This window comes from Polaromonas sp. OV174 (assembly GCF_900112285.1).
Taxonomy (GTDB): domain Bacteria; phylum Pseudomonadota; class Gammaproteobacteria; order Burkholderiales; family Burkholderiaceae_C; genus Polaromonas.
Genome location: NZ_FOKZ01000002.1, coordinates 169,071 through 277,167, shown reverse-complemented (window position 1 = coordinate 277,167; position 108,097 = coordinate 169,071). Strand labels below are relative to the sequence as shown.

At 61.0% G+C, this 108,097-nt stretch carries 133 protein-coding genes, 1 tRNA gene and 1 other RNA gene (1 of these 135 running past the window's edge); 68 read left to right on the top strand and 67 right to left on the bottom strand.

Features of this window, described 5'->3' with window-relative positions; genetic code table 11:
• Positions 1 to 59: 59 nt before the first annotated feature.
• From BM160_RS03270 to BM160_RS03240, 7 genes are all read right to left on the bottom strand, one after another.
• Complete coding sequence (locus BM160_RS03270) at positions 60 to 866, bottom strand: transporter substrate-binding domain-containing protein (protein ID WP_177218895.1); 807 nt, start codon at positions 864 to 866, stop codon at positions 60 to 62.
• Positions 867 to 929: 63 nt separating this feature from the next.
• Positions 930 to 1,583: an amino acid ABC transporter permease gene (locus tag BM160_RS03265; protein WP_092000319.1), complete on the bottom strand. Its 654-nt coding sequence runs from the start codon at positions 1,581 to 1,583 to the stop codon at positions 930 to 932.
• On the bottom strand, positions 1,583 to 2,254 hold the full coding sequence (locus tag BM160_RS03260; RefSeq protein WP_092000316.1) for an amino acid ABC transporter permease: 672 nt from the start codon (positions 2,252 to 2,254) through the stop codon (positions 1,583 to 1,585). Before BM160_RS03260 ends, BM160_RS03265 begins: the two co-directional genes overlap by 1 nt.
• A 194-nt stretch (positions 2,255 to 2,448) precedes the next feature.
• Entirely contained in the window at positions 2,449 to 3,516 is a 1,068-nt protein-coding gene (locus BM160_RS03255; RefSeq protein ID WP_092000313.1) for a LacI family DNA-binding transcriptional regulator, read from the bottom strand.
• Positions 3,517 to 3,813: 297 nt separating this feature from the next.
• Positions 3,814 to 4,713, bottom strand: coding sequence for a sulfurtransferase (locus BM160_RS03250; RefSeq protein WP_092000310.1), 900 nt, complete (start codon positions 4,711 to 4,713; stop codon positions 3,814 to 3,816).
• A gap of 22 nt (positions 4,714 to 4,735) precedes the next feature.
• A complete protein-coding gene (locus BM160_RS03245) occupies positions 4,736 to 5,638 on the bottom strand; it encodes a DMT family transporter (RefSeq protein ID WP_092000308.1) in 903 nt (300 codons plus the stop codon).
• Between the two features lie 104 nt (positions 5,639 to 5,742).
• Positions 5,743 to 6,873, bottom strand: coding sequence for an aromatic ring-hydroxylating oxygenase subunit alpha (locus BM160_RS03240; protein WP_092000305.1), 1,131 nt, complete (start codon positions 6,871 to 6,873; stop codon positions 5,743 to 5,745).
• Between the two features lie 281 nt (positions 6,874 to 7,154).
• On the opposite strand from BM160_RS03240, the gene xseB reads away from it, so the two are divergent.
• From xseB to BM160_RS03220, 4 genes are all read left to right on the top strand, one after another.
• Positions 7,155 to 7,433, top strand: a complete 279-nt coding sequence (gene xseB / locus BM160_RS03235; protein ID WP_092000302.1) for an exodeoxyribonuclease VII small subunit — start codon at positions 7,155 to 7,157, stop codon at positions 7,431 to 7,433.
• A 67-nt stretch (positions 7,434 to 7,500) separates the two neighbouring features.
• Positions 7,501 to 8,427, top strand: a complete 927-nt coding sequence (locus tag BM160_RS03230; protein WP_177218894.1) for a polyprenyl synthetase family protein — start codon at positions 7,501 to 7,503, stop codon at positions 8,425 to 8,427.
• 42 nt (positions 8,428 to 8,469) lie between these two features.
• The gene (dxs, locus tag BM160_RS03225) at positions 8,470 to 10,380 is read left to right on the top strand and encodes a 1-deoxy-D-xylulose-5-phosphate synthase (RefSeq protein ID WP_092000297.1); all 1,911 of its coding nucleotides are present in this window, start codon (positions 8,470 to 8,472) and stop codon (positions 10,378 to 10,380) included.
• Positions 10,381 to 10,597: 217 nt separating this feature from the next.
• The gene (locus tag BM160_RS03220; protein ID WP_092000294.1) at positions 10,598 to 11,680 is read left to right on the top strand and encodes a TRAP transporter substrate-binding protein; all 1,083 of its coding nucleotides are present in this window, start codon (positions 10,598 to 10,600) and stop codon (positions 11,678 to 11,680) included.
• A gap of 234 nt (positions 11,681 to 11,914) precedes the next feature.
• Here BM160_RS03220 and BM160_RS03215 read toward each other — a convergent pair whose 3' ends face one another.
• The 4 genes from BM160_RS03215 to senB form a co-directional block, all read right to left on the bottom strand.
• Positions 11,915 to 13,726, bottom strand: a complete 1,812-nt coding sequence (locus BM160_RS03215; RefSeq protein ID WP_092000291.1) for a TRAP transporter large permease — start codon at positions 13,724 to 13,726, stop codon at positions 11,915 to 11,917.
• 20 nt (positions 13,727 to 13,746) lie between these two features.
• A complete protein-coding gene (locus tag BM160_RS03210; RefSeq protein WP_092000288.1) occupies positions 13,747 to 14,382 on the bottom strand; it encodes a TRAP transporter small permease subunit in 636 nt (211 codons plus the stop codon).
• A gap of 159 nt (positions 14,383 to 14,541) precedes the next feature.
• A complete protein-coding gene (selD, locus tag BM160_RS03205) occupies positions 14,542 to 15,606 on the bottom strand; it encodes a selenide, water dikinase SelD (protein WP_092000285.1) in 1,065 nt (354 codons plus the stop codon).
• A 10-nt stretch (positions 15,607 to 15,616) separates the two neighbouring features.
• Positions 15,617 to 16,642 (bottom strand): selenoneine biosynthesis selenosugar synthase SenB, encoded by a 1,026-nt coding sequence (gene senB / locus BM160_RS03200; protein WP_092000282.1) that lies wholly within the window; start codon positions 16,640 to 16,642, stop codon positions 15,617 to 15,619.
• A gap of 61 nt (positions 16,643 to 16,703) precedes the next feature.
• Here senB and senA point away from each other — a divergent pair, with 61 nt between their 5' ends.
• Positions 16,704 to 17,930 carry a selenoneine synthase SenA gene (gene senA / locus BM160_RS03195; protein ID WP_092000477.1) on the top strand — a complete coding sequence of 409 codons (1,227 nt, stop codon included), beginning with the start codon at positions 16,704 to 16,706 and terminating at the stop codon, positions 17,928 to 17,930.
• A gap of 41 nt (positions 17,931 to 17,971) precedes the next feature.
• Here senA and cadR read toward each other — a convergent pair whose 3' ends face one another.
• A complete protein-coding gene (gene cadR / locus BM160_RS03190; protein ID WP_092000279.1) occupies positions 17,972 to 18,469 on the bottom strand; it encodes a Cd(II)/Pb(II)-responsive transcriptional regulator in 498 nt (165 codons plus the stop codon).
• Positions 18,470 to 18,542: 73 nt separating this feature from the next.
• Between cadR and BM160_RS03185 the strand changes: the two genes are divergently transcribed.
• Entirely contained in the window at positions 18,543 to 20,861 is a 2,319-nt protein-coding gene (locus BM160_RS03185) for a heavy metal translocating P-type ATPase (RefSeq protein ID WP_255368593.1), read from the top strand.
• An 8-nt stretch (positions 20,862 to 20,869) separates the two neighbouring features.
• Here the strand turns inward: BM160_RS03185 and BM160_RS03180 are convergent, their stop codons facing one another.
• From BM160_RS03180 to BM160_RS03160, 5 genes are all read right to left on the bottom strand, one after another.
• Entirely contained in the window at positions 20,870 to 21,526 is a 657-nt protein-coding gene (locus BM160_RS03180) for a DsbA family protein (RefSeq protein WP_092000277.1), read from the bottom strand.
• Complete coding sequence (locus BM160_RS03175; protein WP_092000274.1) at positions 21,523 to 21,960, bottom strand: disulfide bond formation protein B; 438 nt, start codon at positions 21,958 to 21,960, stop codon at positions 21,523 to 21,525. Before BM160_RS03175 ends, BM160_RS03180 begins: the two co-directional genes overlap by 4 nt.
• Position 21,961: 1 nt before the next feature.
• Entirely contained in the window at positions 21,962 to 22,501 is a 540-nt protein-coding gene (gene lspA / locus BM160_RS03170) for a signal peptidase II (RefSeq protein ID WP_092000270.1), read from the bottom strand.
• Between the two features lie 118 nt (positions 22,502 to 22,619).
• On the bottom strand, positions 22,620 to 22,880 hold the full coding sequence (locus tag BM160_RS03165) for a hypothetical protein (RefSeq protein WP_177218893.1): 261 nt from the start codon (positions 22,878 to 22,880) through the stop codon (positions 22,620 to 22,622).
• A 291-nt stretch (positions 22,881 to 23,171) separates the two neighbouring features.
• Positions 23,172 to 24,275: a substrate-binding domain-containing protein gene (locus BM160_RS03160; protein WP_092000265.1), complete on the bottom strand. Its 1,104-nt coding sequence runs from the start codon at positions 24,273 to 24,275 to the stop codon at positions 23,172 to 23,174.
• A gap of 155 nt (positions 24,276 to 24,430) precedes the next feature.
• Here BM160_RS03160 and BM160_RS03155 point away from each other — a divergent pair, with 155 nt between their 5' ends.
• The 9 genes from BM160_RS03155 to BM160_RS03115 all read left to right on the top strand — a co-directional run bounded on the left by BM160_RS03155 (position 24,431) and on the right by BM160_RS03115 (position 31,419).
• Complete coding sequence (locus BM160_RS03155) at positions 24,431 to 25,195, top strand: ABC transporter permease (protein WP_092000262.1); 765 nt, start codon at positions 24,431 to 24,433, stop codon at positions 25,193 to 25,195.
• Positions 25,192 to 25,881, top strand: a complete 690-nt coding sequence (locus BM160_RS03150; RefSeq protein WP_092000260.1) for an ABC transporter ATP-binding protein — start codon at positions 25,192 to 25,194, stop codon at positions 25,879 to 25,881. The genes BM160_RS03155 and BM160_RS03150 overlap by 4 nt, the downstream gene beginning before the upstream one ends.
• Positions 25,878 to 26,714 (top strand): ABC transporter substrate-binding protein, encoded by an 837-nt coding sequence (locus tag BM160_RS03145; protein ID WP_255368591.1) that lies wholly within the window; start codon positions 25,878 to 25,880, stop codon positions 26,712 to 26,714. Before BM160_RS03150 ends, BM160_RS03145 begins: the two co-directional genes overlap by 4 nt.
• Before the next feature lie 34 nt (positions 26,715 to 26,748).
• Positions 26,749 to 27,576 (top strand): molybdate ABC transporter substrate-binding protein, encoded by an 828-nt coding sequence (locus BM160_RS03140; RefSeq protein ID WP_177218892.1) that lies wholly within the window; start codon positions 26,749 to 26,751, stop codon positions 27,574 to 27,576.
• Positions 27,577 to 27,631: 55 nt separating this feature from the next.
• Entirely contained in the window at positions 27,632 to 28,009 is a 378-nt protein-coding gene (locus tag BM160_RS03135) for a DUF2946 family protein (RefSeq protein WP_143093170.1), read from the top strand.
• A gap of 183 nt (positions 28,010 to 28,192) precedes the next feature.
• Positions 28,193 to 29,170, top strand: coding sequence for a DUF1775 domain-containing protein (locus BM160_RS03130; RefSeq protein ID WP_092000253.1), 978 nt, complete (start codon positions 28,193 to 28,195; stop codon positions 29,168 to 29,170).
• Positions 29,171 to 29,235: 65 nt separating this feature from the next.
• Positions 29,236 to 29,706: a copper chaperone PCu(A)C gene (locus BM160_RS03125; RefSeq protein ID WP_092000249.1), complete on the top strand. Its 471-nt coding sequence runs from the start codon at positions 29,236 to 29,238 to the stop codon at positions 29,704 to 29,706.
• 124 nt (positions 29,707 to 29,830) lie between these two features.
• On the top strand, positions 29,831 to 30,415 hold the full coding sequence (locus tag BM160_RS03120; protein ID WP_092000246.1) for a hemerythrin domain-containing protein: 585 nt from the start codon (positions 29,831 to 29,833) through the stop codon (positions 30,413 to 30,415).
• Between the two features lie 107 nt (positions 30,416 to 30,522).
• Positions 30,523 to 31,419 (top strand): DMT family transporter, encoded by an 897-nt coding sequence (locus BM160_RS03115; RefSeq protein ID WP_255368590.1) that lies wholly within the window; start codon positions 30,523 to 30,525, stop codon positions 31,417 to 31,419.
• Between the two features lie 5 nt (positions 31,420 to 31,424).
• Here BM160_RS03115 and crcB read toward each other — a convergent pair whose 3' ends face one another.
• Positions 31,425 to 31,811 carry a fluoride efflux transporter CrcB gene (gene crcB, locus BM160_RS03110; protein ID WP_092000244.1) on the bottom strand — a complete coding sequence of 129 codons (387 nt, stop codon included), beginning with the start codon at positions 31,809 to 31,811 and terminating at the stop codon, positions 31,425 to 31,427.
• 151 nt (positions 31,812 to 31,962) lie between these two features.
• On the opposite strand from crcB, the gene BM160_RS03105 reads away from it, so the two are divergent.
• Positions 31,963 to 32,508, top strand: a complete 546-nt coding sequence (locus tag BM160_RS03105) for a DinB family protein (RefSeq protein WP_092000241.1) — start codon at positions 31,963 to 31,965, stop codon at positions 32,506 to 32,508.
• Between the two features lie 87 nt (positions 32,509 to 32,595).
• On the opposite strand, the gene mnhG is transcribed toward BM160_RS03105, so the two are convergent.
• From mnhG to gyrA, 19 genes are all read right to left on the bottom strand, one after another.
• On the bottom strand, positions 32,596 to 32,967 hold the full coding sequence (gene mnhG, locus BM160_RS03100) for a monovalent cation/H(+) antiporter subunit G (RefSeq protein ID WP_092000238.1): 372 nt from the start codon (positions 32,965 to 32,967) through the stop codon (positions 32,596 to 32,598).
• Positions 32,964 to 33,242: a K+/H+ antiporter subunit F gene (locus BM160_RS03095; RefSeq protein ID WP_092000233.1), complete on the bottom strand. Its 279-nt coding sequence runs from the start codon at positions 33,240 to 33,242 to the stop codon at positions 32,964 to 32,966. Before BM160_RS03095 ends, mnhG begins: the two co-directional genes overlap by 4 nt.
• Positions 33,239 to 33,727 (bottom strand): Na+/H+ antiporter subunit E, encoded by a 489-nt coding sequence (locus BM160_RS03090; RefSeq protein WP_092000231.1) that lies wholly within the window; start codon positions 33,725 to 33,727, stop codon positions 33,239 to 33,241. Before BM160_RS03090 ends, BM160_RS03095 begins: the two co-directional genes overlap by 4 nt.
• Positions 33,724 to 35,436 (bottom strand): monovalent cation/H+ antiporter subunit D, encoded by a 1,713-nt coding sequence (locus BM160_RS03085; protein ID WP_092000228.1) that lies wholly within the window; start codon positions 35,434 to 35,436, stop codon positions 33,724 to 33,726. Before BM160_RS03085 ends, BM160_RS03090 begins: the two co-directional genes overlap by 4 nt.
• Positions 35,433 to 35,807 carry a Na+/H+ antiporter subunit C gene (locus BM160_RS03080; protein ID WP_092000225.1) on the bottom strand — a complete coding sequence of 125 codons (375 nt, stop codon included), beginning with the start codon at positions 35,805 to 35,807 and terminating at the stop codon, positions 35,433 to 35,435. Before BM160_RS03080 ends, BM160_RS03085 begins: the two co-directional genes overlap by 4 nt.
• Positions 35,807 to 38,752 (bottom strand): monovalent cation/H+ antiporter subunit A, encoded by a 2,946-nt coding sequence (locus tag BM160_RS03075; RefSeq protein ID WP_092000223.1) that lies wholly within the window; start codon positions 38,750 to 38,752, stop codon positions 35,807 to 35,809. The genes BM160_RS03080 and BM160_RS03075 overlap by 1 nt, the downstream gene beginning before the upstream one ends.
• Positions 38,753 to 38,885: 133 nt before the next feature.
• Positions 38,886 to 39,353 (bottom strand): ComEA family DNA-binding protein, encoded by a 468-nt coding sequence (locus tag BM160_RS03070; protein WP_092000221.1) that lies wholly within the window; start codon positions 39,351 to 39,353, stop codon positions 38,886 to 38,888.
• Between the two features lie 128 nt (positions 39,354 to 39,481).
• The gene (gene rfaD, locus BM160_RS03065) at positions 39,482 to 40,489 is read right to left on the bottom strand and encodes an ADP-glyceromanno-heptose 6-epimerase (RefSeq protein WP_092000219.1); all 1,008 of its coding nucleotides are present in this window, start codon (positions 40,487 to 40,489) and stop codon (positions 39,482 to 39,484) included.
• A gap of 123 nt (positions 40,490 to 40,612) precedes the next feature.
• Positions 40,613 to 41,560: a D-glycero-beta-D-manno-heptose-7-phosphate kinase gene (gene rfaE1 / locus BM160_RS03060; protein ID WP_092000216.1), complete on the bottom strand. Its 948-nt coding sequence runs from the start codon at positions 41,558 to 41,560 to the stop codon at positions 40,613 to 40,615.
• A gap of 111 nt (positions 41,561 to 41,671) precedes the next feature.
• Positions 41,672 to 42,817, bottom strand: a complete 1,146-nt coding sequence (gene lapB, locus BM160_RS03055; RefSeq protein ID WP_092000214.1) for a lipopolysaccharide assembly protein LapB — start codon at positions 42,815 to 42,817, stop codon at positions 41,672 to 41,674.
• Positions 42,807 to 43,103, bottom strand: a complete 297-nt coding sequence (locus BM160_RS03050; RefSeq protein WP_092000211.1) for a LapA family protein — start codon at positions 43,101 to 43,103, stop codon at positions 42,807 to 42,809. The genes lapB and BM160_RS03050 overlap by 11 nt, the downstream gene beginning before the upstream one ends.
• 61 nt (positions 43,104 to 43,164) lie before the next feature.
• Positions 43,165 to 43,479, bottom strand: a complete 315-nt coding sequence (locus tag BM160_RS03045; RefSeq protein ID WP_092000208.1) for an integration host factor subunit beta — start codon at positions 43,477 to 43,479, stop codon at positions 43,165 to 43,167.
• A 72-nt stretch (positions 43,480 to 43,551) separates the two neighbouring features.
• Positions 43,552 to 45,237 (bottom strand): 30S ribosomal protein S1, encoded by a 1,686-nt coding sequence (gene rpsA / locus BM160_RS03040; protein WP_092000205.1) that lies wholly within the window; start codon positions 45,235 to 45,237, stop codon positions 43,552 to 43,554.
• 168 nt (positions 45,238 to 45,405) lie between these two features.
• Entirely contained in the window at positions 45,406 to 47,397 is a 1,992-nt protein-coding gene (locus BM160_RS03035) for a bifunctional 3-phosphoshikimate 1-carboxyvinyltransferase/cytidylate kinase (protein ID WP_092000202.1), read from the bottom strand.
• Positions 47,398 to 47,407: 10 nt separating this feature from the next.
• On the bottom strand, positions 47,408 to 48,286 hold the full coding sequence (locus BM160_RS03030) for a prephenate dehydrogenase (RefSeq protein ID WP_092000199.1): 879 nt from the start codon (positions 48,284 to 48,286) through the stop codon (positions 47,408 to 47,410).
• 52 nt (positions 48,287 to 48,338) lie between these two features.
• A complete protein-coding gene (gene pheA, locus BM160_RS03025) occupies positions 48,339 to 49,421 on the bottom strand; it encodes a prephenate dehydratase (protein ID WP_092000195.1) in 1,083 nt (360 codons plus the stop codon).
• Between the two features lie 2 nt (positions 49,422 to 49,423).
• The gene (serC, locus tag BM160_RS03020; RefSeq protein WP_092000192.1) at positions 49,424 to 50,530 is read right to left on the bottom strand and encodes a 3-phosphoserine/phosphohydroxythreonine transaminase; all 1,107 of its coding nucleotides are present in this window, start codon (positions 50,528 to 50,530) and stop codon (positions 49,424 to 49,426) included.
• Complete coding sequence (locus BM160_RS03015) at positions 50,527 to 51,099, bottom strand: DUF2059 domain-containing protein (protein WP_092000189.1); 573 nt, start codon at positions 51,097 to 51,099, stop codon at positions 50,527 to 50,529. Before BM160_RS03015 ends, serC begins: the two co-directional genes overlap by 4 nt.
• Positions 51,096 to 53,759 carry a DNA gyrase subunit A gene (gene gyrA / locus BM160_RS03010; protein ID WP_092000186.1) on the bottom strand — a complete coding sequence of 888 codons (2,664 nt, stop codon included), beginning with the start codon at positions 53,757 to 53,759 and terminating at the stop codon, positions 51,096 to 51,098. Before gyrA ends, BM160_RS03015 begins: the two co-directional genes overlap by 4 nt.
• A 258-nt stretch (positions 53,760 to 54,017) precedes the next feature.
• Between gyrA and ompA the strand changes: the two genes are divergently transcribed.
• The 4 genes from ompA to ssrA all read left to right on the top strand — a co-directional run bounded on the left by ompA (position 54,018) and on the right by ssrA (position 56,530).
• On the top strand, positions 54,018 to 54,656 hold the full coding sequence (gene ompA / locus BM160_RS03005) for an outer membrane protein OmpA (RefSeq protein ID WP_092000183.1): 639 nt from the start codon (positions 54,018 to 54,020) through the stop codon (positions 54,654 to 54,656).
• Positions 54,657 to 54,723: 67 nt separating this feature from the next.
• A complete protein-coding gene (gene ubiG, locus BM160_RS03000; protein WP_092000180.1) occupies positions 54,724 to 55,431 on the top strand; it encodes a bifunctional 2-polyprenyl-6-hydroxyphenol methylase/3-demethylubiquinol 3-O-methyltransferase UbiG in 708 nt (235 codons plus the stop codon).
• Between the two features lie 34 nt (positions 55,432 to 55,465).
• Entirely contained in the window at positions 55,466 to 56,131 is a 666-nt protein-coding gene (locus BM160_RS02995) for an HAD-IA family hydrolase (RefSeq protein WP_092000177.1), read from the top strand.
• A 12-nt stretch (positions 56,132 to 56,143) separates the two neighbouring features.
• Positions 56,144 to 56,530, top strand: a transfer-messenger RNA (tmRNA) gene (gene ssrA, locus BM160_RS02990).
• A gap of 229 nt (positions 56,531 to 56,759) precedes the next feature.
• On the opposite strand, the gene BM160_RS22720 is transcribed toward ssrA, so the two are convergent.
• On the bottom strand, positions 56,760 to 57,146 hold the full coding sequence (locus BM160_RS22720) for a hypothetical protein (protein WP_218156574.1): 387 nt from the start codon (positions 57,144 to 57,146) through the stop codon (positions 56,760 to 56,762).
• A 131-nt stretch (positions 57,147 to 57,277) separates the two neighbouring features.
• A complete protein-coding gene (locus tag BM160_RS02980; protein ID WP_143093169.1) occupies positions 57,278 to 58,018 on the bottom strand; it encodes a DUF2726 domain-containing protein in 741 nt (246 codons plus the stop codon).
• 160 nt (positions 58,019 to 58,178) lie between these two features.
• Between BM160_RS02980 and BM160_RS02975 the strand changes: the two genes are divergently transcribed.
• From BM160_RS02975 to BM160_RS02910, 14 genes are all read left to right on the top strand, one after another.
• Positions 58,179 to 58,913, top strand: coding sequence for a pseudouridine synthase (locus tag BM160_RS02975; RefSeq protein WP_092000461.1), 735 nt, complete (start codon positions 58,179 to 58,181; stop codon positions 58,911 to 58,913).
• A gap of 114 nt (positions 58,914 to 59,027) precedes the next feature.
• Entirely contained in the window at positions 59,028 to 59,621 is a 594-nt protein-coding gene (locus BM160_RS02970; RefSeq protein ID WP_092000169.1) for a putative pterin-binding protein, read from the top strand.
• A 211-nt stretch (positions 59,622 to 59,832) separates the two neighbouring features.
• Positions 59,833 to 60,840 (top strand): YVTN family beta-propeller repeat protein, encoded by a 1,008-nt coding sequence (locus tag BM160_RS02965; protein WP_255368589.1) that lies wholly within the window; start codon positions 59,833 to 59,835, stop codon positions 60,838 to 60,840.
• Positions 60,841 to 61,024: 184 nt separating this feature from the next.
• The gene (locus BM160_RS02960) at positions 61,025 to 61,792 is read left to right on the top strand and encodes a polysaccharide deacetylase family protein (RefSeq protein WP_177218891.1); all 768 of its coding nucleotides are present in this window, start codon (positions 61,025 to 61,027) and stop codon (positions 61,790 to 61,792) included.
• A gap of 5 nt (positions 61,793 to 61,797) precedes the next feature.
• Positions 61,798 to 62,838 (top strand): sterol desaturase family protein, encoded by a 1,041-nt coding sequence (locus tag BM160_RS02955; protein ID WP_092000162.1) that lies wholly within the window; start codon positions 61,798 to 61,800, stop codon positions 62,836 to 62,838.
• A 124-nt stretch (positions 62,839 to 62,962) separates the two neighbouring features.
• Positions 62,963 to 63,868 carry an EI24 domain-containing protein gene (locus BM160_RS02950; protein ID WP_092000158.1) on the top strand — a complete coding sequence of 302 codons (906 nt, stop codon included), beginning with the start codon at positions 62,963 to 62,965 and terminating at the stop codon, positions 63,866 to 63,868.
• A 15-nt stretch (positions 63,869 to 63,883) separates the two neighbouring features.
• Entirely contained in the window at positions 63,884 to 64,822 is a 939-nt protein-coding gene (locus BM160_RS02945; RefSeq protein ID WP_092000155.1) for a competence/damage-inducible protein A, read from the top strand.
• Positions 64,823 to 65,056: 234 nt separating this feature from the next.
• Positions 65,057 to 66,472 (top strand): type I glutamate--ammonia ligase, encoded by a 1,416-nt coding sequence (gene glnA, locus BM160_RS02940; RefSeq protein WP_092000152.1) that lies wholly within the window; start codon positions 65,057 to 65,059, stop codon positions 66,470 to 66,472.
• A 200-nt stretch (positions 66,473 to 66,672) separates the two neighbouring features.
• A complete protein-coding gene (locus tag BM160_RS02935; RefSeq protein ID WP_092000149.1) occupies positions 66,673 to 67,191 on the top strand; it encodes a hypothetical protein in 519 nt (172 codons plus the stop codon).
• A gap of 19 nt (positions 67,192 to 67,210) precedes the next feature.
• Positions 67,211 to 68,314 (top strand): nitrogen regulation protein NR(II), encoded by a 1,104-nt coding sequence (gene glnL / locus BM160_RS02930; protein ID WP_092000146.1) that lies wholly within the window; start codon positions 67,211 to 67,213, stop codon positions 68,312 to 68,314.
• Between the two features lie 53 nt (positions 68,315 to 68,367).
• Positions 68,368 to 69,909 (top strand): nitrogen regulation protein NR(I), encoded by a 1,542-nt coding sequence (gene ntrC, locus BM160_RS02925; RefSeq protein WP_092000143.1) that lies wholly within the window; start codon positions 68,368 to 68,370, stop codon positions 69,907 to 69,909.
• Between the two features lie 162 nt (positions 69,910 to 70,071).
• Positions 70,072 to 71,004: a LysR family transcriptional regulator gene (locus BM160_RS02920; RefSeq protein WP_255368587.1), complete on the top strand. Its 933-nt coding sequence runs from the start codon at positions 70,072 to 70,074 to the stop codon at positions 71,002 to 71,004.
• A 207-nt stretch (positions 71,005 to 71,211) separates the two neighbouring features.
• Positions 71,212 to 72,192: a Bug family tripartite tricarboxylate transporter substrate binding protein gene (locus BM160_RS02915; RefSeq protein ID WP_092000140.1), complete on the top strand. Its 981-nt coding sequence runs from the start codon at positions 71,212 to 71,214 to the stop codon at positions 72,190 to 72,192.
• A gap of 11 nt (positions 72,193 to 72,203) precedes the next feature.
• A complete protein-coding gene (locus BM160_RS02910; RefSeq protein ID WP_092000451.1) occupies positions 72,204 to 73,808 on the top strand; it encodes a gamma-glutamyltransferase family protein in 1,605 nt (534 codons plus the stop codon).
• A 54-nt stretch (positions 73,809 to 73,862) separates the two neighbouring features.
• On the opposite strand, the gene xth is transcribed toward BM160_RS02910, so the two are convergent.
• The 25 genes from xth to BM160_RS02785 all read right to left on the bottom strand — a co-directional run bounded on the left by xth (position 73,863) and on the right by BM160_RS02785 (position 87,616).
• Entirely contained in the window at positions 73,863 to 74,645 is a 783-nt protein-coding gene (xth, locus tag BM160_RS02905; RefSeq protein WP_092000137.1) for an exodeoxyribonuclease III, read from the bottom strand.
• A 126-nt stretch (positions 74,646 to 74,771) separates the two neighbouring features.
• Positions 74,772 to 74,969: a helix-turn-helix transcriptional regulator gene (locus BM160_RS23115; RefSeq protein ID WP_092000134.1), complete on the bottom strand. Its 198-nt coding sequence runs from the start codon at positions 74,967 to 74,969 to the stop codon at positions 74,772 to 74,774.
• 94 nt (positions 74,970 to 75,063) lie between these two features.
• Positions 75,064 to 75,393, bottom strand: coding sequence for a hypothetical protein (locus BM160_RS02895; protein ID WP_092000131.1), 330 nt, complete (start codon positions 75,391 to 75,393; stop codon positions 75,064 to 75,066).
• Complete coding sequence (locus tag BM160_RS02890; RefSeq protein ID WP_092000129.1) at positions 75,390 to 75,644, bottom strand: hypothetical protein; 255 nt, start codon at positions 75,642 to 75,644, stop codon at positions 75,390 to 75,392. The genes BM160_RS02895 and BM160_RS02890 overlap by 4 nt, the downstream gene beginning before the upstream one ends.
• A complete protein-coding gene (locus BM160_RS02885; protein ID WP_092000126.1) occupies positions 75,641 to 76,144 on the bottom strand; it encodes a hypothetical protein in 504 nt (167 codons plus the stop codon). The genes BM160_RS02890 and BM160_RS02885 overlap by 4 nt, the downstream gene beginning before the upstream one ends.
• Positions 76,141 to 76,422 carry an RNA-binding protein gene (locus BM160_RS02880; protein ID WP_092000123.1) on the bottom strand — a complete coding sequence of 94 codons (282 nt, stop codon included), beginning with the start codon at positions 76,420 to 76,422 and terminating at the stop codon, positions 76,141 to 76,143. The genes BM160_RS02885 and BM160_RS02880 overlap by 4 nt, the downstream gene beginning before the upstream one ends.
• Complete coding sequence (gene rdgC / locus BM160_RS02875; protein WP_092000120.1) at positions 76,419 to 76,946, bottom strand: recombination-associated protein RdgC; 528 nt, start codon at positions 76,944 to 76,946, stop codon at positions 76,419 to 76,421. The genes BM160_RS02880 and rdgC overlap by 4 nt, the downstream gene beginning before the upstream one ends.
• 70 nt (positions 76,947 to 77,016) lie before the next feature.
• A complete protein-coding gene (locus tag BM160_RS02870) occupies positions 77,017 to 77,433 on the bottom strand; it encodes a hypothetical protein (protein WP_092000117.1) in 417 nt (138 codons plus the stop codon).
• Positions 77,434 to 77,564: 131 nt separating this feature from the next.
• Positions 77,565 to 78,206 carry a lambda exonuclease family protein gene (locus tag BM160_RS02865; RefSeq protein WP_092000114.1) on the bottom strand — a complete coding sequence of 214 codons (642 nt, stop codon included), beginning with the start codon at positions 78,204 to 78,206 and terminating at the stop codon, positions 77,565 to 77,567.
• A complete protein-coding gene (locus BM160_RS22515) occupies positions 78,199 to 79,068 on the bottom strand; it encodes a recombinase family protein (RefSeq protein WP_177218890.1) in 870 nt (289 codons plus the stop codon). The genes BM160_RS02865 and BM160_RS22515 overlap by 8 nt, the downstream gene beginning before the upstream one ends.
• Before the next feature lie 53 nt (positions 79,069 to 79,121).
• Complete coding sequence (locus BM160_RS02855) at positions 79,122 to 80,351, bottom strand: coiled-coil domain-containing protein (protein WP_092000111.1); 1,230 nt, start codon at positions 80,349 to 80,351, stop codon at positions 79,122 to 79,124.
• A gap of 19 nt (positions 80,352 to 80,370) precedes the next feature.
• Positions 80,371 to 80,661 (bottom strand): hypothetical protein, encoded by a 291-nt coding sequence (locus BM160_RS02850; protein ID WP_092000108.1) that lies wholly within the window; start codon positions 80,659 to 80,661, stop codon positions 80,371 to 80,373.
• The gene (locus tag BM160_RS02845) at positions 80,658 to 80,906 is read right to left on the bottom strand and encodes a hypothetical protein (RefSeq protein ID WP_092000105.1); all 249 of its coding nucleotides are present in this window, start codon (positions 80,904 to 80,906) and stop codon (positions 80,658 to 80,660) included. The genes BM160_RS02850 and BM160_RS02845 overlap by 4 nt, the downstream gene beginning before the upstream one ends.
• Positions 80,903 to 81,268 (bottom strand): hypothetical protein, encoded by a 366-nt coding sequence (locus BM160_RS02840; protein WP_092000102.1) that lies wholly within the window; start codon positions 81,266 to 81,268, stop codon positions 80,903 to 80,905. Before BM160_RS02840 ends, BM160_RS02845 begins: the two co-directional genes overlap by 4 nt.
• A 25-nt stretch (positions 81,269 to 81,293) precedes the next feature.
• The gene (locus BM160_RS02835) at positions 81,294 to 81,557 is read right to left on the bottom strand and encodes a hypothetical protein (protein WP_143093167.1); all 264 of its coding nucleotides are present in this window, start codon (positions 81,555 to 81,557) and stop codon (positions 81,294 to 81,296) included.
• 51 nt (positions 81,558 to 81,608) lie between these two features.
• A complete protein-coding gene (locus tag BM160_RS22510) occupies positions 81,609 to 81,770 on the bottom strand; it encodes a hypothetical protein (RefSeq protein WP_218156573.1) in 162 nt (53 codons plus the stop codon).
• A gap of 298 nt (positions 81,771 to 82,068) precedes the next feature.
• Entirely contained in the window at positions 82,069 to 82,506 is a 438-nt protein-coding gene (locus tag BM160_RS02830) for an HNH endonuclease (protein WP_092000094.1), read from the bottom strand.
• A gap of 244 nt (positions 82,507 to 82,750) precedes the next feature.
• The gene (locus BM160_RS02820; RefSeq protein WP_092000085.1) at positions 82,751 to 83,029 is read right to left on the bottom strand and encodes a hypothetical protein; all 279 of its coding nucleotides are present in this window, start codon (positions 83,027 to 83,029) and stop codon (positions 82,751 to 82,753) included.
• A gap of 657 nt (positions 83,030 to 83,686) precedes the next feature.
• On the bottom strand, positions 83,687 to 83,917 hold the full coding sequence (locus BM160_RS02815) for a hypothetical protein (protein WP_092000083.1): 231 nt from the start codon (positions 83,915 to 83,917) through the stop codon (positions 83,687 to 83,689).
• 121 nt (positions 83,918 to 84,038) lie between these two features.
• Positions 84,039 to 84,815, bottom strand: coding sequence for a DUF1828 domain-containing protein (locus BM160_RS02810; RefSeq protein WP_092000080.1), 777 nt, complete (start codon positions 84,813 to 84,815; stop codon positions 84,039 to 84,041).
• Positions 84,812 to 85,309 (bottom strand): hypothetical protein, encoded by a 498-nt coding sequence (locus BM160_RS02805; protein WP_177218888.1) that lies wholly within the window; start codon positions 85,307 to 85,309, stop codon positions 84,812 to 84,814. The genes BM160_RS02810 and BM160_RS02805 overlap by 4 nt, the downstream gene beginning before the upstream one ends.
• 110 nt (positions 85,310 to 85,419) lie before the next feature.
• Positions 85,420 to 85,908, bottom strand: a complete 489-nt coding sequence (locus tag BM160_RS02800) for a thermonuclease family protein (protein ID WP_369821739.1) — start codon at positions 85,906 to 85,908, stop codon at positions 85,420 to 85,422.
• An 8-nt stretch (positions 85,909 to 85,916) separates the two neighbouring features.
• Positions 85,917 to 86,258 (bottom strand): hypothetical protein, encoded by a 342-nt coding sequence (locus tag BM160_RS02795; protein ID WP_092000077.1) that lies wholly within the window; start codon positions 86,256 to 86,258, stop codon positions 85,917 to 85,919.
• Entirely contained in the window at positions 86,255 to 86,728 is a 474-nt protein-coding gene (locus tag BM160_RS22715; RefSeq protein ID WP_092000074.1) for a hypothetical protein, read from the bottom strand. Before BM160_RS22715 ends, BM160_RS02795 begins: the two co-directional genes overlap by 4 nt.
• Positions 86,729 to 86,887: 159 nt before the next feature.
• Positions 86,888 to 87,616: a LexA family protein gene (locus BM160_RS02785; protein ID WP_092000071.1), complete on the bottom strand. Its 729-nt coding sequence runs from the start codon at positions 87,614 to 87,616 to the stop codon at positions 86,888 to 86,890.
• A gap of 82 nt (positions 87,617 to 87,698) precedes the next feature.
• Here BM160_RS02785 and BM160_RS02780 point away from each other — a divergent pair, with 82 nt between their 5' ends.
• Positions 87,699 to 88,109 carry a hypothetical protein gene (locus BM160_RS02780; protein WP_092000068.1) on the top strand — a complete coding sequence of 137 codons (411 nt, stop codon included), beginning with the start codon at positions 87,699 to 87,701 and terminating at the stop codon, positions 88,107 to 88,109.
• A 140-nt stretch (positions 88,110 to 88,249) separates the two neighbouring features.
• Here BM160_RS02780 and BM160_RS02775 read toward each other — a convergent pair whose 3' ends face one another.
• Positions 88,250 to 88,456, bottom strand: a complete 207-nt coding sequence (locus BM160_RS02775; RefSeq protein WP_092000065.1) for a hypothetical protein — start codon at positions 88,454 to 88,456, stop codon at positions 88,250 to 88,252.
• Positions 88,457 to 88,636: 180 nt separating this feature from the next.
• Here BM160_RS02775 and BM160_RS02770 point away from each other — a divergent pair, with 180 nt between their 5' ends.
• From BM160_RS02770 to BM160_RS02620, 32 genes are all read left to right on the top strand, one after another.
• On the top strand, positions 88,637 to 89,011 hold the full coding sequence (locus tag BM160_RS02770; RefSeq protein WP_092000062.1) for a hypothetical protein: 375 nt from the start codon (positions 88,637 to 88,639) through the stop codon (positions 89,009 to 89,011).
• Positions 89,008 to 89,730 carry a phage antirepressor KilAC domain-containing protein gene (locus BM160_RS02765; RefSeq protein ID WP_255368583.1) on the top strand — a complete coding sequence of 241 codons (723 nt, stop codon included), beginning with the start codon at positions 89,008 to 89,010 and terminating at the stop codon, positions 89,728 to 89,730. Before BM160_RS02770 ends, BM160_RS02765 begins: the two co-directional genes overlap by 4 nt.
• A complete protein-coding gene (locus tag BM160_RS22890) occupies positions 89,730 to 90,488 on the top strand; it encodes a DPY30/SDC1 family protein (RefSeq protein ID WP_255368582.1) in 759 nt (252 codons plus the stop codon). Before BM160_RS02765 ends, BM160_RS22890 begins: the two co-directional genes overlap by 1 nt.
• Positions 90,475 to 91,116 (top strand): DUF6475 domain-containing protein, encoded by a 642-nt coding sequence (locus tag BM160_RS02750; RefSeq protein ID WP_143093166.1) that lies wholly within the window; start codon positions 90,475 to 90,477, stop codon positions 91,114 to 91,116. Before BM160_RS22890 ends, BM160_RS02750 begins: the two co-directional genes overlap by 14 nt.
• A complete protein-coding gene (locus BM160_RS22100; RefSeq protein WP_143093165.1) occupies positions 91,113 to 91,304 on the top strand; it encodes a hypothetical protein in 192 nt (63 codons plus the stop codon). Before BM160_RS02750 ends, BM160_RS22100 begins: the two co-directional genes overlap by 4 nt.
• A gap of 195 nt (positions 91,305 to 91,499) precedes the next feature.
• Complete coding sequence (locus BM160_RS02745) at positions 91,500 to 91,847, top strand: RusA family crossover junction endodeoxyribonuclease (protein WP_092000056.1); 348 nt, start codon at positions 91,500 to 91,502, stop codon at positions 91,845 to 91,847.
• Entirely contained in the window at positions 91,844 to 92,035 is a 192-nt protein-coding gene (locus tag BM160_RS02740) for a hypothetical protein (RefSeq protein WP_092000053.1), read from the top strand. The genes BM160_RS02745 and BM160_RS02740 overlap by 4 nt, the downstream gene beginning before the upstream one ends.
• Positions 92,032 to 92,553 (top strand): DUF1367 family protein, encoded by a 522-nt coding sequence (locus BM160_RS02735; RefSeq protein ID WP_092000051.1) that lies wholly within the window; start codon positions 92,032 to 92,034, stop codon positions 92,551 to 92,553. Before BM160_RS02740 ends, BM160_RS02735 begins: the two co-directional genes overlap by 4 nt.
• A 50-nt stretch (positions 92,554 to 92,603) precedes the next feature.
• A complete protein-coding gene (locus BM160_RS02730; RefSeq protein WP_092000046.1) occupies positions 92,604 to 93,467 on the top strand; it encodes a prohibitin family protein in 864 nt (287 codons plus the stop codon).
• A gap of 3 nt (positions 93,468 to 93,470) precedes the next feature.
• Positions 93,471 to 93,902 carry a hypothetical protein gene (locus tag BM160_RS02725; protein WP_092000043.1) on the top strand — a complete coding sequence of 144 codons (432 nt, stop codon included), beginning with the start codon at positions 93,471 to 93,473 and terminating at the stop codon, positions 93,900 to 93,902.
• Entirely contained in the window at positions 93,899 to 94,105 is a 207-nt protein-coding gene (locus BM160_RS02720) for a hypothetical protein (RefSeq protein ID WP_218156572.1), read from the top strand. The genes BM160_RS02725 and BM160_RS02720 overlap by 4 nt, the downstream gene beginning before the upstream one ends.
• A gap of 139 nt (positions 94,106 to 94,244) precedes the next feature.
• Positions 94,245 to 94,439 (top strand): hypothetical protein, encoded by a 195-nt coding sequence (locus BM160_RS02715; RefSeq protein WP_092000036.1) that lies wholly within the window; start codon positions 94,245 to 94,247, stop codon positions 94,437 to 94,439.
• Between the two features lie 15 nt (positions 94,440 to 94,454).
• Entirely contained in the window at positions 94,455 to 95,039 is a 585-nt protein-coding gene (locus BM160_RS02710) for a helix-turn-helix domain-containing protein (protein ID WP_092000033.1), read from the top strand.
• A 139-nt stretch (positions 95,040 to 95,178) separates the two neighbouring features.
• Positions 95,179 to 95,262: transfer RNA gene (locus tag BM160_RS22505), tRNA-OTHER, on the top strand.
• Positions 95,263 to 95,356: 94 nt separating this feature from the next.
• Positions 95,357 to 95,575, top strand: coding sequence for a hypothetical protein (locus tag BM160_RS02705; RefSeq protein WP_092000030.1), 219 nt, complete (start codon positions 95,357 to 95,359; stop codon positions 95,573 to 95,575).
• Positions 95,576 to 95,958: 383 nt separating this feature from the next.
• Complete coding sequence (locus BM160_RS02695) at positions 95,959 to 96,195, top strand: hypothetical protein (RefSeq protein ID WP_092000023.1); 237 nt, start codon at positions 95,959 to 95,961, stop codon at positions 96,193 to 96,195.
• A complete protein-coding gene (locus BM160_RS02690) occupies positions 96,192 to 96,521 on the top strand; it encodes an HNH endonuclease (protein WP_092000021.1) in 330 nt (109 codons plus the stop codon). Before BM160_RS02695 ends, BM160_RS02690 begins: the two co-directional genes overlap by 4 nt.
• A gap of 197 nt (positions 96,522 to 96,718) precedes the next feature.
• On the top strand, positions 96,719 to 97,180 hold the full coding sequence (locus BM160_RS02685) for a terminase small subunit (protein ID WP_092000018.1): 462 nt from the start codon (positions 96,719 to 96,721) through the stop codon (positions 97,178 to 97,180).
• Positions 97,181 to 97,182: 2 nt separating this feature from the next.
• Positions 97,183 to 98,847 (top strand): terminase large subunit, encoded by a 1,665-nt coding sequence (locus tag BM160_RS02680; protein ID WP_092000015.1) that lies wholly within the window; start codon positions 97,183 to 97,185, stop codon positions 98,845 to 98,847.
• Entirely contained in the window at positions 98,844 to 99,032 is a 189-nt protein-coding gene (locus tag BM160_RS22095) for a hypothetical protein (RefSeq protein WP_143093164.1), read from the top strand. Before BM160_RS02680 ends, BM160_RS22095 begins: the two co-directional genes overlap by 4 nt.
• Positions 99,032 to 100,267, top strand: a complete 1,236-nt coding sequence (locus tag BM160_RS02675) for a phage portal protein (RefSeq protein WP_143093163.1) — start codon at positions 99,032 to 99,034, stop codon at positions 100,265 to 100,267. Before BM160_RS22095 ends, BM160_RS02675 begins: the two co-directional genes overlap by 1 nt.
• 10 nt (positions 100,268 to 100,277) lie before the next feature.
• Positions 100,278 to 101,030 carry a hypothetical protein gene (locus tag BM160_RS02670; RefSeq protein WP_092000008.1) on the top strand — a complete coding sequence of 251 codons (753 nt, stop codon included), beginning with the start codon at positions 100,278 to 100,280 and terminating at the stop codon, positions 101,028 to 101,030.
• Positions 101,031 to 101,100: 70 nt separating this feature from the next.
• Positions 101,101 to 102,561 (top strand): phage major capsid protein, encoded by a 1,461-nt coding sequence (locus tag BM160_RS02665; protein ID WP_218156571.1) that lies wholly within the window; start codon positions 101,101 to 101,103, stop codon positions 102,559 to 102,561.
• Positions 102,562 to 102,615: 54 nt separating this feature from the next.
• A complete protein-coding gene (locus BM160_RS02660; protein ID WP_092000005.1) occupies positions 102,616 to 103,005 on the top strand; it encodes a hypothetical protein in 390 nt (129 codons plus the stop codon).
• A gap of 58 nt (positions 103,006 to 103,063) precedes the next feature.
• A complete protein-coding gene (locus tag BM160_RS02655; protein WP_092000001.1) occupies positions 103,064 to 103,639 on the top strand; it encodes a head-tail connector protein in 576 nt (191 codons plus the stop codon).
• Positions 103,639 to 103,956 carry a phage head closure protein gene (locus BM160_RS02650; RefSeq protein ID WP_091999998.1) on the top strand — a complete coding sequence of 106 codons (318 nt, stop codon included), beginning with the start codon at positions 103,639 to 103,641 and terminating at the stop codon, positions 103,954 to 103,956. Before BM160_RS02655 ends, BM160_RS02650 begins: the two co-directional genes overlap by 1 nt.
• Positions 103,953 to 104,402, top strand: a complete 450-nt coding sequence (locus BM160_RS02645) for an HK97-gp10 family putative phage morphogenesis protein (RefSeq protein WP_091999995.1) — start codon at positions 103,953 to 103,955, stop codon at positions 104,400 to 104,402. Before BM160_RS02650 ends, BM160_RS02645 begins: the two co-directional genes overlap by 4 nt.
• Positions 104,399 to 104,755: a DUF3168 domain-containing protein gene (locus BM160_RS02640; protein ID WP_091999993.1), complete on the top strand. Its 357-nt coding sequence runs from the start codon at positions 104,399 to 104,401 to the stop codon at positions 104,753 to 104,755. Before BM160_RS02645 ends, BM160_RS02640 begins: the two co-directional genes overlap by 4 nt.
• A gap of 81 nt (positions 104,756 to 104,836) precedes the next feature.
• Entirely contained in the window at positions 104,837 to 105,349 is a 513-nt protein-coding gene (locus BM160_RS02635) for a KilA-N domain-containing protein (protein WP_091999990.1), read from the top strand.
• A gap of 190 nt (positions 105,350 to 105,539) precedes the next feature.
• Positions 105,540 to 106,187: a phage tail tube protein gene (locus tag BM160_RS02630; RefSeq protein ID WP_091999987.1), complete on the top strand. Its 648-nt coding sequence runs from the start codon at positions 105,540 to 105,542 to the stop codon at positions 106,185 to 106,187.
• 110 nt (positions 106,188 to 106,297) lie between these two features.
• On the top strand, positions 106,298 to 106,723 hold the full coding sequence (locus tag BM160_RS02625) for a phage tail assembly chaperone (protein WP_091999984.1): 426 nt from the start codon (positions 106,298 to 106,300) through the stop codon (positions 106,721 to 106,723).
• Positions 106,663 to 107,040, top strand: a complete 378-nt coding sequence (locus tag BM160_RS02620) for a DUF1799 domain-containing protein (protein WP_369821740.1) — start codon at positions 106,663 to 106,665, stop codon at positions 107,038 to 107,040. The genes BM160_RS02625 and BM160_RS02620 overlap by 61 nt, the downstream gene beginning before the upstream one ends.
• 4 nt (positions 107,041 to 107,044) lie before the next feature.
• Here BM160_RS02620 and BM160_RS02615 read toward each other — a convergent pair whose 3' ends face one another.
• Both BM160_RS02615 and BM160_RS02610 read right to left on the bottom strand, forming a co-directional pair.
• The gene (locus BM160_RS02615; RefSeq protein ID WP_091999977.1) at positions 107,045 to 107,434 is read right to left on the bottom strand and encodes a hypothetical protein; all 390 of its coding nucleotides are present in this window, start codon (positions 107,432 to 107,434) and stop codon (positions 107,045 to 107,047) included.
• Between the two features lie 16 nt (positions 107,435 to 107,450).
• Entirely contained in the window at positions 107,451 to 107,690 is a 240-nt protein-coding gene (locus tag BM160_RS02610) for an Arc family DNA-binding protein (RefSeq protein WP_091999972.1), read from the bottom strand.
• A 347-nt stretch (positions 107,691 to 108,037) separates the two neighbouring features.
• Between BM160_RS02610 and BM160_RS02600 the strand changes: the two genes are divergently transcribed.
• Positions 108,038 to 108,097 carry the start of a BRO-N domain-containing protein gene (locus BM160_RS02600; RefSeq protein WP_091999967.1) on the top strand. The gene runs 918 nt beyond the window's last position, so the window shows 60 of its 978 coding nt (coding positions 1-60); the start codon lies at positions 108,038 to 108,040; its stop codon lies beyond the right edge, outside the window.

Here is a 108,097-nt window from a genome sequence, read left to right as displayed (position 1 = left end):
ATAAGCACCGTTGTCGGCAAGGTGGTCAGCGAAAAAGCCGGATAGCCTGGAGGGCCGGTTTACTGCAGCTTGGGCAGATCGGTGCCCAGCCATTTTTGGTACAGCTTGTTGAGCTCGCCGTTGGCGCTGTTGCGGGCCACGAAGTCGTCCACGGTCTTGAGCAATTCAGCCTGGCCTGGGCGCATGGCCACGCCCATCACCTGCTGGCGCAGCAAGAACTTGTTTTCAAAGGTGTTGGCCGGGGCGCGCTTGGCAATTTGTGCTGCCACCGTGGTGGAGCAGCCAATCGCGTCAACCTGGCCCGACAGCAGGGCTTGCATGGCCGAAGCGTCGTCGTCAAAGCGGCGGATTTCGGTGCCTTCTGGCGCCACGGCGGTCAGTGCTAGGTCTTGCGTGCTGGCGCGGGCGACGCCGACGCGCTTGCCCTTGAGGTCGGGGGCGGCTTTCATGTCAACCTTTTTGGCGCCGTACAAAACAATGCTGGCGGCCGCATAGGGGGTGGAGAACTGGACCTGTTTGGCGCGCTCGGGCGTGATGGCCAGCGAAGCGATCAGCAGGTCGACCTTGTTGGTCAGCAAGAAGGGAATGCGGTTGGGGCCGGTCACGGGAACGATGTTGACCTTGATGCCCAGATCCTTGGCCAGCAAGCGGGCCACGTCAGCGTCGTAGCCGTCAGGCTGGTTGCTGGCGTTCATGGTGCCGTAGGGAGGGAAATCGACCAGCATGCCGACGGTCAGCTCGCCTTTTTTCTTCAGATCGGCGACCGACTGTGCGCTGGCAGCAGGTGCCCATGCCGACAGGGTGGCAGCCAGGCCCAGAGCCAGGGCGGTGCCCGTGAAAACGCGGCGTTGCATATGCTTGATCATGGTGATTCTCCGTAAATTGAAGTGAGGAAAAAGACGACAGGAAAGAGTTAGGTGCGGGCCGGCTCAGCGGGCCAGCGCCGCGGCATGCTTTCGTTCCATGCGGGCAGCCAGCAAGGACAGCGGCCAGCACAGCGCGAAGTAAATTGCCGCCACCACGCTGAAAACCAGCAAGGGCTGAAAGGTGGCGTTGTTGATAATCTGTCCGGCGCGCGTGATTTCGGCAAAGCCGATGATGGCGGCCAGCGAGGTGCCCTTGACGATTTGCACCATATAGCCGACGGTGGGCGCCAGTGCAATGCGAAAGGCTTGCGGCAGGATCACGTCGCGCATGCGGGAATAGTAGGACAGGCTGAGGGCGTGAGCGGCTTCGACCTGGCCGGCCGGAATGGCCTGAATGCAGCCGCGCCAGATTTCACCCAGAAAGGCACTGCTATTGAGAATCAGCGCAATGCCGGCGGCCACCCAGGGATTGATTTCCAGGCCCAGAATGGGCGCGCCAAAGAAGACCAGAAAGAGTTGCAGCAGCAGCGGTGTGCCCTGGAAAATCTGGATGAAACCACTTGAGAGCCATTGCGCCAGACGGTTGTCGGCGGTGCGGCTCAGCGCCACGATCAGCCCGCCTATCGCGCCGCCGGCAAAGGCGATCAGCGACAGCGCGATGGTCCACTTGGCGGCTTCAAGGATGAAGAGGAATTCAGGAAAACCGAAGGTACGCATTATCGACGGTCCGGGTAGTTGAGGCTGGCCTTGTAGATCAGGCGGAACAGCGCTGAGAAGGACAGCGCCAGCAAGAGGTAGATCGCGGCGACCACGATGTAGATCTCAAAGCTGCGAAAGGTTTGTGACTGCAGATTGGCGGCCACCGAGGTCAGGTCGTCGGCGGAAATGGCCGACACCACGGCCGAGCTCAGCATCAGCAAGATGAACTGGCTGGTCAGTGCCGGGTAGACCGCTTTCAGCGCCGGCTTGAGGATGACGAAGCGAAAAATTTCGTGGCGCTTGAGATTGAGCGCCAGGCCGGCTTCGATCTGACCCTTGGGAATCGACTCGATGCCGGCGCGGATGATTTCCGTGGCGTAAGCGCCCAGGTTGACGACCATGGCGGTCAGCGCCGCGGTGTGGGCCGACCAGCGCAGGCCCAGCGCGGGCAAGGCAAAAAAGAAGAAGAACAGCTGCACCAGAAACGGCGTGTTGCGGATCAGCTCGATATAAGCGTTGATCAGAAAGCGCAGCGGTTTGGGGCCGGCGGTTTTGCCCCAGGCGCAGACGATGGCCAGCATCAGCCCAAACAGCATGGCCAGCAGCGATAGCTGCAGGGTGCTCCAAGTGCCCTTGAGTAACAGCGGCCAGGCTGCAAAGACGTCACCGAATTGAAATGTGTAGTTCATGCGAGGAGCGTTGGCGTCGGTAAGGGCGCAAGCGCTTGGATCACTGTAGTGGGTACAAGATTTCCTGAAGGCTGGAGTCAGGGCTTTTCTTCAAGATTTTGAAGAAGCTCTGAAACCGGTTTCACGGAATTATAGAAGAATCCGTACCCACTTGGTAACTCAGGGAAAACCCTTGTTAATGAAGTCTCTTGTGCTCAGCGATCTGGGCTGCTGGAGCCGCGTGGCACCAATTTGCCGGACAGCAAAATCTGGCGCGGCGGCAGGTTCAGGCCCTTGAGCCGCTCTATCAGGCAGCCTGCGGCTATCCGGCCCAGCTCATCGGTAGGCTGGGCGATGGTGCTCAGTCCCGGGCCGACGTAGGGCGACCATTCGGTGTCGTCAAAGCCCACCAGGCCGAGGTCGCTTCCCAGGCGCCAGCCCAGGCGAGCCATCGCTGCCACGACCCGCAAGGTGACCACGGCGTTGCTGGAAAGCACGCCGGGCAGGCGCCCGCCAGCGCGTTGGCGCAGGCTGCGCAGTGCCTGGTCCAGTCCTTCGCTGTCGTCTGCCGGACTCTCAAAAGTGTGGCCGGCCACGTCAGCGCTGGCGTCGCTGACAAAGCTGCGAAAAGCCGCTGCGCGCTCCATCCGCGAGCTCACTTCCCGGATCGGCTCGGAGATAAAAAGCAGCTCGCGGTAGCCGGCCTGCACCAGGTGCTGCGCGCCCAGCCGTACGGCGCCGGCATTGTCGAGCGAGACAAAGTCGGCTTGCATGTTTTGGTGCCGCCTGTCCACCAGCACCACCGGCTTGCCGTGGCGGGCGGCCTCGGCGGCCGTGCCGGCATCCTGGCCCAGCGTGTTCAGGATCAGGCCTTCCACCTGGTAGGCGGTGAGGGCTTCAATGGCCTTGGCTTCGCAGCGGCTGTCATTGCCCAGGTTGAAGAGCATCAGCAGGTAGCCGGCTTCCTGGCAGGCTTTTTCGGCACCGCGCAACACCGCCACCGAAAAAGGATTGGTGACGTCGGCCACCACCAGTCCGATCAGGCGCGAGCGGCCGCGCTTGAGGGCCTGTGCCATCGGGCTGGGGCTATAGGCCAGCGCCGCAATGGCAACTTCCACCCGCGTGGCAATGTCGGGCGTGAGCAGTTTTTCGCGGTGGTTCAGGAAGCGCGACACCGTGGCCTTGGAGACGCCAGCCTGACGCGCGACATCCGCAATGGTGGCGCGTGCGGTGGGCTGGAGTGGGGCGGGGCTGGCGCTTCGCTTGGGTGTTTGGGTGGACATCTGAAATGGGCTGAAAAAGTCTGAAAAAGGCCAGGCTTTGGTGGCTTTCTGAAACCAGTTTCATGAAATGGTAGCACCAGTTTTTGGCCGGTGCGGCATTTAGGTTGCTGCCGTGGGCGGCTTGGGCCGGCTGCGCGCCGGGTCTACAACTTGAATTTGCCTTGAGCCGGAGGCCAAGGCTGTGTCAGCCCTGCTTCAGGTTTTGAACGTGCGCCGCGATATCGCCGACGGCAGCACGGCGGGCATGATGTTGGGCCTGCTGCTGACGTGTGCCAGTGTGGCGGTGTTGATGCCGGGCTAGCCCTGCGCCACCGGCCGGTCGGGGTCGCTGACCCAATCGCTCCAGCTGCCGGCATACAGGCCGGTGCGGCCCAGTCCGGCGACTTCCATGGCGATCAGGTTGGGCAGGGCGCTGACGCCGCTGCCGCAGTGATGGATGACAGTGGCCGGCTCGCGTTGGCCCAGCAGGGCTTCAAACTCGGCCTTGAGCTGGTCGGCCGGCTTGAACTTGCCATCGGGGCCGAAGTTTTGGCTGAAAGGCCGGTTCAGCGCGCCCGGGATGTGGCCGGCCACCGGATCCATGGGTTCGATCTCGCCCTTGAAGCGTGGCGTGGCGCGCGCATCAATAAGGGTCTGGGCTGTACGTCCGAGCTGGTTTTCCACGGTTTTGGCGTCGATAAGCGCCACCAGCGGCGGCGCCAGCATGAAGGCGGTTTGAAAGTGCGCCGCTTCCTTGCCGCTGCTTACCGCCCCGCCCGCCGCTGTCCATGCCTGCAGCCCGCCATCGAGCACGGCGACCTTGTCGTGACCGGCCCATTTCAGCATCCACCAGAGGCGGCCGCAGTAATTGTTGCCGTTGCGGTCGTAGACCACGGCCTGCATGTCGTTGGCCAGGCCGACGCTGGAGAGCCAGATGGCAAATTTTTCGCGATTCGGCAGCGGGTGACGCCCGCCCGAGGCCGGCGCATCGGCGCCGCTGGCGGTGATCACGCCGTGGGCGCCGGGGGTGCCGTGTTTGGCGCTGAGCGCCGTGTCCAGGTTGGCATAGACGGCGCCGGGGATGTGCGCGGCCAGGTATTGCTCCTGGCCGGCGTGTGGCTGCATCAGGTCAAAGCTGCAGTCGAACACGCGCAGGGGCTGGCCGCTGCTCATCAGCGACTGCAGTTGCTCGGCGGAAATCAGGGTGGTGTAGCTCATCTCATGCTCCTTGAGTCAGGCATCAATGTTCTTCGGCGGGCGCGTCGGGTGCGGCGCGCGCCCGCAGCATGGTGGCAGCAATGGCGCTGACGATGATGAGCGCCATGCCGGCCCAGCCCATCCAGGGAATATTGTCGCCAAAAAGAACCAGGCTGTAGAGGGCTGCAAACACAATGCCCGAATATTGCAGATTGGCCACCATCAGGGTGGCGCCATGGTTTTGCGACATGGAGTAGGCCTTGGTCATGGTGAGCTGGCCTAGCGAGGCCAGCAGGCCTATGGGCGGCAGCCACAGCGCCTGCTGCCAGTTCCAGCTGGAGCTGCCGGTCACCAGCATGCCCAGGGCGCCGGCCAGCATGGTGCCGACGGCAAAATAAAACACCGTGCGTATTTCGGGCTCGCCCAGGCGGCCCATCGCCATGACCTGCATATAGGCAAAAGCCGCTCCCATGCCCGAGAGCAGGCCGACCAGGCCGGCAAAAGTCTGGTCCTGGTCGATGGCCGGTCGCAGCAACATGATCACGCCGACAAAACTGGCCAAAATCGCCAGCACCAGCGGGCCCTGCTTGGGTCCCTTGGGACCCGAGCGGCCCAGCATGAGGGCGCCGCCGACCAAAAAGGCGGCAATCCAGACGCTGCTCATGTAGTTGAGCGTCATGGCGGTGGCCAGCGGCAGGTGGGCAATGGCGTAAAACCAGGCCAACATCGAGGTCACACCTATCACGCTGCGCCAGGCATGCATGGCCGGGAAACGGGTGCGCAGGCTGGTGCCGTGGGCACGGGCATAGACGGCCATGAAAATAATGCCCAGCACGCCGCGGTAAAACACCAGTTCGGAGCTGTTGAAGTACTCGGATGCGTACTTGACGCAAACGCCCATGGTTGCAAACAGCAACGAGGACAGGATCATCCAGACAGCCTGCATGGCGTGCTTTCTGCGAATTTATTGATGAAATATGGCTCTAGGCCAATAAGGATGGGCGCAAGCAGCTATTAAATATATAGCTATTGAAGGCCGGCGCCATGTCTTCAGATGGTCTGCGTGGTTTTGCTGGCGCCCATTTCACGGCGGTACCACTCGTGAAAGTGCTGCATGCCGTCTTCCATGGGGCTTTGGTAGGGGCCGAATTCGTTGTCGCCGCGCAGCATCAGCGCCTTGCGGCCGGCGTCCATGCGCAGGGCCAATTCGTCGTCCTCGACGCAGGTTTCCATGTAGGCGGCCTGCTGGGCTTCGATGAACTCGCGCTCGAAGGCGCAGATTTCCTCGGGATAGAAAAACTCCACCACATTGAGGGTCTTGTCCGGTCCCTGCGGGTGCAAGCTGCTGACCACCAGCGTGTGCGGATACCACTCGATCATGATGTGCGGGTAGTAGGTAAGCCAGATCGCGCCGTATTTGGGGGCCGCACCCTTGCGGTATTGCAGCACCACGTCGTGCCATTTTTTATAGACATCGGTGCCGGGCTTGCCCAGCTTGTCGGACACGCCCACGGTCTGCACGGAGTAATGGGGCTCCAATTCCCAGCGCAGGTCATCGGTGGTGACAAAACCGCCCAGGCCGGGGTGGAAGGGCCCGACGTGGTAGTCCTCCAGGTAGACCTCGATAAAGGTCTTCCAGTTGTAGTTGCACTCGTGTATGTGCACCTTGTCGAGTTGGTAGCCGGAAAAATCCAGGTCGGCCATATAGCCGGACGTCTGGCTCAGTTGTGCCATGTCGGCCGCAATGTCGCGTCCGTTGTCTTCGAACACCAGGCCGTTCCAGGTCTTGGTTTTGTAGCGGTTCAGGTTCAGGCAGGGGTCGACTTCAAAGTGCGGCGCGCCTATCAGCTCGCCCGAGGTGTTGTAGGTCCAGCGGTGCAGCGGGCAGACGATGTTGCTGCCGGTATTGCCGCGGCCTTGGAGCATGGTCGACTGGCGATGGCGGCAGACATTGGAAATCAGCTCTATGCCGGAAGCATTCCTGACCAGCGCGCGGCCTTCGCCCTCATGGGGCAGGGCGTAGTAGTCGCCCAGGTCGGGCACGGCCAGTTCGTGGCCGAGGTAGCGCGGCCCACGGGCAAACAGCTTTTGCTGCTCGCGCTGGAAAAGGCCGGCATCAAAGTAGCTGGAAATAGGGAGTTGGCTGGTGGCTTGCAACAGGCGAAGGCTTGGATCAGACATGCAATTTCTGTGAACACGCCACCCCAGACGGCTGTGGCGGCAGGTGAAAAACCAGGTAGATAAGCGGGCCTGGCAACGGCCCATGGGTGAACAAGCCGGGCACCGAAAACAGACCAGCGCGGTGAACACGGTGATCGAGAACTGTTATCAATTGTACCCGCGCGGGGCGTTTTGAAGGGGGTTGCGCCTGTCGCAGGATAATGGCGGGCTGGCCCTGGCGTTAGGCGCCAGCGTCCGGATTCTCTTGCAACCGCCTAAAATCAGGCCTTCTTCCAAATACCATGGCCAAAAGTTCGACCTCCTCTACCTCTTCCCCTGCGTCCGCCCCTCAGGCTGACCAGGCTGCCCCCGTATTGCCAGCCAGCTATGAGGCCGCGCTGCAGGAGCTCGAAGGGCTGGTCAGCAGTCTGGAGTCGGGCCAGTTGCCGCTGGACCAGTTGCTCACGGGCTACCAGCGCGGCGCGCAACTGCTGAACTTTTGTCGCGATCGGCTGCAAGCCGTGGAAACCCAGATCAAGGTGCTGGAAGGCACGGAACTCAAGCCTTGGGTGCAAGAGTAATTCAACAAGCAGCTGCCGCGGGCAAGCTGCCGTGCAAAACGCCTAGCCTAGCCAGAAAGAGCATCGATTGAACGCCCCTGAACATCCCACACACTTGAGCTTTTCGCTGAGCGCCTGGAGCGCACAACAGCTGGCTAGCGTCGAAGAGGCCTTGTCCCGCTGGGTTGCCTGCCCGACCTCTGCGCCCGCGCCCGCCGACCTGGGGGACGCCATGCGCTATGCCGTGCTCGATGGCGGCAAGCGTCTGCGGCCCTTGCTGGTACTGGCGGCTTGCGAAGCGGTCAATGGCAATCCGCACGCGGCCTTGCGCTCGGCCTGCGCGGTGGAATTGATTCACGCCTATTCGCTGGTGCACGACGACATGCCTTGCATGGACAACGATGTGCTGCGCCGCGGCAAGCCCACGGTCCATATCCAGTTCGGCGAGGCACAGGCCTTGCTGGCCGGCGATGCCCTGCAGGCCCTGGCCTTTGAATTTCTCACGCCCGATGACGACTCGGTGGATGCCGCCACGCAGGCCCGCCTGTGTCGCATGCTGGCGCAGGCGGCTGGTTTTCAGGGTATGGCCGGTGGCCAGGCGATAGATCTGGCCAGCGTGGGCCTGCCCCTGAATTCGACCCAGTTGCACGAAATGCATCGCTTGAAAACCGGCGTGCTGCTGCAGGCCTGCGTGATGATGGGAGCGGCTTGTGGCGCCACCACGCCGGCCGCCGAAATGGCCTTGCGCGACTACGGCGCGGCGGTGGGCCTGGCGTTTCAGGTGGTGGACGACATTCTGGACGTCACGGCTGACTCGGTCACGCTGGGCAAGACGGCCGGCAAGGATGCGGCTCAGGATAAGCCGACCTTTGTCTCACTGATGGGCTTGCAAGCCTCGAAAGACTATGCGCAGCGACTGCTGGAGCAAGCACTGGTCAGCCTGGATGCCAGCGGACTTGAGCACACCACTGCCTTGCGGGCCTTGGCCGACATGCTGGTCAATCGCCACCATTGATCCGCCGACCCGGTCTCGTCACAACCAATCAAATGCATCAGGATGCCTCTCTTGCTTGAAACTATCAACAGTCCTGCCGACTTGCGGCAATTGCCCCGCGCCCAGCTGAAAAGCCTGGCCGACGAGTTGCGTGCCTATGTGCTCGACAGCGTTTCCAAAACCGGCGGCCATTTGAGTTCCAACCTCGGCACCGTGGAGCTGACGGTGGCCTTGCACTATGTCTTCAATACGCCCGAGGACAGGCTGGTCTGGGATGTGGGTCATCAGACCTATCCGCACAAAATCCTGACAGGCCGGCGCGAACGCATGAGCAGCTTGCGCCAGTTTGGCGGCTTGTCGGGTTTTCCGCGCCGTGACGAGAGCGAGTACGACACCTTTGGCACCGCGCATTCTTCCACCTCGATTTCGGCCGCGCTGGGCATGGCGCTGGCGGCTCAGCAAAAGGGCGAGGACCGTCACGCGGTGGCCATCATTGGCGATGGCTCCATGAGCGCCGGCATGGCTTTTGAAGCCCTGAACAATGCGGGCGTTCATGACCACTGCAAGCTGCTGGTGGTGCTCAACGACAACGACATGAGCATCAGCCCGCCCGTGGGCGCGCTGAATCGCTACCTGGCCCAGTTGATGAGCGGACGCTTTTACGCTTCGGCCAAGCATGTGGGCAAACAGGTGCTCAGCGTGGCGCCACCCTTGCTGCAATTGGCCAAACGGCTGGAGGCGCATGCCAAGGGCATGGTGGTGCCGGCCACCCTGTTTGAAAATTTCGGCTTCAACTACATAGGCCCTATCGATGGCCATGACCTGGAGTCGCTGATCCCGACCTTGGAAAACATCAAGCAGTTGATGGCCAATGGCGCCGGGCCGCAGTTTCTGCATGTGGTCACCAAGAAGGGCCAGGGCTACAAGCTGGCCGAGGCCGACCCGATTGCCTACCATGGCCCCGGCAAGTTCGATCCGGCCATGGGCCTGCAGAAGTCCAGTACGCCGGCCAAGCAGACCTTCACCCAGGTCTTTGGCCGCTGGCTCTGCGACATGGCGGAGAAGGACAAACGCCTGGTCGGCATCACGCCGGCCATGCGCGAGGGCTCGGGCATGGTGGAGTTCCACCAGCGCTTTCCCGGCCGCTACCATGATGTCGGCATCGCCGAACAGCATGCGGTGACCTTTGCCGCTGGCATGGCTTGCGAGGGGCTGAAACCCGTGGTGGCGATTTATTCGACCTTTTTGCAGCGCGGCTACGACCAGCTGATTCACGATGTGGCTTTGCAGAATCTGCCGGTGGTGTTTGCGCTGGATCGTGCCGGCCTGGTGGGCGCCGATGGCGCCACGCATGCGGGTGCTTACGACATCCCGTTCTTGCGCTGCATCCCCAATATGAGTATTGCCTGTCCTGCCGACGAAAACGAGTGTCGCAAGCTGCTGACATCGGCCTTCGAGCAAGACCATCCGGTGGCCGTGCGTTACCCGCGCGGTGCCGGTGCCGGCGTGGAGCCCGAGGCCGGCTTGCAATCGCTGCCCTTGGGCAAGGGCGAGATTCGCCGTGAAGGTGCGGGCATCGCCATCCTGGCTTTCGGGACGCTGCTTTACCCAGCGCTGCAGGCGGCCGAAAAACTCGGTGCCACCGTGGCCAACATGCGCTGGGCCAAGCCGCTGGATACCGAGCTGCTGCTGCAGGTTGCGGCCAGCCATGAGGCGCTGGTGACGCTGGAAGAAGGCGCCATCATGGGCGGTGCCGGTAGCGCCGTGAGTGAAGCGCTGCAGGCCGCTGGCGTGACCAAGCCGCTGTTGCAACTGGGTTTGAAGGACGAGTTCACTGAGCATGGCGAGCCGGCCAAGCTGCTGGCCTTGCAGGGCCTGGATGCGGCCGGCATTGAAGCGGCCATCATCACGCGTTTCGGCGCGCTGAGCAGGGCCGGTAATGGCCCTCACCCCGGTCTCAAATCGGTGGCCTGAATCAAGTCGACCGGCATGGATGGCAGTGGATTTTGATTGACGTTCTGGCGTCAATCTAGGGGTAAGAACGGGTGAGCGATTGATGAGAAAAGTGACAAAATATAAGAGCTCTGTTCATCGCTACAAGTCATTGCAATCATCGCGATTGGCTTGATCGACTATTTGGCAGATCAATGCGGAATCTGAAAACCCGATAACCCTTCAGGAGAAACCATACATGGATCGTCGTTCCCTTATCAAAAATGCCGGTATCGCTGGCGTGTTGGCTGCCGGCGTTGCGCCTGCGGTGCATGCCCAGGCCGCCGTGCGCTGGCGCCTGGCCTCCAGCTTTCCCAAGTCCCTGGACACCATCTTCGGCAGTGCTGAAATGCTGTCCAAGACCGTGAAGGCCTTGTCCGGCGGCAAGTTCGAGATCTCTGTCCACCCAGCCGGCGAGTTGATGCCCGCTTTTGGTGTGGTCGATGCGCTCCAGGGTGACACGATCGACATGGCCCAGACGGCGGCCTACTACTTCACCGGCAAGGATCCGATCTTCGCCTTCAGCTGCGCTGTGCCCTTCGGCCTGACCGCGCGCCAGAACACGTCCTGGAAGGAATACGGCAACGGCCGCAAGCTGCTCGACGCTTTCTTCTCCAAGTACAACTTCAAGACCGCCAGCGCAGGCAATACCGGCACCCAGATGGGTGGCTGGTATCGCAAGGAAATCAAGACGGTCGCCGATCTGAAGGGCCTGAAGATGCGCATGGGCGGCGGCGTGTTCGGCGAAGCCATGCAGAAACTGGGTGTGGTGCCACAAAACATGCCTGCCGGCGATGTGTACCAAGCGCTTGAAAAAGGCACTTTGGACGCTTCCGAATTTGTCGGACCTTACGACGATGCCAAGCTGGGTTTCAACAAGGTTGCGCCTTACTACTACTACCCAGGCTGGTGGGAAGGTGGCGCCGATCTGGAGTTCTTCATTAACCTGAAGAAGTTCAACACTCTGTCGGACGAGAACAAGGCCATCCTGGACGCGGCATGCAAGGTTGCCGCCACCGACATGACCGCCAAGTACGACGCCTTCAACCCGATCGCACTGAAGAAGCTGGTGGCCGAGAAGACCCAGCTCAAGGCTTTCCCCAAGGCCGTGATGGACGCAGGCTTCAAGGCTTCCATGGAAGTGTTTGCCGAGCACGAAGCCAAGTCGCCCGAGTTCAAGAAGATCCACCAGGACATGCGTGCCTTCCAGCGCGACCAGATCCTGTGGAATCGTTTCTCGGAGTTCCCGTTCAACCAGTACATGAATAGCGTCAAGATCTGATCCTGAGGCACTGATTTTTCAAAGCCGCGCTCTGCGCGGCTTTTTTTATGTCCAGTGAAACGGGGAGGGCGAGCGCTTTCGCAAGCTGGCGCGGGGAGAGGGCAAGAAGTTAGTGGGGAACGAGGGCCGCTGCGAATGGAGCCCTGAGCGTCTGCAGCCGATGTGCCTGGCCTTGAGGCGGGCTGGTGCAAGAAGCGGCCCCGCCATGCATGACGGCGGGGCTGTGCGCTACGACTATTTGCTTGACGGCGCTGCCTTGAGCGCGTCTTCCATCGCCTTGGCCGGATCGTCTGCGGCCTCTGGAGCGGCAGGCGCGCTTGGCTCGGCCGCGGGGGCTTCAGCTTCGGGTTTTTCGTCCGCGCCGTAGCCAGGGCTGGTGTCGGCATCCTCGCTGCCCGGCTGCAGGCTCTGGCGCATCTGATCACCGATGGACTCGAGGTTGACGGTCTCTTTCTTGTCCAGGCTGCCGGTCACCAGTTGCGGGAAGGCGATCAAGATGCCCACCATCGTCAGCTGGATCAGCAGGAAGGGGATCGCACCCTTGTAAATCTGCATCGTGGTGACCGGCTCCATGACCTTCTTGGTCACACGGTCCACGTACTGCTTTTCCGGTGCGACCGAGCGCAGGAAGAACAGCGCGAAGCCGAAGGGCGGATGCAAAAAGGAGGTCTGCATGTTGACGGCCAAGAGCACGCCGAACCAGATCAGATCTATGCCCAGTTTGTCCGCCACCGGTGCCAGCAGCGGCACCACGATGAAGGACAGCTCGAAGTAATCGAGGAAGAAGGCCAGGAAGAAGATCAACACATTGACCAGCACCAGAAAGCCGATCTGGCCGCCGGGCAGGTCTGACAGCAGGTGTTCAACCCAGATAGGACCGTCGGCGGCCTGGAACACCAGGCTGAAGACGGTAGCACCGATCAGGATGAACATCACGAAGCTAGACAGCTTGGTGGTCGAGGCGAGTGCCTGCTTGAGCAGCTTCATGCTCAGGCGCTGACGTGCCCAACCCATGATCAGCGCGCCCATCGCACCCATGGCGCCGCCTTCGGTCGGTGTGGCGATGCCCAGGAAAATGGTGCCCAGCACCAGAAAGATCAGCAGCAGCGGCGGGATCAGCACGAAGGTCACCCGTTCGGCCAGACGCGACAGCAAGTTGAGCTTCAGGCCCTTGTTGATCAACGCGATGATCAGTGCCACGAACACGCCGCCGCACATCGCGACCACCACTTTTTCATCGGTGGGAACAGAGGTCACCAGCTCGCCTTGCCACCAGGTGTGCAAGGCTTCCATGTGGCGTGCCAGGAAGACCGCCACCGTGGTCGAGAGCGCCGCGAGAATGGTTAGCGAGGTGTAGCCGCCGCTGCCATTGGGCTCGCGGTAGATGCGCGCTTCGATGGGCAGTGCGGGAACCTGCAGCGGTTTGAAGACGGCGAGAATCAGCACGTAGACCACATACAGGCCCATCAACATGAAGCCGGGCAGGAACGCGCCCTTGTACATGTCGCCGACGCTCTTGCCGAGCTGGTCGGCCATGATGATCAGCACCAGCGAGGGCGGAATGATTTGCGCCAGCGTGCCCGAGGCCGCAATCACGCCGCTCGTCAGGCGCCGGTCATAACCGTAGCGCAGCATGATGGGCAGTGAGATCAGGCCCATGGAGATAACCGAGGCGGCGACCACGCCGGTGGTAGCTGCCAGCAGTGCGCCGACGAAGATCACGGCCAGGGCCAGACCGCCACGGATAGGTCCGAAGACCTGGCCGACGGTCTCTAGCAGGTCCTCGGCCATGCCACTTCGCTCCAGTATCAGTCCCATCAAGGTAAAGAAGGGGACTGCCAGCAAGGTGTCGTTGGCCATGATGCCTATCAGCCGCTGCGGCAGCCAGGCAATGACGGAGGCGGGGAACACGCCGAGCTCTATGCCGACGAGGCCGAAGAACAGTCCGCAGGCGCCTAGGCTGAACGCCACCGGGAAGCCCATTAGCAGAAAGATGATCAAACCCGCGAACATGATCGGGGCGAAATTGGCGGTGATGAATTCCATGTGTGGCTGACTCCGACCGCTTAGCGTTGGGGGGCCGCGTCGGCAGACGGGCTGGTGGTGGGGAGGGGCGCCAACGCGGCATCGCGTGCGCGCAGGGCTTCGACCAGCTCTTCCTCGGTCGACTTGTCGGCGAGGCGACCCATAGGGTCAGGGCCCTGGCCGTTCAGGAAGGCGAAGCGCTTGATCAGCTCGGACCAGCCTTGCAGCATCAGCAAGGTGAAGCCGATAGGCAGCGCGATCCAGACCGGCCAGCGGATCAGGCCGCCGGGATTGCCCGACATCTCGCCGGACTGGTACATCTGGACCACCACAGGCACCGACAGGATCAGCACGGTGAGGCACAGCGGTGTCAGAAAGAAGGCGAAGCCGATGATGTCTATCCACACCTGCGTGCGCTTGGACAGGCGACTGTTCAAAACGTCGATGCGGACATGTTCGCGGTGCAGCAAGGTATAGCCGGCCGCGATCAGGAAGGACCAGGCGAACAAATACCACTGTGCTTCCAGGTAGGCGTTGGAACTGGTTCCGAACACCTTGCGCACGATGGCGTTAAGGGCGCTGATGAGGGTCGCCGCAAAGATGAGCCAGATAGCGTACTGGCCGATCTTGGCGTTAAGCCAGTCCACCGCATTTGAAAACTTCAATAACGCGCGCATGTTTTTTTGTCTCCAGGGTAAAGAAAATTCGCATAAAAAATCATCCGAAAGACTGGGTGCGTCTGCCGGATGATTATTTGCGCAAGTCGGATTTTAGAAGGAACTCCGGGGGCCGGGCCAACAATGTCAGGAGGCTGTGCTCCCGTTAATTAAAACGACTCAGAGAACCTCCACGCCATGGCCTTCGACCATGCGGCCCACCACGCTGGCATCGCCAAAGCCCTGCTGGCGGAAACAGGCCAGCACTTCGTCGGCGGCCTCGGGCGCGCAAGCCACCAGCAGCCCGCCGCTGGTTTGCGGGTCGCTCAGCAGGGCTTGCTGCGCCGCGCTGATGCCGGCGGGCAGTGTGACTTCGGCGCCATAGCTGGCCCAGTTGCGAGCCGAGGCGCCGGTGACCATGCCTTGAGTGGCGAGTTCCAGCACGCCGGGCAGCAGCGGAATCTGGTCGAGTTGCAATTGCATTTTCAGTTTTGCGCCGCGCGCCAGCTCCAGTCCGTGGCCGGCCAGGCCAAAGCCGGTGATGTCGGTCAGGGCATGCACGGCGGCCATTTTGGCCAGCTCAATGCCGGGCTTGTTCAGCTGCGTGGTGATGGCGATCATGCGCGCATAGCCTTCAGCGCTCAGCGCTTCCTTCTTGAGCGCGGCCGACAAGATGCCTACGCCCAGCGGTTTACCCAGAACCAGCACGTCGCCGGCCTTGGCGCCGGAGTTTTTCTTGACGCGCGAGGGGTGCACCAGACCGAGCACCACCAGGCCGTAAATCGGCTCCACGGAATCAATAGTGTGGCCGCCGGCAATCGGAATGCCGGCGTCGCGGCAGACATCCTGGCCGCCGCGCAAAATCGCGCCTATGGTCTCCAGTGGCAGCACGTTGATGGGCATGCCCACCAGGCCCAGCGCCATGATGGGCGTGCCGCCCATGGCGTAGACGTCGCTGATGGCGTTGGTGGCGGCAATGCGACCGAAGTCATAGGGGTCATCGACGATGGGCATGAAGAAGTCGGTGGTGGCGATCAGCGCCTGCTCGTCATTGAGCTGGTAGACCGCCGCGTCGTCGGCGGTTTCTATGCCCACCAGCAATTGGGGCGGTATTGGCAGATTGCTGGAGTTTTTCAGGATCTCGCTCAGCACGCCCGGGGCAATCTTGCAGCCGCAGCCGCCGCCGTGAGACAAGCTGGTCAGGCGCGGTATGGCGGTCGTGGGCTGGGGGGAGGGGGTATTCATGGCTTGGCTTTCAAAGGGGGCGACGCGCACTTGCTTCGTTGAGTGCGCTGGTCAGCAAGTTTATGACAAGACGTTTTTCCTCTTGCGGCGCAAACAGGCCGGCACGCCGGACGCATTGGCTTTGCAGCAAGGCCAGGAAATCCGGTGTGGACGCGCAGCGGCGCAGCAGCGCAGCAAGCTGCGCGTCGTCGCCGGGTGTGAAGTAGCCCGCGTAGTCAGTCCCCAGCATGCCCAGATTGCCGCTGATGCGCGAGGCCAGCACCGGCGTACCCGAGCAAATCGCTTCCAGAATGACCTGGGCGCCGCCTTCCATGAGTGAGCAGTTGACCAGCACATGCGCACGCTTGATGCGCTGGCGCGTCTGCGCCCGTGGTAGGCCGCCCAGCCAGCGGTAGCGCGGCATGCCTGCTTGGGTAGCCTGCGCCGCCTCGGCAAAGTGCGGCGCCAGCGCCAGTCCGATCTGCTCGAAATGAATGCGGCTCACCAAGTCGTGGCCGGCGGCCCGCATGAAAGTCAGGGGATCTTTTTCCTCGCGCAGATGGCCGACCATTAGCGCGCGAAACGACTGGCTGGATTTGCGCGCCGGTTTCAAGGTCGGGGCTGACTGGTAAATCACGCTGGCTTTGCTGCGCCAGACGGCGGGCAGGGCTTGCAGGCCGGCGTCCTGCAGCAACACCAGGTGCGAAGCCAGGGCCAGCGATCGCTGGGCGTCGGCGTCCGTGAGTATGTCGCGATACAGGTCGGTTCCGGTCAGCACCACGATGAGGGCTTTGTCGGGGCAGGCCTGGGCCCAGGCCTGAATCGATGCAGCCGAGCGGCGTGCATGCAATGCCAGCATGGCTTGCGGCGCGCGCCGGGCCAAGGGGGAGGAAGGGGAGTCAGCGTTTCCTATGGCTTCAGGCCACTGCCGCATCAGGGCAATGTCACAATGATTCGACAGGAAATTTGCCCAGCGCCGCGCGGTATGCCAGTTGCCGTTATTGGCGTCGGCCATCGCCGGGCTTACCAGGATGATTTTTTTGGCTTCAGATTCCATACCTCATGCATCGCCCGGTTTGCCCCCTGCGGCCAATCCGGCCCTGATCGATTCAACCCTCATGCGCAGCGCCGGCAGGGAGTTGTTGTCGCTGGCGTTGATGGATGCGCGCAATCATACGCTGCAGCTAATGGGCCAGTATCAGAACGCCTTGGAGGCGGTGAGTTTCGCCGTCCCCCGGCTCGCCAGCCTGAATCCACCGCTGTGGGAACTGGGCCATGTGGGCTGGTTTCAGGAGCGCTGGATAGGGCGCAACCTGCAGCGGGCGCTGGGCACGCGCTGCGATCCCGCGCATGCCAGGCTGGCTTCGATGGAGCCCAACGCCGACCGCTGGTGGGACTCTGACCATGTGCCGCATGACAGCCGCTGGACGCTGGATTTGCCGGCGCTGGAAAATTGCCGCTCTTATTTGCTGGACACCCTGGAAAGCACCTTGGAGCTGCTTGAAAAAGCCGACGAAAGCGATGATGCGCTGTATTTTTACCGCCTGTGCCTGTTTCATGAAGACATGCATGGCGAGGCCCTGGCCTATGGTGCCCAGACGCTGGGCCTGACGCTGGCACCGCATTTTTTGACGGCTTTCACGCCGCCGCCCGTGGCCGTGCGCGAGCCCCTGCTGCTGCCAGCCACGCTGTGGCAACTGGGCAGTGAGGCCGGTCCCGGCAGCGGCTTTGTTTTTGACAACGAAAAAGCGCCGCATCCAGTTCAGGTGCCCGAGTTTGACATCGACGCCCAGCCCGTCACCTGGGCGCAGTACGTGGAGTTTGTCGGCGATGGTGGTTATGACCGCGAGGCGCTCTGGCAGCCGGCGGGCTGGCAGTGGCTGCAGGGCCTGGTTGCGGCTGAAGGCCGGCGTGGTCCGCGTTATGTCGAGCAGATTGGCGTGGCCAGCGGCGCCGTCATGCAGACGCGCTTTGGCCGGACCATGCGCATGCAAGGCCATCAGCCGGTGATGCATGTCAGTTGGTGGGAGGCCGACGCCTGGTGCCGCTGGGCCGGTCGCCGCTTGCCGTCCGAAGTGGAGTGGGAAGTGGCGGCCTGTACGGCGGCGCGCCGCGGCTTTCGCTGGGGCGATGTCTGGGAGTGGACGGGGAGCAGTTTTCGCCCCTATCCAGGCTTTGCGCCCGACCCCTATGAAACCTATTCGCAACCCTGGTTTGGCAGCCACAAGGTGTTGCGCGGTGCCTCGTTTGCCACCCGTGCGCGCCTGAAGCAGCCTAAGTTTCGCAATTTCTATCTGCCCGAACGCGACGATATTTTCTGCGGATTCAGATCCTGTTCGCTATAAAAATAATAGCTTTTTGCGCTTTCCCTGAAAGGGCTAGAGGCCTATTTTGTTTGTTTTTTGGGGTTTGACTGGGCCCCCACGCCTTGATGGGCGCCCTGGATGTGTGCGCCGTGGCCAGGCCCCGAGCTCCGCTGCGCTTGCTCCTGCGCCGCTTTTTCCAGGCCGCTCAAGATGCCGCAATCGGCCGCCTCGTGGCCGCTGGTGCAGCGCTTGCGCAGTGCTTTCAGCTCGCCTTCCAAGGTCTTGAGCTCCCGAATGCGCGTGACAACGTGGCCAATATGCGCGTCCAGCAGTTCGTTGACCTCGGCGCAGTTTTCTTCGGGCGCATCCTTGAAATGCAGCAGGGTGCGGATTTCGCCCAGCGTCATGTCCAGTGAGCGGCAGTGACGGATGAAGGCCAGGCGCTGAATGTGGCTGTTGTCGTAGCTTCTGTAATTGGCCGCCGTACGTGCGGCCTCGGGTAGCAGGCCTTCGCGCTCGTAATAGCGTATGGTTTCGCTTTGTGTCTGGGCTGCTTTGGCCAGTTCACCGATTTTCATGGCTTACTTCTCCAGAAAGGGTCTTAAAAATCCGGCTTGACTTTAAGGTCGCTGCAAGGTTTCCAATTGGGCCATGAAAACTGAAACCCCACACTCATCCGAGCTTAGCGCTTGCGGCTCCACCGCCTGCTGCGCGCCCACTCAGACCAGCACCAGCGCGCCAGCCAGCGCTGGTGCGGGCGGGCAATTGTTTCGCATCGCGACCATGGACTGCAGCGCTGAAGAGTCTGAAATCCGCCAGGCGCTGGAGCCGATTGCCGGAATCAGGTCCCTGGGTTTTCAGCTTGGCGCACGAACGCTGAAAATTGAGGCGGCCGATGAGGCTTACCCGCTCGCGCTGGCGGCGATTCGCCAGGCCGGCTTTGACCCCAGGCCTATGGTGGCGGGCGCTGCGCAGCCCCCTGCAGATGGGGCGCATGGCCATTCGCATGACCACGATCACGACCATGGTCACGCTGGCGGCAGCGGTTTGTTTGGCAGCGGTATGGGGCGCTTTGTACTCGCCCTGGTGCTGGCCACGGGCGCGGAACTGCTTTCCTATTTCGCGCCAGACGCCACGCCCTGGAAAGTGGCGGGCATGGCGGTGGCCGCACTGGCCATCTGGCTGGCCGGCATTGACACCTACAAAAAAGGCATCGCCGCACTGCTTCGCGGCAAGCTCAACATCAACGCCTTGATGTCGGTGGCGGTGACCGGCGCTTTTGCCATCGGGCAGTGGCCTGAGGCCGCCATGGTGATGGCCTTGTATGCGATCGCCGAGTGGCTAGAGGCCAAGGCCGTTGACCGGGCGCGCAATGCGATCAAGGGCCTGCTGGAGCTGGCCCCGGCCCAGGCCTTGACGCGCCAGCCAGACGGTGCCTGGGTCTTGACACCGGTGGCGGCGGTGCCGCTGCAAGCCACGGTGCGTATCAAGCCGGGTGAGCGGCTGCCGCTGGATGGCATCGTCATCCAGGGCAACAGCGCCATCAACCAGGCCCCCATCACCGGCGAAAGCATGCCGGTGGACAAAGCCCCGGGCGACGCGGTATTTGCCGGCACCATCAATGAAACCGGCGAGCTGGAAGTGCGCATCACCAAGGCGGCCAGCGACACCACCCTGGCCCGCATCATTCACGCCGTGGAGCAGGCGCAGGGCACGCGCGCACCGACCCAGCGTTTTGTAGACCGCTTCGCGGCGGCCTACACCCCCGTCATTTTTGCCATAGCGGTGGCCGTTGCGGTGTTGACGCCATTGTTGATGGGCCTGAGCTGGCAAGAGGCGGCCTACAAGGCGCTGGTGCTGCTGGTCATTGCCTGCCCCTGCGCCCTGGTGATTTCAACGCCGGTCACGGTGGTGAGCGGCTTGTCGGCCGCCGCCCGGCGCGGCATTTTGATCAAGGGCGGCACTTATCTGGAAGAGGCCCGCCTGCTCAAGGCCGTGGCGCTGGACAAAACCGGCACCATCACCGAAGGCAAGCCCAAGCTGGTGGACTGGCGGGTTTGGGGTGATGGCGACGAGGCGCAGCTGAAACAAGCGGCCTGCAGCCTGGCCGCACGCTCTGACCACCCGGTGTCCAAAGCAATTGCAGCCAGTTCCAGCCAGCAGCCCGGCGAGGTGCAAAACTTTACGGCCCTGCCGGGGCGCGGCGTACAGGGCAGGGTAGGCGGTCAAGATCTGCTGCTGGGCAACCACAGGCTGATGCACGAACGCGGCTGCTGCAGCCCCGAACTGGAAGCCGAACTGGCACTGCATGAGCAGCAGGGCCGCAGCGTGACCCTGCTGGCCGACAAGACCCGCGTGCTGGCCCTGTTTGCGGTAGCCGACACGATCAAGGCCAGCTCCATCCAGGCCATTGCCGACCTCAAGGCCTTGGGTGTTGCCCCGGTGATGCTGACGGGCGACAACAGCGCCACCGCCCAGGCCATCGCGGCGCAGGCCGGCATCGGCGATGCGCGCGGCGACCTGTTGCCCGAGGCCAAGCTCGAAGCCATCAAGGAAATGCAGCAGCGCTACGGCGCCACCGGCATGACAGGCGACGGCATCAATGACGCGCCGGCGCTGGCGCAGGCCGACATCGGTTTTGCCATGGGCGGCGCCGGAACCGACACCGCCATGGAAGCGGCCGACGTGGTCATCATGAACGACAACCTGCAGCGCGTGGCCGAAACCGTTCGCCTCTCACAACGCACGCACTCCATACTCTGGCAAAACATCAGCCTGGCGCTGGGCATCAAGAGCGTGTTTCTGCTGCTGGCGGTGTTCGGCACGGCAACCATGTGGATGGCCGTGTTTGCCGACATGGGGGCCAGCTTGCTGGTGGTGGCCAACGGGCTGCGCTTGCTGCGCGGCGCCGCCAAAGCGGCCGGCAGCGTGGCGCCACAGCATGATCATGAACATGGCCATGCGCATTGAGCTCAAGCCTATTGCGGGTAGGCTGATTCGATCTCCGCGTCCACCAGGGCCTTGAGCTGCGCATGGCCAAAGTTGCTCAGCGGTTTGCCATTGACAAAAAAGCCCGGCGTCAGGGTGACGTTCAGCGTTTTGGCATCGGCCATGTCCTGGTCCAGGCTGGCCTGGACTTGCGGTGTGGCGACATCGTCCTTGGCCTTGCGGATATTTAAGCCCGTGTTCTCGACGATGCTCCAAATGAGCTCGGGCTGTGGCCTGTCATGCGAGGCCCAGAGCGGTTGGGCCCTGAGCACGGCCTCGGTCACCGGCCAAAAAAGTCCCTGCAGGCGCGCTGCCTCCAGAATTCTGCTGGCTTGATCTGAACCGTGGTGCAGCGGCAGCTGGCGGACCAGCAGCTGGACTTGCCCCGGCCGCTCGTCAACCAGTTTTTTGACCAGGGGATAAAACGCCCTGCAGGTTTCGCAGGCCGGGTCAAAAAACTCGACGATGCGGACCTTGGCCGTGGGCGATCCATAAACCGGTGCATGGGGGCGGTTGAACACCGAGTTGCTTTCCTGGGCCAGTCGGCTCAGGGTCTGCGCCTGTTTGTCCTGGTAGACGTAGATGCCTAGCGAAAACCCCAGCACGACGAGGGCGCCCACAACGAGGACGAGAATTTTTTTGTTCATTTGGGCAAACCTTTTTTAACGGAAATCAATAACAGGATGATGAGAGAAAACGCCAGCACGGATAGCAGGGGAATGGTGATGAAGCCGGCCAGTTCGAGTTTTTGCTCGGCACATGAGGAACCCTTGCCGCAGGGTCGCAGGCCTTGGGGAATAAAGCCGGCGTAAAGCAAGCAGTGGTAGAGCGCCACCAAGCCTCCGGCCCAGGCCAGGGGCAGCGCGTATTTCACGCTTTGCCGGTCTTGCGTGTAAAGGCCTTGGGCCAGTATCAGCGCCAGCGGAAACATGGCGATGCGCTGGTACCAGCACAGCACGCAGGGCTCTAGCTTCATGACTTCGCTGAAGAAGAGGCTGCCCAGGCTGGAAACCAGCGCGATCAGCCAGCAAGCCAGCAGCAGTGACCACTGCGTTCGCGACAAGGGTGGAGAGTTAATCATGTCAGTCGGTGGTTTTAGAGGCATGGGCGGGGGCGGTTTTCAGGGTGGAAAAAATCATCAGCAGGGCACCGCAGACGATGGCGATGTCGGCAATATTGAAGGCCGGCCAGTGCCAGCCTAGCCAATGGAAGTCCAGAAAATCCACCACATAACCGCGCCAGCCACGGTCAACGCCATTGCCGAGCGCGCCGCCGAGAATCAGGCTGTAGGCCAGGCGTTCCCAAAGAGCCATTGGCTTGCGCAGCATGAGCAGCAGCCAGACCGAGGCGAGCAGTGCGACGCTGGTCAGAAACAGCCTTTGCCAGCCACCGGCATCGGCCAGAAAGCTGAAAGCGGCGCCCTGGTTCCAGACCTGGACCAGATTGAAAAAAGGCAGTAGCGGCTGGCTCCAGTCATAGGCGGTGTATTCATGGACCCAGTACTTGGTCGCCACGTCGGCCAGAAAAATGACGAGGGCGATGCTGTAGCCCAGGGCGATCTGGCGATTCAAGGCGGGGTGGGGCGAAGCGCGTGGGGCGCTGGCAGGGGTTTGGTCAAGCATTCTTCAGACTCAGGTTGGCATCAACATCAGAACCGCGACGCCAGCGGGGCCAGTGGGGCTAGCGGCGTGCGGCAGTTGGTGGGTGCCCAACAAGGACAGGCACCCGGGGAATCTGAGCTTAAAGAATCGGCGGCCTGAAGTCCGGCGCGCCTTGCGCGCTCAGATAGCTGGCGGCGTGATGCGGCGGTTGCCGCTGTTTGCGCGGTGAATGCAGGGGCTGACCCATCTCGTTGGCTGAAGCGGCTTGCTGGCAGGCCTGGCACAGCGTGCAGGCTTGGCAGGGCTGGGTGGGGTCACAGGCGCTCAGCGTGGTGGTGTCGGCGGCATGGTGCGCGGCGGCACGGGGCTCGCCGTGCAGCTTTTCTTCTTCCCATGCCATGGCTGCTTTTTGCCCCGCTACGAAAGGCGCGGCCATGGCGCTGCCCTGGCCGCCTTGCATTGCAAGCGGTGCCAAGACCAGGGTGAGGAGCAGGAACAGGAAAAAATGGCGCACGGGATGCAGACTGAAAAGCGGCTTGTTAGTTCCTGGCCAGGGCGGTAAGCGCGCAAGCGGCGCGTTGCAAACCGTCATGGCGGGCGAGCGGTTTGCAGTGATGTGCGGTGAGAAGTATTTTATTGCTATAAAAAAAATAGCTTCTTGCGCTCACCCTGAAAGGGCTAGAGGCCTATTTCATTGATTTTTTGGCTTGCGGTAGCTCCACCACGGCAAGTTGGCCCGCAGCGACAGCACCTGGCCGCTTTGTGCGCGCTCGCCGCTATAGCCCGGCAGCGCGTCCAGCGTGGTTTTCCAGTCGCGGCTTTGCAATTGCTTGAGTAAGGCCTGCACCGGCGGCGTGGGCAGTTCCGACTTCAGGCAGACCAGGTGGTAGCGCTCCTGCACCAGCGGCACAAAGCCCAGACCTTTTTCACGCGCCGCCGCTTCTATGCCCAGGCCGGCATCTGCGGCGTTGCTGGCGATGGCCTGCGCCACCGCCGTGTGCGAAGGCTCCTGACTGGCGTAGCCCTGGATGTCGGAAGGCTGCATGCCGGCCCGGGCCAGCAACTCGTCCAGCAGGACCCGCGTGCCCGTGCCTTCGGCACGGTTCACATAACGCAGTCCGGCCTGCGCCAGATCGCCCAGGCCGGCAATGCCCAGCGGATTGTTTTTGGCCACCATCAGGCCTTGCTGGCGATGGGCAAAGCCTATCAATTTATGCAGGCCGGGCTTGAGCAGGCTGCGGTAGGTTTTTGCCGCCACCGAGTGGCTGTCGGGCTGATCCAGCGTGTGAAAGCCGGCCATCATGCAACGCCCGGCGTTCAGCGCCGCAATCGCGTCGACGCTGCCCATGAAGCGTATGTCCAGATGCAGACCGTGCGGGCTGGTTTGCTCGCGCAGGGCCGACAGCGCCGCGTCGTGGCTGGCGTAGAGCGTCAGCACATGGGCTTCGTCGTCAAAGGCGGTGGAAAAGGCGCGCTCGATGTCGCTGGTCAGGGCTTCGATCTGCGGCGCCAGCCTGGCCTGCGCCTGGCGCTCGGCCCACAGCAGTTTTTCACCGAATTCGGTGAGCTGGGCGCGTTGGCCCTTGTCCCAGACGATGAGGCTGCGCCCCAGCGTTTGTTCCCAGTTTTTCAGCGCACCCCAGACATTGCGGTAGGACAGCGCCATTGCCTTGGCGGCGCCGGAGATGGAGCCTTGCTCGCGCACCGCATGCAGCATGTCCATCAGGGGGTTGCGTATCAGGGCGGTTTTGCCACGCTGTGGGGTCAAGAGGTAGGAAAGTTCGACTTTGTGCATGGCAAGTGTTGTGTGCGCTGATTATCAGCGTATCAGCGCGCCTGAAAAATGGGCAGATCAAGGCTGTTTTGCTATGCAAATGCTTTCATAGCGACAACTACCTAGGCGGCCAATCGCCTTGAAAGCTGGGCTACAGTCCCGGCAGAACCTATCGCATGAACACCTTCTCTGATAGTGCCGTTACGGCCTTTTCACTCATCACGTCCTTCGATCCGCTGTTTGCCGGCATCGTGATTCGGTCGCTGGCGGTTAGTGCCAGCGCCTGCGTGATCGCTTGCACGGCGGGCTTGCTGCTCGGTGCCTGGCTGGGCGTGGCGCGCTTTCGCGGCCGCGCCGTGGTGCTGGCGCTGCTCAATACCGCGCTGGCCTTGCCCTCGGTGGTGGTCGGCCTGGTGGTTTACCTGCTGCTGTCGCGCAGCGGGCCGCTGGGCTATCTGGGCTGGCTGTTTTCCTTCAAGGCCATGGTGCTGGCGCAGGCCGTGCTGGTGCTGCCCGTGGTCACGGCGCTGGTGCGCCAGACCATTGAAGACGCCGACCGCAGCCATGGCGAGCAGTTCCAGTCTCTCGGTGCGGGCCGCTTCATGCGCAGCCTGATCTTGCTCTGGGACGAGCGCTATGCCTTGCTCACGGTGCTGATTGCCGCCTTTGGCCGTGCCATTTCAGAGGTCGGCGCGGTGATGATTGTGGGCGGCAATATTGAAGGCTTCACGCGCGTCATGACGACCTCTATTGCGCTGGAAACCAGCAAGGGTGATCTGCCGCTGGCGCTGGCGCTGGGCATTGTGCTGCTGGGCGTGGTGCTGCTGCTCAATGGCCTGATCGCGCTGCTGCGGCGTTGGCGCGAGCAGCTCGACGACCAGTTGCCCGAGGTGGCGATGGCGATGGCGCCGGCCTCTGTCGGCCGGGGCGTGTCGCTATGACGCCGATCTTCAAGCTCAATGGCGTCAGCGTGCGCTTTGGGCGCGTGCCGGCGCTCAGCGCCTGTACCTTTAATATCCAAGCCGGCGAGCGCCTGGCGCTGGTGGGCTCCAACGGCAGCGGCAAAAGCACGCTGCTGCGCACGCTGCACGGGCTGGTTCAGCCGGCCGCCGGCAGTGTGGAGCGGGATGTGCGCGCGCGTCAGGCCATGCTGTTTCAGCGCCCCTACATGCTGCGCGCCAGCGCACTGCACAACCTAGCGCTGGGCTTGTGGCTCAGCGGCCAGCCCTGGCAGCAGGCCAAAGAGCGCGCCATGCGGGCGCTGGAGCGGGTCGGTCTGGCCGATCTGGCGGGGCGCAACGCCAAGGCCTTGTCAGGCGGTCAGCAGCAGCGCGTGGCGCTGGCGCGGGCCTGGGCCTTGCAGCCGCAGGTCTTGCTGCTCGATGAGCCGACGTCCAGCCTGGACCCGACGGCCAAGCGTGAGGTGGAGCGGCTAATGGCCGAATTCGCCGATGCCGGCATGACGCTGATTTTCAGCAGCCACAACCTGGGCCAGGTCAAGCGCCTGGCCAGCCGTGTGATGTATCTGGAGCAGGGCAGGCTGATTGCCGACCTGCCGACGTCGGCTTTTTTTGAAGGGCCTTTGCCCGCAGCGGCGGAACATTTTTTAAAAGGAGAGCTTGCATGAACAGTATCACCACCATGGCCCGAAAATTTAAGTCTTTAAGGGCTGCAGCGCTTGTGTCACTTGCGCTATCAGCTACTATTTCGATAGCGCAAACACCTTCCGTCGTGGTCGCCTCCACCACCTCCACCGAGCAGTCCGGGCTGTTTGGCTATCTGCTGCCCGAGTTCAAAAAGGCCAGCGGCATAGACGTGAAGGTGGTGGCTGTAGGCACCGGCCAGGCCCTGGACATGGGCCGCCGTGGCGATGCCGACGTGCTGTTTGTGCATGACCAGGTGGCCGAAGAGAAAATCGTCGCCGAAGGCTTTGCCGTCAAGCGTTTCCCCGTCATGTACAACGATTTCGTGCTGGTCGGCCCGGTCGCCGATCCGGCCAAGACCAAGGGCAATGACATTGTCGAAGCGCTGAAAAAACTCAATGCGGCGAATGCCAATTTCATTTCGCGCGGCGACAAGAGCGGCACCCACGCGGCCGAGCTGCGCTACTGGAAAACGGCCGGCGTGGAGCCGCCGGCCTTTGCCAATTACAAGGCCTGCGGCTGCGGCATGGGGCCGGCGCTCAACATGGCTGCCAGCACCGGCGGCTACGTGCTGGCCGATCGCGGCACCTGGCTGTCGTTCAAGAACCGCGCCGACCTGACGATTCTGGTCGAAGGCGACAAGCGCCTCTTCAACCAGTATGGCGTGATGCTGGTCAACCCGGCCAAACACCCGAAAACCAAAGTGGCAGAAGGCCAGAAGTTTGTCGACTGGGTGATCTCGCCCGCCGGCCAGGCCGTGATCGCCGGCTACCAGATCAACGGCCAGCAGCTGTTTTTCCCCAACGCCACCAAGTAAATCAACTTTTAGTAATTTTCAGGGAGCCGCCATCATGACCCAGGCACGGACAACGCAGGCCTTGCTGGCCGTCAGCATGATGGCGCTCCTGGCAGGAGGGCCGGCCATGGTCAAAGCTCAGACACCCGTGGTGGCTCCGCTGCAGGTGTACGCTGCCGGCAGCCTGCGTGAGCCGCTGACTGAAATTGCGCGTTTATACGAAGCGGCCACGGGCAGCCGCGCCGAGCTGGTGTTTGGCGCCTCCGGCCTGCTGCGTGAGCGGATTGAAAAAGGCGAGCCGGCGCAGGTCTTCGCCTCGGCCGACACGCAACACCCCGAGACGCTGGCAAGCAAGAGCCCGCAGTGGCAAAAGCCGACGCTGTTTGTGCGCAACCGCCTGTGCGCCCTGACGGCGCCAGACGAAACCGCAACGCCTGCCAGCTTGCTCGAACGAATGCTGAACCCGGCGGTGCGCCTGGGCACCTCCACGCCCAAGGCCGATCCTTCGGGCGACTACGCGTGGGAGCTGTTTCGCCGGGCCGAAAGCGTGCAGCCCGGCGCTTATGCGGCGCTCGATGCCAAGGCCCTCAAGCTCACCGGTTCCCCGGCGGCGCCCCAGCCGCCGGCAGGGCGGGGCACTTACGAGTGGCTGATGAGCGAGGGCCGCGCCGACATCCTCCTGACCTATTGCACCAATGCCATATCGGCGCGCAAAACGCTGCCGCGCCTGAAGGTGGTCGAGCTGCCGCCGGCCTTGCAGGTGAGTGCGGCTTATGGGCTGACCGCGCGCAGCGGCGATGCGGCGGCCACGCAGTTCGCCCAGTACTTGCTGTCGCCGCCGGCCCAGGCCGTGTTTGTCCGACTGGGGTTTGCTTCGCCCTGAACGCAGGCGGCCTGAGCCGGGCATGGGGGCGAGCCCAGCTTCTTATAATTGCCTCGTGACCCGCTCTCCCTCATCTCGCCCACCGCTATCGGTGTGGGCACGCCTGGCAGCTTTCTTGAGCTTCCTGGCCGTGCTGTCGGCGCTGCTGGCGCCGGCATCTCTGCTGGCCGAAGAGGTGCGCACTGGCAAGCTGGGTGGCTTGTGCAGTGCCAACATGGCTTCGACGAGTCAGGCCGATGGTGGCGCTGGCGAGTTGCCGCCAGCGGGCTCGCATTGCGACTGGTGCGCCTCCATGGGGCTGCTGCCACCGCCCTTGTCGCTTGCCGTCATTCCAAGTTATCTCGACCAACAGGTCGCTGCGCTTGATGTTCCGGCCAACCTGGCCGCATCCATTCCCGGGCTGCCCTTTAGCCGCGGGCCTCCCGCACTCTGAACTGAAGCGCCTCTGCCGGGGCTGCTGGTGTGTGCAACGCAAGGCTTGGCACGCCTTGTTCTGTTCCGAGTCAAGAAATTTCATCTGGCCTCCTCATGTCCTTGTTGGCAGATCTACATGTCGATCTGCGGGATAGTTTGAGCGAGGCCATCAGTCAAAAAAATCAATACCGAAAGATCGATCATGATCTCCTCAATTACTATCAAAAATATAGCGACTACCGCAGCCTGCATGCTGGCTATCCCGGCTTTTTCTCATATTGGTCTGGAAGAGAAGAGCGCGCCGGCAGGCAGCAACTACAAGGCGGTGTTCCAGGTCGGTCATGGCTGCCAGGGCTCGGCCACGACCGGCATCACGGTGCAGATTCCGGCCGGCTTTCAGGGTGCCAAGCCCTATCCCAAGGCCGGCTGGACCCTCACCACCAAGCTTGGCAAACTGGCCAAGCCCTATGACAACCACGGCAAGCCGGTCACGGAGGACGTGACGGTGGTGAGCTGGACGGCGGCCTCCAAGGATGCGGCGCTGCAGGATGCCCACTTTGACGAATTCATGCTGCGCGGCAAGCTGCCCGAGACGGCCGGGCCGCTGTGGTTCAAGGTGCTGCAGACCTGCGAGAGCGGTAGCATGGACTGGAGCGAGGTGCCGGCATCGGGCGCCTCCGCCAAAGGCCTGAAATCGCCGGCCGCCTTGCTGGAAGTCACCGACCCGGTGGCCAAGGCCGATCTGGGCCAGCCGGTTCAGGTCAAGGATGCCTGGGTGCGTGCCACGGTGCCGGGCCAGACAGGCAGCGGTGCTTACATGAAGATCACGGCCCGGACCGCGACGCGACTGGTCGGTATTTCCTCGCCGGTGGCGGGTGTGGCCGAAGTGCATGAAATGAAGATGGACGGCGATGTCATGAAAATGCGCCGTGTCCCCAGCCTGGATTTGCCGGCCGGCAAAACGCTGGAGCTCAAGTCCGGCGCCTACCATGTGATGCTGATGGATCTGAAGCAGCCGCTGGCCGCTGGCAGCAGCGTGGCGCTGAGCCTGCACTTCAAGGATGCAAAAGGGCAAGAGAGCCGGGTCGAGCTCAATGTGCCGGTGGCGGCCGCAGCGCCGGGCGCATCGGCTGCGGCCGGCAAGGCCGGCGAGCCAGATCACAGCGCTCATCAGCACTAAGGCAAAAGGGGCCGATGCCGAGTCGGCCCAGCCTTACTTTTTTATTTAACTGACAGGGACACACCATGAAACTCAAATTACTGGCCGCCTGCATGGCACTGGCTTGCGGCGCTCTCCATGCGCAAACGGTAGACGTCAAGGACGCCTGGGTGCGCAGCACCGTGGCAGGACAAAAAGGCAGCGGCGCCTTCATGAAGATCACCGCCCAGGCCAACACCCAACTGGTGGGGGCTGAGACCCCCGTGGCCGGCGTTGCCGAGGTGCATGAGATGAAGCTGGAGGGCGATGTGATGAAGATGCGGGCCGTGCCTGTGCTCGATTTGCCGGCCGGCAAAACCGTGGAACTCAAGCCAGGCGGCTACCACCTGATGTTGATGGACCTGAAGCAGGCCTTGGCCAAAGGCGGCACGGTGCCGCTGACCCTACGCTTCAGGGATGCCCAAGGCAAGGAAAGCAAGCTGGAGATCGCCATGCCCGTCAGCACGGCGGCACCCGGCGCAGGCAAGGCTGATCCGCATGGCATGCACAAGCACTGAGCCTGGCCAGGTGGCGTTGCCGCAGCCTTGAGAAAAGCTGCAGGAGGCTTGATCTTCGTCAGGGTCTGGGCGGGCCGAATCAGGCATTCTTGGCGTTATTGCCAATAGTCTCCTGGAGCCCGCCATCAAACACGACAGCCTGCAAATCATCCGCGACGAGCATTCCTCACTCGCCGCCATGCTGCGCTCCATGCGCATGATGGCCGAGCGCGGCCCCAGGGACAGCCCGCAGCAGTTCTTCGAGGTGTTGCGGGCCATGCTGTTCTACATCGATGAGTTCCCCGAGCAACTGCATCACCCCAAGGAGTCAGACCTGCTGTTTCCGCGCGTGGTGCGTGCCGACCCGTCGGTGATGGACACCGTGGCGCAACTCGAACGCGATCACATGAGCGGCGAAAAGACGGCGCGCGAACTGCAGCATCTGCTGTTGGCATGGGAGCTCTTGGGCGAGTCGCGCAAACCCGCGTTTTTGGAGCAGTGCACGCGCTATGTTGACTTTTACCTGGCGCACATGAAGCTGGAAGAAAGCGTGATCCTGCCCGCCGCCGAAAAGCTGCTGAACGATGGCGACTGGAAAGAGCTGGACGCCGCGTTCGAGAAAAACTGCGACCCGCTGACCGGCAAGTACCCGCCTGATCCCGCCTATGCCCGACTCTTTACCCGCATCTTGATGAGCGCGCCAGCGCCCATAGGGCTGGGTCCGGCTTGAGTTGCTGGGTGAGGAAAATTGGCCTTGGTTTTTTGTCGTCTGGGCTCAAGCGTCTAGAGCGGCCATCTTGAGGCAAGATAGCCGGTTTTGTCTTGAAAGACTTTCTCTTGTCATCAGCAGCCCGCAGCGCCTCTTCGACCTTGTTTGCGCAGTCCATCCTGGTGCTGATCACCTTTGTCTGGGGTGGCACATTCCTGGTCGTCCAGACGGCCTTGCAATGGAGCGGGGCCTATACCCTGGTGGGGGCTCGATTCCTCATTGCGGCCCTTTTGCTCGCCGCCGTGCTGCGGGGAAAACTGAGGGGCATCACGCGCATCGAGTACATCGCCGGCAGCTTGATGGGCATCAACCTGTTTTTTGCCTACACCTTGCAGACGCTTGGGCTGCAGAGCATTTCCAGCAGCAAATCGGCCTTTCTGGCGGCTCTGTATGTGCCCTTGGTGCCGGTGCTGCAACTGTTGTGGTTCCGAAAATGGCCCACGGCGGGCGCGGCGATCGGGATTGCGCTGGCCTTTGTCGGCCTGACCCTGCTGGCCAGCCCAGGCAGCATGAGCTTGACCCTGGGCAAAGGGGAAATCCTGACGATGCTGGGGACCATCGCGATTGCCGCCGAGATCTTATTGATTGCGCACTTCAGCCCGCGTTGTGATCCGCGCCGCCTTGCCTTTGTACCGCTGCTGGTGGCCGGTGTGCTGGCCTTGCTTGCTGCGGCCGGCATCCAGGAGCCCGTGCCGAGTTTCACACCGGGCTTGTTCGCCTGCGTGGGCGCCCTGGCCTTGGCGTCGGCTCTGATCCAGTTCGGCATGAACTGGGCCCAGCGCTTCGTCTCGGCGACACGCGCCACCCTGATCTACGCCATGGAGCCGGTATGGGCTGCGCTGGTGGGCGCCATGGCGGGTGAGCGGCTGGGTCTGTGGGGCCTGACGGGGGGCGCCATGATTGTGTTGGCGGTGCTGGTCAGCGAGCTGCGTTTTGGACGCAGCAGCAGGCCAGCGACGGTTTGATAACTTTAGCCCGCGCGGGCAGCGATTAAAAACGCCGCTGTCTTGAGGCCGGCCACGGTCATCAGCAAGGCGCCCAGCACATGCACAAGGGCCGTGCTGATGGCCAGGCCGTAGCGTTCTTCCAGCAGGAAGATCACGACTTCGGCCGAAAAAGTGGAGAACGTGGTGAGGCCACCCAGAAACCCCGTGACCAGCAGCAAGCGCCAGACCGGATCGAGCTGAGGCATGGACTGGAAGGCGGCGATGCAGGCGCCGACCAGATAGCCGCCTATCAGGTTGGCGGCCAGCGTTCCCCAGGGAATCACGCCGCCGGGCGACAGCCACAAAGCCAAGCCCCAGCGGGACAGCGCGCCCAGTGAGGCGCCCAGACAGATTGCAATCACAGACATCATGGCGGGATAGGGTTTGTTGGCGGGACAATGCAGGCTTGACTTTAACCGTAGCGGTGAGCGCGGCGGCACTGTCTTTGGCCTTGTTTTTGAGTGAAAAATGGCGCTAGCCCAATCAGGGCGGGCGCAAGAAGCTATTAATTCAGGAGTCATCATGCTCGATGTGCTGCGCGAAAACTACCGCCTTCTGGCCCGCTACAACCGCTGGATCAATCAGCGCCTGTACGCGGCCTGCGAGACCTTGAGCGATGCCGAGCGCAAGCAGGAACGCGGCGCTTTCTTCGGCTCCATGCACCGAACCTTGAACCATGTGCTGCTGGCCGACCTGATCTGGCTGGGGCGCTTTGCCCAGTGCGGCCTTGACAACGGACTCGCCTTGCCCAGCCTGGACCCGGCGCAGCTAGCGCTGCCGCCCGGCAGCCAGCTTGATACGGTTTTGTATGAGGACTGGCAGACGCTGCGGGCCAGGCGCGAGCAGTTGGATGGCGTGATTGAAGCCTGGGTCGGCGAGATGCCAGAAGCGTTTACCCAGTTCAGCATGCGCTACAGCAACAGAATGGGGGTGCAGCGCGAGCACCCGGCCTGGCGGGCCATCACGCATTTTTTCAATCATCAGACGCATCACCGTGGCCAGCTCACCACCTTGCTCACGCAAGCGGGGGTGGAGGTCGGCCTGACCGATCTGATTGCGTTGCCTTGATGCTATTGAATTAATAGCTGGTGGCGCATGTCATCAAAGGGCTAGAGGCCTAAAAGACATGTAAAACAGGTGGCGTACCACTGTTTTTCAGGGATTGCGGGGGTCTGCTGGCAAGGGGCGGCTGATGTTGGGCGGTACATCCTTACCCATCTTGCGCGCGCGAAACAGGCTGGCGCGCATCAGGAAAATCGTGGTGATGGGCGTGGTGATGGCAATCAACAGGGCAATCAGAATCGGGTGCAAGGCCAGCTCCCCGGCTTGCAGCGAGAAGAACAGCACGCTGCCATAGACGATGCACCAACAGGCGCTGGTGGCGATGATGGCGGGTGCGTGGACGCGTTCAAAAAATGTCGGCAGGCGCAGCAGGCCGATGGAGCCCAGCAAGGCCAGCGCGGCACCGGCCAGCACCAGCACGGCTATGGTGATCTCGGCCCACAGCGCCAGGTTTGGCGGGTTCATTCGATCACCTCCCCGCGCAGCAGGAACTTGGCCATGGCCGTGGAGCCGACAAAACCGAACAGGGCAATCAGCAGCGCGGCTTCGAAGTAATTGCTGTTGGCGTTGATCAGGCCCAGCACCAGCATGGCCAGCATGCCGTTGATGTACATGCAGTCCAGCGCCAGCACCCTGTCCTGCGCCGCCGGCCCCTTGAGCAGGCGCAGCAGCGTGCAAACCATGGCCAGCACCAGCATGAACAAGGCCACGGGCAGGGCCCAGGAAAGCAGTGGGGTCATTCAAAAATCTCCATCAGTGGGCGCTCATAACGGGACTTGATATGCGCGGCAATGGCTGCGGCGTCATCGACTTCCAGCACGTGCAGCAGCAGCATGTCGCGGTCCAGTGACAATTCGGCCCAGGCCGTGCCCGGGGTGCTGCAGACAATCATGGCCAGCACCGCCAGGGCATTGGGATCGCGTAGATCGAGTGGCACATGCACAAAACCGGCCGCATGGCGGCGTTTGCCGGGCATGAGCAGAAAACGCACCACGGCCGTGTTTGATTTCAGCGTGTCGGCGGCCACCGTGAGCATCAGGCGCAGCACCGCGCCGGGCCGGCGTATGCGCACCGGCAGTGGGCGCAGTCCACGGGTGAGCAGCGGAATGACCAGGGCCAGCAGCAAGGCCAGCAGCACGTGGGCCAGCCCCAGGCTATGGTTGAGCAACAACCACAGCACAAACAGCGCCAGCGACAAGAGCGGGGCGGGCAGCAGGCGCTTCATGGCGTCACCTTGAGAGCATCCTTGGCGGCCACCGGGGCAGCGGGGCGCTGCACCGGCTGGGCCGACATCACCGCCTGCACGTAGCTGGCGGGGGCGTGCAGCGCATCTGCGGTGGCTTGCGCATAGCGCATCACGGGGCCGGCTTGCACGGTCAGGGCCACGCAGGCCAGCAGCAGGCCGGCGATGGGCAGGCCTTCCATCACCCGCAATTGCGGCGCGGCGCGGTCGTAAGTGGCCCAGAAGTGAAAGATGCCAGCCCGTGTCAGCGCGATCAGGGCCAACAGGCCAGAGCCGATCAGCAGGGCGACCAGCAGCCAGTCCGTGATAGACGGTTGGTGCCCGGCGCTGGCGCCCAGCCCCTGTGGATTGAGCAAGGCGCTGAGCATGGCGAATTTCCCGACAAAGCCCGAGAGCGGCGGCAGGCCGGTGATCACCAAGGTGCAGGCCATGAAGGCCAGACCCAACAGGGCGACGGCGGCGGGAATCACGCGGCCGGTGAGGGCCTCCTGCTCGTCGTCCAGGTTCAGGCCGTCGGTGGGCACCAGTTGCGCGTTCAGGAAGGGGGCGTCGTCATTTTTCTCGTAGGGCGCCAGGCTGGCGCCGTCATTGCGCCAGCGCTCCATCAGGTCGGTGAGCAAAAACAGCGCGCTGACGGCCAGCGTGGAGCTGGGCAGGTAATACAGCAGGCCGGCGGTGAGCTGGTTTTGCCCAAAGCCGGCGACGGTCAGCAAGGTGCCCGAAGACAAAATGGCGCCAAAGCCCGCCAGGTAGCCCAGCCGCTGCGAACCCAGCATGCCGATGGCGCCAAAGGTCATGGTCACCATGCCGGCGCCTATCAGCCAGGCCCCGCCAAAGTGCGCCGAGTCACCGGCATCGGCGCCAAAGAGCAGGGTCCATAGACGCAAGATGGCGTAAATCCCGACTTTGGTCATGATGGCAAATAGCGCGCCCACCGGGGCGGTGGCCGCGCTGTAGGCCGGCACCAGCCAGAAGTTGAGCGGCCAGACGGCGGCCTTGATGAGAAAGGCGATCGCCAAAATGGCCGCCGCCGTATGCAGCAGGCCGCGGTCGGCCTCCAGAACCTGGGGAATGCTTTGCGCCAGGTCGGCCATGTTCAGTGTGCCGGTGATGCCGTAAAGCATGGATGCGCCGACCAGGAACAGTGAGGATGCGGCCAGGTTGATGGCGATGAAGTGCAGGCCGGCCTGCACCCGCGCGCGTCCCGAGCCATGCAGCAGCAGCCCGTAGGAGGCGGCCAGCATTATTTCGAAAAACACGAACAGGTTGAACAGGTCGGCCGTGAGGAAAGCGCCGCACAGGCCCATCAACTGGAGCTGGAACAGCGGATGAAAGTGCACGCCGGCGCGGTGCCAGCGGGCGCTGGCAAACAGCACCGAAGCCAGCCCGACGGTGCTGGTCAGTACCAGCATCAGCGCCGACAGGCGATCCAGCGCCAGCACGATGCCATAGGGTGCCGGCCAGTTGCCCAGCAGGTAAACGTCCATGGTAGCGCTGGCGCCCTGCCGGTTAGCCCAGACCAGCAGGGCGATGGACACGGCCAGCCCCAGCAGGGTGGAGACCAGGTTGAGCGCTATCTTGAGGCGCTGGTGCTCTTCGCGCAGCAGCAGCATGAGGGCGGCGGTGAGCATGGGCAGCGCGATGGGCGCCAGCATCAGGTGCGGCATGAGCGCGGCGGTGATGGCGTTCATGGCTGGTCCTGTTCTTGCGCGTCTTTGCTGGCATGGCTGCCGTCCACATGGTCGGTGCCCGACATGCCGCGCAAAGCCAGCAACACCACCAGGAATAGCGCTGTCATGGCAAAGCCGATGACGATGGCCGTCAGGGTCAGGGCCTGCGGCATGGGGTCGGCGTAGTGCGCCAGATCCTGAGCTACGCCGGGCAGCAGCACGGGCACCTTGCCCAGGGCCAGCCCGAGGCGACCCATGCTGAAGATGAACAGGTTGACGGCGTAGGACAGCAGTGCCAGGCCCATGATGACCTGGAAGGTGCGTGGTCGCAGCAGCAGCCAGACGCCGGAGCCCGTCAATACGCCTATGGCGATGGCCAGAACGATTTCCATCACACTTTCTCCTGTGAGGCGGCAGCCGCTTGGGCTTCTTGTGCTTCCTTCATGACATGCTCGTGATAGTTGTGGCTGCGTACCGACTGGTGGGCGATGGCCGTCAGGATCAGCAAGGTGGAGCCCACGACCAGCGAGAACACGCCGATGTCGAAGAAGAGCGCGCTGGCAATGTGTAGCTCGCCGATCAGCGGCAGCGTGAGGTGGGCGGTGTGGCTGGTCAGGAATGGAAAGCCCCAGCCCACAGCGCCCAGCCCGGTGGCCAGGGCAAACAGCAGCCCGATGGCAATCCAGCGGCGCGGATGCAGCGGCAGATGCGCTTCAACCCACTGCGTGCCCGAGATGATGTACTGCAGCAGCAGGGCCACCGACAGCACCAGTCCGGCGACAAAACCGCCGCCCGGCTCGTTGTGGCCGCGCAGAAAGAAGTAGAAGGCCACCATGGCGGCAAAGGGCAGCAGCAGCCGCACCAGCACGGCAGGCACCATCAGGTAACCGATGGCGGTGTCTGCCGCATGACGCGGGTTGAGCAGGTCGGTGGCCAGGTCGGGCGAAACGGCGCGCTGCTGCGCCGGCAGGTCCAGGGTTTCACGGGCCGGCCGGAAGCGTCGCAGCAGCGCATAGACCGTGAGCGCCACGATGCCCAGCACGACGATTTCGCCAAAAGTGTCAAAGCCGCGGAAGTCCACCAACATGACATTGACCACGTTGCTGCCGCCGCCTTCGCTGAGCGCGTGTTCCAGGAAGAAGGTCGAGGTGCTTTCGGGAAACGGGCGGCTCATCATGGTGAAGGCCAGCAAGGCCATGCCGACGCCGGCCGCGACCGCCAGCCCCAGGTCGCGCATACGGCGCCAGCGCGTGCTGCGTTGCTCGGCCCGGCTGGGCAAGCGCAGGCTCTCATTGCGTTTGGGCAGCCAGCGCAGGCCCAGCAAGATGAGGACCGTGGTGGCGACTTCCACGATCAGTTGGGTCAGTGCCAGATCGGGGGCGGAAAACCAGAGAAAGCTGATGCAGGTAGACAGCCCAGCGCCGCCCATCAGCGTGAGTGCCGCCATGCGGTGGTATTTGGCTTGCCAGGCTGCGGCCAGTGCGCACAGGCTGCCCAGCAGCCAGAGCAGCGCAAACGCCGGCGACAGCGGCAGTGACGTGCGGTTGCCCAGATGCAGGCCTTTGGCCCACAGGGGCAAGAGGCCGGCGAGCAGGGCTGCGCCTACCAGCCAGAGCATTTGCCATTGCAGACGCCGAGTGCCCAGCAGCCGCCGGCCCTTGCGCCCGGCCAGGGACAGCATGGCCAGCGCCGCCTCAAACAAGCGCTTGCCGTCAATCCGGCGCATCAAGGGCGGCGCGTCCACCGACCCGAAGGCGCGCTGGCGGCGCAGCAACAGGTAAAGCGCAATGCCACCCAGCATGGCCACCAGGCTCATGACAAAGGCCGTGTTCAGGCCGTGCCAGACCGCCAGGCTGAAGCTGGGCAGTTCGCCGCCGACCACCGGCAGCGCCGCGGCGTTGAGGTAGCGCCCTACCGCCCAGGCTGGAAACATGCCCACCACCAGGCAGGCCAGCGACAGCAGTTCCACCGGCACACGCATCCAGTGCGGGGGCTCGTGAGGCTGGCGCGGCAGATCGGTGGCCGGTGGGCCGAAAAATACATCCACGATAAAGCGCAGCGAATACGCCACGCTGAACATGCCGGCCACCGTGGCGGCAATCGGCAGCAGCATAGATACCAGGGGCGTGCTGTTGATGAACACGGTCTCGGCGAAAAACATTTCCTTGGACAAAAAGCCATTCAGCAAGGGCACGCCTGCCATGGCGGCGCTGGCCACCATGGCCAATGTGGCCGTCACCGGCATCATCTTGCGCAGGCCGGACAGGCGCCGGATGTCACGTGTGCCGCTTTCGTGATCCAGAATGCCGGCGGCCATGAAGAGCGAGGCCTTGAAGGTGGCGTGATTCATGATGTGGAAAACCGCGGCCACCGCAGCCAGCGGGCTGTTCAGGCCCAGCAGCAGGGTGATCAGGCCGAGGTGCGAAATCGTCGAGTAGGCCAGCAGTCCCTTCAGGTCGTTCTGGAACATGGCCGCATAGCCGCCAATCAGCAGCGTACACAGGCCGGCGCCACCGACCAGCCAGAACCAGGGTTCGGTGCCGCCCAGCACCGGCCACAGGCGGGCCAGCAAAAACACCCCGGCCTTGACCATGGTGGCCGAGTGCAGGTAGGCCGATACCGGAGTCGGTGCGGCCATGGCGTGCGGCAGCCAGAAGTGAAAGGGGAACTGGGCGCTTTTGGTGAGCGCACCCAGCAGCACCAGCACCAGGGCCGTCAGGTACAGCGGATGCTCGCGGACTTGCTGACCGGCAGCGAGCACCTGATCCAGCTCGTAACTGCCGACGATGTGGCCCAGCACCAGCATCCCGGCCAGCATGCACAGGCCGCCCGTGCCGGTCACGGTCAGCGCCATGCGGGCGCCACGCCGCGCATCCTTGCGGTGATGCCAGTAGCCAATCAGCAAAAAGGAAAAGAGGCTGGTCAGCTCCCAGAAAAACGCCAGCTGGATGATGTTGCCCGAAAGCACAATGCCGGCCATCGCGCCCATGAAGGCCAGAAAGAAGGCAAAAAAGCGCGGTACCGGGTCGGTCGGCGACATGTAGTAGCGGGCATACAGCACCACCAGCGAGCCTATGCCCAGAACCAGCATGCAGAACATCCAGGCGAATCCGTCCATGCGAATCACCAGATTCAGTCCCAGCGCGGGCAGCCATTCAATGGTTTGGCTCACTACGCCGCCATTGGCAATGTCAGGAAAGTACAGTGCCGCCTGTACCGTGCAAAACAGCGCAATCAGACCGGCCAGGGTGGACTCGGTGTTGCGTGCGTTGGCCGGCAGCACGGCAGCCAGAAGGCTGCCGAGGAAGGGGAGGAGTATGAGAGAAATCAGTGGCATGCCAGGATGATTCTACGGGTAGCACTTTGCAGTGCTTCATCGCCGAACATCGCTGGACTTGCCGAAACCTCTGGTGGCCCGGCTGGAAAACGAAAAAACCCGCCTAGGCGGGTTGTGAGCAAGACGGCTGGGTTTACTTTTTGGCTGCGCTGGCGGCGGCAGCAGGTTTTGCCATTTCGCCTTTCGCATCGGTTTTGGCTTCGCTCTTGGGGGCGGCAGCCATCTTGCCATCCTTGGCGCTATCTTTGGCTTTTTCGGCGACGGGTTTGTCTGTTTTCTTGGCGTCGGCTTTGGTGTCGGCCTTGGCTTTTGCCTTGGCATCGGCAGCGCCGGGGCCAGTGTAGGCGGCACCGCCGACAGTCAGGCCAGAGGCGGAGAAGTCGGCGGCCCGTTTTTCACCAACGCCTTTGACGCGCGTGATGAAGTCATCCCAGTTCTTGAATTCCGCTTTCTTGCGCTCGGTAATGATCAGCTTGCTGGTAGCGGGGCCTATGTGTTTGATGCTGTCGAGTTCGGCTTCGGTGGCCTTGTTGACGTCAACCGCAGCAAACGCCGCAATGATGGACATAGCCGCGAAAAACGCCAGGATTTTCTTGAACATGTGAAGACTCCTCAAAGGTTGAGATTGAATACAGACCCGGTCACCCTGGTTGACAGGATGAGTCTGATTAACGACCGGAGGAGGCAAGAGGTTGACTTGGCAGGCCTGTCTCTGGAAAAGGGAATACCCTAGGTAGACGCTTTGCCCAGGCTGTCCATGTAAGAGGCGACGCCACTCTGGACATTGGCAAACAGGTGCTTGCAGCCTGCGGCCCGCAAGGCGCTCAGGTCGGCCTGGGTATAGCACTGGTACTTGCCCACCAGTGCGTCGGGAAATGGCACATAGTCAATCAGGCCTCCGCGCACGGCCTCTTCCAGGCTCAGGGGCGCGGCATTTTCGGACTTGCGCAGGGTGTTGACGACCGTGAGCGCGACATCGTTGAAAGGTTGAGCCTGGCCGCTGCCGAGGTTGAAAATTCCAGAGGCTTGCGGGTGGTCCAGGAACCACAGGTTGACGGCAACAACATCATCGATGAAGACGAAGTCCCGCATTTGCGCTCCCGCGGCGTAACCACCGTATTCGCCAAACAGCTTGACCTTGCCTTCGGCGCGGAACTGGTTGAACTGGTGAAAGGCGACGCTGGCCATGCGGCCCTTGTGCTGTTCACGCGGTCCGTAGACGTTGAAATACCTGAACCCGGCGACCTGGGTGGCGGCGTTTTCAAACCGCGCACCAAGCTCGCGCCGCATGCGCTGGTCGAACAGCAGCTTGGAGTAGCCGTAAACATTGAGCGGCTTCTCGAATTCGGGTGACTCGCTAAAGGTGTCGGAGCCGCCATAGGTGGCGGCCGAAGAGGCATACAGCAGGCGCGTTCCCTGTTCCTGGCAGGCCTGGTACAAGTCGCAGGACAAGGTGTAGTTGTTGTCCATCATGTACTTGCCGTCAAGCTCCATGGTGTCGCTGCAGGCGCCTTCATGAAACACCGCTTCCACCTGGCCGAAAGCACCTTCGGCGAACAGGTCGTAGAAATCGTCGGCATCGACGTAGTCGGCAATCTGCAGGTCGGCCAGATTGCGGAATTTGTCGCCGTGGGTCAGGTCGTCGACGGCGATGATGTCGTCAATGCCGCGGGCGTTAAGCCCTTTGATGAGGTTGCTGCCGATAAAACCCGCAGCACCGGTCACAACTATTTTCATGATTCGCTCCTGCGGGTTGCAGAGAAGACTAACTTGCCTTGGCAAGTTATGTCGGAACTAGAGTCGGCGGTGCCGGTGACTACGATTTTCATGGTGAACTCCTGGGTCTCAAGGCGCTGGGCGTCAGTGTGCCGCAAACAGCTCGCTGTAGTTGACGGTGGCGGTACCGAATTTGCCCACCACGATGCCGCCGGCGCGATTGGCGATGGGCACGGCGTCGCGCAAGTTCATGCCGGCCGCGCTCATGGTGGCGAGTGTGGCAATCACAGTATCGCCGGCGCCGGTGACGTCGAACACCTCTCTGGCCAGGGCCGGCACGTGCAGCGCACCTTGAGCGTCAAACAGGGTCATGCCTTCTTCGCTGCGGGTCAGCAGCAGGGCTTGCAGGTTCAGCTCGGCGCGCAGGTTATGGGCCTTGAGGTGCAGGTCGGCCTCATCGCGCCAGGGGCCTATGACATGCTCCAGCTCGGCGCGGTTGGGGGTGATGACACTGGCGTTTTTGTAGCGCGCATAGTCCGATCCCTTGGGGTCGACCAGCACCACCTTGCCGGCGGCGCGGGCCTGGGCAATCATCAGCACGATGTGCGCCAGGCCACCCTTGCCGTAGTCAGAGAACAGCACGGCATCGTGCTGCGGATGGAGTTTTTCAAAGGTGGCGGACTGCGATGCCAGTACCTCGTTTTCCGGCGTGTTTTCAAAATCCAGGCGCAGCAACTGTTGCTGGCGCCCGATCACGCGCAGCTTGACGGTGGTCTTGAGCTGCGCATCGCGGCCAAAATAAGGCGTGATGCCGGTCTTGGCGACCAGGGCTTCCAACTGGTGGCTGGCTTCGTCGTCGCCGACCACGCTCAGCAGCGAAGCCTGCGCGCCAATGGTGACGATGTTGTAGGCCACGTTGGCGGCGGCGCCAATACGTTCTTCGGTGCGCGTCACACGTACCACGGGTACGGGTGCCTCGGGCGAGATCCGGTCCACCGCGCCGTACCAGTAGCGGTCCAGCATTGCGTCGCCCACCACCAGAACGCGGGCTTTCGAGATCTGTTCGGCTGATAGTTGTGAAGTTGTCGTCATGTCTTTGTTATTCAGGCAAGTAACAGCGTGGAACCGGCTTTGCCGGGCCACAACTGTTGCCCCTTGCAAGGGGGGAAGGTGCTACACGAAGTGAGCGTCCGACGGGGGTGTTCATAATTCTTCAATGCGGCGCGTCGGGTAGCTGTCCCAGGCCTGGCAGCCGGGGCAGTGCCAGAAATGCTGGGTGGCTTCAAAGCCGCAGGCGGCGCAGCGGTAGCGCATCAGGGGCTTGGTGGCCTGGTCCAGGGTGCGCTGCACCAGCGCGTGCTGTTGTGCATTGCCCAGCGGTTCGCCGGCAATCCATTTGCCGGCCGCTACCAGAGAGGTTTGGTGTTCCAGGTGCTGCAAATACCATTGCCGTGCCGCCAGCGGGTCTTGCTCCAGCTTGACGATGGCCTCAACCACATCAATGGAGGGCATATGTGCATAGCTGGCCTTCAAGTGCTCCAGCGCCGCCTGCTGTTGACCACTGCTGTGGGCGATATTGGCCAGCAGGCCGGCGGCCAGGGGCAGGCCCTGAGGAGCAATCTCTTCCAGCTTGAGCAAGCTCTGCATGGCGTCCTGGGGCCGGCCCAACTGGTGTTGCAGCTTGGCCAGGTCAATCAGCGGCCTGGCCGAGGCGGGCGCCATGAGTGCTGCGGCCTGCAAGTTGGCCAAGGCCTGGGCGGTATCGCCGGCGGCTGCCGCGGTGCCGGCCTGCTCGCACAGATAGTGCGCCTGCCGGGTGCTGAAACTGCCATGGCTGGAACTGCCCAGCCGGGCGGCAATTTCGGTCGCATTGGCCCAGTCGCGGGAGCGCTCATAAATCGACAGCAGCGCTAAGCGGGCTTCCTCTTCAAATGGCGTGCCTTCGAGCTTGCGCAGGGCGATTTCGGCACGATCGAGCAGGCCGGCTTTCAGGAAGTCCAGCGCCAGCGCATGCTGGGCACGGTCGCGCTCGGGCTGCGTCAGGTCGCCGCGCGACATCAGATGCTCGTGCACCCGCACCGCGCGCTCGTACTCGCCGCGGCGGCGAAACAGATTGCCCAGGGCAAAGTGCAGTTCAGAGGTGTCGGGGTCGTTCTGGACGGCCTCGATGAAGGCGTCAATGGCTTGATCCTGCTGTTCGTTGAGCAGGAAGTTCAGGCCTTTGAAATAGGCCTTGGGTGCCTGGCGGTTTTCAATGCGAAGCTGCCGCAAATCCAGCCGCGAGGCCAGCCAGCCCAGCGTGAAGGCAATCGGAAACCCGAGCAAGACCCAGGTGAAGTCAAATTCCATGGTGTAGCGAGGAAGGGTTGTCAGCCGCCGTAGTGGTGGTGCCGAAGGTGGAAGAGCCAGAATGGTGGCGTTGTGCTGTTTTGTGTTTTTTCCACCAGCGCGGCATCATGACAAAAACGCCCAGCGCTAGTCCGCAGGCGAAGGTGGCTAGAACCACCAGTACCAATGGCGCTTGCCACAAGGTACCAAAAAAGAAATGCACTGCAACCGTTTGTTGGTTATTCAGTGCAAAAGCAAATAGCGTAAAAAAAATGGCTGCTTTGAGCAGCCACATCAGGTATTTCACTGGCAGTCCCCCTAGTGGTCTGGCGATTGTAGCCAGCGCGCAGTAGGAAAACGCCAAGACCTTAACTGGATTTCGTGACCGTCAGCAATTCCTGGGTGCGGGCATCGACGGTTTCCCGCAATGCCTTGCCCGGTTTGAAGTGAGGCACCCGTTTTTCAGGGATGGCGACACTTTCCCCGGACCGGGGGTTCCGGCCCATGCGGGGCGGACGCCGGTTGATGGAGAAACTGCCAAAGCCCCTGATTTCTATCCTATGGCCGCGCACCAGCGCGTCGCCCATGGCATCAAGAAGCGTCTTGACGGCAAATTCGGCATCGCGGTGCGTCAGCTGGCTGAATCGGGCTGCCAGTTCTTCGACTAAATCGCTTCGGGTCATTCAGTTTTATCCGGTTGGGGGCAGAACACATGGACGGCATGGCCGCCTCATGTGCTTAGTCCCACAAGGACTTTACTTCTCGTTGCTGTCCAGCTTGGCGCGCAGCAGGGCACCCAGGCTGGTCAGGCCGGCGCTTTCGCGCGAGGACTGCTGGCTCAGGTTGGCCATGGCTTCTTGCTGGTCGGCGTTGTCCTTGGCTTTCACCGACAACTGGATGTTGCGGGTCTTGCGATCCACGTTCACCACGACTGCAGACACTTCGTCGCCTTCTTTCAGCACGTTGCGTGCGTCTTCAACGCGGTCGCGGCTGATTTCGCTGGCACGCAGGTAACCGATGATGTCTTCGCCCAGATCGATCTCGGCGCCCTTCGCGTCAACCGTCTTGACCTTGCCGGTCACGATCGCACCCTTGTCGTTGATGGACACGAAGGTGGTGAACGGGTCGGAATCAAGCTGCTTGATACCCAGGGAAATACGCTCGCGGTCGACATCGACTGCCAACACGATGGCTTCGACTTCCTGGCCCTTTTTGTAGTTACGAACGGCGGCTTCGCCGGTTTCGTTCCACGACAGGTCAGACAGGTGCACCAGGCCGTCGATACCGGCAGCCAGACCCACGAACACGCCAAAGTCGGTGATCGACTTGATCGGGCCCTTGACGCGATCGCCGCGCTTGGTTTCCACGGCGAATTCTTGCCATGGGTTGGCCTTGCACTGCTTCATGCCCAGGCTGATGCGGCGCTTGTCTTCGTCGATCTCCAGGACCATGACTTCGACTTCGTCGCCCAGGGCCACGAGCTTGCTAGGCGCAACGTTCTTGTTGGTCCAGTCCATTTCGGACACGTGGACCAGGCCTTCGATGCCTGGCTCGAGTTCCACAAACGCGCCGTAGTCGGCGATGTTGGTGATCTTGCCGAACAGACGCGTGCCCTGTGGGTAGCGACGGTTCACGCCCATCCATGGGTCGTCGCCCATTTGCTTCAGACCCAGCGAGACACGGTTCTTTTCGGTGTCGAACTTCAGGATCTTGGCCACGATTTCCTGGCCAGCCGTCACCACTTCGCTTGGGTGACGTACGCGGCGCCATGCCATGTCGGTGATGTGCAGCAGGCCGTCAATGCCGCCCAGGTCAACGAACGCACCGTATTCGGTGATGTTCTTGACGACGCCCTTGACTGCGGTGCCTTCTTTCAGGGTTTCCATCAGCTTGGCGCGCTCTTCGCCCATCGATGCTTCGACAACCGCACGGCGTGACAGCACGACGTTGTTGCGCTTGCGATCGAGCTTGATGACCTTGAATTCCATGGTCTTGTTCTCGTAGGGAGACAAGTCCTTGATGGGGCGGGTGTCGATCAGCGAGCCGGGCAGGAAAGCGCGGATGCCGTTGACCAGAACGGTCAGGCCGCCCTTGACCTTGCCGCTGGTCTGGCCGGTGACGAATTCGCCGGATTCCAGGGCTTTTTCCAGGCTCATCCACGAAGCCAGGCGCTTGGCCTTGTCGCGCGAGAGCAGGGTGTCGCCGTAGCCGTTTTCGACGGAGTCGATAGCCACGGAAACAAAGTCGCCGACCTGGACTTCAACTTCGCCCTGGTCGTTCTTGAATTCTTCGAGGGGAATGTACGCTTCGGATTTGAGTCCGGCGTTGACGACCACATGGTTGTGGTCGATGCGCACTACCTCAGCGGTGATGACTTCACCGGAACGCATCTCAGAGCGTTGTAGCGATTCGTTAAATAGGTCGGCAAAAGATTCGGACATGATTTTCCTAATCCACAGAACAGGGTTCCAGTAGCGAAATTGCTACTGTTTTTATAGCTGCTTGCGGCGGTTTGGTATGGTTTTGCGGTCAAACGGTTAGTAAGACTGCGGGTTACGTGAGAGTTCCTGCTGACCCTGGCGCCTCAGAAGAGGAATGCGCGTCGGGGGTCAGAAGGGCCGGGTACCTTGCCACCAGTCAATCACCTGAGCGACCGATTTTTCAATCGACAGTTCGGAGTTGTCCAGTAGCAGGGCGTCATCAGCAGGCTTTAAAGGGGCGGTTTGACGAGACATGTCTCTGTCATCGCGGGCCTCCAGATCTTGCTGAATCGCGCTGATTGTAACTGAATTTCCCTTTGAAATCAACTGCTTATACCGACGTTCGGCACGTTGCCGAGCGCTGGCGGTGAGGTAGATCTTGAGTGTGGCGGCAGGGAAAATCACGGTGCCCATATCCCTGCCATCAGCGACCAGTCCGGGCAGTTGCCGAAAGCTGTGCTGCAAATCCAGCAGCGCGGTGCGAACTTCCGGGTGAGCCGACACGGCGGAGGCCGCCATGCCGGCGGCTTCGCTGCGTATGGCCTCAGACACGTCCTCGTTGGCTAGGAAAATCCGGTCACCCTGAAAGCGGACCGGCAGGCTGCGGGCAATCCGCGCTACGCCGGCTCCGTCATCCAGCGCCACGCCGGCACGGCTGGCGGCAAAGGCGCTCAAGCGGTACAAGGCGCCCGAGTCGAGAAGGTGGTAGCCGAGCTGCTGGGCCGTCAGCGCCGCCAGCGTGCCCTTGCCGGAGGCGGTTGGGCCGTCGATGCAGATCACCGGAATCTGGGCGGTGTCCGCCTCAGTCACGGCAAACAGCGCTTCAAAATAGTCAGGAAAGGTTTTGGCGACGCACTTGGGGTCGAGAATCCGGATCGGTAGCTGCGCCGGGTTGAAAGCCGCCAGTGAAAAACACATGGCCACACGGTGATCGTCGTAGGTGTGAATGGCTGCGGTTTTCCAGTCGGCAGCTTGGGCCGGTGGCGTGATCTTGAGGTAATCCGCGCCTTCTTCCACCGTGGCGCCCAGCTTTTGCAGTTCGCAGGCCATGGCCGCAATGCGGTCGGTTTCCTTGACGCGCCAGCTGGCGATGTTGCGCAGCACGGTGGTGCCATCGGCATAGAGCGCCATCACGGCCAGCGTCATGGCTGCATCGGGGATGTGGTTGCAGTCCAGGTCAATGGCCTTGAGCGGCCAGGCGCCGCGTGAGATGCGCAGTGAGTTGGGCGTGCTGTCGATCTGCGCGCCCATCATGCGGGCGGCTTCCACGAAACGGATGTCGCCCTGGATGGAGTCCGCGCCCACACCCAGAATTTCTATGCTATTTTGGCCTGCAGCGCTTTCTGCAAGGGCACCAAGCGCTATGAAATAGCTAGCAGAAGAGGCGTCGCCTTCGATATGGATGTCACCGGGCGACTGGTATTGGCTGCCGGCAGGAATGGTGAAGCGCTGCCAGCCATCGCGTTGGACTTGGATGCCGAAACGTTTGAGCAGATTCAGCGTGATCTCAATATAGGGCCGTGAAATCAGCTCGCCTACCACCTCAATGCAGATGTCGCGCTGGGCCACCAACGGCAGCGCCATCAGCAAGGCCGTCAGGAACTGGCTGGAAACGTCGCCACGGACGCGAATGGGCGCATCCAGCTGCAACTGGCCGGGGCGCAGGCGCAAGGGCGGAAAACCTTCGTTGCCCAGGTAGTCAATGGCGCAACCCAGTTGCCTGAGTGCATCGACCAGGTCGCCGATAGGCCTTTCGTGCATACGCGGCACGCCCGACAGCTCAAACTCCCCGCCCAGCAGTGCCAGAGCCGCTGTCAGTGGTCGCATGGCCGTGCCGGCATTGCCCATGAACAGCTTGGCCTTGGGCGCGGCCAGCCGGCCACCCAGTCCGTCGATGACGGCGGTATTTCCGTCTTGCCTGACGCCGCAGCCCAGCTGCTTGAGCGCCGCCAGCATAACGGCGGTGTCGTCGGAGGCCAGCAGGTCGTGTACCGTGGTTTGCCCCTGACTCAGGGCGGCCAACAGCAGCACGCGGTTGGAAATACTTTTGGAGCCGGGCAGGCGAACCGTGCCTCCGGCCCTGGTCAATGGAGGAATATCCAGGAACTCTATATCGAACATGAAGCGCTGCTTATTTGCGGGATTTTTGCGAGGCCATGCGCCAGTTGGCACGGGTTTCGCTGGCTTGTTCAATCAACATTTCCAGCACATCACCGCTGTCGCTGGAGATCAGTTGCTCTAGGGATTGCAGGGTTTGCTGGAAGATTTTTGACTGCGCCAGCAATTCTTCACGGTTGGCAATCAGGATGTCGCGCCACATTTTTGGGTCGCTCGCAGCAATCCGGGTGAAGTCGCGAAAGCCGGGGCCTGCCAGCGACAGGTAGTCTTTGCCATGCTCCTGGCCCTTGATGCCGTTGATCAGGGCAAAGGCAATCAGGTGGGGCAGGTGGCTGACCGCCGCATAAGCCGCGTCGTGAGATTGCGGTGACATCTTGATCACCTGACAGCCCAGGGCAGTCCAGACCTCGGTGGCTTTTTGCAGCTGCACGGTCAGGGTGCGCTCAATCGGAGTCAGGATGACTTGCTTGTCTGTGTACAGGTCCACGTCAGCATGTTCGACGCCGGCAACCTCTTTGCCGGTGATGGGGTGGCAGGGCACAAAGGAGCCTACGTTGTCGCGCAAGACCCGCCGCGCCGCATCCACGACATCGCGCTTGGTGGAGCCCACATCCATGATCAGGGTGTTGGGTCCGACCAGATGCCGTATGGCTTTGAAAGTGGCCTCCGTGGCGGATACCGGTATTGCCAGCAACACGATATCGGCACCCGAGACCGCCAACAGGGCGGAGGGCGCTTCCACATCGATCACGCCCATCTGGCGAGCCCGCTCGGTCGTCGAGGGGGATTTGCTGTAGCCAACGACGCGTTTGACCAACCCGGCACGCTTGAGCGCCAGGGCAAAAGAGCCGCCCATCAGGCCGCAGCCGATGAGGCCTAGTTGTTCAAACATGAAGTGGCGCCAGGGTTTTTTGTAGACGTTGCATGAAATTCAGGTATTCGCATCAATCACTGACGGGATAGGTTCCCAGGACTTTGTAAAACGCGCAAAGCTGCCGCAGGTCATCCAGTGCCGCCTTGACGTGGGCCTGTGAGGGATGGCCTTGCAGGTCGATATAAAAATAGTATTCCCATTGGCCGGAGCGGGCTGGACGGGACTCGAAGCGGGTCATGGAAACGCCGTGGGTTTTCAGCGGAACCAGAATATCGTGCACAGCACCGGGTCGGTTGGGGACGGAAACGATCAGGCTGATGCAGTCCTTGCCGGAAGCTTGCGGCGCCTGCAGGGTCTGCGGCAGGCAAACCACGACGAAGCGGGTACGGTTGAAGGCGTCATCCTGAATTGCATGCGCCGCGACGTGCAGGCCAAATTCGCCGCCTGCGCGTTCGCTGGCGATGCCGGCCCAGGCCGGATTGGTCGAAGCCAGACGTGCGCCTTCTGCATTGCTCGAGGCAGCGTGCCGCTCGGCATGCGGCAGGTGGGTGTTGAGCCAGTTCTGGCATTGGGCCAAGGCCTGGGGATGGGCGTAAACCGCTGTGATGCCTTCCAGCGTGTCGGACAGGCGCAGCAGGTTGTGGCGTACCAGCAAGCTGGTTTCGCCGACGATGTGAAGCGGGGAGTTCAGGAACAGGTCAAGCGAGCGGGTGACCACGCCTTCGGTGTTGTTTTCTACCGGCACCACACCAAAATCGGCCGAGCCTGCGGTGGCTGCACGAAACACTTCATCAAAGCTGGTGCAGGGCACATGTTCAATGCTGGAACCAAAAAAGCGCACGGCAGCCTCTTCGCTGAAAGTGCCTGCCGGCCCAAGATAGGCGACGCGCTGCGGCGCTTCGAGCGCGCGGCAGGTTGACATGATCTCGCGCCAGATGGTGGCGATATTGCTGTTTTTGAGAGGGCCAAGGTTGGCTGACTGTAGTCCGCTGATGACCTGTGCTTCGCGCTCGGGTCGGAATACGGTTGAGCCTTCGGCGCGCTTGATCTCGCCCACTTCGTTGGCCAGCGCTGCGCGCTGGTTCAGCAAGAGCAGCAGTTCGCGGTCGGCAGCATCTATCAGGGTACGGAGTTCCGGGAGTGTTTTTGCCATGTTCAGCTTTGCGTTCTCTCAAATTCTTGCATGTAGGCAACCAAGGCCTGCACGCCTTCGATCGGCATGGCGTTGTAAAGGCTGGCGCGCATGCCGCCTACTGACTTGTGGCCCTTGAGCTGCAACAAGCCGTGCGCCTTGGCTCCGGCCAGGAAGGCTTCGTTGCGCGATTCATCGCGCAGGAAAAATGGCACGTTCATGCGTGAGCGGCAGTCTTTGCTGACCTTGTTGACGTAGAGCTGGGACTGATCGATGGCGTCATACAGCTGTTGTGCCTTGCGCTGGTTGCGCTTTTCCATGGCGGCAACGCCTGTTGCCTCGCCGTCCTGTTGGCGTTTGAGCCACTGGAAGGTCAGGCCGGCAATATAAATGGCATAAGTGGGAGGCGTGTTGTACATAGACTGGTTGTCTACCACCGTCTTGTAGTCGAAGGCGCTGGGGCAGATTGGCAGGGCATGGCCGAGCAAATCCTCACGCACCACCACCAGCGTCACCCCGGCAGGGCCCAGGTTTTTCTGCGCACCACCGAAGGCCAGACCGACTTTTGACCAGTCCACCGGCCGGGAGGCGACATGCGAGGAAAAATCGATGACCAGCGGTGCATCACTTCCCAGTGACTTTAGATCGGGCAATTGGTGAAACTCAACACCGTTAATGGTTTCGTTGCTGCAAATGTGGACATAGCTGGCGTCGCGTCGCAGATCCCAACTGGCAGGCAGCGGCAGGCTGGTGTAGTCGCTGCTCGCCGTGCTGGCGGCGATCTGCACATCGCAGTATTTGCGTGCTTCTTTTTGCGACTTGTCGCTCCAGCTTCCAGTAATGACGAAATCGGCCGAGGCGCCACGCGAAAGATTCAGCGGCACGATGGCGTTTTCGGCGAGCCCGCCGCCTTGCATGAACAGGATTCTGAAGTCCTTGGGGATGGCCAGCAATTCACGGAAATCGGCTTCTGCGTTTTCGTAAATGGAGACAAACTCCTTGCCCCGGTGGCTCATCTCCATGACGCTCATGCCACTGCCGTTCCAATCCAGCATTTCGGCGGCGGCCTGCCGCAGAACTTCTTCGGGTAGGTTGGCGGGGCCAGCCGAAAAGTTGAAGGGTCGGGTCATTTCTTGATCGGCTTGCTGGCCTTGGGGGCGACGGCGTCAGGGCCAACAATTTTGAGCGCCGCATCGTCGAACTGCTTGGCCCGTGCGAGTACATCGGGGCGTGAGGCTTCAATCAGTTTCTCGATGAAGACCTTGCCAAGCTCGGGCGCAGTGGCCTGGTACTTCTTGATCGCCGGGGATTCGAAAAACATCGCAATCTGCTGCAGTTCTTCCTGGGTAAAGCGCTCCGCATAAGCTGGCACCAGTATGTCGGTGCTAACTTTTTTTACCTGATTGCCAATCAGCTGGGTAGTGTCGGTCGCATACTTTTTCAGTTCTGCATTGAGATCTTCCGAGGCCTTTTGCTGCTTGGCTTTGGGGACATTGGCCTCCAGCTTGGGTCCCCAATTGGCGATCAGATCTTGGGTGGTGCTGCCTGCAAGCTGAGCCACCAGGCGTTCAAGCTCGGGGCCTTGCTGAAGGGCAACAACTTTTTTGGCCAGTTCGGTTTTGGCATCTGGTGTTTGCGCGTGCAGAGCAGCGGTGAAACCAAGGCTGGCAATGGCCAGTGCAGTCATCAATTTTTTCATGAATTTGTTTCCGGGTTGGAGGCGTTCTTGCCTGCGTCGTTGTCGGTGTCACTGGCTATGTCATCTGCTTCCAGCGTGGCATCGTTCTCGACGATGCGTTGAAGTCCGCTCAGCTGCGAGCCTTCGTCAAGCCCAATAAGCGTCACGCCCTGAGTGGCTCTGCCCATTTCGCGGATTTCACTGACCCGCGTGCGAACCAGTACGCCCTTGTCGGTGATGAGCATGATTTCATCGTCGGTGTGAACCAGTGTTGCAGCCACTACCTTGCCGTTGCGTTCACTTTGCTGAATGGCGATCATGCCCTTGGTGCCGCGGCCATGGCGTGTGTATTCGGTAATGGAGGTGCGCTTGCCGTAGCCATTCTGGGTGGCGGTAAGCACGCTTTGCTGTTCGTCCTCTGCCACCAGCATGGCGATCACGCCTTGACCTTCTTCCAGCATCATGCCTCGCACACCGCGTGCCTGCCGGCCCAGGGGGCGCACATCGTTTTCATCGAAGCGCACCGCTTTACCGCCATCCGAGAACAGCATCACGTCATGCTGGCCATCGGTTAGAGCCGCGCCAATCAGGTAGTCGCCATCGTCCAGGTCGACGGCAATGATGCCGCCCTTGCGCGGGTTGTTGAACTGATCCAGCGCCGTCTTTTTGACGGTGCCCATGCTGGTTGCCATAAAGATGTAGCGATTGGCCGGAAAGCTGCGCGTCTCGCCGGTCAAAGCCAGCACGACCGTGATTTTTTCACCTTCTTGCAAGGGGAACATGTTGACGATAGGCCGGCCACGCGAACCGCGCGAGCCCGCAGGCACCTCCCAGACCTTGAGCCAGTAAAGCCGGCCACGGTTGGAGAAGCACAGGATGTAATCGTGCGTGTTGGCGATAAACAGTTGGTCGACCCAATCGTCTTCCTTGGTGGCTGTGGCCTGTTTGCCGCGGCCGCCGCGCTTTTGGGCTCGGTATTCAGACAGCGGTTGGCTCTTGATGTAGCCAGTGTGCGAGAGCGTCACCACCATGTCGGTTGGCGTGATCAGGTCTTCTGTGCTGAGGTCAAAAGAGCTGTGCTCAATCAGGCTGCGGCGCGCGCCCAGTTTGGTTTGACCAAACTCAAGCTTGATGGCCGACAGCTCTTCGCCGATGATGGCGGACACCCGTTCCGGCTTGGCCAGAATATCCAGCAAGTCATCAATTTCGGCCATGACTTCTTTGTACTCGGCAACGATCTTGTCCTGCTCCAGGCCGGTCAGACGCTGCAGGCGCATCTGCAAAATTTCCTGAGTTTGCGTTTCTGAAAGGCGATAAAGGCCGTCGCTGCCCATCCCAAAGGCTTTTTCGAGCCCATCGGGGCGGTAGTCGTCGGCATTGACCACGCCTCCATCGGTGCGGGTACGGGTGAGCATTTCGCGCACCAGGCTGCTGTCCCAGGCGCGCAGCATCAGTTCGGCTTTCGCTACAGGCGGCGTAGGCGCGTTGCGGATGATGGCAATAAAGTCGTCGATGTTGGCCAGGGCGACGGCCAGGCCTTCCAGCACGTGGCCGCGTTCACGTGCCTTGCGCAGCGTGAAGACAGTGCGGCGTGTGACCACCTCCCGGCGGTGCGACAGAAAGACCTGGATCAGCTCTTTCAGGTTGCACAGCTTGGGTTGTCCATTGATCAAGGCAACCATGTTGATGCCGAAGGTGTCTTGCAGCTGAGTCTGTTTGTACAGATTGTTCAGCACCACCTCGGGTACTTCGCCACGCTTCAGGTCGATGACCAGGCGCATGCCGGACTTGTCACTTTCGTCCTGAATGTGGCTGATGCCTTCGATTTTCTTTTCGTGCACCAGCTCGGCCATGCGCTCCTGCAGCGTCTTCTTGTTGACCTGGTAAGGCAGTTCGTCAACGATGATGGACTGGCGTTGGCCTTTGTCGATGTCTTCAAAATGGCATTTGGCCCGCATGACCACCTTGCCGCGGCCGGTGCGGTAGCCGTCCTTGACACCGTTGATGCCATAAATAATGCCGCCGGTGGGGAAGTCCGGTGCCGGGATGATTTCCATCAGCTCGTCAATGGAAGCTTCAGGATTTTTCAGCAGATGCAGGCAAGCCTCTACGGCCTCGTTCATATTGTGCGGCGGAATGTTGGTCGCCATGCCTACGGCGATACCGCTGGAGCCATTGACCAGCAAGTTGGGCAAGCGGGTCGGCATGACCAGCGGCTCCTGCTCGCTGCCGTCGTAATTGGGGCCAAAGTCGACGGTTTCCTTGTCAAGGTCGGCCAGCAGCTCGTGGGAGATTTTTGCGAGGCGGATTTCCGTGTACCGCATGGCCGCGGCGTTGTCGCCATCGACCGAACCGAAATTGCCCTGACCGTCAACCAGCATGTGACGCATCGAGAAATCCTGCGCCATGCGCACGATGGTGTCGTACACCGCACTGTCGCCGTGCGGATGGTATTTACCAATCACGTCGCCCACAATACGCGCGGATTTCTTGTATGGCCGGTTCCAGTCGTTATTCAGCTCATGCATCGCAAACAGCACGCGCCGATGCACCGGCTTGAGGCCATCCCGGGCATCTGGCAAGGCGCGGCCGACGATCACGCTCATTGCGTAGTCGAGATAGCTTCTTCGCATTTCCTCTTCAAGACTGATGGGCAGGGTTTCTTTTGCGAACTGGGTCATGCGATGCCTGGTTGGGATTTTTTCAAGGATTCTTGAGGGAAACTGATGATTTTAAGGCTTGAGTTTAAAGAGGGGGGGGTTGTGGCTGGGCCGCAACAAATCCTAAAGAATCTCGTCACTCTGACTAACGAAGCCTATCGCTTGCTTGAAGCTTGGGGCGCGTGTGGCACAATGAATGTAACGCTTTGGGTGATGGTCACTTACGGCGTGTAAATCAATAATCGCAGCAAGTCTGCGGCTTTTCTCTAGAGGAGAACCATGAAGAAACTCAACAAAGTGGCAATGTTGTTTGCTTCCGCAGCGCTTGTTACCGCCGCTGGTGCACAAACTGTCGACAACTGGAAAAACGGCAACGGTGAGCTGACCTGGAAAAATGGTAGCAATGAGCTGTGCTGGCGTGATGCCAACTGGACGCCTGCTACTGCAGCTCCAGGTTGCGATGGCGCAATTGTTCCTGCTGCTGCACCTGCTGCTGCACCTGCTGCCGCTGCACCTGCACCTGTCGTTGTCGCTCCTGCGCCAGTGGCACCTCCTGCTGCAACCAAAGTTACCTACGCTGCTGATGCTTTCTTTGACTTCAACAAGTCTGTTGTCAAGCCAGAAGGCAAGGCTAAGCTGGATGACCTGATCGGCAAGATCAAGGACATCAATCTGGAAGTAATCATTGCTGTGGGTCACACCGACTCCGTCGGCAGCGATGCGTACAACCAGAAGCTGTCGGTTCGCCGCTCTGAAGCCGTCAAGGCTTATCTGGTGTCCAAAGGCATTGAGAAAAACCGCGTTTATACCGAAGGCAAAGGCGAGAAACAGCCAGTCGCCGACAACAAGACCGCTGAAGGCCGTGCGAAGAATCGTCGCGTGGAAATCGAAGTGGTTGGTACCCGCGCCAACAAGTAATCTTTAAAGATCACTTAAAAAACCGCGCCATGGCGCGGTTTTTTTACGCCTCAACGATAATCATTTCATGTCTAAAACTGATAATTTCGATCCCGCCGAGCTAGCCAAATTCTCCGACCTGGCCCATCGTTGGTGGGATACCGAGAGTGAGTTCCGGCCCCTGCACCAGATCAACCCGCTTCGCTTGGACTGGATAGATGGTCTGGTTTCGTTAAAGGGGCTGAAGGTTCTTGATGTTGGTTGCGGTGGTGGCATTCTGGCTGACTCCATGGCTCGCAAAGGAGCATCCGTGCTGGGCATCGATCTCGCCAGCAAAGCCCTGAAAGTGGCGCAACTCCATGCACTGGAAGCTCAGACAGAGGGCGTGCAGTACCGCGAAATCAGTGCAGAGGCACTGGCCGCAGAGCAACCCGGCAGCTTTGATGTTGTCACCTGCATGGAAATGCTGGAGCATGTACCCGACCCATCATCAATCGTCAAAGCCTGCGCCGCGCTGGTCAAGCCGGGTGGCTGGGTGTTTTTTTCCACCATCAATCGCAATGCCAAGGCATTTTTGTTTGCCATCGTCGGCGCGGAATACGTTCTGAACATGTTGCCTCGTGGTACCCACGAATATGCCAAGCTGATCAAACCCAGTGAGCTGGCCCGCTATTGCCGTGCAGCCGAGTTGAACTTGTTGCATACCCGGGGCATGGAATACAACCCGTTGATGCGTCACTATTGGCTTAGCGCCGACACCAGCGTGAACTACCTGCTGGCGACCCGGAAAACCTGAGTCGCCCACCTTTTATTCTGATTCCATCACTGATATGTTAAAAAACATCGATGCCGTACTGTTCGATCTTGATGGCACTTTGATCGACAGTGCGCCCGACTTGGGTGCTGCGGCGGACAAAATGCGTACCGACCGGGGGCTGACGTCGCTGGATCTGTCGAAATACCGTCCGATGGCTGGCGCTGGCGCCCGCGGCATGATTGCCGTGGCCTTTGGTCTGACGCCGGATGATGCCCGTTTTGCTGCGCTCAAAGAGGAGTTTTTTGCCAATTACGAATCCCGCATGACGGTGAACACCTATGTGTTTGCTGGAGTGGCGGAATTGATTGCCCAGATTGACCAGGCGGGACTCAAGTGGGGCGTCGTGACAAACAAGGCTGCGCGCTTTACTGTGCCGCTGACCCAGGCTATGCCGTTGTTTAGTACGGCTCAGACCATTATCAGCGGTGACTCCACCCCCCACTCCAAGCCGCACCCAGCCCCCTTGCTAGAGGCGGCTCGGCAGCTAGATGTGTTGCCTGGTCGATGCGTGTATGTAGGGGATGATGAGCGCGACATTCTGGCCGGTCGCGCCGCAGGCATGCCCACGGTGGCGGCTGCTTATGGTTATTTGGGTGCTACCGCTGATACGGGAGGGTGGGAAGCCGATTTTACGATTGCGGCACCCTTCGCCCTCTTGAATCTGCTGGGAATGCCTTAAACTATCAGGCTTGGGGCTGCATTGGTTTCGACGTGGGTTCGGACGCGGTGTGGTGCATGTCGAGCTTAGTGTGCTCGTAAAACTGACTAAAACAAACTAACTGCAAACGACGAACGTTTCGCACTCGCTGCTTAATTGCCAGTGAGCTTTACAACAGCAGGCCGATGGGCTGGGCAAGGGGTGTTTAGCGCAAGTTAAATGCTCCCGGCTGTAAAGATAATTTTATCGGCTGGCTCCGGGCTGGGTACCTTAACCCGGGGCGAGAAAATAGGGTGCTGGCGTCCTGTATAGCGTGCGACTGCGCGATACAGGTGGCGAGACTTAAATCAGACCGCTAAACATGTAGATCTGCTCGAAAAAGGCTTGCGGACGGGGGTTCAAATCCCCCCAGCTCCACCATCCAAGACACCGCCACACTCTGAAAACCTCAGGCTGTGGCGGTTTTTCTTTGCCCCAAAGCGTTCTGTCGTGCCATTAAATTCGCACTGATCACTTTTATCCCGGAATGCGCAATTTGGCCTGGGGCTTCTGCCAGTCCTCACGGATGAACTTCCCGTAGGAACGAAAAGCCATCTTCACATTTTTTGCCCGAACTGCTGGACCACGTAGCACGGCTTGCGCCCGGCGTTCAGCAGTGTGGATGCGCAGGTGTGCCGAACTTGATACGGCAGACCTTTAAATGGCTAGTGGCTCTGGGGCCGTAAAAAGCATAGAAAATGGTGCTTTTGAAAATGAAGTCCTTGTGAATCAACCCATCGCCCACGCCGAGCTCATCGCCACATACAGGAGGGCGCAGGCAGAGGCTGCCCATAAGTTGGGCCTGATCAAGCTTGTTGCAGCAAAGGGCCCCAAGGCGATACAGGCGGCAGTCGATACGGCAGCCAAGGCAGTGAAACGCAGGGATTCGTACGCTGCAAAGCTCGCGCAGCTCGGGGTGAACCTCGAGAATTGAGCGGGGCTCAGTGCCCGCAGGACAGGGCGCCATCATCGGGGTCTTGCCGATGATCGTCTTCAAAAATGGCAGAGGGTGCCGACAACGGGGTTGGATGCTGGCGACGAGTGCCACGCCGGCGCTGCACTGGTGTTTGCGTTCGGCGATGTCACTGCAAGCGGCAGCACCAATAAGGTGATTCGGTGAGCCGCTCTTTAGTGGAGTTCACCTTGGCGGCTGTCCAGTGGCGACAGGAAGGAGTTTTCCTGATTCAAGCTGGAGCCAAAGAAACTGAAATCGCTGTCGGCGCTACTGTTCGAACTAGCCTTGGTGTTGGCTGTGAGTGGACTCAGGTCGCTGTTGCGACTTTGGCGCTGGCGATCAAGGCTGGCGCGCAGCTTGGTGCGCGCAGCGGCGGTAACCCTGTTCGTGTCCGGTTCCTGATTCTTTTTTGTGGGTTCCTGGTCGCCCAGGAACTCGGCTCGAATCTCGGCGGGTGTGGGCAGATTGTCGGACTCAATCACCCAGTAGGCAATGCCACACTGTGCCAGCAGGGTCTGCTTGAGCTGCCGGTTGCTCCTGGAGATGCGGCCGTTGCCGGGAACATCGATGCAGCCGATGACATGGCCGTTGCTTGAGCACACCGTCAAGGTGCAGTACACGCCGTTGAGCAATTTGTACCAGTGCAGACCCTGGCCCTGGGCTCGTGGCAGCGTAAAACGGATGACCGGAACCTTCACCATGATGTGGTGTTCGGAAAAAGCTTCGCGCAACCAGCGCCAGACCCTGATCTCTTCGGTGTTGGCCAGCGCGCGAGGATTGAGTGGCCAGCGTCTGGGAATGCGTTTGAGCCGTTTGGCGGCCCGTTGCGCCCACAATGAACGAAGCAGGGCGCCTGCGATCATGCTGGCCAGCACCAATAAGAGTATCAATGCCCAACCTGAAGTTCGGTTCATAAGAGTGATCCTTCACGGTTAACAGTTAAACAATGTAACAACTCCGGGGTGCAAATCAATGGTATTTAGTCACGGAAACCCGGCTTTTCGTCCCTGAACCAGCCCGGGCCTGAGCTTTGAGGCGCCTAAAGTCGTCGGCGACAATAGGCCTATGGCAAACATGCAATTGCAAGAAATTCTTTACTCCCAGGGCTTTGGCACGCGGCGCGTGTGTGCTGGCCTGATTCAACAGGGTTTTGTGGCCGTGGCCGGCGTCCCGTGTGCGGAGCCTGCTATGGAATTTGAAGCGCAGGGGCTGCGTTTCAGCGTCCAGGGCGTGGCCTGGGATTACCACGAAAAAGCTTATTTGATGCTGCACAAGCCCGCCGGCTACGAGTGCTCGCAAAAACCCAGTACTTATCCCAGCATCTACACCTTGTTACCTTCGCCGATTCGCCAGCGCGGCGGCGGTGCGGCGGCGGGCGTGCAGGCGGTCGGGCGGCTGGATCAGGACACGACCGGTTTGCTGTTGCTGTCCGATGACGGCAAGTTCATTCACCGCATGAGTTCACCCAAACACCATGTGCCCAAGGTCTACGAGGTGACGGCCAAGCATGCGGTGGACGACAAGCAGATCCAGAAGTTGCTGGCTGGCGTGGTGCTGGACGATGACCCCAAGCCGGTGCGGGCCGCAGCCTGCGAACAAACCAGCGAGCTGCAGCTGAGCCTGTCCCTGACCGAGGGCAAGTACCACCAGGTCAAACGCATGATTGCCGCCGTCGGCAACCGGGTTGAAGGGCTGCACCGTTCGTGCATCGGCTCATTGGCCTTGCCGGCAGACCTGAAACCGGGCGAGTGGCGCTGGCTGACGGCGCAGGATCTGCTCCGCATCGCGGCCGTGCCTGCGAAAAAATAGGCCGCGGGCGCTTCGGTATCGGGTCGGGCCCGATACGTTTGGCCTCTGGGAGGCTTATGCTGGCTTTTTTAAAAGCCGGCTTATAGGGCCAGCCACAAGAAGGAGCTTGTCACCATGAAGCATCGTCGCCAATTCCTCAGTGCTGCCGCGCTGGGCGCTGCCGCCGCGCCATCGCTGCTGCTGGCCCAGCCCACCGCCAAGGCGCCGCGCGGCCCCACCTTGCTCACGGTCAGCGGGCGCATCGGTGCCGGTAATCGCGGCGCGCTGGATCCGGCGCTTGACCAGATGATGGCCAAGCAGAGAATCAGCTTTGACCGGGCGCAGGTCTTTGATTTCGCTGCGATCACGGCGCTGCCGGCCGTCACCATCCGGCCGACTTTGGAATACGACGGCAAGCCGCACAGCCTCAAAGGGCCTTTGCTGCTGGACGTGATGGCGGCCTGCGGCGTCAAGGCCGGCGACAAGACCACGCTGTTTCTGCGCGCCGTGGACGGCTACGCGGCGCAGGTGTCGGCCGCCGACGTGCGCAAATACCGCTTCATCGTGGCCACCCACCTGGACGGCCAACCCATGGCCTTGGGCGGGCTGGGCCCGCTCTGGGCGGTTTACGACGCCGACCGCTTCCCCGACATGGCGGCCAAACCCTTGCCCGCCCGCTTTGAGGCCTGCCCCTGGGCGACTTACCACATCGAAGTCAAAGAAGGCTAAGCCGCTGGCCATTGGCTTGAGGGCTGAAATTTAAGGGAAATAGGCCTCTAGCCCAGGTAGGACGGGCGGATGAAGCTATAAAAACAGGAGCTTGAAGTCTGTGCTGCGGTGTCGCCAGCGCGGTCTCGGCATGGGAGCGGGCGGCCGCCTTGAGTGGCTCTGTCTTGCTCGCCCGCTACACTAGCGGACCGCCTCTTGAAAGATCTGTTTTGTGAATGTTTCTGCCCGTTTTCTAGCCGCTGGTTTGTGTGCCATGGCCGGCCTGTTGTGCTTGCCGACGCTGGCGCAAACTCCCTCGTCCGCCGCTGCTGCGCCAGCGCCCGTGTTTGTGCTTAATTCGCTCGATGACAGCGTCAGCGTGATCGACCCCGTCACCTGGACCGAGACCAAGCGCATTGCCACTGGCAAACAGCCGCATCATCTCTATCTCACGCCCGACGAAAAATCGGTGATCGTGGCCAACGCGCTGTCGGATTCGCTGACCTTCATAGACCCCAAGACGGCCGAAGTTCAGCGCACCGTGCGCGGCATTCTGGACCCTTACCAGCTGCGCTTTTCGCCCGACATGAAATGGTTTGTGACGGCCGCCAACCGGCTCAATCACATCGACATCTACCGTTGGGACGGCAAGGACATGGTGCTGGCCAAGCGCGTGGCCACCGGCAAAACCCCCAGCCACCTGTGGATTGACAGCAAAAGCAGCACGATTTACGCCACCATGCAGGACAGCAATGAGCTGATCGCGGTGGACCTGGTCAGCCAAGCCATCAAGTGGCGCACCCCCACCGGTTCGATTCCCGCCGATGTGTTTGGCACGGCCGACGACAAGTTCATGCTGGTCGGCCTGACGGGCGGCGACGCGGTTGAGGTCTACGACGTGAGCGGCAAGGCACCGGTGCGCAGCAAAGTGATCAAGACGGCGGCCGGCGCCCATGCCTTTCGCGCCTTCGGCGACAAGCGCCACGTGCTGGTCAGCAACCGCGTGGCCAACACCATCAGCAAGATTGACCTGCAGACCCTGGAAGTGGTGGACAACTACCCGGCGCCGGGCGGCCCCGATTGCATGGACGTGAGCCGTGACGGCAAGCAAATCATGGTGACCTCGCGCTGGATTCGCAAACTCACCGTCATCGACGTTGCTAGCCGCAAGGTAGTGCGTCAGGTCAATGTTGGAAAGAGTCCCCATGGCGTTTGGACGCTTGACCACGCGGCTAGGTGAGCCCCCACGGTCGCTCACTGCGTGTAGCTCCCTGCCCCCCGAGGAGGCCGCTGCGCCTGCGGCCCGGCGGAGCCGGTTCCGCGGCCCCGGCTTGAACATACACCCATCGCGACTGCTTGTTGCTATTACTTTGGTAGCTGCTGGCGCTTATTCTACGGCGACTACGGGCCTAAGTGGTGTAAAAATGTCGCCGGCCACTTCCTGCAAGCCGGTTTACCTGACGCTGGACACCGGCCACATGGCGGTGGCGCCGCTGATTGCCGAGGTGTTGAACAAACACCAGGTCAAGGTGACTTTTTTCGCCGCCAACGAGCGCACCAAAACCGGTGATGGCAGCCTGGGCAAGGACTGGGCGCCTTGGTGGAAAGCGCGCGCCGCCGAAGGCCACGAGTTTGCCTCGCACACTTACGACCACACCTACTGGCGCGCCGATGTGCCAGGTGCGTCGGGCGCTGCGCCGCAGTTCCGGGTGCGCCCCTCGGCCGGCCCGTCCGAAGGCAAGGACTTCACCTGGACGGCGCGGCAATATTGCGAGGAAGTCGGCCGCGCCAGCGCCCGCCTGCAAGAGATCACCGGCAAAAAACCGCTACCGCTGTTCCGCGCGCCGGGCGGTAAAACCTCGCCCAAGCTGCTGGCGGCGGCCCAGGCCTGCGGTTACGCCCATGTGGGCTGGTCGCCGGCCGGCTTTCTGGGTGACGAATTGCCCAGCGACAAATACCCTAACGAGATGCTGCTGAAAAAAGCGCTGCAAAACATTCGCTCCGGCGACATTTTGCTGGCGCACCTGGGCATTTGGTCGCGCCAGGACCCCTGGGCGCCTGCGGTGCTGGAGCCGCTCATCACCGGCCTGCAGTCACGCGGCTTTTGTTTTAAAACCCTGCGCGAACACCCCCAGTACCAAGCCTGGATTGAGGCGCACGCCGGCCCCTTGCCGGCGCAGCCTGGAAAATAGTCACCATGGACGGATTCACCTCTCTTTTCTCGACGCTGCAAGGCTGGCTGTTTGAAACCCTTGTGCAACCGGCGATGTTTGCGCTGGGCCTGGGCAACCTGTTGGAAGATGGTTACGAGGCCACGGCCTGGTTCATGGTGGGCGTGATCCAGATCATTGTCCTGCTGGCCGTGATCGGTCCGCTGCAGCGCTGGCGTCCGGTCGAGCCAGTCACTGACCGGGCCGGCATACGCACCGACATCCTTTACACCCTGATTCACCGCTTGGGCCTGTTCCGTATCGCGCTGTTTTTCACGCTGGATCCGTGGTTTGACGAGGCCTTTGGCGCGCTGCGCACCGCGGGCTACGGCACCTTTCACCTGGACCAGCTGTGGCCAGGCGTGACCGACAACGCGATCGTCAGCCTGTTGATTTATCTGGTGGTGTTTGACTTTGTGGCTTATTGGACGCACCGCGGCCAGCACCAATTGGGCTGGTGGTGGCGTCTGCATTCGCTGCATCACTCGCAGCGGCAGATGACGATGTGGAGCGACAACCGCAATCACCTGCTTGATGACATCCTGGTGGACACCATCGTCGTTCTGGTGGCGCAACTCATAGGCGTGGCACCCGGCCAGTTCGTTGCCATCGTCGCCTTTACCCAGCTCAGCGAGAGCTTTCAGCATGCCAATGTGCGGCTGTGGTTCGGGCGTATCGGCGAGCGGCTCTGGGTCAGCCCGCGCTTTCACCGACTACACCACAGCATAGGCATAGGCCATGAGTCGCCTATCAAGCCCAAACAACTTTCCGCCGGGCGGTCCCAAGGACAATTAGTCCCCGCGGGGGGCAGCGATGCGCACGAAGTGGCAAGCGTGGGGGTTAAGTTGGGCGGACACAACTTCGGAGTGTTGCTTCCCTGGTGGGACATGCTGTTCGGAACTGCCAACTTTGAGCGGCGCTATGACCCGACTGGAATCCGCGACCAGGTCGAGAAAAACCGTGACTATGGCCGCGGTTTCTGGTCCCAGCAGTGGATCGGACTCAAACGCCTGGTCGGTCGCGCCTGACTACTGGGGCGGTTTTCAACCCAACAGGGGCCGCGGGACTGGCTTAGCCAGACCGCAGGCGCAGCGCCCCCTCGGGGGGCAGCGAACCACACGAAGTGGGGAGCGTGGGGGCTACACTTCCCTCATGAGCAAGCTTCTCGATTCCTTCTGGCGGGCAGTGATGTACTGCCTGCATCCCCGCGTCATTGCCCTGTCCGTCCTGCCCGTCATCATCATGGGCGCGCTGTCGCTGGGACTGGGGTATTTCTTCTGGGACGATGCCTTGATGGCGGTGCGCGGCCATCTGGAGCGCTATGAACTGGTCAACGCCATGGCCCACTGGCTGGAGGGTTTGGGGCTTGGCAGTCTGCGCTTGGTGCTGGCGCCAGCGCTGCTGCTGGCACTGTCCATTCCCGTGATAGTCGTCACTACGCTGCTGTTCGTGGCGATGTTCATGACGCCGGCCATGGTGGCACTGGTGGCGGACAGGCGTTTCCCCCAGTTGGAGCGCAAAAAAGGCGGCAGCTTTCTGAGTAGCGCGCTCTGGTCGCTAGGCTCGACCGGGCTGGCCCTGGTGGCGCTGCTGGTGTCGATTCCACTGTGGCTGGTACCGCCGCTGATACTGATTCTGCCGCCCCTGATCTGGGGCTGGCTCACCTATCGCGTGATGTCTTATGACGCGCTGGCAGAGCACGCCAGCGGCGAGGAGCGGCGACAAATTTTCCGGGAAAATCGCGCCGTCTTGCTGGGCATAGGCGTGATCAGCGGCTATCTGGGGGCCGCGCCCAGCCTGATCTGGGCCTCGGGCGCGATGTTTGTGGCGATGGCGCCGCTGTTGGTGCCGGTGGCGATCTGGATTTACACCCTGGTTTTTGCCTTTTCCTCGCTCTGGTTTGCCCACTACTTGTTGGCCGCCCTGGAACAGTTGCGCATGAAAAATCATGCGGGCGTGGCTGAGTCACGGCTGCCCGATACGCCAGAATCCATGGCAAACCCGGTGCTGCCCAAGACCTTGCCGGACTCGATGCCAGGCATTGGTTCGCAGCCCTAATTCAAGACTTGACGTATGAGCACACACTTCGGCCTCATCATCATCGGCGATGAAATTCTCTCCGGCAAACGCGCCGACAAGCATTTGCCTAAGGTCATTGAGCTGTTGGGCGCGCGTGGCCTGCAGCTGGCCTATGCCGACTGCGTGGGTGACGATCCGGCGCGCATCACGGCCACGCTCAAGCGTGCCTTTGCCGCGGCGCGCGAGACGGGTGACGCGGTGTTTTCCTGTGGTGGCATAGGCGCCACGCCGGATGACCACACCCGGCAATGCGCGGCGCGGGCGCTGGGGCTTGAGCTGGCGCTGCACCCCCAAGCCGAAGCCCTGATCCGCGAACGCATGCAGGACATGGCGAAAGAGCAGGGCGTGCCCTACCAGCCTGAGCACCCCGACAATGTGCACCGCCTGAATATGGGCATGTTTCCGGTTGGTGCCCAGATCATTCCGAATCCCTACAACAAGATTCCCGGTTTCAGCTGCTTTGTCGGGCCGCAGGCGACGGTCGCTGACTCTGAAACCCAGCCGGGGTCGCGGAACGGGCTTCGCCCGGCCGCAGGCGCAGCGGCCCCCCCGGGGGGCAGGGAGCTACACGAAGTGAGCGACCGTGGGGGCGTCCACTTCGTGCCTGGGTTTCCGGTGATGGCCTGGCCCATGATCGAATGGGTGCTGGACCAGCGCTATGCCCATCTGCACCAGGCTCTGGCCTATGCCGAAAAATCGGTCATCGTGATGGGTTCCATGGAGGCCATGCTGACGCCGCTGATGCTGGCGATTGAAGCCGCGCATCCTGGCGTCAAGGTTTTCAGCCTGCCCAGTGTGGATCATCCCGAATTCGGCCGTCATATCGAGTTGGGCGTCAAAGGCTCACCTGAGGCGGTCAAGCTGGCTTATTCCGCCTTAATGGCCGGACTGCAGCGTTTTGATCTCAAGCTGGGACCCGAATTGGTGCGTTAATTTTTGCACCATGTGCATGCATCGATGATTCGCACCTCATTGGTGCATTGTTTGAGTGCTCTTTTAGCGCTATGGGGCACCAAAAGCCTGCACAGGCTAGGGCAGGCGACACAATAGCGGCACAATTCAAGGCTTGGCCAAAAACTGAAGCCCCAAGGCTTTGGCACAGAAAGTGCATTCAGTCGGTCCGAACAAAGTTTTTTTCAACCCCCATCCAGCACACAGGAGATTCTGATGGCAAAGACCGTCGCAGACGTCATGAAAATGGTCAAGGAAAACGAAGTCAAGTTTGTTGACTTCCGCTTCACCGACACCCGCGGTAAAGAGCAGCACGTGACCGTGCCCGTCTCCCACTTTGACGAAGACAAGTTCGCTTCGGGCCACGCCTTTGACGGCTCTTCGATTGCCGGCTGGAAGGGCATTGAAGCCTCCGACATGCAGTTGATGCCTGACCCCAACACGGCCAACATCGACCCCTTCTTTGAAGAAACCACGCTGCTGCTAAGCTGCGACGTGGTTGAGCCTAGCGACGGCAAGGCCTATGACCGTGACCCGCGTTCCATCGCCAAGCGCGCTGAAGCCTACCTCAAGGCTTCTGGTCTGGGCGATACCGCCTACTTCGGACCAGAACCAGAGTTTTTCATCTTTGATGACGTGCGCTGGAACACCGACATGTCGGGCACCTTCTTCAAGATCGAAGAATACGAAGCGCCCTGGAATTCGGGCGCCAAGCTCGAAGGCGGCAACCGCGGCCACCGTCCCACCGTCAAGGGCGGCTACTTTCCCGTGCCACCGGTCGACAGCACGCAGGACATGCGCGCCGAGATGTCCCTGATCCTCGAATCGCTCGGCATTCCGGTCGAAGTGTTTCACCACGAAGTGGCTGGCCCCGGCCAGAATGAAATCGGCACCAAGTTCAGCACGCTGGTTGAGCGCGCCGACTGGACGCAGCTGATGAAGTACGTGATTCACAACGTGGCCAACGCCTATGGCAAGACCGCCACCTTCATGCCCAAGCCCATCGTTGGCGACAACGGCTCGGGCATGCATGTGCACCAGTCGATCTGGAAAGACGGCAAAAACCTGTTCGCTGGCGACGGCTATGCCGGTCTGTCCGACTTCGCGCTCTATTACGTGGGCGGCATCATCAAGCACGCCCGTGCCCTGAACGCCATCACCAACCCCGGCACCAACAGCTACAAGCGCCTGGTGCCTGGCTACGAAGCGCCGGTCAAGCTGGCTTACTCGGCCAAGAACCGTTCGGCTTCCATCCGTATCCCTTATGTGGCCAATCCCAAGGGCCGCCGCATCGAGGCACGCTTCCCCGATCCACTGATGAACCCTTACCTCGGCTTTGCGGCCCTGATGATGGCCGGTCTGGATGGCGTGGAAAACAAGATCCATCCGGGCGAAGCCGCCACCAAGGATCTCTACCATCTGCCGCCAGAGGAAGATGCCAAAGTGCCAACCGTCTGCCACAGCCTGGACCAGGCGCTGGACGCGCTGGATGTGGGCCGCGGTTTCCTGACCAAGGGTGGCGTGTTCACCGACAGCATGCTGGACGCCTACATTGAGTTGAAGATGGGTGAAGTGACGCGCTTGCGCCAGGCCACTCACCCTATCGAATTCGAGATGTACTACTCCCTGTAAATCGGGCTGCAGGCGAGCCGGTCACAAACGACCGGCAGGCGCTGATTGAAAAAGGACGGCATGGGCCGTCCTTTTTTTATGGCCGTGCGGGGTTATGGGCTGGCCTGATTTTGTGATTCTTACGCTTTGTCGCATACTGGCAAGCTACCCCCGTCGCTACCTGGCCCGCATGGGCACCCAGCGCAGACTGGGCTTTGACTATGAAACACACCTTATTCCTATCCCTTTTTTCCATGCTGCTGGCCAGCGCCGGTAGCGCCGTCTGGGCGCAGCAGGTTTACCGTTGCGCCGGGGCAGCCGGCGGCGCGCCCGAATACATCAACAATGCCAAGGACGCCCAGACGCGTAATTGCAAACTCGTCTCTGGCGGCAATGTCACGGTGGTGCAGGGCACACCTATCCCCAAGGTGCAAGCAGCTCCGGCACGGGCTGGCGCGCCAGCTTCAGGCGGTGCGCGTCCCGATAGTGGCCCCGAACAGCGTGCGCGCGACAGCGACTCGCGCGGCATTCTCGAAGCCGAGCTGAAAAAATCCGAAACCAAGCTGGCCGAGCTGCAAAAGGAATACAACAACGGCGAGCCCGAAAAGCAGGGCATAGAGGGGCGCAACTACCAGCGCTACCTGGATCGTGTGGCCGAGCTCAAGGACAGCATTGCGCGTACCCAGAGCGACATCAGCGGCCTCAAACGCGAGATTTCTCGCCTGCCGCCAGCCAATTAAGCCCGGCTTCTGAGTCAAAATGGACGACTTGAACAAGTCGCCCATCCCCCCTGTTTCTTCTTCCCAGGCATCGGGCTCGCCCCGCTTTAAGGCCTTTGACCTGCTCGCCACCTTGGTGGCCGTGGTGCGTACCGACGGCTGCGTGGTGTTTGCCAATGCCGCGCTGGAAGATGCTCTGGGCAGCTCGCGCCGCACCATTGAAGGCTCATCGCTGTCCGACTGCTTTACCGAGCCGCAGATCTTGAAGCATGCGCTGGAAGGAGCGGGCAGCAATGAGTTTGCCGCCTTGCGCTACGACGCCTGGCTCAGGCGTTTGAATCACGAACCGCTGCCGGTGCACGTGGTGGTGGCGCAAACCGACACGCCGGGTGAGGCCATCGTGGAAATGCTCCCGCAGGAGCAGCAGGCCAAGCAGGAGCGCGAAGAGCGCCTGATCGACCAGGCCCAGGCCAACAAGGAACTGATACGCAACCTGGCGCATGAAATCAAAAATCCCCTGGGCGGCATTCGCGGCGCGGCGCAGCTGTTGCAAATGGACATCGACAAGGAGCTAAGTGAGTACACCCAGGTCATCATCCACGAGGCCGATCGCCTGCAAACCCTGGTGGACAGGCTGCTGGCGCCGCACCGCCATCCCCACTTGGTGGGCGATGTGAACATCCACGAAGTCTGCGAACGCGTGCGCTCGCTGATCCTGGCCGAGTTCCCCAGGGGCTTGCGGGTGGTGCGTGACTACGACACCTCGATTCCCGAATTCCGCGGCGACCGCGAGCAGCTGATCCAGGCCGTGCTCAACATCGCCCACAACGCGGCCCAGGCCCTGGTCGAGCGCGTGGCGGCCGGCGATGCGCAGATTGTTTTCAAGACCCGGATCGCCCGCCAGGTGACTTTCGGCAAGCAGCGCTACCGCCTGGCACTGGAATTGCATGTCATTGACAATGGACCTGGCGTGCCGGACACCATCAAAGACCGCATCTTCTATCCCCTGGTCTCGGGGCGTGAGGGCGGTTCGGGGCTGGGGCTGACATTGGCGCAAACCTTTGTTCAGCAACACCACGGTTTGATTGAGTGCGAGAGCCGGCCCGGCCATACGGATTTCAAGCTGCTGATACCGCTGCCCTGAGGTCCGTCATCTTTCAATTCACAGATACGCCGCCGTAGCAAAGGGATAAATACATGAAACCGATCTGGATTGTTGATGATGACCAGTCCATCCGGTTTGTGCTCGAGAAGGCTCTGCTCCGCGAGAGCCTGCCGACACGCAGCTTTACCAATCCGCGTGAGGTGCTGGCCGCGCTGGAAAGTGCCGGCGAAGAGGACGGGCCGCAGATTCTCGTCAGCGACATCCGCATGCCGGGCGGCTCCGGCCTGGACCTGCTGGAGCAGGTGAAGAAAAAGCTGCCCGGCCTGCCGGTCATCATCATGACGGCCTTTTCTGACCTGGACAGCGCCGTCTCCGCCTTTCAGGGCGGCGCCTTCGAATATCTGCCCAAACCCTTTGACCTGCCCAAGGCGGTGGAGCTGATACGCCGTGCCGTCGAGGAAAGCCAGCGCGAGGAAGTCGCCGAAGAACGCATGGCCGCGGCGCCGGAAATGCTGGGCCAGGCGCCCGCCATGCAGGACGTGTTTCGCGCCATCGGGCGCCTGAGCCAGAGCATGGTGACGGTGATGATCACCGGCGAATCGGGCTCGGGCAAGGAGTTGGTGGCGCGTGCGCTGCACAAGCATTCGCCGCGTGCCAACGGGCCTTTTGTCGCCATCAACACGGCGGCCATTCCCAAGGACTTGCTGGAAAGCGAGCTGTTCGGCCACGAGCGCGGCGCCTTCACCGGTGCGCAAACCCTGAGGCGCGGCCGTTTCGAGCAGGCCGATGGCGGCACCTTGTTTCTGGATGAAATCGGCGACATGCCGTTTGACCTGCAGACCCGTTTGTTGCGTGTGTTGAGCGACGGCAATTTCTACCGCGTCGGCGGCCACAGCGCCGTCAAGGCCAATGTGCGCGTGATTGCCGCCACCCATCAGGATCTGGAGCAGCGCGTCAAGGAAGGCAGTTTTCGCGAGGATTTGTTTCACCGTCTCAACGTGATCCGCTTGCGCCTGCCGGCCCTGCGCGAGCGGCGCGAAGATGTGTTCATGTTGACCCGGCATTTTCTGCAGCAAAGCGCCAGGCAGCTGGGCGTGGAGCCCAAGCGCATCTCGGATGCGGCCTTGCAGCATTTGAGCCACTTCGGCTTTCCCGGCAATGTGCGCCAGCTGGAGAACATCTGTCACTGGCTCACCGTGATGGCGCCGGCCCAGGTGATTGAGGCCAAAGACCTGCCGCCCGAGGTGCTGAGCGCCGGCATCGATCCGGGCCAGCCGGTGCTGCCAGCGCAAATCCCCAACGTGGCGGCACTACCCGTACTAGCCGACAGCCTGCCAGCCGCGCCCAGGCCCGAGATTTTTTCAGCCACGGCGCCAGTGCCCCTGGCCGTATTGCCACCTGGTGACAGCGGCTGGGAACTGGGGCTGGAAGCCGAGGCGCTGGCCCTGCTAAACGCCGGTCGCAACGATGTCTGGGACGTGTTGACGCGCCGCTTCGAGTCCAAGCTGATACAGACCGCGCTGGCCACCACGCGCGGCCGCCGTATCGAGGCGGCGCAAAAGCTGGGCATAGGCCGCAACACCATCACGCGCAAGATCCAGGAGTTGAATCTGGAGAAAAATTCAAGCGAATAATGGCTGTAGCGACCGTCTGGCAAGCGCAAGTAGCTATTGTTTTAATAGTAAATTGAGTGATTCAAGAAATCGTTCCAGGCTTGCGTTGCTGCCTCAGCGGCATCGCGAAATGACACGGCAGGCAGCATATAGTTGCCGCATCAGCAACCAGGGACAATCACCATGAGCCTTGCCGAGGCCGACATGCGGGCGCGTCACCTGCAGGAAACCGCGCTGCGCTATTTTTTCGAGGTCGCGCGCTGCGGCTCGCTGACCGAAGCCTCTGAGCGGCTGCATGTCGCGGCGTCCGCGCTCAGCCGCCAGATTGCGGGGCTGGAGCAGGCGCTGGGCACGCCGCTGTTCGAGCGGCACCCGCGCGGCATGGTGTTGAACGCCGCCGGCGAAATACTGGCCACACATGCGCGTCGGGCCAGCCTGGATGCGGAGCGGGCCATGAAGGAGATTCTGGCCTTGCAAGGCCTGCGCTCGGGCCGGGTGCGAATCGCCGCCTCTGAGGGTTTTGCCAACGAGTTTTTGCCGCCGCTCATCGTCGCGTTTCGGGCGCAGAACGAGGGCATTGTTTTCGAGCTGAATGTCGAGCCGCCGGCTCAGGTGTCGGCACGCGTGCGCAACGGTGATGTCGACATCGGCCTGAAGTTCAGCCGCGCCCCGGACAAAGAGATCAAGGTCGAGTATCGCCAGCCCGCACCCGTGCTGGTGCTGATGCGCCCGGATCATCCGCTGGCTCGGGCCAGCTCGGTCACCCTGGCGCAAATGAGTGCTTATCCGGTGGCCCTGCCTGCGCCGGACACGACGGTGCGCCAGATGATAGATGTGGAATGCAGCCGCCAGCAATTGCTGATCGAGCCCGTGCTGAGCAGCAACAACATGACCACGCTGCACAACTTCGTCGTGCACGGCGGGGGGCTTTCCATCTCGGGTGAGGTCTCGGTGCGCCACCTGGTGGCTGCCGGACTGCTGGTGGCGATTCCGCTGCGCGATCGCGGCATGGGCGTGCGCGACATCGAGGTGCAAACCCTGGTGGGCCGCAGCCTGCCGCAAGCGGTGCAGTCCTTTCTCGACCATCTCAAGCAATACCTGTCCGGCCAGCCCTAGGCCTTTGCTAAGCATTCGTTAGGTTTGACCATATTGGTGGCCGGGCCGTTGCCGATTCATGAATGCTGGGTTTGCCGTTTTGGCAATCAAACCTTGCATATTCTCTTGTTGTGATAAGGCTGAAGTATTTCTATTATGCTTTCGGACCCGACTTCCCGGATGCCTTCACCGGCATTCCTGACCTCTCTCTGACCTAGGAAAATTGACATGCGCCTTGTATCCAACTGCCTTCGCGCGCTGGGGCTTGCCTCACTCGTCGCGGCCACCGTCGCCGCCCAGGCCCAAACCTGGCCCGAGCGCCCGGTGCGCCTGGTGGTGCCATTTCCCGCCGGCGGCGCCACCGACCTGGTGGCCAGGGTGATCGCGCAGCGCGTCTCAAAAGACATAGGGCAGCAGATTGTGGTTGACAACAAGGCTGGTGCCGGCGGCACCATTGGCTCGGCCGAAGCGGCCAAGGCTGCGCCCGATGGCTACACCTTGCTGTTGACGACCAGCAGCACGCACGCCATTTCGCCGCACCTGATGTCCCGCTTGCCCTACGATCCCGTCAAGGATTTCACGCCGCTGGCGCATCTGGCCGACGCCGCGAGCGTGGTGCTGGTAACGCCGTCGCTGCCGGTGAAAACGGTGGCCGAGCTGATCGCGTATGCGAAGAAAAACCCAGGCCAACTCAACTACGCCAGCAGCGGCAACGGCACCATCGTGCATCTGACGACCGAAGCCTTCAAGGCCCAAGCCGGTGTTTTCATCACCCACGTGCCTTACAAGGGCACGGGGCTGGCCATTCCCGATGTCATTTCCGGCTCGGTGCACATGCTGATCGACTCCATCCCGACGGGCATGCCGCATGTCAAGAGTGGTCGCCTGCGGGCCCTGGCCGTCACGGGTGACAAGCGCTCCGCACTGGCGCCCGAGCTGCCCACGGTGGCCGAGGCGGGCCTGCCGGGTTTTTCATCGGTGACCTGGTTTGGCCTGTATGCGCCACGCGGCATGAAGGCCGATCTGGCCTTGCGTGTGCATGATGCCTTCGAGAAAGCGGCCCGCGCGCCTGAGGTCGTGGAAAGCCTGGCCAAGCTGGGCGTTGAGCCGCCCCCGGTCAGATCATCCGCACAGTTCGCCGCCATGGTGTCCACCGACAGCCAGCGCTGGGCGCGCATTATTCGCGAACGCAAGATCAGCATTGAATGAAGGATTCAGCCATGTCTACTGCACCCCATCTCGATTTCGTGAATCCTTATGCCTCGGCCCGTTCTGCCGTGTTGGGGCGCAATGTGGTCAGCACCTCGCAGCCACTGGCGGCACAGGCTGGCTTGCGCATGCTGCTGGCTGGTGGCAACGCGGTTGATGCGGCCATCGCCACAGCGATGGCCTTGACCGTCGTCGAGCCTACCGGCTGCGGTCTGGGCAGCGATGGTTTTGCCATCGTCTGGGACGGCAAGGAATTGCACGGCCTGAACGCTTCCGGCCGCTCTCCGGCGGCCTGGTCGGCCGACCACTTCGCCGGCCGCGATGCCATGCCCGACAAAGGCTGGGACGCCGTCACGGTGCCCGGCGCCGTCTCGGCCTGGAGCGCGCTCTCGCGCCGTTTTGGCCGTCTGCCCTTTGCCGAGCTGGCCAAGCCTGCCATCGACTATGCGCGCAACGGTTTTCCGGTCTCGCCGGTGATCGCGCATTTGTGGGCGATGGGTGGGCAGCGGCTGGGCGATCAGCCCGGCTTTGCCGAGTGTTTCTTGCCCGACGGCCAAGCCCCTCGTGCGGGCCAGCTGTTTCGCAGTGAAGGCCATGCGAGCACGCTGGAAGCCATTGCCGACAGCCACGGCGAGGCCTTTTACCGCGGCGCGCTGGCCCAGCGCATGGCTGCCCATGCCAAGGCCCACGGCGGCCTGCTGAGCGAGGCTGATCTGGCCAACCACCAGGCCGACTGGTGCGGCACGCTGGCCCAGCCTTTTTCCGGCTCGGTGGTGCATGAGCTGCCGCCCAACGGGCAGGGCATTGCCGCCCTGATGGCGCTGGGCATGCTGGAGGCGCTGGGCATAGGCGATCAGCCTTTGGACCATGTCGACACGGTGCATGTGTCGATTGAGGCCATGAAGCTGGCGCTGGCCGATCTGGACAAGTACAACGCCGACATCGACGCGATGCAGGTATCGCCCGCCGAGCTGCTGGCGCCGGCCTACCTGGCCGAGCGCGCCAAGCTGATTGACCGCCAGCGGGCCGGCAACCCCGGCCACGGCGCACCCAGGCCGGGCGGCACGGTTTATGTCGCGGCGGCCGATGCCTCGGGCATGATGGTCTCCTTCATCCAGTCCAACTACATGGGCTTTGGCTCGGGCATCGTGGTACCGGGGACCGGCATCAGCATGCAGAACCGCGGCCATGGCTTCACTCTGGAGCAGGGGCATGCCAATCAGGTCGGCTCCGCCAAGCGCCCTTCACACACCATCATTCCGGCCTTTGCCATGCATGCCGACGGCACGCCGCAAATGGCCTTCGGCGTGATGGGCGGGCCTATGCAGTCGCAAGGTCATATGCAGATGGCTTTGCGCGTGCTGCATTACCGGCAGAACCCGCAGGCGGCCGCCGACGCACCGCGCTGGCGCGTGACAGGCGGCCTGAAGGTGGCGGTCGAGCCCGGCTTTGACGCCGGCGTGGTTGCCGAACTCATCGCGCGCGGACACGACATCACGGTAGAGCGCGGCAATGGCGTGTTTGCCTTTGGCGGCGCGCAGTTGGTGCTCAAAAACGGTGACAGCTATATTGCCGGCTCGGATCCGCGCAAGGATGGTCAGGCCGTGGCCTACTGATAGCCCTCTGCGACTGTGTTTCACCGGGACCGTGCGCGGTCCCGTTTTTGTTTCTCAGGCGTCTGCGAGTTCTACCACCACAGGAACGTGGTCGCTGGGCCGTTCGTTTTTGCGCGGCAGCTTGTCGATCACGCAACTGCTGACCTGTGACTTGAGTGCCTGGCTGACCAGGATGTGGTCAATCCGCAGGCCGCGGTTGCGGCGAAAGGCAAATTCGCGGTAGTCCCACCAGGAGTAACTTTTCTCGGGCTGCTCGAACATGCGAAAAGCATCCGTCAGTCCCAGGTCAAGCAGGGCCTGGAAATGCAGGCGCTCTTCGGTGGTGTGGTGAATGGTTTCGCGCAGGCCTTCCGGGTCGTAGGTGTCGCGGTCATCCACGGTGATGTTGAAGTCGCCCACCAGCACCAGATTCGGGTGCGCTACCAACTCGCTACGCAGCCATTCGCGCAGGGCCGTCAGCCACTTCATTTTGTATTCGAATTTCTCGCTGCCCGGCGCCTGGCCGTTGACGAAGTAGCCGTTGACCAGGCGGACTTCACCGGCGGGCGAGTCCAGCGTGGCGGCAATGATGCGCGACTGCTCATCGGCAAAACCGACAATGTTTTTCACCACATCGCGCGCCGGCGTACGGCTCAAAATGGCCACGCCGTTATAGGTTTTCTGGCCAAACGCGGCGCTGTGGTAGCCGGCGGCTTCCAGCTCCTTGAAGGGGAATTTCTCGTCGTTGAGCTTGAGCTCCTGCAGGCACAGCGCATCGACCGGGTTGGCGGCCAGCCAGTCCAGCACCTGCGGCAGGCGCACGGCGAGGGAGTTGACGTTCCAGGTGGCAATTTTCATAAACAAAAACTTTCCTTATTTCATGCGGGTTTTAAGAGGACTGTCTGAGAAATTTGGTGTCCAGCTACCCAACTAGCTACCCAAAATGCCCTCGTCACTCTTGAGTCCGATTTGGTCGCGTCGCCATCAGTCGGGCGCGACAATTTTCGACGTAAGAAGCTGGCGCAGACTCGCGTCCGTGACCCTGGCGGAGCCTTTGCCAACCTTGATGATCTCAATGGTGCCAGCTTTTGCCATTCTGTAGATTGTCGCCCGGGAGATGGCCAGTTTTTCGCAGGCTGTGCTGATTCGGTGGACGGGTGGGAGGGCTGTACTTGCTTGCATATTCATTCAGTCGTAAAAAAGCCCGCTTGCTGGGCGGGCTGGTCAAAGTCAGGGATGGGTGTGTGCTTATCTCTGCGCTGGCGAGCGCGGCGGCTCATGGTGTAGTCCTTTTGTGCTGACGCCCGATGCGCCGCAGGTAGTTGACTGGGATCGTGTCCCAGTCGAATTCGTCTTTGAAGTCGCCGCAGTGGTGCTCGCGCGGCGTCATGATGTGTCCCGCCTCCGGCGCTAAGGAGGTGCCGCTCATGCCAAGCATGGCCATCCGCTGCGAACCCGGCACTGGCGCAGACTTGCGGCACTCGCCAACAAGGCTGTTGTAATGGAGCCACCAGTCGCAACCAGCGCAGCAGGGGCCGTTTTGCATGTAGAGGCGGTCGAGAATTTCCTGTGGCTGCTCAATCAAAAATTGAATGTGCAGACTCATGGCGCGCCTCTTGCGCGAATGGCTGCGGCGCAGGCCTCGACACCCCATTCCCAGAAAACGCCATCCGACCCCATGTGCGGCGGATAGGCGAGGGTGTCGGCGGAGCACGCTTGCGCACACGCCTCGCGCTCAGTGGCGGCCACCAGGGCGGCGAAGCGCTCGATGTAGGCGAAGTGCCCAGTTGTGCTGCCAATGACTGCTGGTAGCACCTTGGCCTCCCGCGCAATGCGGATCACGTCGTCGCGGGTCATTTGGCAGGCTCCCCATCGCTGGCAGGATGGATGCCGTGGGCACCTTCTATTTCGCTCACAAAGTTTGCGACCCAATCCGGTAGGTTTTGCGAGTCCTCGAAATACCCCCACGCGCATTTCTTGATCTGCTCATCCATCAGCGGCGCGAGTCCCTGGGCAAGCATGGCCTGCACCTGGGCGGCGGTGTAGAGGCCTCGGGTCGTATAGCCTGGCCATGCCGATTGGTTGGCTTGGACCATGTTGTGGTGCTCAACAGTGCACCGGCCCCAGCCCATTTCGGCATCAAACCGGCACTCTGCCGACACCGGCTCCGGCATCCCCGCTATCGCAGCTACAGATTGAGTTTGGACCGAGAGTTCAGCCGCCGCGATGTATTCGTCATAGGCAATCTTGGTTTCTGGCTCGTTGGCCCAGTCGGGCACGCCATTGATCGAAACGCCGGCCTTGAGTTCTTCTGCGCCTTCACGCAAAAGGCGGGCGGCTGCGGGGATGTGCGTCATTCTGTAGCTCCTACTTTGATAGCGAACACCTCAACCGGCTCCGGCCCGAAGTGTTCATGCTGGATGGTCTTGACCTCGTAGCCGCGCCACGGGAAGGTCAGCCGGCGTTCGGCGTCGTCGCGGTTCGGGTAGCCCCAGGTGATCACCACCTGGTCATAAGTACGGCCTTCCAGCCGTTTGCGCCAGTGAGGGGTGATCAGCCGGTATTCCTCGGTCTTGGTGCCGGCCTTGATCTGGTCGAAGTAGATGCCCTTGACGGGCAGGGTTAGGGTTTTCATGCTGCAGCCCGGATGGCATTGATCACATCCCGCGCCACTGGTGGGCACACGGCATTGCCCAGCATGTGCATGGCGTCCTTGGCCCGCTCTGGCAGCCGGTAGGTTTCGGGAAAGCCCATGGCGGCGCGAGCCTCCTGCACGGAGATCATCCGCATACGGTCGCCATCAATCACGGCATGCCGGTCGCGCGTCGTGATGGTCCCGATGGGTCGGCGCAGTGACCGGCCGACCCGCTCATTGCCGGTTTGCTGTTTGTAGACGGCAATCATCGCGTCCACTGTGTCCTTGACGGCAGAGGCGGGCAATTGGCGGCGCTCGGTGCAGAGCTGCAGGATGACCTGCTGGCCCACGGCTTCGGCCAGGATGGTGCTTTTGTTGCCGCGTGGCGCAACCCAGCCGCTTGATTCCTGCTGCGTCGGGCCGCAATGCAGGAATTGGGCAGACTGGAGCGCTGCCTCCAGCTGCTCCAGTGGCGGGAGAGTGAAGTCGGCGGCGATGCGGAAGAAGGTGGCGTTTTTGAACATCTGATTCCTGAGTTAAATCAGCCGCTGACCCAATAGGTATGAGTGCAGGCAGCTATTGTTTTTGTAGCGGTTAGCCCTGCATCGCACGCATGCCGGAATGCACAAACGGCAGGTCGACAGCTTGGAATTGCGGCGCAGGCGTCGGAATACGCGTGTGCTTGTAGCCTGGCGGGTAGATGACGGAGGCGCTCTTGTGCAGCGTGACTACCTCGGGCTTCGGGGTGTACGCCGCCCGCGTGGTCTGATACGCCTCGGCGTTCTCGCGCTTGTCGAAAAACCGCACATCGGTGCGGCTGCGCACGCCCTTGAACACCAGCCCTTTTTCAATCAGCCAGCGGCAGGCCTGATGCACCTGGCTTTGCGTGTAGCCGTGCTTGTCGAGCATTGAATAACCAACGGGCTTTTTGGCTTCGCTGGCGATCAGCTCCCGCACCAGTGCGCCGGGGGTTCCTAGCTTGACGTGGCTGCTTGTGTAAAGCGTGGTCATGTCATCCTTTCAGTGTCCACAGGGCAGGCCGCCACCTACCGGCGTCCCGTCTGGGTTGATGGGGTGGCGACGGCCGCAGCCCAAGCAGGTCTTGAGCTCGGGCTGCGGGGTGGGTATCGGTACTGGCTGGGTCATGCGGCTGCCAAGTCCAACTGTTTCACCATGGCCTGCAGCTCCATCTCGAACTGCAGCAGGCCAGCCTCCAGGCGCTTGATAAACACCTCGTCGCGTTCAATCGACTCGACATAGAGCTGCAGGCGCGGGCACTGGCGCGGGTCGTAGCTGATGAAGTCCCATACCTCGCGGCCTGTCACGAACAGGTTGCCCTGAACCTGGTACTTATGGTCTTCCGGCATGCCGTTGAGCCAGGTAGCAATGTGGACTTCTTCGCTGAACGGGCACTTGATCTCGGCGCCGCGATTCGCATCCACCAGGGCATCCGGGCTGGCGCCGATGAAGGCGTAGACCGGATGCACCACAAACTCGGCCTTGGTGGCGATGCGGCCGGTGTGGAGTTGGTAGGCCTCTAGTGCCGGATCTTCCAGTTCGGTGCCCCAGGCCAGTGATTTGCTGGTGACAGCATGTTTTGGCTTGCCGGCCATGCGCTCAAAGGCCAACTGGCGCATGTAGCTGCCGCGGGCCGCCTGGGGTTTGCGGACGCCGTACTTGTCGGGGGTGCCGAAGGCCATCGCATCGGCGAAGCGGGAGGCCGTCGACTTGCCGCGGCGAGCCTCAAACCATTCGTCAGACCGTTGTTCGACTTGATCAGCCATTTGCAGCCTCCCTAGCCAGGCGCTCAGCTTCGGCGGCGGTGTAGTCCTCGTCAGACTTGATGCCGATGTTGCCGATGCGGTCACGTTCAGCCACGCCGATGACAGTGCGGTCACCAGCCTCCAGCAGCATCCAGGCCTTTTTGAAAGCCTCAAAGCCCTCGTCCTTGGCGACCTTTTCCAGTCCTTTGGTCATGTCGTCATGGGCTTTGGTGCGCGTTGGTTTGGCGGCGCTGCTTTGGGCGGCCTGTGCCGGGCTTTGCCGTGACGTGTGGGTGATCTCGCCGGAATAGTCCTGTAGTTCCTCGGCAATCGGCATGCCCTTGAGCACGTCCGGGAACACGTCGCGCAGGGCGAAGGCGCGGGCGCGCATCTGCTGCATGCGCTTGGGGTACTGCGTCCACGGGCCCGGCTTGTTCTTCAGCCCTGCAGTTTCTGCGTCCTGCACCGAAAAGCTGCGGCTTTGCTCGGGGGAGCCGCGGCGCTTGACACGGCAGTAAGCGGTGCCGTCGTTGTAGTCCTCGACCACGTACTCACAGACCGGGGAGGCCAGCACCAGCGCCAGCAGGGCATCACCCCACAGGCTGGGCCGGCCATTGATGACGGCAATGTTCTGCATGGCCTGCATCGGTTTCAGGCCAATCTCCATGCCCCATTGCACGGCCACCAGGATGTTGCCGGGCTTGCCGATGAAGTCCTTGGGCACGATGGTGGAGTTGGCCAGCAGCTCGGAGAAGCGCATGGCCTCGTCCAGACTCTTGGGCGACATGTCAAACGCCTGGGCCGGCACCAGTGTTTTGCTGGGGGCCTGCTCAAGAACGGCGGGCGTGGCGGCGGGGGCTTCGGTGGTGGTCTGTTCGGTCATGGTGAGGTTCTTTCCCGCGACTTAGGCGGTAGTTGCGTTGAGGAAAACGGGAATTACTCGGTAGCCAGGGCAATCGCTGCGCGGGCGTTGGTGATTTCAGGGCCGGCATCGCCGCCTTGGCAGTCCTTCTCGATGAAGGCCAGGCAGTCCTTGAGCGCGGCCAGCAGGGCGGGGGCAGCCTCCTGCAACTTGGTGCGCGCGGCGGCTTCGGCCATGATCAGTGCGTACTTGGCTTCACCGGCTTCGCGCTCAATCCGTTGAGCCTCCAGCCGAGCGGCCTCTGCGGTCCTGGCATCTTGGTCGCGCTGCGCCTGGGCGATGCGCTCGGCTTCTGCGCGCTCGGCGGCGGCAATGTCATTCAGTCGCTTTTGTTCGGCATCCTGGGCGCGGTTCAGTTCTCGTCGTGCGTCGGCAAGTTTTTCGGCTTCGGCCTGCTGGGTTGCGCGGGCCTCGGCCTGCTCTTTCGCAAAGGCGGCGCGGTCAGCGGCCAGCTTCTCGGCTTCGGCGCGCTGCTCTTGTTCGCGGCGGGCCTTGTCGGCCAGATCGGCAGCCTCGCGGGCAGCAGCGGCCTCACGGTCACGCTCGGCCTGGGCATTGCGCAGGGCTTCGAGCTCGGCACGCTCGGCGGCCATGCGCAGGTTCTCAGCTTCTTGCGCCACGGCGCTGGCGTGCAGGCTGTTCAGCGTAGCCAGCGCCTGCGCCTTGGCCTGCATGGCTTCGCCGGCCCGGTCGCCGAACACGTCAATGCTCAGTTCCTGACCTTCGAGCGTTTCGATGGTCCAGGCAATATCAGCGGCCGGTTTTCCGACAGCTTGCACGGCGGTGTTGCGGATGTCGTCAAGAGCGAGTTGGGCGGCCTGCGCTTTCAGTCGGTCGGCTTCGGCCTTGGCGGCTTTCTCGGCTTCCTTGCGCTCTTCTTCAACACGTATCTGCTCATGAACCGGGGTTTCCAGCGCCAGCAACTGCGTGGTGATCTCCAGCGCACGGGCGTCGATGTCGCGCTTGAGTTGGTTCAACGGGTCTTTGGCGGCCTTCGCAGCCTTGTCCACGGCGTAGCGCGGTTCACGAATGGCGATGCGTGCAGCTTTAGCCTCGGCCATCCCGGCAACGGTGGCGACAGGGTAGGCCACGTCCTTGTATTTGGTGCGCAGGGCAGCGAGGCCCGCCTCAACCTTGTTGAATTCGGTGAGGGTGTTTTGCACCAGCGCCAGGCTGGCCTGGCCGATAGGGGTATCGGTCTGCGCGGCTTCGATCATGTCGATGGGGAGGTCTTGTTTGCCCATTGTTTTCTCCGGGAAGTTGTTAGTTGATGAGGTAAACGCCAGCAGCAGTGCCCAGCACCGCTACGGCAATGGCGAGGCGCCAGGAGGGGCGCTTGCGCCAGTTCGGCGCGCTGTTGATTGGCAGGTCTGGATTGCTGCCGTCGCTGTTTCCAGTGACCAGCGGGCACGAACGGCCCTGATTGCAGTTCTGGTTGCAGGGCGGGCACTGTGGCGTGAACTCCTGAACATCCTGGCCGTGCAGGTTGTAGAAAGCGCGCACCGGGCAGCCATCACCCTGAGTGCACTTGCCGAAAGAGTCGCAGCAGTTCACAGCGCCGCCTCCTTCACCCCGGCCGGCAGTCGGCAAACAAGGAGCCCGTCTGTTGTCCAAAGCGGCACCCGGCCCAGCGCACCGCACTTGGCGGCCCCGCCATCAGCCACGGCCGCGGCATATTCGGCTTCGTCGGCCACGTCTTGGGCCGCCTGAGTTTCATCCGGGCCGTCCATCAGCGCCATGGCGATCAGCAGGACGATGGCGGCAAGCCCAGCTACTGCGTATTTGGTGACCGGATTCATGGCGTGCTCCTGGCAGTCTTGGCGATGGTCGCCTCGAAGCGGGTTGCCAGAGCCGCATTCACTTCGGCCTTGGCGTCGCTGTCTTCCGTTCCTTTGGCGCGGTGCAGTGCCTCGTAGCGCCGGAGAGTGGCGGCAGCTTCACGCAAGTCAGCCAGCAACTCAGGCGCAGCGGCGATCAGGCGGGCATTGGCTTCAAAAGTGCCATCGCCGCAGGCGTAGGGCAAGGCGACAAGGCCCAACATAAATATGCGCTCCGAGCCGTCGTTGTTTTTGAGCTTGTGCGGGGACGGTACGCGGAAGTTCAGCGCGTCGATGCGGCCGGCGCCATCAAAAGCCCATGGGCCGGGAGTGTGTGATTTCATGCTGTCGCTCCTTGTTGGGCATCAATCAGAATTTCGAGTAACGGTTTTGCAGCCTCATGGCCTTGGCGTCGCGGTCACGCAATGGCCCGCCGCTTTCCTTCCAGCGATGAATCGCCATATCAGCCTCCAGCGCCTCGGCCTCGTTGTGTGGCGGCAGGTCGATCACTGGCAGCGGGTGCGGCACGCGCGGCGGCGGCCGGGGCCGGATCAAGGTGCCGTTGGCGATGGCCGCCCGTACCTGGACCATCACATCGACAAACGGCGCGTAGTAGGGGTGCATGCTTTCCATGGCTTGGTCCAGGCGTTAAAAAGCCCGCAGAGGGCGGGCTGGGTGTTGGGCTTACGCCTGACAACTGATGTCAGTGGCGCAATCGCTGAGCTGGGAGAGTGCTTGGCAGTAATCCAGCGTCCATTTGTCGCTGGCCTCGAGCTGGGTGACGTACTTGGCGAGGCGTTCGCTTTTGATGGTCTTGAGTGAGGCTTTGTGCTTCACGATGGCCATCATCTTTGTGTACGCCCGTGTCTTGGTGACGCCCCAATCCTGATATTGGGGGGGGCATCCGTTGGCACAGATCCTGGGCGCGGGCCTTCAGGTCGGCCAGCTGAAGGCGTTCTTTTTCCCGGCGATCGACACGCGCCTGAATGCGTGCGGCGCGCTCGGCTTTGAGCTGGGCGGACTTGCTGGGTGCTTTGGTCGTCATGGCGATCTCCATGAAAAAGCCACCTCTTGGGTGGCTTGGGTTGTAAAAAGACCCGCCGAAGCGGGTAAAGGGGGAGGGGGTGATGGCGGGCGCCGCAGATCAGACAGGTGGCCTGCCTAGCTTTAATCTCGCTACATTCAAAGCCTGATGCGCTTCTTCGAAATTCAGGAAATACCCAACAAATATCTTCTTCCCATCGTTCGAGATTTGTACGGCGATTCGATCTCGATATGGCCACATTCCAGGAAGCATGCCGGCCGTCTTCGACCTGGAGACGCGGCGATTTTTTGAATTCACACTGACTGTCACGACACGTAGATTGCCGCGTCTGTTGTCCAGCCCATCCCCATTGATATGGTCCACTACAAGACTGCGATCTGTGACGCCCATGATCAAACGATGGGCCGCGATCCTTCCACTGGAAAAAGCGTAGGTGGCGTTTCTGTTTTTGAATGGCCACAGCTTTATCCCATCGAACAAATGCATGTCGGCTTCATCGATCAGCATCTCTCTGTTACCGACTTTGAGTGTTGGCATCGAGTTGGCCTTTTTGGTTGATTAATGGTCTTGGCCTTTAAAGCCGCCAGGGCGGGCCGATGGTGGCGGGACTTGAACCCGCTTGCGCTTCTGCCTGTTAGGGAATCCATAACGCTGCCATTCACCATCAAGATTGCGCGCTGCTGGCTGAACAGAGGCGGGCCAAGCCTTCCGGCGGGCTTCGCTTGTGCCAGACAGTGCGCAAACCTGATGGCCCCGGCCATTGCCGGGGACTTGGATGGGATTAGGTGATGTCTGGCGAGACGATGAGCCGGCCAGTCGCGCCATTCGTCAGCCCTTCAAACTTGAGCTTGGCCTCGCGGACCGCCGTCAGCATCTCGGCCTCGCCCGCCATCTCAGATGGCAACTCAATACCGACCACCCACTCGTCGCGGGCAGAGTCGTAATACGGCGATGCGGAATCAAGGTCGCCGTCATCCAGCAGCTCGTCCAAATTCTCCAGCTCCGAAAGCTCGTCGTACTGCACGCCGAACATCAGCTTGGCATCTGTCGAAATTCCCATGTCGCTCTCCTTGGTTGATAAACCCAAGCACCGGCCCGCGATGCTTGGGTTTGCCGACTGTCTCCAATCGGCTGCGCTGGTTACTCGATCCAGCTCCACTAGGGAAGAATTAGCCCGGGGCGAGTGCCCTGCGGGTCCGTATCGGTGCCAGTGCTGATCCCACGCGGGACACTGGTCACTTGATGCCTTGCTTGTCTCGGCTGGCATCGCCTCACCAGGGACTAACGCGCCCTGTTTGCGTCCAGCTCCTGCGCACCACTCACGCTTGCCTGTGTTGGTTTGCTATCCACTGGGAGATTGGCAGGTTAATCAAGAGTGAATTGAGAGAGGTGGGCCGGCGCTGATCCCCGGCTTATTCCTACACTTTGGCCTGCGCGTAGGACTCACGCAGGACGCAATACGCGCATCAGCCTGCGCATTCCACCTCTCTCAATTCACTCTCGATTTTTAATGAGCCTTCTGGCCTGGCCGCTCGATGACTGCCCGCCGTCGCTTTGTTGGCGACTTGGGATTAATTCTAGCCATTGGCTAGGATATGTCAAGCTGTCAGCTAGAGAAATGTAGAAATATTTCCAAGTGAAAACCCTCGACCAACAAAAAACCGCCTCAAGGGCGGTTTGGGTGGGTGGAGCGTGTGGCGTGGCAGCCTTAGAGGCCTCACATGGCGGCGAGGCTATCGGGATTGAGCTCGTCCTGCATCGCGGCCTTCCGCCCTTTGGCTGTTAGCGCGAGTACCGTAGCTCGCGTCTGGGGCTCATTAACCCTGGGAAGTCGGGCGATGACAAAGCCGGCTGCATTGAGCACTCTCAGCTTGTCAATATCGGCCGGATTGGTGAGTGTTAGAGGGAGCCGCTTATCTGCAATCTCCCTTATCAGTTCGACTGGCATGGCATTCCTCCTTTCTCAAGGGATGAATTTTTTACCTCCGCCAAATGTCGTTGGCAAGTACGAGCCTGCAACAGGCGTAAAAAAGCCCGCTCGGGGCGGGCTGGATGGGGTTGGCAGGCGGTTAGGCGGCCATGCGGTGTACGATCTTGGCAGCGATGACATCTCTGTCGGCAATGCTCGCAACCGAATCATTTGTCGCGTTCATTAGCCGCTTCGCATCTAGCTTGGGGATCTCGTCAACATCCGAGTAGACCACCATCGAATTGAATTTTTGCGTTTGCGCGGCAAGGTGCTGGAGGATGATGGTCGTGAGCCGGGCTTTATCCCTATTCTGCACCCCAAAGACGTACAAGGGCAGTCCCGGGGTCTTGATGTAGAAATCGACTGGATAATTCTCACTATTCGAGATACCTGGAACCTCGTACCCCTCAACCAGATCATCCTGGCCAACAACATCAAGCAATACAGCCTTCAAGTCGTCGTTGAACGTGCTTTCAACTCTCGTACGGGTCCAAAGGCCCAAGTCCTCAACCCTCGTTGCGCCCTGTCCGAGCGAGAAAAGACCCTTGGAGAGAGCGTCGGCCGGTACATCAATAAAAATTTCACCGTCATCCTCAGTGAGTCCTGACTCCTGAAGAACCGACAGAAAAAGCTTTTTCCGCGCCCCTGTGAGCAATTTTGACAGGTCGTTCTCGTAGCTCAAGCGCATGAGCGTGGCACCCATGTCCGACACCCGCCAGCCGCCCGTCTGGGTGCTAACGTAAGCCGTCAGGTGGTCGCCATCCCGGCCGACAATTGGCAGGGAAATTGCGAAGTCACTAGCGCGTTGAACCACCGCGACATCCTTGCAAAAGGCGGCGCATAGATTCTCGCGGAGTGTCTGGGCATTGGCGTTCAAAATAAAGTGCTTTGGTTTTCGTCCGCCGGCGGCGGTGGTGGATTATCGTCGTCCTGCTTAAAGCCGTCTATTTTGCAATCGGCAAGGATTGCTTTCAATGCCCCCGCAAGAGTTGTGTAGCGGTCCGTTGTTTCTGCATAATGATCGGCCTTTCTGCCGGCCTCCATGTAACGCTGAGTTGCCCTGTGGATATGACAAGTCATTTGGAAGGGAGCGCCTCCCTCTATGGGGTTACTGTGTACATGGTCGCTCCCGTTGTAGCGAGTAAGCGTGACCGTTTCACCGGTTGCACCAGTGTAGGATAAACCACAAGAAAACCCATTGGGAACGCGGGTATTTTGTCTGACGTAGAGATGGAAGGCCATGCCATTTTCGCAGATTACCTCGTAATTTGTCTGCTCAGATCCTCCTTGGATCTTCATCCTCGCCCTTGGATTTCTCACCGTCTTTGGGACGGTGAGAAGCTGCTCGATTTCATCGTCAGTCAGTTTCATGTAGGCCCCACTTCTTTAGTTGTCCGTTCGAATCTTCCTCAAATACCGGCACACCCGCACATCCTGGCGAGTCTTCAAACGATGGTCTTCTATCGAAAGCGAAGTAAACATCAGTTGCCTATCGCTTCAGTCTTCTTAGACTTGCGCCACTCCCAAGGTGGTATGGGCTCAGAATCTACCCACAACCCCGCCCGTGAAGACCGCGCTTGCCGCTCAGCATCCTGCACAGCCATGTCCTTGCCGTACTTGACATACCACCAAGCCATGCCGGCGCGCACCTGGTGCAGGCTAACGTCTTGGCCATTGCACGACACCCGCGCCACGGTGCGGCCGTAGCGATCTTTGGCGGTTGGTTTGATGACGGCCTGGGCCTCATGGCACAGCCCGGCCAGACTCTGACGGGAGCGCTCTCCGAAAGGCTGTCTCTTCTCGGGGGCGTCGATCTCTGCGATTCGCACCTTAACCTGCTCATAGGCTCCAGGCTGGCCACAGCGGGCCTTGATGGTGTCGCCATCCGTGACGCCGACGACAAGGCAGGATTGCTGAGCCTGGGCTGCCACGGGCAGCAGCAGGGCCAGGGAGAGGAGGGTGCGGATCACTTGCCAGGCTAGCCCAGGTGAACCCGAGTAACTTCCTGGACGGCTGGGTTTGCCGGTTTCCTATCTGGATTGAGAGCAGCAAGGATGTCTTTGTGGCGTTGTTCAGCCAACAACTCATCCCTGGACATCTGGACGCATCGCGCGAGAACATAAGGGATGACGGCTAGCGCGATCGCAAGAGCAGCGACAGCGGCCTCTTGAGGTGCCCCTTTTGCGCCAGCAAACCCGATGACCAAAACAATGGCCCCCAGAACAGCTCCGATTCGAGTAACGATGTTGAAAAAACCCATGATGTCCTTTTTTTGAATCAATACGATCCGCGTGGGTGCGGTAATTAAATCAACACTCAAAGCCCTGTTGCTACTTGATGCGGCCCGGTTACTGAGCCAGTGCCTGCCCAGACCAGATACGCAGTCGAATTAACTCCATCGCGGGTGCAGTGAACTAAAAACTCCCCACGGTTCATGCTGCTCTCTCTGTATTTGAACTCACCACATCCAGTAGCGCCATGCTTCACAAGCGCCTGCGTGATTTGCAAGTTGAAGTCTGACATCCATGGGCCAGGGTATCGCTGCGCCATCGGCATATCGTCTGACTGATTTCTGCCGGATCCAATGCAAGAAAAAAGCGCCATCAACAGAATTGCAATTCCGAAGAGTTTGAACCACATCGGCATACCAGGGCTTGCCTTGCTGGCGGCGCTGGCTGCCGTGGCCGCAGAGAGCTTGATCGGAGGCTCCATCGGCGCGCCGCAACGCGGACAAGCCGACGCAAGGTCGCTTACTTGACCGTCGCATTCTTTGCATTTAATTAAAGCCATTCACCTCTCCGTTTGAACTTTTAAACCTGCTCACTTCGCCGCAAGTTCGCTGTTTGTGGGGCTGTCCAGGCAATGGTTTAACCAGTCCCGCAGGCAGCCTCGCAATGCCCAATTACGCTGACTTCCTGTATCCCCGATGCTCAACCATGGTGCACACGTTCAGATAAAGGATTCAAGTTTGCCAATGACGACACCGCACATTGTGCAGTTGCCGTTGATGGGGATGATCCGATTTGGCCAGCTTGGGTTTAAGGCCTGGAGCATCCGCATGTCACCTTCGATCAGCAGTTGCTTGAAGGTCGCCTCTTTTTCGTCATCAAGCCTGGCAATTACAAGCGAGCGGTGGTCCGCACCTCTATCCGGATCGACAAATATCGTGTCGCCATCGCGGAACGAGTGCTTGCCCGTTGGGTCGTACATGCTGAGCCCGCGCACTATTAGGGCGTAAGTGCGGGACCCATGCCTTACCGGGCAGGGCAACCAGTCCTCGGCGTCACCTGGCTGGAAATTGTCAATCACGCCACACCAGTCGCCTGCCTGCACCCAGGAAACGACAGGGACCGAACCGGGAGTAATTGCCTCAATATTGGGACGGCTCGGCCCGCTGCGCACATGCGGTGACACGTCTATTTTTTCGACGGGCTGGCTAATCCAGTTGTTCTTTCGACCCTCCCCGTAGACCCTATTTATGGTGTTCATGGCTTCAGCGCTGGGGCGCTTTGGCTTATGCGCTGGTTTGCCCTTGTAAATTTGGTAGATGTAGTCGTATCCAAGGCCCGTGCGCGCCTCAACTGCTCTATAGCCAGCAGCCTCTTTCCCGCCAGCCGCGTCAATCTCGGCGGAAACAACGGCCTTGAAGTTGGCTAGCCAATTCTCTTGTATGTCCATAAGTTCACATTCAAGCAGATAGCTAGAGAAATAATCTAGCCATCGGCTTGACTAAAGCTAGCTGGTGGCTAGAATAAACGACATGGCTATTCAAATCACCACGGAACGACGCAAGCAGTTGGCAGAAAAGCATGGCATCAATGAGCAATATCTCTATCAGTGCTTGACCGGGCGCCGAGATTTGGGGCCGGCTGAGGCTATGCGACTTGAAACTGAAACCAATAAAGAGCTGACACGGCAGATGTTGTGCCAGAAAACCTACGCCAGCATCTGGCCCGATCTCCTGCGCTTGGGTGACACCGTCACCCCCCAAGCCGACCCAGAAGACCCCGGCAGCGAACACCCCAAAGCCTCCGACGTTGTTGACCGCAAAGAGCTGGTTGCACTGATTGAGGCTGGTTTGGTGAAAGACGAACGGCAACACGTTCGCCGGGCCGATGACCGGGCCAGGGATGCTGCGCTCAAGGCTGGGAAGGGGGTGGCCCATGGATAAACCATACCGTTGGGGCGATGTTGCCCCACCCGGCGCCGAAAGAATGATCAAGCGCCGCAAATGGCGTGCGTCATCCCTTTGGCGCGGTGCCGTTGCAATCATGGGTGAAAAGTACGACGCCGAACTGGCGTTGGCTCGCACTACATCCGAAGCGGCTCCACAGAAGCCTGCCCTTGTTCTGGTGGATTTTCCTGGTCCACGCGCTGCATCCCCTCCAGCAAAGCCTGATATGCCTGAGCAAAGGCCGACGAAATGACGTTGTTCGGCAATTCGTCGCTGTCCGATTTGTACCGCGCAAGTATCGCCACGGTCAGCGCTGCCGTCGGCCCGATCAGTTCCTGTTTCATGTCCGCCCTCTTTCGTAATGGTTGTGTTGGAGCTTCCATTGTTAACCGGAAGAGGGCGGGCACCCATCCAGCTTGGCAGGGCATCAGCGGCATGAATCCATGTGTTTTGTTCCATGCATTCACTGTCACTTTTTTTGACCTGTGTAACCACTCAACAGCACACAACAAGGTTGCGAACCCATGACTACCCAGCTTGGAATTCCCATTCAGCCGCGTCCCGAGGAGGTGTCGCGCAAACAGACCCTGGGCGCAGCCATTGAGCTATGCGCCGACCTTGCCGGCTTTGCGCTGGACAAGACGCTCCAGCAGGAGCTGGGCGTGGACAAGGCGCAGTTCTCGCGCTGGCACAGCGGTGCAGAGGGCATTGTCTGGCCCAAGTTCACGCGGCTGATGGATGTGTGCGGCAACGACGCGCCGGTCCTCTGGATGCTGCACCAGCGAGGCTATGACCTGCACAGCGTGCGCCGGCTGGAGACCGAGACCGAGAAAGAAAACCGGCTGCTGCGCGAGGAAAACGCCGCGCTGCGCCGGGTGCTTGTTGGAGCCTCATCATGAATCAATTGACCAGCACCGTCACCATGACCAGCCTTGAGTTAGTGGACTTCATCAACAGCCAGCGCGGCGAAGGTGAGGCCGAGCTTCGGCACGACCATTTCATGGCAAAAGTGCCGAAGGTGCTGGGCGACACCGCTCCCAAATTTTCGGGAACGGTGCAAAGGCCACAGCCGGCCGGCGGCGTCAGGGATTACCCATGCTATCGCCTCCCCAAGCGCGAAGCCTGCCTGATGGCCATGAGCTACAGCTATGACCTGCAAGCCAAGGTGTTTGACCGCATGACTGCGCTTGAGCAGTCGGCAAAACCAGTGCTGGCCCTGCCGGACTTTTCCAACCCTGCCGCCGCCGCCCGCGCCTGGGCTGCCGAGTACGAATTGCGCACCGCGGCAAATGAGGCCCTGGCCATTGCCGCGCCCAAGGCTGCTTTTGTTGACCAGTATGTGGATTCCACCGGCCTAAAGGGATTCCGGCAGGTCGCCAAGCTGCTGAAAGCCAACGAAGCGCGTTTCCGCGAGTTCCTGTTGGACAAAAAGATCATGTACCGCCTGGGCGGAGAGTGGCATGCCCACCAGCCGCACATTGATGCCGCCCGCTTTGATGTGAAGACCGGCACCAGCGAACACAGCCAGCACGCCTACACCCACACGATGTTCACACCCAAGGGTGTTGAGTGGATCGTTGGGCTGTGGGCTGTGCAATGCATGAAAGAGGCTGCGTAATGGCCGGTGACTGGATAAAGATGCGCGCCGACCTCCTGACTCACCCGAAAGTTGTCCGCATTGTGTCCGCATTGAAAGCGGACAAGCTGCGCGTGATTGGCGGACTGCATGCGGTCTGGTGTCTGTTTGATGCGCACTCTTCAGACGGGACGCTTGACGGATACACGTCGGAAGTTCTCGATGACTACCTTGGATGGGTTGGGTTTTCGGCCGCCATGGTCAAGGTGGGTTGGCTGGAAGACGACGGCGAAAGCCTCTCTACGCCTAGGTTTGATGAGCATAACGGTCAGTCTGCCAAGCGCCGCGCCACAGAAACGCAGCGCAAACGTGAAGCCAGAAAAGAGCCGGATGTGTCCGCATCCGATGCGGACAAAAAGCGGTCTAGAGAAGAGAAGAGAAGAGAAGAAGGTTCAGTACCTAACGGTACTGGCGGCAAGCCGCCGCTGATCACCGATCCCGGTGAAATCATTTTTGGATACGGGCTCTCGATGCTGGTCAGCGCCGGTACAGCGGAAAAAGTCGCTCGCTCGTTTCTCGGTGGGCTGCGCAAGGGCCATGGCGACGAAGTCTTGATCGACAAGCTGCGCGAATGCGCCAAGGCCAAGCCGTTGCAGCCGCTCGAATGGCTGGCTGCTGCACTTCCGCCTGGTGGCGTCAAAGGCAAGCCAAACGCCCAAGAGGCCCTTGAAGCCTCGAACAACGCCGTCGCAGAGCGGTTTCTGAAAAATCTTGAAGGAGCAGCAAGTGCAACCGTCTGAGCAAACTGGATTGATCAAGCTCGTCACCGATGTGCACGCCTACTACCGCCAGCCGGTGAGCGAGTTTGTGCTGCAGGTCTGGTCCCAGGCCTGCCAGCCGTTCACGCTGGAGGAAGTGTCCAAGGCTATGACCGCCCACGTCACAGACGCCGAGCGCGGCGTGTTCGCGCCCAAGGTGGCCGACGTGGTTCGCGTGCTGGCAGGCACCACCACTGACCGCGCGGCGCTGGCCTGGGGCAAGGTGCTGGGCGCCATGAGTGCAGTCGGCGCCTACAGCGATGTGGTGTTTGATGACCCGGCCATCCATGCCGCGATTGAAGACCTGGGCGGCTGGGTGAAGGTTTGCCGCGGTGAAACCGACGAGCTGTCCTATCTGCAGCACCGGTTTTGCCAGTCGCACAAGGCTTACACGGGCCGCGGCACCTTTGACTATCAGCGCCGCCTTGTCGGGGACCGCTCACCGGATCAGGATTATGTGAGAAAGGGCTTGCCTGTGCCGAGCCCGGCCTTGGTTGGCGATCAAACTGCCGCGCGCCTGGTGTACGAGCAGGGGAGTAAAGCCGCAAAGACAACCATCACCTTTGCCGGCAAGGTCGATGTGCACCAGCTTCTGGGGATGTCCGCATGAGCACCACCGATCAACTGCAACTCAGGGCATTGCGAATCCTGAACGACCGCCGCCGGCACGCTGCCCGCGCGTTTGCGTGGGCACGCCAAGTTCTAAGCACTCCTGGTGACCCATTTCCAATTCCAGAGGCCAAGTCTCGTCACGAATTCAGTTTGCGTGAGCTGAGCCTGGGAGCCACTTTTGAATGACCACATGCATCACCTGCGCCCAATGGCGCCTAAAGGAGGCTGGAGCCATGGCAAAGCACAGCATGGCAGCGTGCGCGCATGGCCCGCGCTGGACCTACCTGCCAGCGAGAAGCACTTGCAACAAGCACCAGCCAGCGCCCGAGGCCGTCACTGCTGCAAGGGTGGCGTGGTTCAAAAAGCGGGAGGGCTGACCGCATGATCAAGCTCACCCTTCCATGGCCACCTACGGTTAACACCTATTACCGCAATATCGCAGGCAAGACCCTGATCAGCGCTGCTGGCCGGGCCTACCGCGCCGCGGTTGCCGACCAGGTACTGATCCAGCGCGGGGCCAAGCTGCTTGCTGGCCGGCTTGCCGTGTCCATTGCTGCTCACGTCCCAGACAAACGCCGCCGTGACCTGGACAACCTTCTCAAAAGCACCCTGGACAGCTTGACTCATGCCGGCGTGTGGGTGGATGACAGCCAGATCGACAGTCTGACGATCCAGCGCGGGCCGATTGGCGGAATGCTCAAGGTCGTGGTGTGGGAGTTGCAGATATGACCGCCCATCAAGGTCATCGCTACCAGCTGGGCATCGTGGACGTGCTGGCACTGTCATCCGGACCGCGTCCGCGCGTGGCGCGCATCGACCTCACACAGCCCTGGCCGCTGGGCCGGCCGTTCCACGTCAATGCTGAACAGCTGAAGCTGCAGCCCATGCGGTATTTCGGCGGGGAGGTGAGGTCATGAGCGAGATCACCTTGGTGAAGATGCACCCAACAGCCATCCCAGAGGCCGACCGCGCCGCCGCGCGCCGCGTGTTGTTCGGCATGGTGGACGGCCTGGGTGAAAAGGGAAAAAGCCAGTGGCGCCGTTTCGTCAACGGCCTGATGCGCCTTGAGCCCGGTGAAATGGTTGAGATCCGAACCCACAAGGAGCGCATCGGCTGGTACCACCGTAAGCACATGGCACTGGAGCAGGCCGTCTTCGAGTCGCAGGAGAAGTTCGAGGAATTCGAATCCTTCCGCACCTGGCTCAAGGTCGGCAGCGGCTACGTTGACTGGCACCCAGGCCCAAAGGGCGGCGTCATCCCGGTGCCGCGCAGCCTGAGCTATTCCAAGCTCGAGCAGGGCGACATGGAGCAGGTGCACACCGAAATGGTGAAGTTCCTGCGCACCGAGCACGCCGGCCGCACGCTATGGAGGCACCTGAACCCGCTGCAACGCATCGATATGGTGGAAACCATCCTGGCGGGGTTTAACGAGTAACCAGTGACCGCGCCCGCACTTACTTGGGCGCACAACAAAAAAGGAAACCTATGTTCATCTTGTCAATTCTGTTTTTGGTGATTGCCGCACTGGCATTTGGGGCATCGTTCATCTTCAAGCCAGTGGACCGGCGCTATCCGCGCATTGGCTCAGGAGCGGCGGTGGTGTTGAGCGTCTTGTGCTTTGCTGCGAGCATGTTCACCACGGTCCCAGCGTCAAATGTGGCGGTCGTGACGACGTTCGGCAAGGTTTCTCAGGAGCTGCTGGGCGAGGGCGCGCACTTCATTGCGCCATGGAGTCGCACCCGCGATATTTACCTTGGACAGCAGCGCGTGGACGCAGCCAAGAGCGACGCGGGCTCGAAGGATTTGCAGAGCGTGCATGCCGACTTGGTTGTCAACTTCGTGGTTGACCCGGCCAAGGCGCGCGAACTGTATGTGAGCAATCCGACGCTGACCTATGCCGAATTGCTGCTGCAGCCGGCCACCTATGAGACCTTCAAGGCCATCGTTGCCCAGTACACCGCCGAGGAGCTTGTGACCAAGCGCCAGGAGGTAAGTGCAGCCATTGCCCACAATCTCCAGCAGCGCGTGCGCCAGTACCACCTGATTGTCCAGAACGTGAATCTGGTGAATTTTGGCTTCAGCAAGTCTTTCAATCAAGCCATCGAGGAAAAGGTGACGGCCAACCAGAAGGCCGCGACCGCCGAGAACAACCTGAAGCGCACCAAGTTTGAGGCCGAGCAGCGCATTGCCCAGGCCGAGGGTGAGGCCAAGGCCATTGCCATCCAGTCCGCTGCAGTCGAGAAGTCCGGCGGCCAGGGCTATGTGCAGTTGCAGGCCATCGCTAAATGGGACGGTAAGTTGCCGGCCACGATGGCGGGCGGCGCCGTTCCTTTCGTGAATGTGAAGTAAGCCATGCTGCGCCGCACCGGATTCAAACGCCAGGCAGTCGAGCGCCGACCGCTGCCAGCGCCGCGCCCGGTGCGCCGTGTCGCGCCAACAGTCATCAGCGACAAGGCCAGTGCAACGCCCAAGGCGGAAATCATGCGCAGCGAGGCCTACCGCCGCGCCGTGGCCGGCCTGCCGTGCGTGATCTGTGGCATTGCTGGATACAGCCAGGCGGCGCACAGCAATACCGGCAAGGGCATGGCACTCAAGGCCTGCGACAGCCAACTGTTCCCGGCGTGCTGCGACCGACCGGGTGTGCGCGGCTGTCATTCGCAGATCGACCAGGGCGCGCTTTTCAGCAAGGCCGTGCGCCGGGCGCTTGAGCCCGCATGGGTGGAGGATACGCGCCGCAAGCTTGAAATCATGGGTGCGAGTAGCTATAAATTTAGGAGCAATTGAGCATGACAACACCAAGCAAACAAGAGCAGCTAGAAGTCAAGATGGCGCAGTTGCTCCGTGTGGCTTTTGACGAGCTCCAGACGCCTATCAGCACCGAGCGGAAAAAGTACATGGCATTCAATAAATTCGCCGACTTTCGCGCTTATGTGGCGGCTGGCTTCACCGAAGCGCAGGCAATTGAGCTTTGCAAGGGGGCGGTATGACCTGCCCCGACTGCAAGGCCCACGCGCGCGTTATTGAAACCCGTCAGCGCAAGGACGGCAGCACGGCCAGGCGCTACGAGTGCGCCAACCTGCACCGATTCAGCACGAGCGAGAAGCCGAAAGCCCAAAGGGGTGACAAATGACCATCGAAGAAATTCGCGCCGCACGCGAAGCGGCCGAGCGGGAGATTCTGGCCATCATGGACCTATTCAGGATCGCGACCGGGCTTGCTGTCGTTGGCTGCAGTGTGGAGACCATCCAGTCCCAGCGAATAGACCAAGCCACACCGGACACGCTCACCAGCCGTGTGAGCCTCACGGTAGAGAAGATTTAATGAAAAGGAGCATGAATGCAGAACAATGACCCGGTATTTCAAGACGCCAGCCATGCGCTGCATGTATCGTTCCTGATTCACTCCATGCCAGCCGGATCACGCAGCCCCACGGCTATCGTGATTGATCAGCTGGTGAAGGAAAACCATGTCTGGGACGGGCTGCCGGAGCCGCGTGACAGCCGGGTCAACTTCGCCGGCCTGTCGCCCATGGAGGTGCGCGCCCAATGTGCCCAGGTAATCGCCATGGTTAATCACCTGCCGCACCACGCCGAGCGCCACGCATGCAAGGCAATTTATGGCCATCAGGTTATCAAGGCGGAAGGGGTGCGAGGGCTGGCGTCATATGTGGCGCCCATGCTGTCAACTGGTCACAATGACTTTGCGCTGTACTGCTCATGGCACGTCTTCGCCACAACTCGCCAGCGGGATGGTATGAGCCAAGGCGACATTGCCGCACACTTCGGTGTGTCGGTATCCGCAGTGCGCGAGGCCTGTGCCACCATGCGCAGGCACGCCAAGGCCCTGCACTCTCGCGCACTTGATGCGCTTACCCAGCGCTTTCAGAATGGCGGACTGATTTCGCAAGAGGTGGCGGCGTAGCCTAAAACACACGAACCTTACAAAAAGCTTGCGTGCTCCGTTGTATGTGGTATAAATGTGCCATTCTTGGAAAACTTGTCTCTTAGATGAGTTAATTCCCAAAGCCCGCACGGCTCGCCCTGCGGGCTTTTTCGTTTCCGGAAGATGCCGCGCAGGGCGCAAAGCTGGCTTGAACCCAGTGGCATCCGCAAGGGTGATGGTTCGATTCCTTCATCTTCCGCCAGTTTGCCCGGCCAGGCTCGCCCGACACATCCTTGATTGACCGGGATCGTCCTGCGTCCGGGCACCCATCACCTCGCCAACCACCAAGGAAGACCATGACCACCACAGTCCACATCGCCGTGACCGGCAACAAGCAAGTCCTCGTTGAGACGCAGACTGGCAAGACCCGGATGCAGCCCGGCGCGCATCACTCGTTCCTCGTTCATGGCGAGGGTGCGATCAGCGTCAAGGAATTGGGCGGCTTCGTGTCCGCGCCGTCCCTGCCACTGGTTCGCCCTTACGTCGAAGAAGACGGCGACGCTTCCAGCCAGTAACCCAACATCATCCGGCAGCCAGTGCCGGCCGCCTAGTGCGGGTTCATCCGCCGCAAGCTGTAGCGGTCAACTGGTAAAGAGCGAACGGCAGGCGCCAGCCCACAAGGGCAGTCCGACGGATGCCAGAACACCAAGGAATGCCATGATCTACGGGCCACACAATGCCAGAGGTGCAGCTGTCCACGACATAACCGGCAATGAAAAATTGCACGGCGTTGTGAGTGTCGATACTGACCTGGGCGAGGTCTGTATGAACCACTGGCCGCTGAGGGTCAAAGACGGAGAGATTGAATCCTACACGGCCCGCTTCGAATCCATCCACCCGATACAAGGCCTTGAGCCGCGGCCTGTGTTGTTCCACTGCTACGGGCGCAAGGACTGATATGGGCCCCATTCAACACGCCACAAACAACGGCGTTCTAGGAGCGCCACCCGATTTCCCGCTTGAGGACTGTCGAGCCTTGCCGGTCACTCACACCGAAGTGGATGGCGTGCCTTGTGTTCTTTCCTTTTGGATGCCAGACGCTGAAGATCTGGCGCTGCTGAATGCGGGCAAGGCTGTTGTTCTGGCAGTGCAGGGCCGCACCCATGCGCCACTCTCGGTTGGTGTGGAGGCGTGAAGCTCCAAGCTCTCAAGCCGCGGCTAACCCCGCTCAACACCAACCGCATCAAGGTGCTGGACACCAAGGCGGGGGCAACAGAGCGGGTGAGAGGCAGTGCATGGATGAAGGTCCGGCACGCCGTACTGCTGCGCGACCAGTACCGGTGCCAGAGCTGCGGCCTGGTGCGGATGGACAACGAGGTTGATCACACCGTCCCGCTTGAGAAGGGCGGCGACGCGCTGAGCATGGGCAACCTCAAGACGCTGTGCGGTGGGCCTGATGGCTGCCACACGCGCAAGACGGCAGAAGAGAACAAAGCAAGGACGGGCAGGGCTAGAGGCTGATCGCCTCGCCTGCGCTGTCCTGGTGGGCTGGTGATGCCACCTGCAACAGGGTTTGATGTTGCGATGTGTCTCATTTTCGCAACGAATGAGCACCGATTTGGTGCACGTAGGGGGGTGTTGTAAGTCTGCAACATCCATCCGGCCGAAACCACCCGGTATCTCACGCGCAGATTATTTCCCCCTGGAGGGTTTTGTTAATGGCTTTAACAGGCAAGAGAAAGGCTTTTGCCGAGGCCAAAAAGGCTGGGAAGTCCAATAGGGACGCGGCTTTGGCGGCTGGATACAGCGCAGCCACGGCATCGGCGGCTGGGTCTCGCCTTGTTAAAGACAAGGAGATCGCCGCATACCTGTTGAAGGCCAAGCCTGCGCAGAAAGTTGAGATCGAAGCCGCGCCCGAGCCAGACCGGCCGACCTTTGACCTGTCCAAGGCCTTGCAGCATCAGGACCCAAAGATGTTCCTGTTGGCGGCCATGAATGACGGCGAGCTGGCTGAAAAGCTGCGGATTGACGCGGCCAAGGCCTTGATGCCCTTCATGCACCAGAAGCTGGGCGAGGGCGGAAAGAAGGAGCAGCGCAACGAAGCGGCGAAGAAAGTCGCTGGCCGATTTTCCGCAGCAGAGCCGCCTAAGCTGGTGGCTGCAGGCGGGAAGAAGGTTTGACGATGGAGTGGAGTACGGCCTGCCTCGATTGGGAGCGCCGGCTGATTGATGGTTTGCCAATCATCCCGCCGCCCATTTTCCCGGCTCAGGCAGAACAGGCACTTGCCATCTTTAAGCAGCTGCGGGTGGTGGATCTGCCCGGCAAGCCGACTTTCGGTGAATGCTCGGAACAGTGGGTTTTTGACTTCGTAGCGGCCATTTTCGGCGGCTACGACGCAGAGACCGGAAAGCAGCTAATCCGTGAATATGGCCTGCTGATCAGCAAGAAGAACACGAAATCGACCATTGCGGCCGGGATCATGCTCACGGCGCTGATCTTGTGTTGGCGCGAGGAAGAGGAACACCTCATCCTGGCGCCGACCAAGGAAGTGGCGGACAACAGTTTCAAGCCGGCGGCCGCGATGGTTAGGGCGGATGACGAGTTGATCGACTTGTTCCACATCCAAGACCACATTCGGACCATCACGCATCGCGTGAACCGGAACAGCTTGAAGGTGGTGGCGGCAGACACGGACACCGTATCCGGCAAGAAGTCGGGCAAGGTCCTGGTCGATGAGCTTTGGCTATTTGGCAAGCGGGCCAACGCTGTGGCGATGTTTATGGAGGCGCTGGGAGGCCAAGTTTCGCGCGATGAGGGATGGGTTATCTACCTGACAACTCAAAGCGATGACCCGCCGGCCGGAGTCTTTAGGGAAAAGCTGGACTACTGGCGGAACGTGCGCGATGGCGTTATTGAGGACAAGAAAACCCTTGGGGTGTTGTACGAGTTCCCGGCCTCAATGGTCAAGAGCAAGGCCTACACCGACCCGAAAAACTTCTACATCACGAACCCGAACATCGGTCGGTCAGTCAGCGCGGAATGGCTAGAAGACAACCTGAAAAAGAACGCACCGAAACAAGACGGTGCTTTTCAGCAATTCCTGGCCAAGCACCTGAACGTCGAGATCGGGATGAACCTGCGGACAGACCGCTGGGCCGGCGCCGACTTCTGGGAGGCAGCCGCTGAGCCCGGCCTGACGCTGGACTCGCTGCTCGAGCGCTGCGAAGTGGCCGTGATCGGCATTGACGGCGGTGGTTTGGATGACTTGCTGGGCCTGGCGGTGATCGGACGCGAACGCGATACCCGCCGCTGGCTGCACTGGGGCCATGCCTGGGCTCACAAGATCGTTTTAGAGCGCCGCCAGGAGATTGCGCCGCGCTTGCTGGACTTTGCCCAGCAAGGCGATTTGACTTTGGTGGACCGACCGGGCGACGACGTCACGGCAGTGGCCGACATTGTTTGCAGGGTCCGCGACGCTGGAAAGCTGCCAGAAAAACAAGGGATAGGGGTTGACGGCGCAGGCATTACCGATGTTGTCGATGAGTTGGCTGGCCGGGACTTCACCACGGATCACATCGTCGCCATTTCACAGGGATGGCGGCTTAACGGGGCAATCAAGACCACAGAACGCAAGGTTGCCGGCGGCGAGTTTGTCCACTGCGGGCGGGATTTGATGGCGTGGAGCGTAAGCAACGCCAGGACGATTCAACAGGGCAACGCAATTTCGATAACAAAAGCTGTGAGCGGCACCGCGAAGATCGATCCTTTGATGGCGATTTTTGATGCTGTGTCGCTCATGGCACTAAATCCGGTCGCCACAGGCCGATCATTTTGGGAAACCGCATGAACATCAAAGACAAACTTCAGGCCGCGCGCGCTGTTGCGGCCGGATGGCTGCCGGATGCGCTCATGGTGGCCGGCGCCGCTGCGGTATCGGTAGGTGCTGGAATGGTTTACCAGCCCGTTGGCTGGATTGTGGCGGGTGTTTTCGCCCTGGTGGCTGGCTGGCTGACGGCCAAGGGTGGCAAGTAATGGGGTTCCTGGCGCGCGGCATCGAGCAGAAGTCAGTCTCGGTGACGAACTCGCTTGAGCTTTTCCGTGAAATCTACGGTGGTCGCACATCCAAGGCTGGTCCGACCATCAATCTGGAGAATGCATTCAAGGTGGCCACGTTTTTCGCGTGCCTGCGCGTACTGTCGCAGGGCTGCGCCCAGGTGCCATTCAAGCTGTTCCGCGAATACAAAGAAGGCGGGCTGAATAAGATCGAACCGGCGCGCGACCACCGGCACTATGACCTGGTTGCGACGAAGCCGAACGACTGGCAGACCAGCTACGAGTTTCGGGAGCAAATGGTGATCCATGCGGGCCTAGGCAATGCTTATGCCTGGAAAAGCCTTGTCGTGGGCGGCAAGGTTGCCGAAATGATCATGCTGGATCCGGCAAGGGTGACGCCGGAACAGCCAAACGAGTTTGAGGCGCCGAGCTACAAGTACACGCTCAAGGACGGGCGGACTGTCACATTTGACGCATCGGTTATCTGGCATGTTCGCGGCCCGAGCTGGAGCGGGTTTGCTGGCATGGATATTTTGGCGCTGGCACGCGAGGCGCTAGGCCTGTCCATTGCAACCGAAGAAACCCACGCAAAGCTGCACGCGAAAGGTGTCCGGCCATCTGGCACCTATTCGGTTGATGGCAATCTGAGCCCGCAACAATACAAGGATCTCAAGGCGTGGATTCTGGCGGAGATGGCCGGCGCGGAGAATGCCGGCGCTCCAATGATTCTTGACCGCGGCGCGAAGTGGCTGCAAAGCGCCATGACAGGCTTGGATGCCCAGCATCTTGAGACGCGGAATTATCAGGGTGCGGAAATTTGCCGTTTTCTTGGTGTGCTGCCGTCGAAAGTCGGTTTCACTGACAAAGCGGCCACCTACGCAAGCGCCGAGCAGTTTGCAATTCAGCACGTCGTGGACTCGTTGGGGCCGTGGTATGCGCGGATCGAGCAGTCCGCCGACATCAATTTGCTGACCGAAAAGGAGCGAGGGCAAGGCTATTACTTCAAATTCGTTGCCGCCGGCCTGCTGCGCGGGGCCTTGAAAGATCAGGGGGAGTTTTTCGCGCGAATGCTCGGTTCCGGCGGCTCGCGCCAGGTGTTGACTCAAGACGAAGTCCGGGCGCTGCTGGAGTTCAACCCGCAAGGCGGCGAGGCGGCCCTGCTTCACGCGCCACAAGGCACCCAGCCAGCGAAAACTGAGCCGTCACCGACATGAAAGGCCCGAAATGATCATTGAAAATACCTTAAAAGCCGTCTCTAAAAGCCCCGATGAGTTGATCGTCGGCAATTACATGGTGCTGTTCGGCGGTCGAGACTTAGTTGGCGAATTCTTCACAAAAAGCACGGCTTTCGAGAGCAATTACACCGATATTGGCACCTTATACGTCGATTTTGAGCATGGTCTTGACCCGGATGGCCTGGGCATTGATGACAGCAATGTCCTTGGCGTGGTGGACTGGAAGTCCGCGAAAGTGGATGAAAAAGGCATTTTTGTGCATCGCGTGCTCAATCGGCGCGCGAAATACGTCGATTTCCTCTCGGAATTGCTTGATGCGGGCATGTTGGGCAACTCCAGTGAGGCTGTGCGCGGCAAGACGCTGAAAAAGCCGAACGGCGAGATCACCGCCTGGCCACTCAAGCGCGACACGTTGACGTTGACGCCCATGGAGCCGCGAATGATCACTGGCAACGTGCTGGAGGCCGCCAAATCCCTCGCGGCATTGTTTCCGCACAGCAAGGCGCTCGCGACACTCACGGGCGCGCCAGCCAATGAATCCGATAAGGGCTTGAAGACCATTGAAGGTCTGGCGAGCCTGTCCGAAATCGAGCGCCACTTGCGTGATGCATGTGGCATGTCGAAGAGTGAGGCACTCGCAATGGTGTCTCGCGTGAAAAGCGTCATCAGCCGGAGTGATTCCGGGGATCGCGACCAACTGGTGGACTTGTCTGCCGTCCTGAAAGCCCGCGCCGTCTTTTGACCCAGCGCAATCCCCCCCCGTAGCAAACCGCCCACTGAGGCGGTTTTTTCATTCCTGAAAGGTAATCACCATGCAATTCACCCGTAAAAACCTGACGCTCGGCCTCCTGGCTATCGTTGCAGTCCTGGCGCTGTTCGCAGTCGCCGGCCATCCACTCATCGCGCCCGAGGCTCTTGCCGGCCTGGGCATGATCCCCATGGCCATGGGCGGCGAAGTCACGCTGCTTGAAGTCAAGAAGGTTCTGGAAGACCAGGGTAAGGCCTTCGAAGAGTTCAAGACCGCCAACGATGCTTTGATCAAGGCCAAGGCCGAAGGCAAGGCGCTGGGCGACCTCGAATCGAAGGTTTCCAAGTTGGGCGAGGCTCTGGACAAGTTCGACGAACTGAAAACGGCCATCGAAGACATCCAGAAGAAGGCCAATCGCCCGCAAACCGACAGCGAAGTCAAGGCCGCCGCCGAGCTGACGGCCGAGGTCAAGAGCTTCAATCTGATGCTGCGCGCCGACTTCCAGTCAAAGGGCAAAGCTGCCCCCGCCGAGGTCGATGCCAAGGGTTACACCGAGTACAAAAACGCCTTCTTCAAGATGATGACCGGCACGCCGATGAACTCGCTGTCCAGCGATGAGCAAAAAGCCATGTCGGCAGGCTCTGACCCGGACGGTGGCTACCTGCTGCCCCCGTCGACCGTGGGCCGCATGGTTTCCAAGGTCTACGAGCAATCGACCATGCGTCAACTGGCGAACGTCCAGACCATCAGCACCGATAAGCTCGAAGGCATCGTGGACAACGGCGAGGCCGATGCTGGCTGGGTTTCTGAGCTGGGCGACCGCAACGACACCAACACCCCGCAAGTTGGCAAGTACGAGATCGGCGCTCATGAGATGTACGCGCAACCCAAGGCTTCGCAGAAGATTCTTGACGACGCTGCAACGGACGTTGAAGGTTGGCTGGCTGGCAAGGTGGCCGACAAGTTCGCCCGCGTCGAAGGCGCTGGCTTCACGACCGGCGACGGCGTCGGCAAGCCGCGCGGTCTGTTCGCCTACCCAACGGCTGCGACCGGCGACGACACCCGCGCATGGGGCACTTTCGAGCATGTTGTGACCGGCGCCAGCGGCACCTTCCACACCAACAAGGCCGACCCGCTGCAAGACATGATCGGCGCGTTCAAGGATCGGTACCTGCAGAACGCCACCTGGCTCATGCGCCGCGAGGCCCGCACCGCCGTCCGTAAGATGAAAGAGGCGACCAGCGACCGCTACCTGTGGGAGCCAAGCTTGCAAGCTGGCCAGCCTGACCGTCTGCTGGGCTACCCGGCCCGCGTCGATCAGTATGTGCCTGCGATGGGCGCCGGCTCGCTGTCGCTGGCTTTCGGTGACATCCGCGAGGCTTACACCATCGTGGACCGCATGGGCATCCGCACGCTGCGCGACCCGTACACCGCCAAGCCTTACGTGAAGTTCTACAGCACGAAGCGCACCGGCGGCGGCGCGGTCAACTTCGAGGCTGTGAAATTCCTCAAGTTCTCGACCTAAGCCACAAGAGCCCGCCACAGCGCGGGCTCACTCATTCCCGAAAGGAAATTCCTCATGAGCGACCTCAAATCAAACATTGCCGTTGCGCTGGCGCTTTCGCCAGCCGTCCATGCCGCCACCAAGGCGGACTCTCCCATTGTTGACCTGCAAGGCGCAGGCTCTGCAACTGTGGTCATCAATACCGGCGCGATTGCCGGCGCGGGCGATTACACGATCAGCCTGCGCCACGGTGATGCCGCCGACCTGACCGGCGACGCTGCTGCAACTGGCGCCGACCTGATCGGCACTTTCCCGGCAACCCTGGCGGCCGATACGTCCTATGCAGTCGGCTACCGTGGCAACAAGCGCTATGTGCGCGCCGTCATCACCAAGAACAGCGGCACTTCGATTGCTGCTGGCGCGACGATTGTCAAGGGCAGCCTGGCCCTTCGCGGCGCAGTCTGAGCCTCAGACGCTTACGTGAAAAGCCCTCTCCGGAGGGCTTTTTGCATAGGAATCCCGCATGCACAAAGTCATAACCCCCGTCGCAATAGAGCCGGTCACGCTGCAAGAGGCACGCCTGCACCTGCGCCTGATCGCGGACATGGCCGACTTGGCGCCATTGCCGGAAGACGCTTCGATCACCGCATGGATCGTCGCCGCGCGCGAGTTCGCCGAACACTACACCAGCCGCGCGCTGGCGCCGCAGACGCTGGAAATGGCGCTCGACGCCTTCCCCGCCGAAGGGCTCGACCTCGACATGCCGCCAGTGGCCAGCATCACCAGCATCAAATACACCGATGCCGCAGGCGCCGAGCAGACGCTGAGCGCCGGCTACGCCCTGAGCACCTATGGCGATGCGCGCCGCGTCTCGCTGGCTCATGGCGCGTCCTGGCCCAGCACACAGGATGTTCCCGAAGCGGTGCGCGTGCGCTATGTGACCGGCTACACCGTCACCCCGAGCGCCGCGCGCGCCGCGATCCTGCTGATGGTCGCCCACTGGTACGAAAACCGCCAGGCCGTGAGCAGCCTCAAGGCTGAAGAGTTGCCGATGGGTGCGCACGACCTGCTGAACACGATCAAGCTCTGGGGCCGGTGATGGAAATCGGCAAGCTCAACAAACTGATCACCCTGCAGCGCCTAACCGAAGGCCAGGACGAGATCGGCCAGCCCGTGACCGACTGGGCCGATGTCGCCAAGGTTTGGGCGAATGTCCGCTACCTGAGCGGCATCCAGACGATCAAGAGCGATGCACCGGTCAGCATTGCCAAGGCCTCGATCCGCATCCGGCGCCGCACAGACGTTGTCGCCGGCATGCGCGCGCTCCTGGGCGAGACGGTGTTTGAGATCAAGGCCGTGCTGCCGGATGAGCAGGGCAGGGAGTTCGTGGACCTGGTTTGTGAGGTTCTTACATGATCAGCGTTGACTTCGACTTTGACAAGATCGCCAAGAAATTGGACGGCATCACTGCGGCATCGAAAGAGGCGCTTAGGCCGGCAGCCCAGGCCGGAGCTGAGATTTTCTACATCGAATCCAAATGGCGAGCGCCAGTTTCTGATGAAGCCCATTTCTTCTACGGAAAGAATTCAAAAAAAACCGGCGTCCGTTATTTCTTCAAGTCCGGAAATCTTCGGGATTCGATCTACCAGTATTACAACAAGCGCCTATCTGCGCCCGGCAAGGCGGTGTATTCGATCTCGTGGAATCATCAAAAAGCGCCCTATGGCTCCATGGTGGAGTACGGCACCAGCCGCGCGCCAGCCCATCCTTTCTTGCGGCCAGCTTATGACGCAGCATCGGAACGAGCCAAGGATGCCGTGCTTGATGTGATGCGCAACAGCATCAATGAGGCCATCAAATGAGCGCCGAAGCCACGCTGTTCGCCGTACTGCGCGCCCTTGTTGCCGACCGCGTTTATCCCGATGTTGCCCCGGAAGGTTCCGCGCTGCCGCGCATCGTGTACCAGCAGGCCGGCGGCGAGGTCATCGCCTACATGGAAGGCACGCTGCCTGACAAGGAAAACGGCCGCATGCAGATTGTTTGCTGGGCGACCACCAGGATTGCCGCAGTAAATCTGGCAAAGCAGGTCGAGGCCGCGATTCTGTCCGCCCCAGTCATTCAGGCCGACGCCCTGGGCGCGCGCGTCTCCGTCTACGAGGAAGACACCAAGCTTTTCGGCTCCAGACAGGATTTTTCTATCTGGTCAACCAGATAAGCATTGACAAAACCGGCAAAGACCGGCAGCCCAAGCCCTCCACGCGAGGGTTTTTTTGTTTCTCACTCAGAAAGACCAGCCATGAAACCTCTCACGATTTCCAGTACGGCAATTCGCCAAGACACCGAAGGGCGCTACTGCCTGAACGACCTACACCGCGCCGGCATGGCTCGCGGCACTGCCACAAAGCACCATCGCCCGGGAGAGTTCTTGCGCCGCAAGGAAACTCAAGAGCTGATTGCGGCTGCAGCGAAGCGATGCGCGGATTCGCGCATCGACCCTGTGGCCATCATCAAAGGCGGCGACGCCGCCGTGCAGGGAACATTTGTCAGTCGCCCACTGGTGTACGCCTACGCCATGTGGATCAATGCTGACTTCCACTTGGACGTGATCGAGGCATTCGACACGATCCAGACCGCCAGCCTGGGTCTGTGGCAACAAATGCAGGCATTGATCGCCCGAGAAGTCGAGTCCAAGGTTCGTGCATCGTTCGGTTCGCACCTGATGTTGGAGCGCAAGCGCGAGATTCCGAGCTTCCGGCATGAGCGGCTTTCGCTGGAGTCGCAAATTCAGCCCACGCTCTTGCCTCACTGATTTTTACCGCCCTTTCTGAGTGGTTCGCCCGCCCTGAGCAATCACGGCGGGCTTTTTTATTCAGGCCACAAGGCCAGCCCAGCAAGAGCCGCCCGGAGCAATTCGAGGCGGTTTTTTCATGCCCCAAGTGGGCGCAACCAGCCGCAGCGATGCGGTTTTTTTTCGTCCATTCCCATAGAAAGGCCAAACCATGGCACGCACCCCGAACGGCACAGTCCACTCTGTCGCCACCGCACTCGCAGCAGCGAAAACCATCACCGCAATCACAAATGCCGCAGAGGCGTCCGTGTCCAGCACGGCGCACGGCTACAGCGTGGGCGACATCCTCATCATGTACAGCGGCTGGGGCCGTCTGAACATGCGCGCCGCCCGCGTGAAGACGCAGACCACCGACGCCTTTGTTTTGGAAGGCATCGACACCAGCAACGCCGAGCTGTTCACCCCTGGCGGCGGCGCTGGTTCGGTTCGCAAGGTCAACACCTGGGTGGATCTGGATCGCACCATGAACCACTCCAGCTCGGGCGGCGATGCCAAGACGGTGAACGTCAAATTCATCGAGAGCGATGTGGAAATTGTGCTTGCGGACGGCTTCAATGCAGTCCAGCGCACCTTTGACATGGACGCCGACATGATCGGCGCACCCGCCTACACGGCGCTCAAAACCCTGTCGGACACCAACGCCGACACGGTGGTGCGCCGCCGCGCCAAGTCCGGCGCTGTCTCGTTGATCCCTGCAAAAGTTTCCTTCAACGAAGAAGAAACCCTGACCGAAGGCCAGGCCGTGACCGTGCGCGGCACGTTCAACGCGCAAAACATCAGCACGCGCTACGCCGCCTGATTCTGGGGCGTAAGCCCATCACCAGCACCGACGCATCCCGGTTCGCTCCTTCGCAAGGGACGGCTGGGGTGCGCACGGGCAATTTTTTACCCTTGCGAAAGATACACATCATGGCCAAAGAAAAATCCGTTCCCGTTACCAGCCTCAAGACCCTTGCGGGCACCGTTCCATCGTTCGATCTGCCGGTGAACATCAAGCGCTTGGACGGCACCGAAACCGCCGTCACCTTCAATGCCAAGGCGATGCGAAAAACCGAATGGGCAGACCTGCGCGACGCCCACATGAAGCCCATTAATGAGTCGGAAAAAGACGGCGAGCAGCCCGCCAAATTCAGCTTCTCGGCCGTCGTGGGCGAAGACATGCGCAAGGGTGCTGAACTGATCTCCAAGTGCGCCAGTGGCTGGGACCTGGCAGATGAATTCAACCCCGAGAACCTGATTGAGCTGGAAGACAGTTTCGGCGGGACGCTGGGCTCATTCCTGAGCGCTTACGACGCCGCCATTTTTCACGGCCGCTTGGGAAACTCCGCGGCCTAGTCCGTGCGCTGTACGAGCCACCCATCACGGAATCGGAGGCAAAGTCCGAAGGCTTTGAGCTGGAGGACTACGAAACCGAGGTTCTTGAGGTGTGGCCGGACAACGAGCGGGCTCTGAGCCTCTTTCGCTTAGTGGGCACGCGCTGGCGCATACCGCCCATGGGTGGTGTGCCAATCGGCTTGAGTTGGTCTGACATGTACCCACTCATGGATCGGCTGGGGCTCGACGCTGATGAGTGGAATGGCCTGCATGGCGACCTGATGACCATGGAGGCCGCTGCGCTTGACACCATGCAGGAGTTTGCGCCGAAGTCGTGAATGGCTATGACTGAGCAGGAGGGGGTAAAGCGCCACCAAGTAGTTGTTGTAGCTTTTCGCCAGTTATGGATTGTCCGGTTGCAAGCTCAGTGAGTGTCGCCACTTTGTGAAATGAGTAGGTGTGCAGCTCTCCGAAGGAGTGGCACCACGCCTCGAACAACCAAGGCCGGTCTGAGCAAGTGTCGAGGATGTCAATGTCTCTGGTGTAAGAGCCCATCCCGCCCTGGTACTCCATGGAAAAGGCCGGATCGGAACCAACGTGCAGACGCCGGCCGCCCCAAAGCGTGACCTCAACCATGCCATCTGGCGCGGGGTTGAAAACTGTTGCTTTCGCACGAGCGTTGTATTGGCTGTAGGTGCCGGCGATGCACATGTTCCAGTCGATATCTATCAAGCAAGTCTCCAAGTGGCTATTTTTTTGGACCCCAGCCCTTTTCGACAAGTACCTTTGCCACGCCCTCTGCGAAGGCCTTTATCTCTTCGGAGGAGCCTGGAATCCGGTCTCTCGGGTGTGTAAAGCTGCCTTCAAGACGGGCGACGATTTCGGCATTGAACGTTCTGTTGTTGACCTTTGCCGCCTCGTGAATTTGTGCGTGAAGGCCCGGAGGCACTCGTAAAGCGGTTCGGATGTAGTCGTCTTGCGTAGCCATTGTCCGCAAGTTTAGGCGATGGCTTCAAAATAGAGTTGACTTCAAATTGAAGCCTGCCATAATCCGTATCAGCTTCATTTTGAAGCCGAAAGGAACGAACATGCAGACACGGACAAAGACAGGCCATATCAAGCCGTTTGGTCTCCGAATGCCAGATGACCTCAAGAAGTGGGCGATGGAACAAGCAGAAAGGGACCGCAGCAGCTTGAACGCTTGGCTACTACGCCTGCTCGACGAGAAGCGAGAGGGCCGCAGTGCACAGACGGCCTGAAAAGAGTGAAGCCCTGACGGCTGGAACCGGCAGGGCTTCGAGTGAAGTAACCCAAGACGCATATCAAGGATTCAACATGAGCGATTCTAAAGCAGTTCAAGTAAGCAGCCAACCTACGTTTAATTTTGGCGAGCAC

Coding starts and splice junctions, on each gene's coding strand:
- cadR (WP_092000279.1), bottom strand. CDS start 18,469: ATGAAAATCGGTGAACTGGCCAAAGCAGCCCAGACACAAAGCGAAACC.
- BM160_RS03075 (WP_092000223.1), bottom strand. CDS start 38,752: ATGCCACTGATTTCTCTCATACTCCTCCCCTTCCTCGGCAGCCTTCTG.
- BM160_RS02740 (WP_092000053.1), top strand. CDS start 91,844: ATGACCGCCCATCAAGGTCATCGCTACCAGCTGGGCATCGTGGACGTG.
- ntrC (WP_092000143.1), top strand. CDS start 68,368: ATGAAACCGATCTGGATTGTTGATGATGACCAGTCCATCCGGTTTGTG.
- BM160_RS02915 (WP_092000140.1), top strand. CDS start 71,212: ATGCGCCTTGTATCCAACTGCCTTCGCGCGCTGGGGCTTGCCTCACTC.
- BM160_RS03165 (WP_177218893.1), bottom strand. CDS start 22,880: ATGGCATGGGAAGAAGAAAAGCTGCACGGCGAGCCCCGTGCCGCCGCG.
- BM160_RS03145 (WP_255368591.1), top strand. CDS start 25,878: ATGAACAGTATCACCACCATGGCCCGAAAATTTAAGTCTTTAAGGGCT.
- BM160_RS03015 (WP_092000189.1), bottom strand. CDS start 51,099: ATGAAAAAATTGATGACTGCACTGGCCATTGCCAGCCTTGGTTTCACC.
- BM160_RS02730 (WP_092000046.1), top strand. CDS start 92,604: ATGTTCATCTTGTCAATTCTGTTTTTGGTGATTGCCGCACTGGCATTT.
- BM160_RS02845 (WP_092000105.1), bottom strand. CDS start 80,906: ATGAATCCGGTCACCAAATACGCAGTAGCTGGGCTTGCCGCCATCGTC.
- BM160_RS03070 (WP_092000221.1), bottom strand. CDS start 39,353: ATGTTCAAGAAAATCCTGGCGTTTTTCGCGGCTATGTCCATCATTGCG.
- BM160_RS03085 (WP_092000228.1), bottom strand. CDS start 35,436: ATGAACGCCATCACCGCCGCGCTCATGCCGCACCTGATGCTGGCGCCC.
- BM160_RS02680 (WP_092000015.1), top strand. CDS start 97,183: ATGGAGTGGAGTACGGCCTGCCTCGATTGGGAGCGCCGGCTGATTGAT.
- senA (WP_092000477.1), top strand. CDS start 16,704: ATGCGCAGCGCCGGCAGGGAGTTGTTGTCGCTGGCGTTGATGGATGCG.
- crcB (WP_092000244.1), bottom strand. CDS start 31,811: ATGATGTCTGTGATTGCAATCTGTCTGGGCGCCTCACTGGGCGCGCTG.
- BM160_RS03265 (WP_092000319.1), bottom strand. CDS start 1,583: ATGCGTACCTTCGGTTTTCCTGAATTCCTCTTCATCCTTGAAGCCGCC.
- BM160_RS02655 (WP_092000001.1), top strand. CDS start 103,064: ATGCACAAAGTCATAACCCCCGTCGCAATAGAGCCGGTCACGCTGCAA.
- BM160_RS03105 (WP_092000241.1), top strand. CDS start 31,963: ATGCTCGATGTGCTGCGCGAAAACTACCGCCTTCTGGCCCGCTACAAC.
- ompA (WP_092000183.1), top strand. CDS start 54,018: ATGAAGAAACTCAACAAAGTGGCAATGTTGTTTGCTTCCGCAGCGCTT.
- BM160_RS03220 (WP_092000294.1), top strand. CDS start 10,598: ATGGATCGTCGTTCCCTTATCAAAAATGCCGGTATCGCTGGCGTGTTG.
- lspA (WP_092000270.1), bottom strand. CDS start 22,501: ATGCTTGACCAAACCCCTGCCAGCGCCCCACGCGCTTCGCCCCACCCC.
- rdgC (WP_092000120.1), bottom strand. CDS start 76,946: ATGTTCAAAAACGCCACCTTCTTCCGCATCGCCGCCGACTTCACTCTC.
- BM160_RS02675 (WP_143093163.1), top strand. CDS start 99,032: ATGGGGTTCCTGGCGCGCGGCATCGAGCAGAAGTCAGTCTCGGTGACG.
- BM160_RS03035 (WP_092000202.1), bottom strand. CDS start 47,397: ATGTTCGATATAGAGTTCCTGGATATTCCTCCATTGACCAGGGCCGGA.
- BM160_RS03245 (WP_092000308.1), bottom strand. CDS start 5,638: ATGCAGGCTGTCTGGATGATCCTGTCCTCGTTGCTGTTTGCAACCATG.
- rfaD (WP_092000219.1), bottom strand. CDS start 40,489: ATGAAAATAGTTGTGACCGGTGCTGCGGGTTTTATCGGCAGCAACCTC.
- BM160_RS02980 (WP_143093169.1), bottom strand. CDS start 58,018: ATGAACCGAACTTCAGGTTGGGCATTGATACTCTTATTGGTGCTGGCC.
- rfaE1 (WP_092000216.1), bottom strand. CDS start 41,560: ATGACGACAACTTCACAACTATCAGCCGAACAGATCTCGAAAGCCCGC.
- BM160_RS02960 (WP_177218891.1), top strand. CDS start 61,025: ATGTCGCCGGCCACTTCCTGCAAGCCGGTTTACCTGACGCTGGACACC.
- BM160_RS02665 (WP_218156571.1), top strand. CDS start 101,101: ATGCAATTCACCCGTAAAAACCTGACGCTCGGCCTCCTGGCTATCGTT.
- BM160_RS02775 (WP_092000065.1), bottom strand. CDS start 88,456: ATGAAACAGGAACTGATCGGGCCGACGGCAGCGCTGACCGTGGCGATA.
- BM160_RS03125 (WP_092000249.1), top strand. CDS start 29,236: ATGAAACTCAAATTACTGGCCGCCTGCATGGCACTGGCTTGCGGCGCT.
- BM160_RS02635 (WP_091999990.1), top strand. CDS start 104,837: ATGAAACCTCTCACGATTTCCAGTACGGCAATTCGCCAAGACACCGAA.
- BM160_RS02955 (WP_092000162.1), top strand. CDS start 61,798: ATGGACGGATTCACCTCTCTTTTCTCGACGCTGCAAGGCTGGCTGTTT.
- BM160_RS02820 (WP_092000085.1), bottom strand. CDS start 83,029: ATGGGAATTTCGACAGATGCCAAGCTGATGTTCGGCGTGCAGTACGAC.
- BM160_RS02770 (WP_092000062.1), top strand. CDS start 88,637: ATGACTACCCAGCTTGGAATTCCCATTCAGCCGCGTCCCGAGGAGGTG.
- BM160_RS02920 (WP_255368587.1), top strand. CDS start 70,072: ATGAGCCTTGCCGAGGCCGACATGCGGGCGCGTCACCTGCAGGAAACC.
- BM160_RS02710 (WP_092000033.1), top strand. CDS start 94,455: ATGCAGAACAATGACCCGGTATTTCAAGACGCCAGCCATGCGCTGCAT.
- BM160_RS22095 (WP_143093164.1), top strand. CDS start 98,844: ATGAACATCAAAGACAAACTTCAGGCCGCGCGCGCTGTTGCGGCCGGA.
- mnhG (WP_092000238.1), bottom strand. CDS start 32,967: ATGAACCCGCCAAACCTGGCGCTGTGGGCCGAGATCACCATAGCCGTG.
- glnA (WP_092000152.1), top strand. CDS start 65,057: ATGGCAAAGACCGTCGCAGACGTCATGAAAATGGTCAAGGAAAACGAA.
- BM160_RS02935 (WP_092000149.1), top strand. CDS start 66,673: ATGAAACACACCTTATTCCTATCCCTTTTTTCCATGCTGCTGGCCAGC.
- BM160_RS03045 (WP_092000208.1), bottom strand. CDS start 43,479: ATGACCCGAAGCGATTTAGTCGAAGAACTGGCAGCCCGATTCAGCCAG.
- BM160_RS03030 (WP_092000199.1), bottom strand. CDS start 48,286: ATGTTTGAACAACTAGGCCTCATCGGCTGCGGCCTGATGGGCGGCTCT.
- BM160_RS22100 (WP_143093165.1), top strand. CDS start 91,113: ATGAGCACCACCGATCAACTGCAACTCAGGGCATTGCGAATCCTGAAC.
- BM160_RS03140 (WP_177218892.1), top strand. CDS start 26,749: ATGACCCAGGCACGGACAACGCAGGCCTTGCTGGCCGTCAGCATGATG.
- BM160_RS22515 (WP_177218890.1), bottom strand. CDS start 79,068: ATGACCGAACAGACCACCACCGAAGCCCCCGCCGCCACGCCCGCCGTT.
- BM160_RS02975 (WP_092000461.1), top strand. CDS start 58,179: ATGCAATTGCAAGAAATTCTTTACTCCCAGGGCTTTGGCACGCGGCGC.
- BM160_RS22510 (WP_218156573.1), bottom strand. CDS start 81,770: ATGGCCATCGTGAAGCACAAAGCCTCACTCAAGACCATCAAAAGCGAA.
- BM160_RS03175 (WP_092000274.1), bottom strand. CDS start 21,960: ATGATTAACTCTCCACCCTTGTCGCGAACGCAGTGGTCACTGCTGCTG.
- BM160_RS03080 (WP_092000225.1), bottom strand. CDS start 35,807: ATGGAAATCGTTCTGGCCATCGCCATAGGCGTATTGACGGGCTCCGGC.
- xseB (WP_092000302.1), top strand. CDS start 7,155: ATGGCCAAAAGTTCGACCTCCTCTACCTCTTCCCCTGCGTCCGCCCCT.
- BM160_RS02765 (WP_255368583.1), top strand. CDS start 89,008: ATGAATCAATTGACCAGCACCGTCACCATGACCAGCCTTGAGTTAGTG.
- BM160_RS02780 (WP_092000068.1), top strand. CDS start 87,699: ATGGCTATTCAAATCACCACGGAACGACGCAAGCAGTTGGCAGAAAAG.
- gyrA (WP_092000186.1), bottom strand. CDS start 53,759: ATGACCCAGTTCGCAAAAGAAACCCTGCCCATCAGTCTTGAAGAGGAA.
- BM160_RS03210 (WP_092000288.1), bottom strand. CDS start 14,382: ATGCGCGCGTTATTGAAGTTTTCAAATGCGGTGGACTGGCTTAACGCC.
- BM160_RS03215 (WP_092000291.1), bottom strand. CDS start 13,726: ATGGAATTCATCACCGCCAATTTCGCCCCGATCATGTTCGCGGGTTTG.
- selD (WP_092000285.1), bottom strand. CDS start 15,606: ATGAATACCCCCTCCCCCCAGCCCACGACCGCCATACCGCGCCTGACC.
- senB (WP_092000282.1), bottom strand. CDS start 16,642: ATGGAATCTGAAGCCAAAAAAATCATCCTGGTAAGCCCGGCGATGGCC.
- BM160_RS02835 (WP_143093167.1), bottom strand. CDS start 81,557: ATGGAAAGCATGCACCCCTACTACGCGCCGTTTGTCGATGTGATGGTC.
- BM160_RS02995 (WP_092000177.1), top strand. CDS start 55,466: ATGTTAAAAAACATCGATGCCGTACTGTTCGATCTTGATGGCACTTTG.
- dxs (WP_092000297.1), top strand. CDS start 8,470: ATGCCTCTCTTGCTTGAAACTATCAACAGTCCTGCCGACTTGCGGCAA.
- BM160_RS02910 (WP_092000451.1), top strand. CDS start 72,204: ATGTCTACTGCACCCCATCTCGATTTCGTGAATCCTTATGCCTCGGCC.
- BM160_RS02890 (WP_092000129.1), bottom strand. CDS start 75,644: ATGACCCGCGACGACGTGATCCGCATTGCGCGGGAGGCCAAGGTGCTA.
- BM160_RS02870 (WP_092000117.1), bottom strand. CDS start 77,433: ATGACCACGCTTTACACAAGCAGCCACGTCAAGCTAGGAACCCCCGGC.
- BM160_RS03180 (WP_092000277.1), bottom strand. CDS start 21,526: ATGAACAAAAAAATTCTCGTCCTCGTTGTGGGCGCCCTCGTCGTGCTG.
- serC (WP_092000192.1), bottom strand. CDS start 50,530: ATGACCCGACCCTTCAACTTTTCGGCTGGCCCCGCCAACCTACCCGAA.
- pheA (WP_092000195.1), bottom strand. CDS start 49,421: ATGGCAAAAACACTCCCGGAACTCCGTACCCTGATAGATGCTGCCGAC.
- glnL (WP_092000146.1), top strand. CDS start 67,211: ATGGACGACTTGAACAAGTCGCCCATCCCCCCTGTTTCTTCTTCCCAG.
- BM160_RS03090 (WP_092000231.1), bottom strand. CDS start 33,727: ATGAAGCGCCTGCTGCCCGCCCCGCTCTTGTCGCTGGCGCTGTTTGTG.
- BM160_RS03130 (WP_092000253.1), top strand. CDS start 28,193: ATGATCTCCTCAATTACTATCAAAAATATAGCGACTACCGCAGCCTGC.
- BM160_RS02970 (WP_092000169.1), top strand. CDS start 59,028: ATGAAGCATCGTCGCCAATTCCTCAGTGCTGCCGCGCTGGGCGCTGCC.
- BM160_RS02815 (WP_092000083.1), bottom strand. CDS start 83,917: ATGCCAGTCGAACTGATAAGGGAGATTGCAGATAAGCGGCTCCCTCTA.
- BM160_RS03260 (WP_092000316.1), bottom strand. CDS start 2,254: ATGAACTACACATTTCAATTCGGTGACGTCTTTGCAGCCTGGCCGCTG.
- BM160_RS02705 (WP_092000030.1), top strand. CDS start 95,357: ATGACCACCACAGTCCACATCGCCGTGACCGGCAACAAGCAAGTCCTC.
- BM160_RS02670 (WP_092000008.1), top strand. CDS start 100,278: ATGATCATTGAAAATACCTTAAAAGCCGTCTCTAAAAGCCCCGATGAG.
- BM160_RS02805 (WP_177218888.1), bottom strand. CDS start 85,309: ATGAAACTGACTGACGATGAAATCGAGCAGCTTCTCACCGTCCCAAAG.
- BM160_RS03185 (WP_255368593.1), top strand. CDS start 18,543: ATGAAAACTGAAACCCCACACTCATCCGAGCTTAGCGCTTGCGGCTCC.
- BM160_RS02945 (WP_092000155.1), top strand. CDS start 63,884: ATGAGCACACACTTCGGCCTCATCATCATCGGCGATGAAATTCTCTCC.
- rpsA (WP_092000205.1), bottom strand. CDS start 45,237: ATGTCCGAATCTTTTGCCGACCTATTTAACGAATCGCTACAACGCTCT.
- BM160_RS02885 (WP_092000126.1), bottom strand. CDS start 76,144: ATGACGCACATCCCCGCAGCCGCCCGCCTTTTGCGTGAAGGCGCAGAA.
- BM160_RS03095 (WP_092000233.1), bottom strand. CDS start 33,242: ATGACCCCACTGCTTTCCTGGGCCCTGCCCGTGGCCTTGTTCATGCTG.
- xth (WP_092000137.1), bottom strand. CDS start 74,645: ATGAAAATTGCCACCTGGAACGTCAACTCCCTCGCCGTGCGCCTGCCG.
- BM160_RS02855 (WP_092000111.1), bottom strand. CDS start 80,351: ATGGGCAAACAAGACCTCCCCATCGACATGATCGAAGCCGCGCAGACC.
- BM160_RS03155 (WP_092000262.1), top strand. CDS start 24,431: ATGAACACCTTCTCTGATAGTGCCGTTACGGCCTTTTCACTCATCACG.
- BM160_RS02625 (WP_091999984.1), top strand. CDS start 106,298: ATGGCCAAAGAAAAATCCGTTCCCGTTACCAGCCTCAAGACCCTTGCG.
- BM160_RS02840 (WP_092000102.1), bottom strand. CDS start 81,268: ATGAAATCACACACTCCCGGCCCATGGGCTTTTGATGGCGCCGGCCGC.
- BM160_RS02745 (WP_092000056.1), top strand. CDS start 91,500: ATGATCAAGCTCACCCTTCCATGGCCACCTACGGTTAACACCTATTAC.
- BM160_RS03150 (WP_092000260.1), top strand. CDS start 25,192: ATGACGCCGATCTTCAAGCTCAATGGCGTCAGCGTGCGCTTTGGGCGC.
- BM160_RS22715 (WP_092000074.1), bottom strand. CDS start 86,728: ATGGCTTTAATTAAATGCAAAGAATGCGACGGTCAAGTAAGCGACCTT.
- lapB (WP_092000214.1), bottom strand. CDS start 42,817: ATGGAATTTGACTTCACCTGGGTCTTGCTCGGGTTTCCGATTGCCTTC.
- BM160_RS03240 (WP_092000305.1), bottom strand. CDS start 6,873: ATGTCTGATCCAAGCCTTCGCCTGTTGCAAGCCACCAGCCAACTCCCT.
- BM160_RS02735 (WP_092000051.1), top strand. CDS start 92,032: ATGAGCGAGATCACCTTGGTGAAGATGCACCCAACAGCCATCCCAGAG.
- BM160_RS03255 (WP_092000313.1), bottom strand. CDS start 3,516: ATGTCCACCCAAACACCCAAGCGAAGCGCCAGCCCCGCCCCACTCCAG.
- BM160_RS03270 (WP_177218895.1), bottom strand. CDS start 866: ATGATCAAGCATATGCAACGCCGCGTTTTCACGGGCACCGCCCTGGCT.
- BM160_RS02610 (WP_091999972.1), bottom strand. CDS start 107,690: ATGGCTACGCAAGACGACTACATCCGAACCGCTTTACGAGTGCCTCCG.
- BM160_RS02630 (WP_091999987.1), top strand. CDS start 105,540: ATGGCACGCACCCCGAACGGCACAGTCCACTCTGTCGCCACCGCACTC.
- BM160_RS03160 (WP_092000265.1), bottom strand. CDS start 24,275: ATGCACAAAGTCGAACTTTCCTACCTCTTGACCCCACAGCGTGGCAAA.
- BM160_RS02895 (WP_092000131.1), bottom strand. CDS start 75,393: ATGAGTCTGCACATTCAATTTTTGATTGAGCAGCCACAGGAAATTCTC.
- BM160_RS03250 (WP_092000310.1), bottom strand. CDS start 4,713: ATGAGCTACACCACCCTGATTTCCGCCGAGCAACTGCAGTCGCTGATG.
- BM160_RS02725 (WP_092000043.1), top strand. CDS start 93,471: ATGCTGCGCCGCACCGGATTCAAACGCCAGGCAGTCGAGCGCCGACCG.
- BM160_RS02830 (WP_092000094.1), bottom strand. CDS start 82,506: ATGCCAACACTCAAAGTCGGTAACAGAGAGATGCTGATCGATGAAGCC.
- BM160_RS02645 (WP_091999995.1), top strand. CDS start 103,953: ATGATCAGCGTTGACTTCGACTTTGACAAGATCGCCAAGAAATTGGAC.
- BM160_RS02685 (WP_092000018.1), top strand. CDS start 96,719: ATGGCTTTAACAGGCAAGAGAAAGGCTTTTGCCGAGGCCAAAAAGGCT.
- BM160_RS02650 (WP_091999998.1), top strand. CDS start 103,639: ATGGAAATCGGCAAGCTCAACAAACTGATCACCCTGCAGCGCCTAACC.
- BM160_RS02715 (WP_092000036.1), top strand. CDS start 94,245: ATGACCATCGAAGAAATTCGCGCCGCACGCGAAGCGGCCGAGCGGGAG.
- ubiG (WP_092000180.1), top strand. CDS start 54,724: ATGTCTAAAACTGATAATTTCGATCCCGCCGAGCTAGCCAAATTCTCC.
- BM160_RS02695 (WP_092000023.1), top strand. CDS start 95,959: ATGGGCCCCATTCAACACGCCACAAACAACGGCGTTCTAGGAGCGCCA.
- BM160_RS02950 (WP_092000158.1), top strand. CDS start 62,963: ATGAGCAAGCTTCTCGATTCCTTCTGGCGGGCAGTGATGTACTGCCTG.
- BM160_RS02640 (WP_091999993.1), top strand. CDS start 104,399: ATGAGCGCCGAAGCCACGCTGTTCGCCGTACTGCGCGCCCTTGTTGCC.
- BM160_RS02865 (WP_092000114.1), bottom strand. CDS start 78,206: ATGGCTGATCAAGTCGAACAACGGTCTGACGAATGGTTTGAGGCTCGC.
- BM160_RS02660 (WP_092000005.1), top strand. CDS start 102,616: ATGAGCGACCTCAAATCAAACATTGCCGTTGCGCTGGCGCTTTCGCCA.
- BM160_RS23115 (WP_092000134.1), bottom strand. CDS start 74,969: ATGCAAGCAAGTACAGCCCTCCCACCCGTCCACCGAATCAGCACAGCC.
- BM160_RS02785 (WP_092000071.1), bottom strand. CDS start 87,616: ATGGACATACAAGAGAATTGGCTAGCCAACTTCAAGGCCGTTGTTTCC.
- BM160_RS22890 (WP_255368582.1), top strand. CDS start 89,730: ATGGCCGGTGACTGGATAAAGATGCGCGCCGACCTCCTGACTCACCCG.
- BM160_RS02880 (WP_092000123.1), bottom strand. CDS start 76,422: ATGAAAACCCTAACCCTGCCCGTCAAGGGCATCTACTTCGACCAGATC.